The 113,990-nt window shown below is 72.1% G+C and carries 94 protein-coding genes, 17 tRNA genes, 1 other RNA gene, 1 pseudogene and 1 riboswitch (1 of these 114 running past the window's edge); of the genes and pseudogenes, 51 read left to right on the forward strand and 62 right to left on the reverse strand.

Annotated elements, in window-relative coordinates; all coding sequences use genetic code 11:
- Positions 1-33: 33 nt before the first annotated feature.
- A complete protein-coding gene (locus tag ABT360_RS09835; RefSeq protein ID WP_351813389.1) occupies positions 34-573 on the reverse strand; it encodes a MarR family winged helix-turn-helix transcriptional regulator in 540 nt (179 codons plus the stop codon).
- A gap of 130 nt (positions 574-703) precedes the next feature.
- On the opposite strand from ABT360_RS09835, the gene ABT360_RS09840 reads away from it, so the two are divergent.
- Positions 704-1,975, forward strand: a complete 1,272-nt coding sequence (locus tag ABT360_RS09840; protein ID WP_351813491.1) for an MFS transporter — start codon at positions 704-706, stop codon at positions 1,973-1,975.
- Here ABT360_RS09840 and ABT360_RS09845 read toward each other — a convergent pair.
- Together ABT360_RS09845 and ABT360_RS09850 are read right to left on the reverse strand one after the other, a co-directional pair.
- Positions 1,972-3,624, reverse strand: a complete 1,653-nt coding sequence (locus tag ABT360_RS09845) for an ATP-binding SpoIIE family protein phosphatase (protein ID WP_351813391.1) — start codon at positions 3,622-3,624, stop codon at positions 1,972-1,974. The genes ABT360_RS09840 and ABT360_RS09845 overlap by 4 nt on opposite strands.
- A gap of 152 nt (positions 3,625-3,776) precedes the next feature.
- On the reverse strand, positions 3,777-5,129 hold the full coding sequence (locus ABT360_RS09850; protein WP_444852209.1) for an NAD(P)/FAD-dependent oxidoreductase: 1,353 nt from the start codon (positions 5,127-5,129) through the stop codon (positions 3,777-3,779).
- A 402-nt stretch (positions 5,130-5,531) separates the two neighbouring features.
- Between ABT360_RS09850 and ABT360_RS09855 the strand changes: the two genes are divergently transcribed.
- Complete coding sequence (locus ABT360_RS09855; RefSeq protein ID WP_351813395.1) at positions 5,532-6,368, forward strand: TetR/AcrR family transcriptional regulator; 837 nt, start codon at positions 5,532-5,534, stop codon at positions 6,366-6,368.
- Positions 6,369-6,525: 157 nt separating this feature from the next.
- A complete protein-coding gene (locus tag ABT360_RS09860; protein WP_351813493.1) occupies positions 6,526-8,541 on the forward strand; it encodes a sigma-70 family RNA polymerase sigma factor in 2,016 nt (671 codons plus the stop codon).
- A gap of 40 nt (positions 8,542-8,581) precedes the next feature.
- On the opposite strand, the gene ABT360_RS09865 is transcribed toward ABT360_RS09860, so the two are convergent.
- Complete coding sequence (locus ABT360_RS09865) at positions 8,582-10,690, reverse strand: asparagine synthase-related protein (protein ID WP_351813396.1); 2,109 nt, start codon at positions 10,688-10,690, stop codon at positions 8,582-8,584.
- A gap of 361 nt (positions 10,691-11,051) precedes the next feature.
- Between ABT360_RS09865 and ABT360_RS09870 the strand changes: the two genes are divergently transcribed.
- From ABT360_RS09870 to ABT360_RS09890, 5 genes are all read left to right on the forward strand, one after another.
- Positions 11,052-11,285: a hypothetical protein gene (locus ABT360_RS09870; RefSeq protein ID WP_351813398.1), complete on the forward strand. Its 234-nt coding sequence runs from the start codon at positions 11,052-11,054 to the stop codon at positions 11,283-11,285.
- Between the two features lie 90 nt (positions 11,286-11,375).
- Entirely contained in the window at positions 11,376-12,812 is a 1,437-nt protein-coding gene (locus ABT360_RS09875) for an MFS transporter (protein ID WP_351813400.1), read from the forward strand.
- A 99-nt stretch (positions 12,813-12,911) separates the two neighbouring features.
- A complete protein-coding gene (lhgO, locus tag ABT360_RS09880) occupies positions 12,912-14,108 on the forward strand; it encodes an L-2-hydroxyglutarate oxidase (protein ID WP_351813495.1) in 1,197 nt (398 codons plus the stop codon).
- 38 nt (positions 14,109-14,146) lie between these two features.
- Entirely contained in the window at positions 14,147-14,911 is a 765-nt protein-coding gene (gene trmB, locus ABT360_RS09885; RefSeq protein WP_351813402.1) for a tRNA (guanosine(46)-N7)-methyltransferase TrmB, read from the forward strand.
- Between the two features lie 281 nt (positions 14,912-15,192).
- The gene (locus ABT360_RS09890) at positions 15,193-16,518 is read left to right on the forward strand and encodes a PrsW family intramembrane metalloprotease (protein ID WP_351813404.1); all 1,326 of its coding nucleotides are present in this window, start codon (positions 15,193-15,195) and stop codon (positions 16,516-16,518) included.
- Between the two features lie 3 nt (positions 16,519-16,521).
- On the opposite strand, the gene ABT360_RS09895 is transcribed toward ABT360_RS09890, so the two are convergent.
- From ABT360_RS09895 to ABT360_RS09910, 4 genes are all read right to left on the reverse strand, one after another.
- A complete protein-coding gene (locus tag ABT360_RS09895; RefSeq protein WP_351813405.1) occupies positions 16,522-17,466 on the reverse strand; it encodes an aldo/keto reductase in 945 nt (314 codons plus the stop codon).
- Between the two features lie 121 nt (positions 17,467-17,587).
- The gene (locus ABT360_RS09900) at positions 17,588-18,697 is read right to left on the reverse strand and encodes a M23 family metallopeptidase (RefSeq protein ID WP_351813407.1); all 1,110 of its coding nucleotides are present in this window, start codon (positions 18,695-18,697) and stop codon (positions 17,588-17,590) included.
- A gap of 11 nt (positions 18,698-18,708) precedes the next feature.
- Positions 18,709-18,843: riboswitch (cyclic di-AMP (ydaO/yuaA leader) on the reverse strand.
- Between the two features lie 254 nt (positions 18,844-19,097).
- Positions 19,098-20,249 (reverse strand): PP2C family protein-serine/threonine phosphatase, encoded by a 1,152-nt coding sequence (locus tag ABT360_RS09905; protein ID WP_351813409.1) that lies wholly within the window; start codon positions 20,247-20,249, stop codon positions 19,098-19,100.
- A 170-nt stretch (positions 20,250-20,419) separates the two neighbouring features.
- Positions 20,420-20,493: transfer RNA gene (locus tag ABT360_RS09910), tRNA-Met, on the reverse strand.
- A gap of 155 nt (positions 20,494-20,648) precedes the next feature.
- On the opposite strand from ABT360_RS09910, the gene ABT360_RS09915 reads away from it, so the two are divergent.
- Entirely contained in the window at positions 20,649-21,488 is an 840-nt protein-coding gene (locus tag ABT360_RS09915; RefSeq protein WP_351813411.1) for an alpha/beta fold hydrolase, read from the forward strand.
- Positions 21,489-21,737: 249 nt separating this feature from the next.
- Here ABT360_RS09915 and ABT360_RS09920 read toward each other — a convergent pair.
- From ABT360_RS09920 to ABT360_RS09955, 8 genes are all read right to left on the reverse strand, one after another.
- Positions 21,738-21,810 (reverse strand) — tRNA-Lys (locus ABT360_RS09920).
- Positions 21,811-21,906: 96 nt separating this feature from the next.
- Positions 21,907-23,103 (reverse strand): hypothetical protein, encoded by a 1,197-nt coding sequence (locus tag ABT360_RS09925; protein ID WP_351813413.1) that lies wholly within the window; start codon positions 23,101-23,103, stop codon positions 21,907-21,909.
- On the reverse strand, positions 23,025-23,504 hold the full coding sequence (locus ABT360_RS09930) for a hypothetical protein (RefSeq protein WP_351813415.1): 480 nt from the start codon (positions 23,502-23,504) through the stop codon (positions 23,025-23,027). The genes ABT360_RS09925 and ABT360_RS09930 overlap by 79 nt, the downstream gene beginning before the upstream one ends.
- A 22-nt stretch (positions 23,505-23,526) precedes the next feature.
- Entirely contained in the window at positions 23,527-23,742 is a 216-nt protein-coding gene (locus tag ABT360_RS09935; RefSeq protein WP_351813417.1) for a hypothetical protein, read from the reverse strand.
- 152 nt (positions 23,743-23,894) lie between these two features.
- The gene (locus tag ABT360_RS09940) at positions 23,895-26,981 is read right to left on the reverse strand and encodes an FG-GAP-like repeat-containing protein (protein ID WP_351813418.1); all 3,087 of its coding nucleotides are present in this window, start codon (positions 26,979-26,981) and stop codon (positions 23,895-23,897) included.
- Between the two features lie 186 nt (positions 26,982-27,167).
- Entirely contained in the window at positions 27,168-29,447 is a 2,280-nt protein-coding gene (locus tag ABT360_RS09945; protein ID WP_351813419.1) for a DEAD/DEAH box helicase, read from the reverse strand.
- Positions 29,448-29,884: 437 nt separating this feature from the next.
- Positions 29,885-30,514, reverse strand: coding sequence for a hypothetical protein (locus ABT360_RS09950; protein WP_351813421.1), 630 nt, complete (start codon positions 30,512-30,514; stop codon positions 29,885-29,887).
- A gap of 95 nt (positions 30,515-30,609) precedes the next feature.
- On the reverse strand, positions 30,610-30,960 hold the full coding sequence (locus ABT360_RS09955) for a metallopeptidase family protein (protein WP_064072095.1): 351 nt from the start codon (positions 30,958-30,960) through the stop codon (positions 30,610-30,612).
- Positions 30,961-31,019: 59 nt separating this feature from the next.
- On the opposite strand from ABT360_RS09955, the gene ABT360_RS09960 reads away from it, so the two are divergent.
- From ABT360_RS09960 to ABT360_RS09975, 4 genes are all read left to right on the forward strand, one after another.
- Complete coding sequence (locus ABT360_RS09960) at positions 31,020-32,579, forward strand: metallophosphoesterase family protein (RefSeq protein WP_351813424.1); 1,560 nt, start codon at positions 31,020-31,022, stop codon at positions 32,577-32,579.
- Positions 32,580-32,660: 81 nt separating this feature from the next.
- Positions 32,661-32,733 (forward strand) — tRNA-Glu (locus ABT360_RS09965).
- A 39-nt stretch (positions 32,734-32,772) separates the two neighbouring features.
- A tRNA-Asp gene (locus ABT360_RS09970) sits at positions 32,773-32,847 on the forward strand.
- 22 nt (positions 32,848-32,869) lie between these two features.
- Positions 32,870-32,946: transfer RNA gene (locus tag ABT360_RS09975), tRNA-Phe, on the forward strand.
- A gap of 121 nt (positions 32,947-33,067) precedes the next feature.
- Here ABT360_RS09975 and ABT360_RS09980 read toward each other — a convergent pair.
- The 3 genes from ABT360_RS09980 to ABT360_RS09990 are packed head-to-tail and all read right to left on the reverse strand — an operon-like array spanning position 33,068 to position 35,038.
- Positions 33,068-33,892 carry a cytochrome c biogenesis CcdA family protein gene (locus tag ABT360_RS09980; RefSeq protein WP_351813426.1) on the reverse strand — a complete coding sequence of 275 codons (825 nt, stop codon included), beginning with the start codon at positions 33,890-33,892 and terminating at the stop codon, positions 33,068-33,070.
- Positions 33,889-34,596 carry a DsbA family protein gene (locus ABT360_RS09985; RefSeq protein WP_351813427.1) on the reverse strand — a complete coding sequence of 236 codons (708 nt, stop codon included), beginning with the start codon at positions 34,594-34,596 and terminating at the stop codon, positions 33,889-33,891. Before ABT360_RS09985 ends, ABT360_RS09980 begins: the two co-directional genes overlap by 4 nt.
- A 55-nt stretch (positions 34,597-34,651) precedes the next feature.
- Positions 34,652-35,038, reverse strand: coding sequence for a hypothetical protein (locus ABT360_RS09990; RefSeq protein ID WP_351813429.1), 387 nt, complete (start codon positions 35,036-35,038; stop codon positions 34,652-34,654).
- Positions 35,039-35,143: 105 nt separating this feature from the next.
- On the opposite strand from ABT360_RS09990, the gene hrpA (ABT360_RS09995) reads away from it, so the two are divergent.
- From hrpA (ABT360_RS09995) to ABT360_RS10005, 3 genes are all read left to right on the forward strand, one after another.
- Positions 35,144-39,082: an ATP-dependent RNA helicase HrpA gene (hrpA, locus tag ABT360_RS09995; protein ID WP_351813431.1), complete on the forward strand. Its 3,939-nt coding sequence runs from the start codon at positions 35,144-35,146 to the stop codon at positions 39,080-39,082.
- Between the two features lie 135 nt (positions 39,083-39,217).
- Positions 39,218-39,291 (forward strand) — tRNA-Asp (locus ABT360_RS10000).
- Positions 39,292-39,422: 131 nt separating this feature from the next.
- On the forward strand, positions 39,423-39,638 hold the full coding sequence (locus tag ABT360_RS10005) for a DUF6274 family protein (protein WP_351813433.1): 216 nt from the start codon (positions 39,423-39,425) through the stop codon (positions 39,636-39,638).
- Positions 39,639-39,946: 308 nt separating this feature from the next.
- On the opposite strand, the gene bldC (ABT360_RS10010) is transcribed toward ABT360_RS10005, so the two are convergent.
- Positions 39,947-40,153, reverse strand: coding sequence for a developmental transcriptional regulator BldC (gene bldC / locus ABT360_RS10010; protein ID WP_003949541.1), 207 nt, complete (start codon positions 40,151-40,153; stop codon positions 39,947-39,949).
- A 549-nt stretch (positions 40,154-40,702) separates the two neighbouring features.
- Positions 40,703-41,548, reverse strand: coding sequence for a hypothetical protein (locus tag ABT360_RS10015; RefSeq protein WP_351813435.1), 846 nt, complete (start codon positions 41,546-41,548; stop codon positions 40,703-40,705).
- A 154-nt stretch (positions 41,549-41,702) separates the two neighbouring features.
- Here ABT360_RS10015 and ABT360_RS10020 point away from each other — a divergent pair, with 154 nt between their 5' ends.
- Together ABT360_RS10020 and ABT360_RS10025 are read left to right on the forward strand one after the other, a co-directional pair.
- Complete coding sequence (locus tag ABT360_RS10020; RefSeq protein WP_351813437.1) at positions 41,703-42,785, forward strand: Leu/Phe/Val dehydrogenase; 1,083 nt, start codon at positions 41,703-41,705, stop codon at positions 42,783-42,785.
- Between the two features lie 313 nt (positions 42,786-43,098).
- A complete protein-coding gene (locus tag ABT360_RS10025) occupies positions 43,099-43,359 on the forward strand; it encodes a DUF3073 domain-containing protein (RefSeq protein WP_126886811.1) in 261 nt (86 codons plus the stop codon).
- A gap of 58 nt (positions 43,360-43,417) precedes the next feature.
- Here ABT360_RS10025 and purM (ABT360_RS10030) read toward each other — a convergent pair whose 3' ends face one another.
- The 4 genes from purM (ABT360_RS10030) to ABT360_RS10045 all read right to left on the reverse strand — a co-directional run bounded on the left by purM (ABT360_RS10030) (position 43,418) and on the right by ABT360_RS10045 (position 48,180).
- The gene (gene purM, locus ABT360_RS10030) at positions 43,418-44,491 is read right to left on the reverse strand and encodes a phosphoribosylformylglycinamidine cyclo-ligase (protein WP_351813439.1); all 1,074 of its coding nucleotides are present in this window, start codon (positions 44,489-44,491) and stop codon (positions 43,418-43,420) included.
- A 45-nt stretch (positions 44,492-44,536) separates the two neighbouring features.
- The gene (gene purF / locus ABT360_RS10035; RefSeq protein ID WP_351813440.1) at positions 44,537-46,063 is read right to left on the reverse strand and encodes an amidophosphoribosyltransferase; all 1,527 of its coding nucleotides are present in this window, start codon (positions 46,061-46,063) and stop codon (positions 44,537-44,539) included.
- 325 nt (positions 46,064-46,388) lie between these two features.
- Positions 46,389-47,270 carry an META domain-containing protein gene (locus ABT360_RS10040; RefSeq protein WP_351813441.1) on the reverse strand — a complete coding sequence of 294 codons (882 nt, stop codon included), beginning with the start codon at positions 47,268-47,270 and terminating at the stop codon, positions 46,389-46,391.
- 103 nt (positions 47,271-47,373) lie between these two features.
- Entirely contained in the window at positions 47,374-48,180 is an 807-nt protein-coding gene (locus tag ABT360_RS10045; protein ID WP_351813442.1) for a maleylpyruvate isomerase family mycothiol-dependent enzyme, read from the reverse strand.
- Positions 48,181-48,266: 86 nt separating this feature from the next.
- Between ABT360_RS10045 and ABT360_RS10050 the strand changes: the two genes are divergently transcribed.
- Entirely contained in the window at positions 48,267-48,671 is a 405-nt protein-coding gene (locus ABT360_RS10050) for a nuclear transport factor 2 family protein (protein ID WP_351813443.1), read from the forward strand.
- Here ABT360_RS10050 and ABT360_RS10055 read toward each other — a convergent pair.
- From ABT360_RS10055 to purS (ABT360_RS10075), 5 genes are all read right to left on the reverse strand, one after another.
- Entirely contained in the window at positions 48,659-49,486 is an 828-nt protein-coding gene (locus ABT360_RS10055) for a M23 family metallopeptidase (protein ID WP_351813445.1), read from the reverse strand. The two genes, ABT360_RS10050 and ABT360_RS10055, sit on opposite strands and share 13 nt — an antisense overlap.
- Before the next feature lie 20 nt (positions 49,487-49,506).
- Positions 49,507-50,007: an ArsR/SmtB family transcription factor gene (locus ABT360_RS10060; RefSeq protein ID WP_351813447.1), complete on the reverse strand. Its 501-nt coding sequence runs from the start codon at positions 50,005-50,007 to the stop codon at positions 49,507-49,509.
- 114 nt (positions 50,008-50,121) lie between these two features.
- The gene (gene purL, locus ABT360_RS10065; protein WP_351813450.1) at positions 50,122-52,371 is read right to left on the reverse strand and encodes a phosphoribosylformylglycinamidine synthase subunit PurL; all 2,250 of its coding nucleotides are present in this window, start codon (positions 52,369-52,371) and stop codon (positions 50,122-50,124) included.
- Entirely contained in the window at positions 52,371-53,051 is a 681-nt protein-coding gene (gene purQ, locus ABT360_RS10070; protein WP_351813451.1) for a phosphoribosylformylglycinamidine synthase subunit PurQ, read from the reverse strand. The genes purL (ABT360_RS10065) and purQ (ABT360_RS10070) overlap by 1 nt, the downstream gene beginning before the upstream one ends.
- Entirely contained in the window at positions 53,048-53,293 is a 246-nt protein-coding gene (gene purS, locus ABT360_RS10075) for a phosphoribosylformylglycinamidine synthase subunit PurS (protein WP_073756364.1), read from the reverse strand. Before purS (ABT360_RS10075) ends, purQ (ABT360_RS10070) begins: the two co-directional genes overlap by 4 nt.
- Before the next feature lie 340 nt (positions 53,294-53,633).
- Here purS (ABT360_RS10075) and ABT360_RS10080 point away from each other — a divergent pair, with 340 nt between their 5' ends.
- From ABT360_RS10080 to ABT360_RS10115, 8 genes are all read left to right on the forward strand, one after another.
- Positions 53,634-53,984 (forward strand): histone-like nucleoid-structuring protein Lsr2, encoded by a 351-nt coding sequence (locus tag ABT360_RS10080; RefSeq protein ID WP_351813454.1) that lies wholly within the window; start codon positions 53,634-53,636, stop codon positions 53,982-53,984.
- 102 nt (positions 53,985-54,086) lie between these two features.
- Positions 54,087-54,158: transfer RNA gene (locus ABT360_RS10085), tRNA-Gly, on the forward strand.
- Positions 54,159-54,237: 79 nt separating this feature from the next.
- Positions 54,238-54,310: transfer RNA gene (locus ABT360_RS10090), tRNA-Gly, on the forward strand.
- A gap of 172 nt (positions 54,311-54,482) precedes the next feature.
- Complete coding sequence (locus tag ABT360_RS10095) at positions 54,483-55,391, forward strand: ABC transporter ATP-binding protein (protein WP_351813456.1); 909 nt, start codon at positions 54,483-54,485, stop codon at positions 55,389-55,391.
- A gap of 1 nt (position 55,392) precedes the next feature.
- Entirely contained in the window at positions 55,393-56,166 is a 774-nt protein-coding gene (locus ABT360_RS10100; RefSeq protein ID WP_351813458.1) for an ABC transporter permease, read from the forward strand.
- Between the two features lie 22 nt (positions 56,167-56,188).
- Positions 56,189-57,460, forward strand: coding sequence for a sensor histidine kinase (locus ABT360_RS10105; protein ID WP_351813460.1), 1,272 nt, complete (start codon positions 56,189-56,191; stop codon positions 57,458-57,460).
- On the forward strand, positions 57,457-58,071 hold the full coding sequence (locus ABT360_RS10110) for a response regulator transcription factor (protein WP_351813462.1): 615 nt from the start codon (positions 57,457-57,459) through the stop codon (positions 58,069-58,071). Before ABT360_RS10105 ends, ABT360_RS10110 begins: the two co-directional genes overlap by 4 nt.
- A 21-nt stretch (positions 58,072-58,092) precedes the next feature.
- Positions 58,093-58,165 (forward strand) — tRNA-Gly (locus ABT360_RS10115).
- 43 nt (positions 58,166-58,208) lie between these two features.
- On the opposite strand, the gene ABT360_RS10120 is transcribed toward ABT360_RS10115, so the two are convergent.
- From ABT360_RS10120 to ffs, 6 genes are all read right to left on the reverse strand, one after another.
- The gene (locus ABT360_RS10120; RefSeq protein ID WP_351813464.1) at positions 58,209-59,108 is read right to left on the reverse strand and encodes a phosphoribosylaminoimidazolesuccinocarboxamide synthase; all 900 of its coding nucleotides are present in this window, start codon (positions 59,106-59,108) and stop codon (positions 58,209-58,211) included.
- Between the two features lie 529 nt (positions 59,109-59,637).
- Positions 59,638-61,098 carry a N,N-dimethylformamidase beta subunit family domain-containing protein gene (locus ABT360_RS10125; protein ID WP_351813466.1) on the reverse strand — a complete coding sequence of 487 codons (1,461 nt, stop codon included), beginning with the start codon at positions 61,096-61,098 and terminating at the stop codon, positions 59,638-59,640.
- A 155-nt stretch (positions 61,099-61,253) separates the two neighbouring features.
- The gene (locus ABT360_RS10130) at positions 61,254-63,197 is read right to left on the reverse strand and encodes a hypothetical protein (RefSeq protein WP_351813497.1); all 1,944 of its coding nucleotides are present in this window, start codon (positions 63,195-63,197) and stop codon (positions 61,254-61,256) included.
- Between the two features lie 278 nt (positions 63,198-63,475).
- Positions 63,476-64,726, reverse strand: a complete 1,251-nt coding sequence (gene purD, locus ABT360_RS10135; protein ID WP_351813468.1) for a phosphoribosylamine--glycine ligase — start codon at positions 64,724-64,726, stop codon at positions 63,476-63,478.
- Positions 64,727-64,787: 61 nt separating this feature from the next.
- Positions 64,788-67,043, reverse strand: a complete 2,256-nt coding sequence (locus ABT360_RS10140; RefSeq protein ID WP_351813470.1) for a DNA polymerase III subunit gamma and tau — start codon at positions 67,041-67,043, stop codon at positions 64,788-64,790.
- Between the two features lie 60 nt (positions 67,044-67,103).
- Positions 67,104-67,202: signal recognition particle sRNA small type (ffs, locus tag ABT360_RS10145), an RNA gene on the reverse strand.
- 128 nt (positions 67,203-67,330) lie between these two features.
- On the opposite strand from ffs, the gene ABT360_RS10150 reads away from it, so the two are divergent.
- Positions 67,331-67,418: transfer RNA gene (locus ABT360_RS10150), tRNA-Ser, on the forward strand.
- A 194-nt stretch (positions 67,419-67,612) separates the two neighbouring features.
- Here ABT360_RS10150 and ABT360_RS10155 read toward each other — a convergent pair.
- From ABT360_RS10155 to ABT360_RS10165, 3 genes are all read right to left on the reverse strand, one after another.
- A complete protein-coding gene (locus ABT360_RS10155; RefSeq protein WP_351813472.1) occupies positions 67,613-68,455 on the reverse strand; it encodes a hypothetical protein in 843 nt (280 codons plus the stop codon).
- Between the two features lie 523 nt (positions 68,456-68,978).
- Positions 68,979-69,767: an Fpg/Nei family DNA glycosylase gene (locus ABT360_RS10160; protein ID WP_351813474.1), complete on the reverse strand. Its 789-nt coding sequence runs from the start codon at positions 69,765-69,767 to the stop codon at positions 68,979-68,981.
- Positions 69,768-69,959: 192 nt separating this feature from the next.
- Positions 69,960-71,291, reverse strand: a complete 1,332-nt coding sequence (locus ABT360_RS10165) for an LAETG motif-containing sortase-dependent surface protein (protein WP_351813476.1) — start codon at positions 71,289-71,291, stop codon at positions 69,960-69,962.
- A 357-nt stretch (positions 71,292-71,648) separates the two neighbouring features.
- Between ABT360_RS10165 and ABT360_RS10170 the strand changes: the two genes are divergently transcribed.
- The gene (locus ABT360_RS10170) at positions 71,649-72,062 is read left to right on the forward strand and encodes a YciI family protein (protein ID WP_351813478.1); all 414 of its coding nucleotides are present in this window, start codon (positions 71,649-71,651) and stop codon (positions 72,060-72,062) included.
- A gap of 5 nt (positions 72,063-72,067) precedes the next feature.
- Positions 72,068-73,321 (forward strand): RNA polymerase sigma factor, encoded by a 1,254-nt coding sequence (locus ABT360_RS10175; protein ID WP_351813480.1) that lies wholly within the window; start codon positions 72,068-72,070, stop codon positions 73,319-73,321.
- A 48-nt stretch (positions 73,322-73,369) separates the two neighbouring features.
- Here the strand turns inward: ABT360_RS10175 and ABT360_RS10180 are convergent, their stop codons facing one another.
- Entirely contained in the window at positions 73,370-73,846 is a 477-nt protein-coding gene (locus ABT360_RS10180; protein WP_351813482.1) for a MarR family winged helix-turn-helix transcriptional regulator, read from the reverse strand.
- 49 nt (positions 73,847-73,895) lie between these two features.
- On the opposite strand from ABT360_RS10180, the gene pip reads away from it, so the two are divergent.
- From pip to ABT360_RS10195, 3 genes are all read left to right on the forward strand, one after another.
- Positions 73,896-74,858 carry a prolyl aminopeptidase gene (gene pip, locus ABT360_RS10185; RefSeq protein ID WP_351813484.1) on the forward strand — a complete coding sequence of 321 codons (963 nt, stop codon included), beginning with the start codon at positions 73,896-73,898 and terminating at the stop codon, positions 74,856-74,858.
- A 45-nt stretch (positions 74,859-74,903) separates the two neighbouring features.
- Positions 74,904-75,572 carry an HhH-GPD-type base excision DNA repair protein gene (locus ABT360_RS10190; RefSeq protein WP_351813486.1) on the forward strand — a complete coding sequence of 223 codons (669 nt, stop codon included), beginning with the start codon at positions 74,904-74,906 and terminating at the stop codon, positions 75,570-75,572.
- Positions 75,573-75,710: 138 nt separating this feature from the next.
- On the forward strand, positions 75,711-77,255 hold the full coding sequence (locus ABT360_RS10195) for a M28 family metallopeptidase (RefSeq protein WP_351813499.1): 1,545 nt from the start codon (positions 75,711-75,713) through the stop codon (positions 77,253-77,255).
- Positions 77,256-77,270: 15 nt separating this feature from the next.
- Here the strand turns inward: ABT360_RS10195 and ABT360_RS10200 are convergent.
- The 3 genes and pseudogenes from ABT360_RS10200 to ABT360_RS10210 all read right to left on the reverse strand — a co-directional run.
- Positions 77,271-77,762: pseudogene (locus ABT360_RS10200) on the reverse strand (DEAD/DEAH box helicase); the annotation flags it as partial.
- Positions 77,763-78,199: 437 nt separating this feature from the next.
- A complete protein-coding gene (locus ABT360_RS10205; protein WP_351813421.1) occupies positions 78,200-78,829 on the reverse strand; it encodes a hypothetical protein in 630 nt (209 codons plus the stop codon).
- 95 nt (positions 78,830-78,924) lie between these two features.
- On the reverse strand, positions 78,925-79,275 hold the full coding sequence (locus ABT360_RS10210) for a metallopeptidase family protein (protein WP_064072095.1): 351 nt from the start codon (positions 79,273-79,275) through the stop codon (positions 78,925-78,927).
- 59 nt (positions 79,276-79,334) lie between these two features.
- Between ABT360_RS10210 and ABT360_RS10215 the strand changes: the two genes are divergently transcribed.
- From ABT360_RS10215 to ABT360_RS10230, 4 genes are all read left to right on the forward strand, one after another.
- Entirely contained in the window at positions 79,335-80,894 is a 1,560-nt protein-coding gene (locus ABT360_RS10215; protein WP_351813424.1) for a metallophosphoesterase family protein, read from the forward strand.
- Between the two features lie 81 nt (positions 80,895-80,975).
- Positions 80,976-81,048 (forward strand) — tRNA-Glu (locus ABT360_RS10220).
- Between the two features lie 39 nt (positions 81,049-81,087).
- Positions 81,088-81,162: transfer RNA gene (locus ABT360_RS10225), tRNA-Asp, on the forward strand.
- A gap of 22 nt (positions 81,163-81,184) precedes the next feature.
- A tRNA-Phe gene (locus ABT360_RS10230) sits at positions 81,185-81,261 on the forward strand.
- A 121-nt stretch (positions 81,262-81,382) separates the two neighbouring features.
- Here ABT360_RS10230 and ABT360_RS10235 read toward each other — a convergent pair.
- The 3 genes from ABT360_RS10235 to ABT360_RS10245 are packed head-to-tail and all read right to left on the reverse strand — an operon-like array spanning position 81,383 to position 83,353.
- Positions 81,383-82,207, reverse strand: a complete 825-nt coding sequence (locus ABT360_RS10235) for a cytochrome c biogenesis CcdA family protein (protein WP_351813426.1) — start codon at positions 82,205-82,207, stop codon at positions 81,383-81,385.
- Positions 82,204-82,911 carry a DsbA family protein gene (locus ABT360_RS10240; RefSeq protein ID WP_351813427.1) on the reverse strand — a complete coding sequence of 236 codons (708 nt, stop codon included), beginning with the start codon at positions 82,909-82,911 and terminating at the stop codon, positions 82,204-82,206. The genes ABT360_RS10235 and ABT360_RS10240 overlap by 4 nt, the downstream gene beginning before the upstream one ends.
- A 55-nt stretch (positions 82,912-82,966) precedes the next feature.
- The gene (locus ABT360_RS10245; RefSeq protein ID WP_351813429.1) at positions 82,967-83,353 is read right to left on the reverse strand and encodes a hypothetical protein; all 387 of its coding nucleotides are present in this window, start codon (positions 83,351-83,353) and stop codon (positions 82,967-82,969) included.
- A 105-nt stretch (positions 83,354-83,458) separates the two neighbouring features.
- Here ABT360_RS10245 and hrpA (ABT360_RS10250) point away from each other — a divergent pair, with 105 nt between their 5' ends.
- From hrpA (ABT360_RS10250) to ABT360_RS10260, 3 genes are all read left to right on the forward strand, one after another.
- Complete coding sequence (gene hrpA, locus ABT360_RS10250; RefSeq protein WP_351813488.1) at positions 83,459-87,397, forward strand: ATP-dependent RNA helicase HrpA; 3,939 nt, start codon at positions 83,459-83,461, stop codon at positions 87,395-87,397.
- Between the two features lie 135 nt (positions 87,398-87,532).
- Positions 87,533-87,606: transfer RNA gene (locus ABT360_RS10255), tRNA-Asp, on the forward strand.
- Positions 87,607-87,737: 131 nt separating this feature from the next.
- Positions 87,738-87,953, forward strand: a complete 216-nt coding sequence (locus tag ABT360_RS10260; RefSeq protein ID WP_351813433.1) for a DUF6274 family protein — start codon at positions 87,738-87,740, stop codon at positions 87,951-87,953.
- Positions 87,954-88,261: 308 nt separating this feature from the next.
- Here the strand turns inward: ABT360_RS10260 and bldC (ABT360_RS10265) are convergent, their stop codons facing one another.
- Entirely contained in the window at positions 88,262-88,468 is a 207-nt protein-coding gene (gene bldC, locus ABT360_RS10265) for a developmental transcriptional regulator BldC (RefSeq protein WP_003949541.1), read from the reverse strand.
- Between the two features lie 549 nt (positions 88,469-89,017).
- Entirely contained in the window at positions 89,018-89,863 is an 846-nt protein-coding gene (locus ABT360_RS10270; RefSeq protein WP_351813435.1) for a hypothetical protein, read from the reverse strand.
- Between the two features lie 154 nt (positions 89,864-90,017).
- Between ABT360_RS10270 and ABT360_RS10275 the strand changes: the two genes are divergently transcribed.
- Positions 90,018-91,100, forward strand: a complete 1,083-nt coding sequence (locus ABT360_RS10275) for a Leu/Phe/Val dehydrogenase (protein WP_351813437.1) — start codon at positions 90,018-90,020, stop codon at positions 91,098-91,100.
- A gap of 313 nt (positions 91,101-91,413) precedes the next feature.
- On the forward strand, positions 91,414-91,674 hold the full coding sequence (locus tag ABT360_RS10280; protein ID WP_126886811.1) for a DUF3073 domain-containing protein: 261 nt from the start codon (positions 91,414-91,416) through the stop codon (positions 91,672-91,674).
- A gap of 58 nt (positions 91,675-91,732) precedes the next feature.
- On the opposite strand, the gene purM (ABT360_RS10285) is transcribed toward ABT360_RS10280, so the two are convergent.
- The 4 genes from purM (ABT360_RS10285) to ABT360_RS10300 form a co-directional block, all read right to left on the reverse strand.
- Positions 91,733-92,806 carry a phosphoribosylformylglycinamidine cyclo-ligase gene (gene purM, locus ABT360_RS10285; RefSeq protein ID WP_351813439.1) on the reverse strand — a complete coding sequence of 358 codons (1,074 nt, stop codon included), beginning with the start codon at positions 92,804-92,806 and terminating at the stop codon, positions 91,733-91,735.
- A 45-nt stretch (positions 92,807-92,851) separates the two neighbouring features.
- A complete protein-coding gene (purF, locus tag ABT360_RS10290) occupies positions 92,852-94,378 on the reverse strand; it encodes an amidophosphoribosyltransferase (protein WP_351813440.1) in 1,527 nt (508 codons plus the stop codon).
- 325 nt (positions 94,379-94,703) lie between these two features.
- The gene (locus tag ABT360_RS10295) at positions 94,704-95,585 is read right to left on the reverse strand and encodes an META domain-containing protein (RefSeq protein ID WP_351813441.1); all 882 of its coding nucleotides are present in this window, start codon (positions 95,583-95,585) and stop codon (positions 94,704-94,706) included.
- 103 nt (positions 95,586-95,688) lie between these two features.
- Positions 95,689-96,495, reverse strand: a complete 807-nt coding sequence (locus ABT360_RS10300) for a maleylpyruvate isomerase family mycothiol-dependent enzyme (RefSeq protein ID WP_351813442.1) — start codon at positions 96,493-96,495, stop codon at positions 95,689-95,691.
- Between the two features lie 86 nt (positions 96,496-96,581).
- Here ABT360_RS10300 and ABT360_RS10305 point away from each other — a divergent pair, with 86 nt between their 5' ends.
- On the forward strand, positions 96,582-96,986 hold the full coding sequence (locus ABT360_RS10305; protein ID WP_351813443.1) for a nuclear transport factor 2 family protein: 405 nt from the start codon (positions 96,582-96,584) through the stop codon (positions 96,984-96,986).
- Here the strand turns inward: ABT360_RS10305 and ABT360_RS10310 are convergent.
- From ABT360_RS10310 to purS (ABT360_RS10330), 5 genes are all read right to left on the reverse strand, one after another.
- The gene (locus tag ABT360_RS10310) at positions 96,974-97,801 is read right to left on the reverse strand and encodes a M23 family metallopeptidase (RefSeq protein ID WP_351813445.1); all 828 of its coding nucleotides are present in this window, start codon (positions 97,799-97,801) and stop codon (positions 96,974-96,976) included. The genes ABT360_RS10305 and ABT360_RS10310 overlap by 13 nt on opposite strands.
- Before the next feature lie 20 nt (positions 97,802-97,821).
- The gene (locus tag ABT360_RS10315; protein ID WP_351813447.1) at positions 97,822-98,322 is read right to left on the reverse strand and encodes an ArsR/SmtB family transcription factor; all 501 of its coding nucleotides are present in this window, start codon (positions 98,320-98,322) and stop codon (positions 97,822-97,824) included.
- 114 nt (positions 98,323-98,436) lie between these two features.
- On the reverse strand, positions 98,437-100,686 hold the full coding sequence (purL, locus tag ABT360_RS10320; RefSeq protein ID WP_351813450.1) for a phosphoribosylformylglycinamidine synthase subunit PurL: 2,250 nt from the start codon (positions 100,684-100,686) through the stop codon (positions 98,437-98,439).
- Complete coding sequence (gene purQ / locus ABT360_RS10325; RefSeq protein WP_351813451.1) at positions 100,686-101,366, reverse strand: phosphoribosylformylglycinamidine synthase subunit PurQ; 681 nt, start codon at positions 101,364-101,366, stop codon at positions 100,686-100,688. Before purQ (ABT360_RS10325) ends, purL (ABT360_RS10320) begins: the two co-directional genes overlap by 1 nt.
- The gene (purS, locus tag ABT360_RS10330; RefSeq protein WP_073756364.1) at positions 101,363-101,608 is read right to left on the reverse strand and encodes a phosphoribosylformylglycinamidine synthase subunit PurS; all 246 of its coding nucleotides are present in this window, start codon (positions 101,606-101,608) and stop codon (positions 101,363-101,365) included. Before purS (ABT360_RS10330) ends, purQ (ABT360_RS10325) begins: the two co-directional genes overlap by 4 nt.
- Before the next feature lie 340 nt (positions 101,609-101,948).
- Here purS (ABT360_RS10330) and ABT360_RS10335 point away from each other — a divergent pair, with 340 nt between their 5' ends.
- The 8 genes from ABT360_RS10335 to ABT360_RS10370 all read left to right on the forward strand — a co-directional run bounded on the left by ABT360_RS10335 (position 101,949) and on the right by ABT360_RS10370 (position 106,480).
- A complete protein-coding gene (locus tag ABT360_RS10335) occupies positions 101,949-102,299 on the forward strand; it encodes a histone-like nucleoid-structuring protein Lsr2 (protein WP_351813454.1) in 351 nt (116 codons plus the stop codon).
- 102 nt (positions 102,300-102,401) lie between these two features.
- Positions 102,402-102,473, forward strand: a tRNA-Gly gene (locus ABT360_RS10340).
- A 79-nt stretch (positions 102,474-102,552) separates the two neighbouring features.
- Positions 102,553-102,625, forward strand: a tRNA-Gly gene (locus ABT360_RS10345).
- 172 nt (positions 102,626-102,797) lie between these two features.
- Complete coding sequence (locus ABT360_RS10350; RefSeq protein ID WP_351813456.1) at positions 102,798-103,706, forward strand: ABC transporter ATP-binding protein; 909 nt, start codon at positions 102,798-102,800, stop codon at positions 103,704-103,706.
- A gap of 1 nt (position 103,707) precedes the next feature.
- Positions 103,708-104,481 carry an ABC transporter permease gene (locus ABT360_RS10355; protein ID WP_351813458.1) on the forward strand — a complete coding sequence of 258 codons (774 nt, stop codon included), beginning with the start codon at positions 103,708-103,710 and terminating at the stop codon, positions 104,479-104,481.
- Positions 104,482-104,503: 22 nt separating this feature from the next.
- The gene (locus ABT360_RS10360) at positions 104,504-105,775 is read left to right on the forward strand and encodes a sensor histidine kinase (protein ID WP_351813460.1); all 1,272 of its coding nucleotides are present in this window, start codon (positions 104,504-104,506) and stop codon (positions 105,773-105,775) included.
- Entirely contained in the window at positions 105,772-106,386 is a 615-nt protein-coding gene (locus tag ABT360_RS10365) for a response regulator transcription factor (RefSeq protein ID WP_351813462.1), read from the forward strand. The genes ABT360_RS10360 and ABT360_RS10365 overlap by 4 nt, the downstream gene beginning before the upstream one ends.
- Positions 106,387-106,407: 21 nt before the next feature.
- A tRNA-Gly gene (locus ABT360_RS10370) sits at positions 106,408-106,480 on the forward strand.
- Between the two features lie 43 nt (positions 106,481-106,523).
- On the opposite strand, the gene ABT360_RS10375 is transcribed toward ABT360_RS10370, so the two are convergent.
- The 5 genes from ABT360_RS10375 to ABT360_RS10395 all read right to left on the reverse strand — a co-directional run.
- On the reverse strand, positions 106,524-107,423 hold the full coding sequence (locus ABT360_RS10375; protein ID WP_351813464.1) for a phosphoribosylaminoimidazolesuccinocarboxamide synthase: 900 nt from the start codon (positions 107,421-107,423) through the stop codon (positions 106,524-106,526).
- A 529-nt stretch (positions 107,424-107,952) separates the two neighbouring features.
- Positions 107,953-109,413: a N,N-dimethylformamidase beta subunit family domain-containing protein gene (locus ABT360_RS10380; RefSeq protein ID WP_351813466.1), complete on the reverse strand. Its 1,461-nt coding sequence runs from the start codon at positions 109,411-109,413 to the stop codon at positions 107,953-107,955.
- Positions 109,414-109,568: 155 nt separating this feature from the next.
- A complete protein-coding gene (locus ABT360_RS10385; RefSeq protein ID WP_351813497.1) occupies positions 109,569-111,512 on the reverse strand; it encodes a hypothetical protein in 1,944 nt (647 codons plus the stop codon).
- A gap of 278 nt (positions 111,513-111,790) precedes the next feature.
- Entirely contained in the window at positions 111,791-113,041 is a 1,251-nt protein-coding gene (purD, locus tag ABT360_RS10390; protein WP_351813468.1) for a phosphoribosylamine--glycine ligase, read from the reverse strand.
- Between the two features lie 61 nt (positions 113,042-113,102).
- Positions 113,103-113,990, reverse strand: the 3' end of a protein-coding gene (locus ABT360_RS10395) for a DNA polymerase III subunit gamma and tau (RefSeq protein WP_351813470.1). 1,368 nt of this gene lie beyond the right edge of the window; the window shows 888 of its 2,256 coding nt (coding positions 1,369-2,256); its start codon lies beyond the right edge, outside the window — the gene reads right to left on this strand; it ends in the stop codon at positions 113,103-113,105.

Genomic DNA, 113,990 nt, shown 5'->3' on the forward strand with positions numbered 1-113,990 from the left:
AGGTGGGGTGTGTCAACCCCGGTGCCTGGGCCGCTAGTCCAGGTCCTTGAGCCGGCCGCCGGCGTCGGGCTGGGCGTGTTCCACGCGGCGCAGCAGGCGGATCAGCATCTCGCCCAGGGCTCCCCGCTCCTCCGGTGAGAGGTCCTGGAGCAGGTCCTCCTCGAAGGCGGTGGCCATGCGCATCGCCTCCAGCCACTTGGCGCGGCCTTCGTCGGTCAGTTCCACGATGACGCGCACCCGGTTGGTCTCGTCCCGGTCGCGGGTGACCAGGCCTTCGGAGGCCATGCGGTCGATGCGGTGGGTCATGGCGGCGGGGGTGAGGCCGAGACGCTTGGCGAGTTCGCCGGGGCCCAGGCGGTAGGGCGCACCGGAGAGGACGAGGTGCTTGAGGACCTCCCACTCGGCGTTGCTGATGCCGAGCTCGGCGACCTGGCGGCCGTACGCGACGTTCATCCGGCGGTTCAGCCGGCCCAGGGCGGAGACCACCTTCTCGACCTGGGGGTCGAGGTCACGGAATTCGCGCTGATAGGCGGCGATCTGCTCGTCGAGGCTCGGTTCCTGGGTGTCGGGCATGCGGGGAGTATCCCACGGCACTCGTTGGCGTTGAAGTCCTTCGGTGTGTACAGTTAACTATCGAACTTTAGTGTTGAAGTCTTCAGGACTGAGTCCTACAGAGTCGAAGTAGGTGAGTGTGACCAAGGCGATGGGCGCTGCGATGCGCCGGATCCAGGCAGGGAACGTGCTGAGCGCGTTCGGGCTCGGGTTCACCGTTCCGTATCTCTATGTGTATGTCGCTCAGGTGCGGGACCTGGGCGCCGGTACGGCGGGGGCCGTGCTGGCGGTCTTCGCCATGGCCGCTCTGATCGTGCTCCCCTTCACCGGGCGGGCGATCGATCGCCGGGGTCCTCTGCCCGTGCTGGTGGGGGCCGCGCTGCTGGCGGCCGTCGGGGCGATCGGCATGGGGGTGGCTGCCGGCGTCCCCGCCGTCGTCGGGGCGGCGGCGCTGCTCGGTGCCGGTACCGCGGTGATGCAGCCTGCCCTCGCCACGATGATCGTCTGGTGCTCGTCCCTGGCCACGCGGACCCGCGCGTTCGCCACGCAGTTCTTCTTGCAGAACCTCGGGCTCGGCATCGGCGGTCTGATCGGCGGGCAGCTGGTCGACGAGAGCCGGCCGGGCAGCTTCCTGCTGCTCTTCTCGATCGAGGCCGCGATGTTCCTGGTGCTGGCCGGGATCGCCGCCACCGTGACGATGCCGCGTACGCCGTCGATCACGGACCCCCGGCCGACCGGTAAGGGCGGCGGGCTGCGGGTGCTGCTCGGGCACCGGGCGATGGTGCAGCTGTGCGTCCTGGGGTTCGTACTGTTCTTCGCCTGCTACGGCCAGTTCGAGTCGGGTCTCGCGGCGTACGGCACCGAGGCCGCCGGGATCAAGCCGTCGGTGCTCGGGATGGCCCTGGCCGCGAATACGGCGGTCATCGTGGTCGCCCAGTTCCTGGTGCTGCGGTTCGTGGAGCGGCGCCGGCGGACGCGGGTGATCGCGTGGGTCGGGCTGATCTGGGCCGTGGCGTGGCTGTTCGCGGGGTACGCGGGGCTCGGGCACGGCAGCCAGGCGATGGCGACGGCGGCGTTCATCACGACGTACGGCCTGTTCGGGCTGGGCGAGGCGATGCTGTCGCCGACCGTGGCGCCGCTGGTGGCCGATCTGGCGCCGGAGTCGATGGTCGGGCAGTACAACTCGGCGTTCGCCCTGGTCAAGCAGCTGGCGCTGGCGGTCGGCCCGGCCGTGGGCGGACCCATGGGGGCCGCGCTGCACGGGCCGTACATCGTGACCTTCGTCCTCTTCTCGCTCGGGATCACCCTGCTGGCGCTGCGGCTGGGCAGGAAGCTCACGCCGGCGCAGGACCACCCGTACCAGGTGGCGAAGTCCCGGGTGGTCGCCCAGCACAGGCCGGACGACCGGCGGGTGGCCGTCTAGCCCGGCAGTGCGAACTCGCACCAGACGGCTTTGCCGCCTCCGGGTGTGCGGCGGCTGCCCCAGGACGAGGCGATCGTGGCGATGATCGAGATGCCACGGCCCGCCTCGTCCTCCGTTTCGGCCCGTCGGCGGCGCGGGAGGTGGTCGTCGCCGTCCGTCACCTCGATGATCAGGCGCCGGTCGGTGCGGCGGAGTCTGAGCCGCATGGGCGGGGTGCCGTGCTGGAGGGAGTTCGCCACCAGTTCGCTGGTGGCGAGGACGCCCAGGTCGCGCAGCTCCACCGGGAAGCGCCAGCTGGAGAGGACCCCGGAGGCGAAGGCACGCGCGCGTGGCGCCGCTTCGACGCCGCCGAGCAGGTCGAGGGCCGCGTTGTGGAACAGCTCGGCGTCCGGTCCCGTACGGGAGGGGTGCTGGAGGACGAGGACGGCGACGTCGTCGTCGTGTTCGGCGGTGACGCCGAGCGCCCGCAGCAGGCGGTCGCAGACGACCTGGGGACTGCCGGTGGCGCCGGCCAGGGCGCGCTCCAGTGCGGCGACGCCCTCGTCGATGTCCTCCCGGCGCCGCTCGACCAGGCCGTCGGTGTAGAGGACGGCGGTGGAGCCGGGCGGGAGGGCGATGGTTCCGGAGGTGTGGAGCCAGCCGCCGGTTCCGAGCGGGGGACCGGTGGGCTCCTCGGCGCGGCGCACGGTGCCGTCCTCGTCCCGGACGAGGATCGGCAGGTGGCCGGCGGAGGCGTAGACGAGGCGGCCCTCGTTGGGGTCGTGGACGGCGTAGACGCAGGTGGCGATCTGGCTGGCGTCGATCTCGGCGGCGAGGCCGTCGAGGAGCTGGAGCACCTCGTGGGGTGGCAGGTCGAGCCGGGCATAGGCCCGTACGGCGGTGCGGAGTTGGCCCATGACGGCCGCCGCGCGGACGCCGCGCCCCATGACGTCACCGATGACGAGGGCGGTGCGGCCGGCGCCGAGGGTGATCACGTCGTACCAGTCGCCGCCGACCGCCGCGTCCGTACCGCCCGGCTGGTAGGTGGCGGCGACCCGGAGGTCGTCGGGCTGCTCCAACTCCTGCGGCAGCAGTGAGCGTTGCAGGGTGACGGCGGTTTCGCGGTGGCGGCGCTCACTGGCCCGGAGGCGCTCGGCGGCCTCCGCGTGGTCGGTGACGTCGGCGGCGTGGACGAGGACCCCGGAACCGGCCGGCCCGCGCGTGTCGACGGGCAGGCAGGTGACGGTGTACGACCCTCCCGCGTGCGTGCGGCGGGATTTGACCGTGCGGGGCTTTCCGCTGCGCAGCACCTGGTCCATGAGCGGCAGCAGCCCCAGCTCGGTGAGCTCCGGGCAGGCGGTGGCGACGGCCGCGCCGGGCGGGCGGGGGCCGAAGGCGGTGGCATAGGCGTCGTTGACGTACGCGACGCGGTGGTCGGGGCCGTAGGTCAGAGCGACGAGGCCGGGGAGGCGGCCGAGGATCTCTCGTACGGCGAAGTCCTCCGGGGCGGGGACGTCGTCGGGCACGGGCTCCAGCTGCTGGTCGGACTCACCTCGCGCCGCGGGTACGGAGTCGCCCCGCTGCGCCGGCGAGACCCCAGGGTCGGTGCCGCGCGCGGCGGCGCGGCGCTGCGTACCGGGGAGCCGGGCGCTCCAACGCGTGAAGTTCACGGATCTGTATGCCTCATGGTGTCGTTGCCGTGCTGAGTCACTCTGTGCAGGTGTGAGCCCACCTATGGTCACACGTCCAGTGTGACCGACCGCACTGACAAGAGGTGTCCGCCGGAACGCGCCTCGTCAGTGGGACCCACCGGTGGGTCCCGTCAGTCGGACTTCGCTCCGCCGTCCGCGGTTCCGCCTTTCGATGCCTCGTCCTCGGGTTCGGGCGGTCGTGGTCCCGCGGCGAGTGCGAACTCGGCGCGTGGATGCTCCAGGGAGCCCAGGGAGACGATCTCCCGTTTGAAGAGGCCCGCGAGTGTCCATTCGGCCAGGACGCGCGCCTTGCGGTTGGCGGTGGGGACGCGGCTGAGGTGGTAGGCCCGGTGCATGAACCAGGCAGGGTAGCCCTTGAGCTTGCGGCCGTATACGTGGGCGACGCCTTTGTGCAGGCCGAGGGAGGCGACGGATCCCACGTACTTGTGGGCGTAGTCCTTGAGGGGGCGGCCCCGGAGGGAGGCGACGAGGTTCTCGGCCAGGACCTTGGTCTGCCGCACGGCGTGCTGGGCGTTGGGGGCGCATTCCCGGCCCGGGGCGTCCGCGGTGACGTCCGGGACGGCGGCGGCGTCCCCGGCGGACCAGGCGTGTTCGACGCCCTCGACGCTGAGGCGGGCGGTGCACTTGAGGCGCCCGCGTTCGTTGAGGGGGAGGTCGGTGTGGGCCAGGACGGGCGCGGGTTTCACACCGGCGGTCCACACGACGGTACGGGTGGGGAAGCGGCTGCCGTCGCTGAGGACGGCGACCCGGTCCTCGCACGACTCCAGGCGCGTTTCGAGGCGTACGTCGATGTTGCGGGCGCGCAGCTCGCGGACGGCGTACTTGCCCATCTCCTCGCCCACCTCGGGGAGGATGCGGTCGGTCGCCTCGACGAGGACCCATTTCAGGTCTTGTGGCTTGATGTTGTGGTAGTACCGCGCGGTGTAGCGGGCCATGTCCTCCAGCTCGCCGAGCGCCTCGACCCCGGCGTACCCTCCGCCGACGAAGACGAAGGTGAGGGCGGCGTCCCGGATGGCGGGGTCGCGGGTGGAGGAGGCGATGTCCATCTGCTCGATGACGTGGTTGCGCAGCCCGATGGCCTCCTCGACGGTCTTGAAGCCGATGCCGTAGTCGGCCAGGCCGGGGACCGGGAGGGTGCGGGAGATGGAGCCGGGCGCGATGACCAGCTCGTCGTAGGAGAGCTGTACCGGTCCGGCGCCCTCCTCCTCGGTGGCCAGGGTGGCGATGGTCGCCGTGCGCTTGGCGTGGTCGACGGACTTGGCCTCGCCGATGACGATCCGGCACTTGTCGAGGACCCGGCGCAGCGGGACGACGACGTGGCGGGGCGAGATGTTGCCGGCCGCCGCCTCGGGCAGGAAGGGCTGGTACGTCATGTACGGGTCGGGTGTGACCACAGTGATCTCGGCCCTGCCGCTTCTCAGCTCGGCCTTGAGGTGCCGTTGGAGGTGCAGGGCGGTGTACATCCCGACGTAGCCACCGCCGACAACGAGAATGCGCACAGGTTCGGTCACCCTCCCATGACGCAACGCGCTTCGGTGTTTGTCCACAGGCCCGGCAAATTGTGTGACCGGAGGCCGGGTGGGGTCCGGGGTGGCGCGGGAGGCGCGTGTGGGGGAAGGTTCGCAGGTCAGGGGACGGAAGTGGGGTGGCGTGAGGGGGCAGAATCGGGAGCGTTCCGGTCCTTGCTCCGATCGGGGGGCGCACCGGTCGGAACTGCCCCTTCTGAATTGACCCCGACTCAACTATGTTCGTATGTCGTCGGGGTGTCGGGTCGCTGCGCATGACCTGAGCGTGTGGTCCGGGTCCCGGTTGTCAGATGGGGGAGGGTCTCCGGGGGGAGACACATCATTACCGGGGGAACATTTATGCATATTCAGGATTCGCGCTGGTCGACCGCCGTCGCCTCGGCGTCCACTTCGTCCTCTTCGTCTGCGGACGGGTTCGGCGGGGTGAACGGCCGGGTCGGAGCCGGCGGGGCGTCCAGTCGTACGGCGCCGCTGCGGGTGGACGCGCAGCGGAACCTCGAGCACGTGCTGCGCGCGGCTCGGGAGGTGTTCGGCGAGCTCGGGTACGGGGCGCCGATGGAGGATGTGGCGCGCAGGGCGCGGGTCGGGGTCGGCACGGTCTACCGCCGGTTCCCGAGCAAGGACGTGCTGGTGCGCCGAATAGCCGAGGAGGAGACCTCCCGGCTCACCGAGCAGGCGCGTACCGCTCTGGGGCAGGAGGAGGAGCCGTGGTCGGCGCTCTCCCGGTTCCTCCGGACGTCCGTGGCCTCGGGGGCGGGGCGTCTGCTGCCGCCGCACGTGCTGCGCGTGGGCGTGGACGAGCCGGGCGCGGTCCCGGCCGGGGCGGTGGCCGCCGGACAGGTCGACGAGGCGCGGGTGCCGCAGCAGCGCGGGACTTCGGCGGTCTCGGCCCTGCCCGTGACTTCGGGTCAGCCCGAGCTCCGGGTGGTCCCGCCGCGCGCGGTGCCGGCGGCCGAGCTGGACGACGCGGGTGCGTCGGAGCTGCTGGAGGTCGTCGGACAGCTGGTCGACCGGGCCCGGGAGGCGGGTGAGCTGCGCGGGGACGTGACGGTGGCGGACGTGCTGCTGGTCATCGCCACGGCGGCGCCCTCGCTGCCGGACGCGGCCCAGCAGAGCGCCGCCTCGGCCCGGCTCCTGGACATCCTGCTGGAGGGGCTCCGGTCCCGCCCGGCGTAAGTGTCCTCGCGGTCACCCGAACGGGGCATGGGCGGTTCCGGCGTTCGGGTCGTCTCCCCGGACGAGTGGTTGACGGTCGCTCGCCCCCGGCGGGGCTCATTCCCTGTGGCACTCTTGCCCGGTGTCCGGGTCTGAGCAGGGGTACGGGGCTTCCGCGATGAGCGGGGACGGTCGCGACGAGCCGTTCGGCGGCGGGACCACGGAGGCCGGCGGGCCCATCCCGTCCGCCTCCCCGTCATCGGCCGCCGCCACTCCGAAGGTGCCGAGCCAGGGTGGGCCCGGCGGTTCCCCGGCTCGGCCCGGTGGTAACGCCGGCTCCGGCGTGCCCGCCCAGCGCGAGGGGGGCGCCGAGTCGGTACTGCCGCCGCCCGTCGAGCTGCCGCCGTCGGACGCCGAACTGGTCCAGCGGATGCGGGACGGGGACGACACGGCGTACGAGGAGCTGTTCCGCCGGCACTCGGCCGCGGTGCGGCGCTACGCCCGGACCTGTTGCCGGGACGCCCACACCGCGGACGACCTGACGGCGGAGGTGTTCGCGCGGACCCTCCAGGCGGTGCGCGGCGGCGCCGGGCCGCACCAGGCCGTGCGCGCGTATCTGCTGACGACCGTGCGGCGCGTGGCCGCCGCGTGGACGAAGACGTCCCGGCGCGAGCAGCTGGTCGAGGACTTCGCGGTGTTCGCCGCGCAGGCGGTGCGCGCCTCGGCGGTGTCGGACGCTGGCACTCTGGAGCTGGGTGCCGATGTGCGGGCGATGCACGAGGCGGAGCAGTCGCTCGCCATGCGGGCGTTCCGCTCGTTGCCGGAGCGGTGGCAGGCGGTGCTGTGGCACACCACCGTCGAGGAGGAGTCGCCGAGCGAGGTGGCACCGCTGTTCGGTCTGACCGCCAACGCCACGGCGGTGCTCGCCAGCCGGGCCCGCGAGGGGCTGAAGCAGGCGTACCTCCAGGCGCATGTGAGCCGGTCGCTCACGGCCGGGGGCGACTGCGCGCGCTATGCGGACCGGTTGGGTGCCTACGCGCGGGGTGGCTTGCGGATGCGGGCCGAGCGGGGCTTGCGCAAGCACTTGGAGGAGTGCGCCAGGTGCCGGCTGGCGGTGGGTGAGCTGGAGCAGGTCAACGCCGGGATCCCGGCGCTGCTTCCGGTCGCCGTCATCGGCTGGTTCGCGGCCGGGTTCTCGTTCAAGGCCGCCGGACTCGCGGCCGGTGGCGCCGCGGGCGCGGCCGGTGCCGGCGCGGGTGCCGCCGCGGCGAGCGGTTCCGGGGGCGCGGCGGCCGGGGGCGCGTCCGGAGGGGCGGCGTCCGGTGCCGGTGGGGCCGCCGGTGGGGCCGCCGCCGAAGGGCTCGGCGCCCCGGCGAAGGCCGGTATCGCGGTGACGGTGGCCGTCACGGCCGTCGCGGGCGTGGTCTGGGCCCTGTCCGGCAGTCCGAGGCCCGCGGCCGAGGCGCAGGCGCGGCCGCCCGCCGCTGAACCCGTCGTACCGCAGCAGCCCGCCGCCGCCCCGAGCCCGACCACACCGCCACCCCCCGAACCGGAGCCGGAGCCGGCCTCCCCGAGCCCGTCCCCGACCCCGACCCCGACCCGGACCCCGACGGAGCCGGCACCGTCCATCACGCCGACGCCCGCACCGCCCGCTCCCGCGCAGCCGGAGCCCTCGCCCACACCGCCCCCTCCGCCACCACCCGTCCCCTCGGCACCGGTGCCCGAGGCGACGCCCCCTCCTCCGCCGCCCCCGCCCGCCGTGTACCAGGTCAACCAGCTCGACTACGGCCTCTACGGCGACCACACCGCTCCGGAGGTCCGGCTCGGGGCGTCCAGCTGGATGTGGCAGCGCTGGGGGATGTCGATCGGGGGCGAGCGGTACGGGCACGGCGTGACCGTGCACGCCCGGTCTTCGCTGACCATCGACCTCAACCGCCGCTGCTCGGCCTACGAGGCGTTCGCCGGCGTGGACGACATGGCGCTGGGCCTGGGCGCGGTGCGCTTCTCCGTGTACGGGGACGGCACCCGGCTGTGGCGGTCACCCGTGCTGCGCGGCGGTGACGCGGCGGTACCGCTGCGCGTCGGGATCGCCGGCCGGAAGACCATCCGCCTGGTCGTCGAACCGGACCCGGCCACGCCGCTGAGCGCCGTGGCACCCGCCGACTGGGCGGTCTCGCGGATCAGCTGCGGCTGACGCGCCGCGCGAGGGTGACGACGGCGGCGTCAGAGCGGCGTCACGACCGGAGCGTCGGGAGGGCAGGCACACCGGCGGCCACGGCGCGCTGCCGCGGTGCCGCGGTGCCGGTCCAGCACGTGCCCCGGCGGGCCAGGAGGCGGCGCAGCCACAGCTCCGTGGAGACCAGGTCGGCCAGCCCGTCCAGGGGGACCGGCTCGCCCTCGCCGGCGGCGCGCAGGGCCTTGCGTACGACCCGGGCTTCGATGAGGCCCGCGTCGGCGAGGAGCGGGGCGTCGAAGAGGGCCATCAGCTGTGGCAGCGCGGCGCGGAGACCCGCGCGGTTGGCGGCGGCCGTCGGGGCGTGGGAGGTGGCGCCCCAGCCGGGCGGGAGGTCGTGGATGCCCGCGCCCGCGAGGACGGTGCGCAGGATCGCGGCGCGGGCTCCGGGCTGGACGCGCAGCGATTCGGGCAGGTCGCGGCAGGCCCGTACGACCTGGTTGTCGAGAAACGGCGAGTGCAGCCGCTGGCTGCGGATCTCGGCGGCCTGCTCCAGGATGCGGTGGTCGGCGGCGTACCGGGCCAGGGCCGCGCGGGCGCGGGACTCGCCCGGCCGCTGGACCGAAGTGGGCCTGGTGGCCGCCTGGTTGAGGCGAACCGATACTTCAGCGAGGGCCTCGCCGGTCAGCCAGCGCGCGGCGGGGCCGGGGCGGGCCCAGGCGAGGGCGGCGAGGGAGGCGGAGAGCGGGCCGTTCACGGCAGGAGCCGAGCGGTTGGCCTCCAGGAGCCGGTCGGCGGCTGATTCCAGACCGGCGCGGTAGGGCGTACGGGCCAGTTTGCGGGCGGCCCGATAGACGGTGAGCGGGACGAGCAGCGAACCGGCCGACGGCCCGGTGGCCTTGGCGAGGGCGGTGACCGGCCGCAGCAGGTGGCGGCGTCTGCGGTCCATCAGCAGATCGGCCAGGCGCGCGGGGTGGGCGTCGAGCACCTGCCGTGCGCCGTGCCCGGTGAAGTGGTCGGCGCTGCCCGCCGCGAGACGCCGCCGGTGCCGTTCGGCCGTCACCAGGGAGGGCCCCGGCTCATCGGTGAGGGGGCCCTCCAGCTCGGCGTACGGGAGGGCCTCCTCGGAAGCGGCCACGACGACGTGGTGCAGGCGCGGGTTCTCGGCGATGGCGCGGGCGCGGGCCCGTTCCGCCTCGGCGTCCCGCCCGCCGGTGGCCAGGTCGTTGAAGGTGACGGCCAGCAGCCGTTCGCCCGCGCCGGTGCCGTGGCCCAGGATCGTGCCCGGTACGCCGGGCAGTCCCGCCGCGAGCAGGGCGAGCGTCCCGGACGCGCTGCCGCCGGACAGGTCGGCGCCGATGCCGGGGGCGGGCGCCCCCCGCGCGGCGCGCCGTTCGGCGGGGCCCATGCCCGGGACGGGCCCGGGGTCGGGCGGCAGCGTCTCGGGGGCGTGCCGGGGGGCGGTGAGCCGTGCCCGTACGGCTTCGACGAGCGCGTCCCGGACGCCGTCCACCGCCCGGGCAGGGTCGATCTGGGGCGCCGCGACGGCGAGCGAGGCGACCGGTTCGTACCCGGTGATCTCGCGGGAGCCCTCGCGCAGCACGAGCGCGTGGCCGGGCGGTACGCGCTTGACGCCGACGTACGGGGTCGAGTCGCGCAGCGCCTCCGGGGTCTCGGGGCAGGCGAGCAGGGCGGCGAGGTGGCCGATGTCGAGCTGGGCCTCGATGAGGTCGGCCAGCGGCAGGGCGGCGGTGGCGTACGCGGTGCCGTGCGCCCACGGGGTGTGGAAGACGGGCCGTGCGCCGGCCAGGTCGCCGGTGACGATGATGCGGCGGCCGACCTGGACGACGGCGGTGTAGCTGCCGGGCCAGGCGGTGAGGTGGCGCATGGCGCCGCCACGGGCCGCGAACAGCCCCAGCCTCAGCTGGTCGTCACTGGCGGCACAACAGCCCAGTACCGCGAGGCGGGTGAACGGATCGACGGTGACGACGCGGATCTCGTCGGGACGCCAGTCGCCGACCGCCCACAGTGGATCGGGGTCGCCCCACAGGAGTTGGGCACCGACGGGGTGCACGGTGCGGTTCTCGTCGTCGTTCCCGACGGCTCCCGCGGAGGCGAAGCCCGTACCGAAACTCGCGGCGATACTGCTCCACCCCACCAGCCACCGCATCGCCGCCTCCACAGCCTGTGGACAACTCAGCCCTCTTGATGAAGACATGCTGCCACGACTACGGCGCACAGGAGGGGCTACCGGCCGCGCCCCCGTGAAATGGGAACACGCCCCTGGCATTGGCCACTTGGCGACGGTTCGGGAGAAGGTTCGGGAGAAGGTTCGACCAGCCGAACGATGGGCATCATTCAGCCAATCTCGACACACGCCCGAACCGTACATTTGTCTACACAACTACCCACAAGCTCAGTCCGGGAGGCGCTGTCCGCCCCCCGGACCGGTCCGCCACCCGCGGGGATTGAGGCGGCGGTGTCCCCCAGCCCGCCGCTTCCAGTACGGCGGGCCGACCCACGCAGCACCCATGGAAGCGCTCCCCCCACCGGCCCGGCCAGAGCGCACGGACAGGCGCACGGCCACACACCCGGAGCACGGCGAGGGCACCTCGTACCGGCGCGGGGCGCGCGCCGCCCGCGCACCGGGCGCCGGACGCCGCCGCGACCCCGCCGCGCAGCGCCCGCGCACCGACGAGGCACGGTCCGGCCGCACGACCACCCGTACGCACAACAATCTCGCCATACGGAACACCGCCCCTTAACGGTGGGGATGCGGCGAACTACGCTGGGTTTACGAATGCCGCGCGCCTATGCCTGGCGTCGCGGCGGCCGTCTGGGTCGAGGGGTGGCGCATGTCCAGGGAGCAACGCGGGCCGAACGAGAAGCTCGGCACCGTTCTCGCCCTCGCGGGAATCAGCAACGCCGGCCTGGCCCGGCGGGTCAACGACCTCGGAGCGCAGCGCGGTCTGACCCTTCGGTACGACAAGACGTCGGTCGCCAGGTGGGTGTCGAAGGGCATGGTGCCGCAGGGCGCCGCGCCGCACCTGATCGCGGCCGCGATCGGGCAGAAACTGGGCCGCCCGGTCCCGCTGCACGAGATCGGCCTCGCCGACGCCGACCCCGCGCCCGAGGTGGGGCTGGCCTTCCCCCGGGACGTGGGCGAGGCGGTGAAGTCGGCCACCGAGCTCTACCGGCTGGATCTGGCCGGGCGACGGGCCGGCGGAGGCGGGATCTGGCAGTCGCTGGCCGGATCGTTCGCGGTCAGCGCGTACGCGACGCCCGCCTCCCGGTGGCTGATAACCCCCGCCGACTCGTCGGTGGAGCGCTCGGTGCCCACGGCACCGGACGGCGCCACGGAAGAGGGCGGCGCGGTACGGGTGGGGCACAGCGACGTGGCGAAGCTGCGGGAGGCGGCGGAGGACGCCCGGCGCTGGGACTCCAAGTACGGGGGCGGCGACTGGCGTTCGTCGATGGTGCCCGAGTGTCTGCGGGTGGACGCGGCACCGCTGCTGCTGGGCTCGTACTCGGACGAGGTCGGCCGGGCGCTGTTCGGGGCGACCGCGGAGCTGACCCGGCTGGCGGGCTGGATGGCCTTCGACACGGGCCAGCAGGAGGCGGCCCAGCGCTACTACATCCAGGCGCTGCGGCTCGCGCGGGCGGCCGCCGACGTCCCGCTGGGCGGGTACGTGCTGGCGTCGATGTCGCTCCAGGCGACCTACCGGGGCTTCGCCGACGAGGGCGTCGACCTGGCGCAGGCGGCGCTGGAGCGCAACCGGGGCCTGGCCACCGCGCGGACCATGTCCTTCTTCCGGCTGGTGGAGGCGCGGGCGCACGCCAAGGCGGGTGACGCGGCGGCGGCGGGAGCGGCGCTGCGGGCCGCGGAGGGGTGGCTGGAGCGGTCGCGGGAGGGCGACACGGATCCGACCTGGCTGGGTTTCTACTCGTACGACCGGTTCTGCGCGGACGCGGCGGAGTGCTACCGGGACCTCAAGGCGCCGCGCCAGGTGCGCCGCTTCACGGAGCAGGCCCTGTCGCGGCCGACGGAGGAGTACGTCCGCTCGCACGGTTTACGGCTGGTCGTGAGCGCCGTGGCGGAACTGGAGTCGGGCAACCTCGACGCGGCCTGTGCGGCCGGCACGCGCGCGGTGGAGGTGGCCGGGCGGATCTCGTCGGCGCGTACGACCGAGTACGTGCGGGACCTGCTGCACCGGCTGGAGCCGTACGGGGACGAGCCCCGGGTGGCGGAGCTGCGGGAACGGGCGCGTCCGCTGCTGATGGCTCCGGCGTGAGCCGTGTCCCACCGTTTCCCACCTGTGTTTAAGGCCATTGTCAGTGGGCCAGTGCACTATCTGGGGTGGGAGGTGGCACAGGTGTCCGCGTACGGCGGTATGGGTTTCAACCGTTTCGACTGCGACGTGCTCGTGATCGGCGGGGGGATCGTCGGGCTGTCCACGGCGTACGCGATCACGCGCGCCGCCCCGGGGACGCGGGTGGTGGTGCTGGAGAAGGAGCAGGGCCCGGCGCGGCACCAGACGGGGCGCAACAGCGGGGTGATCCACAGCGGGATCTACTACCGGCCGGGCTCACTGAAGGCGCGGTTCGCGGTGCGGGGCGCCGCGGAGATGGTGAAGTTCTGCGCGGAGTACGGCCTGCCGTACCAGGTCACCGGCAAGCTGATCGTCGCGACCGAGCGGGCCGAGCTGCCCCGGCTGCACGCCTTGGTCCAGCGCGGCCGGGAGAACGGCATTCCGGTGCGGGAGCTCGGCCCGGCCCAGATCACCGAGTACGAACCGCGGGTGCGGGGCCTGGCCGCGATCCACGTCGGCACGACCGGGGTGTGCGACTACGGGGCGGTGGCGGCGCAGCTGGCGGAGTCGTCGGGAGCGGAGATCCGGTACGGCGCGGAGGTCGTCGCCGTGGACCGGCGCCCCTGGGGCGTCGCCGTGCGGACGGCCGGCGGGGCGATCGTGCGGGCGCGGGTCCTGGTGAACTGCGCCGGGCTGCACTGCGACCGGGTGGCGCGGCTCGCGGGTGACGACCCGGGCATGCGGATCGTGCCGTTCCGGGGCGAGTACTACGAGCTGGACCGGCCGGAGCTGGTGCGGGGCCTGGTGTATCCGGTGCCCGACCCCGCGTTCCCGTTCCTGGGCGTGCACCTGACGCGCGGTATCGACGGGGGCGTCCACGTCGGGCCGAACGCGGTGCCCGCGCTGGGCCGCGAGGGATACGGCTGGTCCGTCGTCCGGCCGCGTGAGCTGGCCGGGACGCTGGCGTGGCCCGGCTCGTGGCGGATCGCGCGCCGCCACTGGCGGTACGGGGCGGGCGAGCTGCACCGGTCGGTGTCGAAGCGCGCCTTCACGGAGGCGGTGCGGCGGCTGCTCCCGGCGGTCGGCCCCGAAGACCTCCGGCGCGCCCCGGCGGGCGTCCGTGCCCAGGCCGTCCTGCGGGACGGCACGCTCGTCGACGACTTCCTGATCCGCGAGGCCCGGCGGACGGTCCACGTGCTGAACGCGCCGTCTCCGGCGGCGACCGCCTCCCTGCCGATCGGCCGCGAGGTCGCCCGGCGGGCCCTGGCGCACCTGTGACCTGGCCCACCCAGGGGGCGCCGTAGACTTGGGGCATTGTGTCTGAGTCCCGTGAAACCGCCTTGCACCGTCGGCCCAAGGGTGAGCCCCGATTCCCCGAGGGGCCCGCGCCCGACCCCGCCGGGTCGCACTTCGAGCGGCGGATCCGCAGCTTCCAGCCCCGGCGCAGCCGTGTCACGCCCGGACAGGGTGATGCGCTGCGGCGGCTGTGGGGTGTGTGGGGCCTGGACATCGACGGGCAGCGCACGCTGGACCTGGACGAGATGTTCGGCGGGCTGCCGGTCGTGCTGGAGATCGGGTTCGGGATGGGCGAGGCGACCGCGCAGATGGCCGCGGACGACCCGTCGACCGGCATCCTTGCCGTCGACGTGCACACGCCCGGCCAGGGCAACCTGCTCTCCCTCGCCGAGAAGGCCGGCCTGGCCAACGTCCGCGTGGCCAATGGTGACGCGATCATCCTGCTGCGCGAGATGCTCGCCCCCGACGGCCTCGACGGCGTGCGCGTGTACTTCCCCGACCCCTGGCCCAAGAAGCGGCACCACAAGCGCCGGCTGATCCAGCCCGAGTTCCTGAGCCTGGTGGCCACCCGGATGAAGCCCGGTGCCGTGCTGCACTGCGCCACCGACTGGGAACCGTACGCCGAGCAGATGCTGGACGTGCTGACCGCCCACCCGGACTTCCGCAACACCCAGCCCGACGGCGGCTACGCCCCACGCCCCGCCTTCCGCCCGCTCACCCGGTTCGAGGGACAGGGCCTGGACAAGGGCCACATCGTCCACGACCTGCTGTTCACGCGCGTGTGACGGTGCCGTGGCGGCGGGTCCCCCGTGCCGTGCTCGCGGGTGACCGCACACCTGATGCGAGGGTGACGCATGCCCCGACCGAGCAGGTGACCGCACACCCGACAAGCGCGTGACATGCCCGACGACGGCGTGACGCACACCCGACGCGCGGATGACCGCACGCCTGACGGGCAGGCGGGCCTGCCCGCGTCCGGCACGTGACCGCGCGTACCCGTGCCCGACCCGCGTACCTGTAGCAATGGCGTCGCGGACTGTCAGTCGCGGTCGTTAGGGTCGATCACGTGTCCCATTCGTCTGCGCAGCACCAGTCGCCGTATCCGGCCGTCCCGGCGTACGAACCACAGCCGTCGTTCGACGCCGTGCCGGAGCGCGCCCGCTGGCGCTACAAACCCCGCCGTGCCTTCTGGCGCAGCAAGGTGGTGCGGGCCTCCGCGGTCGTCCTGGTGCTCGCCCTGTGCGGGCTGGTGATCCTCGCTCTGGTGCGGGAGCAGACCGGCACGGAGGGCTTCCTGGTCGGGCTCGGTCTCGCGCTGCTGCCCGTCCCGCTGCTCATGGCCGCGTTCCGCTGGCTGGACCGGGTCGAGCCGGGCCCGTGGAAGAACCTGCTGTTCTCGTTCGCGTGGGGCGCGTGCGCCGCCGCTCTGGTCGCGATCGTCGCCAACACCTTCGCGACCCGCTGGATAGCGACCGCCACCGCCGATCCGGCGTCCGCGGACACGCTCGGCGCGACGGTCGTCGCGCCCATCGTGGAGGAGAGCGCGAAGGCCGCCGCCGTGCTGCTCGTCTTCGTCTTCCGCAGACGGGACTTCACCGGGATCGTCGACGGCGTGGTCATCGCCGGGTTCACCGCGACCGGCTTCGCGTTCACCGAGAACATCCTGTATCTCGGCAACGCCTTCGGGGAGGACCAGCAGATCGGGACGTCGGGGTTCGGATCGGTCACGGTCGCGACCTTCTTCGTACGGATCGTGATGTCGCCGTTCGCGCATCCGCTGTTCACCGTGCTCACCGGCATCGGGTTCGGCATCGCCGCGAGCACCGCTCGCCGCAAGAAGATACGCCGGGTCGCGCTGCCGGTGCTGGGGCTGGCCCTGGCGATGGGCACGCACGCGCTGTGGAACGGCTCGGCGTCACTCGGGCCGTGGGCGTTCTACGCGGTGTACGGGGCGTTCATGGTGCCCTCGTTCGGGCTGCTGACGTGGCTGGCGGTCTGGTCGCGGCAGCGCGAGCTGCGCACGATATCCGGTGAACTCCCGGCGTACGCCGCGGCGGGCTGGCTCACACCCGCCGAGCCTCTCGCGCTCTCCTCGATGCGGGCGCGCGGTCTGGCCCGGGGGTACGCGGCGCGCTGCTTCGGCCCGGCGGCGGCCCGCGCGGTCGGCGAGTACGAGGCGTTCGCGACGTCGCTGGCGTTCCTGCGCCACCGGGCCCGCCGGGGCGCGGCGGGCCCGGACTTCGTGGCGCGCGAGCAGGAGCTGCTGCACCACCTGTGGCAGCGCAAGGAGATAGCCGGGCCGGCGCTGACGTACGCCGCGCAGGCCACCGGCCGGGTGTGGACACCGCCCCCGTATCTCAACTACGGCGGCTACAACCCGTACCGGTACTGACACTTACGCGGACGCGTCCGTCAGCGTCGCCAGCTCGTCGGCCGTCAGCTCCAGCCCGGCGACCGCGAGCAGGGCGGGCAGCTGCTCGACCGTGCGGGCCGAGGCGAGCGGCGCGGCGACGGTCGGGCGGGCGGCGAGCCACGCCAGGGCCACGGTCGCCGTCTCGGCGCCGCGCGCCGCCGCGATGGTGTCCAGCGCGGCGAGGACCTTGCGGCCCCGCTCGCTTTGGAGGTGCTGGGAAGCGCTCCCGGCCCGCGCGCTGTCGACGTGCGCGCCCGGCCGGTACTTGCCGGTGAGGAAGCCGGAGGCCAGCGCGGAGTACGGCACGGCGCCGAGGCCGGCGCGCTCGGCGGTGTCCAGGAGGGTGCCCTCGTAGGTGTCGCGGGAGACCAGGTTGTAGTGCGGCTGGAGCGCGGCGTACGACTCCAGGCCCTCGGTCTCGGCGAAGTCCAGGGAGGCCCGGAGGCGCTCGGCGGAGATGTTGGAGGCGGCGACCGCGCGTACCTTGCCGTCCTTCACCAGCTGGTCGAGGGCGGTGACGATCTCCTCGACCGGCACGGTGGGGTCGTCGAAGTGCGTGTAGTACAGGTCGATGTAGTCGGTACCGAGCCTCCGCAGCGACTCCTCGGCCGCGGCCTTGATGGTGGCCGGGCTGAGGCCCTTGTACCGCGGGTGTGCACCGACCTTGGTGGCGACCACGACGTCGGACCGGTTGCCGCGCGCGGCCATCCACCTGCCGATGATGGTCTCGGACTCACCGCCCTCGTTTCCCGCCGCCCACGACGAGTAGCTGTCGGCCGTGTCGACGAAGTTGCCGCCGGCGGCCGCGTACGCGTCGAGGACGGCGAAGGAGTGCGCCTCGTCGGCGGTCCAGCCGAAGACGTTGCCGCCGAGGGCGAGGGGGAAGACGTGCAGGTCGGACGTGCCCAGTTTGCGGAGTGAGGTCATGGCCCGGCTCAACGCGTCAACAGACCTGCATATTCCGCGCACATGACGAAGAAACCGGCAGCCCTGGCGTCGGGGGGTGTGCCGCCAGAGCTGCCGGGGTCCGAAGTTCCCGGGCGAGCGCTCAGACGGTGAGGCCCTTGCCGCGCAGCCACGCCAGCGGGTCGATCCCGTCGCCGCCCGCGGTGTGCACCTCCAGGTGCAGGTGCGGCCCGGTCACATTGCCGGTGGCGCCGACCCGGCCGATGGTCTCGCCGGTGCCGACCTTCTGCCCGGCACCGACCGTCATCGACGACAGGTGGCAGTACCAGACCTCCGTGCCGTCCTCCAACTCCAGGACGATGCGGTACCCGTACGAGCCCGACCATCCGGCCGACTTGACGGTGCCGCCGTGGACGGCCTTGGCGGGCGTGCCCGTGGGAGCGGCCAGGTCGAGGCCCGTGTGGTAGCCGGAGGACCACATGTTGCCGGCCTGGCCATAGGTGGAGGTGATGGTGTACGAGGAGGTCGGCAGGGACCAGCTCCCGGCGAGTTCGGCCAGCCGGGCCTCCTCCGCGGCCTTCGCCTTGGCGGCGGCCTCGGCCTCGGCCTTCGCCTTCTCCTCGGCGGCCTGCTCGGCGGCCTGCTTCTCGGCGGCGGTCGCTTGCGCCTTGGCCTCGGCGGCGGCCTGCTCGGCGGCGGCCGTCTCGGCGGCCGCCTTCGCCTCGGCGTCGGCGGAGGCCTGCTGCTGCTCGGCCTGCTGGAGGATGCGGGCGCGCAGCGCCTCGCCCGCGTCCGCGCCGCTGTTCTGCTGTCCGGTGGCGTCGGCGGTGCCGGTGAGGGACGCGGTGGTGAGCGGCCCGCTGTCCGGCGTGTCCGTCTCGCCGGAGTCACCGGAGTCCGAGTCGTCGGACATCAGGGAGCCGATGCCGGGCAGGGACTGGGCGTCCGGCAGGTTGTCCGTGACGACGTCCGGCAGGGATATGGAGACCGCCGGCTTGTCCTGCGCGGTGGCCATGCCGCCCGCGCCGACCGCCGCGATGACGCCCACGCCGAGGACGGTGGAGCTACGGGCGAGTCCGCCGCGCTGCTTGGCCACGCGGTGCCGGCCGCGGACGGGGCGGACGGTTTCCTCGGTGGGATTCCATTCTTCCCACTGCTGCCCGTTTACGGGTGCGGCGTCCGGGACACCCGAAGAGTTGAACGAGGCGATCGAGCCGTACGGAGCTTCGGGGGCAGGCCTGTTGGACGCCACGGAGGCGCACTCCTTTCCTTCCTTCTCGCCTACCGGGTTAGCTGACGGGTTCGGAGCAGGAAGGTCTCCTACGGGCCCACTTCGGCCCGATTCACCCCAAGGTGGTGGTTCCCCGGTTCCCTTGCGGAATTCGGCGCACGCGCGCGGTGCCGTCTGGCGACGGCTGGGACGACCGCGCTGCGTTATCGAACGTTAATAGACGGGGGCTCCGGATTCCAAGCCGTTCCTACTGATCATTAACCACACGGGCCCGGGACGTACCGGTTGACAACCGGGCAGAACCGGGCGAGTTGACCGCAGACCAGAAACATTCACCGGCCACCGTGATTCTGACGGCATGTCAAATGCTCTGCGCAATGACACTCGTCGACTACGCACCGTACCGGCGGCCGGGACGCCGCTACGGTACGACCGGAACCGTCCGGCGCCGCTCCGGCTGCCCCTGGGCCGGCCGGCTGACCGCCAGCAGCGCCAGGTCGTCGGTCGCCCCGCCGCCCGTATGCCGCCGTACGTCGCTCACCAGCGCGTCCAGCACCGCGTCGGGCCCCGGGAAGAGCCGCCCCGCGAGCCGCGCGACCGGGTCGTAGAAGACCCCCGCCGCGTCCCGCGCCTCCGAGAGCCCGTCCGTGTAGAGGAGCAGCGTCGCTCCCGCCGGGTACGGCACCTCGTACGCCCGGTCCGGCCATGTCCCCAGGTCCGCCATGCCCAGCGGCAGCGCGGGCTCGGCCTGCTCCAGCAGCTCGACCCGCCCGTCCGCGTACAGCATCAGCGGCTCGGGGTGCCCCCGGTCCACCACGCGCACCACGGCCTCCCCGCGCGGGATCTCCGCCAGCACCGCGGTGGTGAACCCCTCGAAGACGTCCAGGCCGTCCCGCCGCGTCCCCTCCCGGGCCAGCGCCCGCTCCAGCCGCTGCGCCACGCCCTCCAGGGAGCTCTCCTGCTCGGCCGCCTCGCGGAACGCCCCGATGACCACCGCCACCGCCTCGACCGCGCCCATGCCCTTCCCGCGTACGTCCCCCACCACCAGCCGCACCCCGTACGGGGTGTCCTGCACGGCGAAGAGGTCGCCCCCGATGAACGCGTCCGCCTGCGCCGCCTCGTACCGCGCCGCCACCTGCAGCCCGCCGATCCGCTCGGCGGGCGTCGGCAGCACCGCCCGCTGCGCGGTCTCGGCGATCACCCGCGCCGAGGCGAGCCGCTCACCACTGCGCCGCACGACCCGGTTGATCAGCAGCGCGAGCACGGCGACCACCGCCACGGTGAGGATCTCGGTGATGGTCTGCGCCTCGCCCAGCGTGCCGTTGCCCAGGTGCAGGCCCAGCATGGCCAGCACGGCGAAGAGACCGGACAGCAGTGTCGTCCGCGCGGCGAACAGCGGCGCCGCGACGAGCGGGGCGGCGGCGAACAGCGGTACGGCGGTGAAGCGCGGCGGGGTGAGCATGTCGTACGCCACACCCCCCGCGATCAGCAGCGCGGGCAGGGCGCGGACGAACCTCCGGGCCCGCGGAGCACCCTCCCGCCCGTCACCGCCGTCCCGCACCCGTTGCCCCACCACTGGTCTCCTGCCCGGTCCGCCCACGGCTGCGGACGGTACCGCGCCCCACCCAGGCTGGCCGGAGCCGCGCCGCGCGGCGACTCGCCATCCGCCGACCGGGCGACCCCCGGCCCCGGTCCGGGCACGACGAAGGCCCGGTGCGCAATGCACCGGGCCTTCGTCTTCAGTAGCGGGGACAGGATTTGAACCTGCGACCTCTGGGTTATGAGCCCAGCGAGCTACCGAGCTGCTCCACCCCGCGTCGGTGAACACCACCCTACGCCATCCGGCGCACGATCCCTAACCAATATCCCTGGCAGCCACCCCGAGGGGACAAAACGGCCACAGGGGTGCTCCCTCCCGGGGCCGGGCGGCACCCATTGCCGCGGCCCGCCATGCGGTGACATGGTCACGACCATGCCCACCTTCTCAGCCCATGACGGCACCCGCCTCGCCTATCAGGTGTCCGGGGACGGCCCACCTCTGATCTGCCTGCCCGGCGGGCCGATGCAGGACTCGGTCTACCTCGGTGACCTCGGCGGCCTCTCCGCGCACCGGCGGCTGATCATGCTGGACCTCCGGGGCACGGGTCGGTCGGCGATACCGGACGACACCGGCTCCTACCGCTGCGACCGGCTCGTCGATGACGTCGAAGCCCTGCGACGGCACCTCGGCCTCGACCGGACGGACCTGCTCGCGCACTCGGCCGGCGCCAACCTGGCGGTGCTGTACGCGACCCGGTACCCGGAACACATCGGCAGGCTCGCGCTGATCACGCCGAGCGTCATGGCCGTCGGTGTCACCATCACCGGGGACGACCGACTGGAGACGGCCGGACTCCGCCGGGACGAGCCGTGGTTCCCGGCGGCGTACGCGGCCCTGGAGTCGATCGTCGCCGGGAAGGCGACCACCGACTCGTGGCAGGCCGTCGCACCCTTCTACTACGGCCGCTGGGACGAGGAGACACAGGCCCATCACGCCGCCGAGGACGCCCAGAGGAACGGTGAGGCCGCGTCGGTCTTCGCCACCGAAGGCGCCTTCGACCCCGAGGCCACCCGCGGCGCACTCGCACGTCTGGAGGCGCCGGTGCTGGTGCTCGCCGGCGCGTTGGACCTGGCCGCCCCTCCCCGGGCGATGGCCTCGTTCGCCGGGCTGTTCCCCCGCGCGGAGCTGATCGTCCAGCCCGGAGCGGGCCACTTCCCGTGGCTCGACGACGCCGGCCGATTCACGGCGACGGCAGCGAAGTTCCTGTCCTGAGCGTGTCACCGACCCCGTCCGCGGTGCCTGCTCCGAGCCCTGGGAGGCCCTGGCTGCCCGGGCCGACAGTGACCGCCCGAGGGCAACGGCGGTGGTTGACTCACCCGGCGCGGATCACCGGGACCCGTGCCCGTACGCGAGCCCGCGACGATGGCCGTCGGGCTCCGGGGCCGGCCGGCGGAGCTCGTCGGAGCCCCGGGAATGACGTCAGCCCCAGGTCGGAACACCTGTGACCTGGGGCTGAATCGGTAGGCCGTGTGGGACTCGAACCCACAACCAACGGATTAAAAGTCCGCTGCTCTGCCAATTGAGCTAACGGCCCTCGACGAGTCACCCCTGAGCATAGCCGCACGGCGCCCGGCATCCGATCGGGTATCGGGTGAACGGCCGCCGTCGCGCCGCGGAGGCGGGGGGATCGTCAGAACGGCGTGCGGTAGTGCTGCCGACCGGTGGCGACCGTCACCGTCGCTCCGAACGAGCCCTTGCCGTCACCCTTGTTGCGGAGCAGCTTGCCGTTGGCGTCCCGGGAGAGGAGGTCGGGCAGGCCGTCGCCGGTGATGTCGCCGATGCCCAGGATGTCGGTGCGACCTGCGCCCCAGTCACGGAAGACCAGCGCCCGGGGCTTCAGCGTGCCCGCGCCGGTGCCGCCGTGGCGCCACAGCTCGCCCGACGGGTCGCGGGCCAGCAGATCGCCGTGGCCGTCGCGGTCGGTGTCCCCCGCGCCGATCAGGCGGTAGCCCTTCCAGCCGGTGCCGATGACGACGCCCGGGTCGAACCCCGCGCGGTCGTTGGACCGGTGGAGGTGGAGGTTGCCGGTCGTGGCGTGGCGGGCCGGCAGGTCCGGGCGGCCGTCGCCGGTCAGGTCGCCCGGGGCGGCGAAGGCGTCCATGCTGTTCCAGCCCGTACCGACCTGTACGTGCTCGGAGCCCTGGCCGGGCGGGACCCAGTAGCCGCCGGCGCCGATGCGGTGGCCGGACAGCTTCCCGGCCGTCGTCATGGCGTAGTACTCGCCGAGCCCGTCCGCGTCGGCGTCGCGGAACGCGGAACGCCCGCCCGCCAGCCGCAGCGAGCCGGAGCCGAGGGAACGCGCCCCGGTGCCGTCGCCGGGGTCGGCGGTCAGGCTCCAGGTGTACGGCCCGCTGACCGTCGGGCGCCCGTCCGCCGTACGCCCCTCCCAGCCGATCCGCAGGGCCGCGCCGTCCCGCTCCGGGCTCGCGTCCGTACCCGACAGCACGCGCACGACGCGCCCGTACGCGTCCCTGAGGGTGAACGTCCACGAGGCGGCCGGGCGGCTGAGACGCCAGTGGCCCCGCCAGCGGGCGCCTTCCGTCCCCAGCCGCAGCGCCGCGTCCGTGCGGGTGTCCAGCAGCGCGAGCGGGGAACGCGGCACGGTCACCCGCTTGAGGCGGACCCGCCGCTGCTCGTCGGTGTACGCGAGGTGGCCTCCGTACTTGTCGACCGTCCACTCCCCCACGTGTTCCCGGTCCACGACCACCTGCTCGGTGGTGGGCCGGCCGGCGCCCCGGTGGAAGTCGATCAGACGCAGTTCGGTCTCGTCGGCGGACCGGTGGACGAGGAAACCGTCCCCGAGCTGGGCGCGTCGCAGCACCGGCACCGGGAGGCTCCGGCGTGCGGTGTGGTCCCACACGCCCGCCTTCCGCTCGGCCGTACAGCGCCAGTCCAGCCAGCGCCCCCGGCCTGCAGCTCGTCCGGCCGGCAGCCGGAACCGAGCGCGATTTCCGCCGAGTTGGCCTTGGTCCTGAGGTCGTACGAATTGACCGTGCCGCGCCGCGTCCCCGGCTTCCACAGCTTGTCGCCCCACACGGCGGACGCCGTGATCGAACGGGTGTGAACCAGGCCCTGGGCGTCACCGAGCGGGTCGCGGTCCGACGCGTCGAAGGACGCGATCAGCTGTTCACCCCGCCGGGTGTTGTTGACGACGATGTACGGCCCCGCCGCGCCGACCACCAGGTCGGGCGCCTCCCACCAGGCGAGCACGGCGCTGCTCTTCGGCACCTGCCCGCCGGACGCCTCCTGGTCACCGAGAGGTGCTGTAGCCGATCCGGCCGTCACCGAGGGCCCACAGCCGGGACGCGAAGCCGTCGCACTGCTCCTCGGCATGCGGTCCGCACGGATAGCGCACCCAGAAGTGCGGGTCGGCGAACCGGCGGGGCCCGGGCTCCACGGAGCCGTGGGCCGGCAGGTCGTACTCGTACAGGCCCCGCCCTTCCTCCGGGTCCGCCCAGCCCGTCACGCTGAGCCTGCCCCGGCCGCGACCGCCACCGCGGTCATGATGACGAGTGATGCGCGTCGTGCCGTACGGGTGATCACGCTCAGCCCCCTGCCGGCCGCCTCGGCCTCTTGGAAGCTATGACCACCCGCACGGCCCACCGGTTGTACGAAGGCTCAGAAGAGGCCCTTGTAGCCCTGCCAGCCGGTGCCGAGCTTGACCGTGGAACCGAACGACCCGGTGCCGTTGCCGTTGTTGCGCAGCAGGTCACCGGCGGCGTTGCGGGAGATCAGGTCCGCCTTGCCGTCCTTGTTCAGGTCGCCGACGCCGACGAACGCGTTGCGGCCGGTGCCCCAGCTGTTGCCGAACACCAGGACGCGCGGCTTGACCGTGCCCGTCGCCGTACCGTCGAACCGCCACAGCGAGTTCGCTCCGTCCACGGCCAGCAGGTCACCGACGCCGTCACCGTTCAGGTCACCGGCCCCGAAGACCGCCCGGTACGCCTTCCAGTTGGTGGCGATCCGGCCCCGCGCCTTCAGCTTGCCCGCGCCGTCGTCCGCGTACAGGTAGAGGTCGCCCGTCGTCGCCTGACGCGCCACCAGGTCCGGGCGCCCGTCACCGGTCAGGTCGCCCGGCGAGGTCAGGACGTTGAACTGCGCCCACGCCGTGCCCAGCGAGGTGTACGGAGCCGTCGGCGTCAGCGCCTTGCCGCAGCCGGGCCGGTACGCCCGCAGCTCGCCGTTCGTCATCCGGACCAGCACGTCGTTGCAGCCGTCACCGCTCAGGTCCCCGAGGGGGACCGCGACCGTGGACGTGGACCAGCCGCTGCCGCTGACCGCCCCGGACAGCGTGCCCGTGCCCGAGCCGTAGCGGAAGGCGAGCGCCCCGGAAGAGCTCAGCGACACCAGGTCGCCGACGCCGTCATTGTTGTGGTCCCGCCGGACCGCCGCGGCCCCCGACAGCCTCACCGTGCCGGACAGCGCCAGTGCGGCTCCCTGCCCGTCGGCCGGAAGGGCCGTCATCGACCAGGTGTACGCGCCGTTGGCGACCAGTTTGCCGGTCGCGTCCCTGCCGTCCCAGGCGGCGCTGATCAGGCCGCGGGCCTCGCCGCCCGTCAGGGTGCGTACGACGGCACCGGATGCACTGTCCTTGATCGCGACCTGCCAGGAGGCCGCGGGCTTGGAGAGCCACCACCGGGCCTTCCACGGCGCCCTGCCGCCCTGCACGGCCTGCGCGGCCGGGACGTCCGCGTCGATGCGGGCGAGGCGGGAGGAGGGTACGCCGGCGTCGACGACACGGATGTCCCCGTCGACGGTGGAGGTGAGGGCGATCCGCCCGGCCGCGGTGTCGACCGCGTACTTGTACTCGTGCTCGCCGTCGGCGGCGACCCGGTGGGTGCCCACCTCCACGGGCTGGGCACCCCGGATGTCGGTGACCTTGACCTCGTTGTCGTCGCGCCACACGACATAGCCGTCACCGAGCTCGGAGACCGGGCTCGTGTTCGCGTGGTTGACGCCCGATTCGAGGTCGAAGACACCGCGCTTCACCGTCGACCCCGCGCACTCCCAGCTGAGCCAGTGGGCGGTCACCTTGATGAATTCGGCCCTGCAGCCGCTGCCCAGGTTGACGGTCCGCTTGAGCGCACCGGTCCTGACGTCGTAACCGTTCACGGTCCCGGCCACGCTCCCGGCCGCCCAGATGGTGTCCCCGTACAGGTCGGAGTCCCACGCGGTGACGGAAGTCGGCAGGACGGCCAGCTGCTTACCGGTGTCGAGGTCGACGGTGATCAGCCCCGTCCGGGAGCCATCGGCGCGCTCTCCCACGGCGGAGAGGTGGCGCCCCGATACGTCCCACACCTCGAGCGAGACGTAGCCGGCGCTCACCCGGGTGCCCGTGGTGGCGCCGGGCTGCACCAGCAGGGGGAGCCGGTCGGCGCTGCTGGGGACCGGCTGGACCAGCAGGCGGCCGTCGTCCGTGGCCCTGATCTCCGGGCAGCCCTCCTGGTCCGTGCAGCCGGTGAGGTCCATGCCGAGGTTGCCGAGGTCGGCCGTGGTGCCGGCCGTCAGCGCACCGGTCACCGACACGGTGCGGGTGCGGAAGGCGTTGCTCTGGTCCGGCATCCGCTCCAGGGAGTGCAGGCGGCCGCCCGCGAAGGCGAAGGACCGGGGCAGGGACGTCGTGGGCGTGATGTCGGTCAGCTTGCGGACCGTGGGCGCGGAGTCCGTGACGCCGACGAGCTGGACGCCCAGCGCGTCGGCGCTGTCCCCACCGACCACGAGGAGTCGCGTGCCGTCGGGCGTGGGCATCGCGTGGGCGCGCCCGTACGCGAGGACGGTCGTCTCCGCCCCGCCGGACAGCGGAACGCTGACGACGCGGTACGGAGCGGACCCGCCGAGCCCCGACTGGCGGGCCACGAACGCCCGGTCGCCGATGACACCGAGCAGCTTGTCGCCCTCCTGGTACGGAAGGTCCGCGGTCCGGGCCTGCGTCAGCGTGCCCTCGGCCGTCACGCCGCTCTTGGCGTAGAACGCGACCTTGCCGTCCTTGGTCCACTCCACGACGTGGTCCGGGGTGAGCACGGCGCCCGCGGTCTCGGCGGCCGTGGTGCGGGCGAGCTGCCTCACCTGCCCGCCGCTGATCCATACCGTGCGGCGCACGCCGTCCTTGCGGTAGAACGTCACCCCTCCGTCGGCGCCCGCGGACAGCATCTTGTACGGGCGGTCGGAGCCCTCGGGCCAGCCGGTGACCTGCGTGCTCTCGACCACGCCGCCCGACAGCCGGTGCGTGTGCCACTCGGGCTCGGCGGTGCTGCTCGCCTGGCTGTACGTCACCACAGTGGAGCCGTACGTCCCGACGTACCGGTGCTTCGCGGGCACGGTGATGTACTGGTTGGTCCCCGCGACGGGGTTGTACAGCCGGACGCGACCCTCGATGGTGGCGCCGGCTCCCCACGCGGCGATGACGTCCGAGCCGGCGCCGTACGTGGCGTACTCCTCCGGCCCCTCGGCGTCGTTGTACACGGGCTGGGTCGCGCCGGAGTAGGTGCTCCAGAAGTGGCCGCGACCCTCCTCGTACCGCAGGTAGCCCGTCGGGCCGGCGGAGAGCGGGATCACGCTGCGCGGCTGAGCGGCCTTGGTGGCGCCGAAGACGACGCCGGGCGCGTCGTCGGCGACCGCGGCCGGGGCGAGCGGCCCGACCCCGGAGGCGAGCGTCACCGCCGCGACGGCGGCGACGGAATGGCGAATGAGAGCGCGTCGAGGCACCCAGGTCCTCCCCAGGAGAAGTGCAGAAAGCGCGGGGAGTCGTGAAAGGCACGGTGCGCCGGCTTGAAATCCCCCCGGACGCGACCCCCGCAGCAAGTGAGCGGGATCGTAACAGGGCAGGGCCCGTACCTCTGTACGAGGTACGGGCCCTGCTCAGTGCGTTACGCGTCAGCCGCTGCGGCGGTCTCAGCCGTTGCGCTTCCAGCGCGGCTTGTCGTCGCGGCGCCCGAAGGAGGAGCCGGAGTTCGAGCCACCGCGGTGGTCGTCACGGCGGCCGTAGGGGCGCTCGTGGCCGCCGGAGCGGAAGCCGCCGCCCGAGGGGCGGTCGTCGCGGCGGTCACGGTTGAACGGACGGTCGCTGCCACGGTGGCCGCCGGTGGGGCGGTCGTCACGGCGGTCGTCGCGGCGGAAGCCGCCGGACGGACGGTCGTTGTCGCGGCGGAAACCACCCGAGGACGGACGGTCGTTGTCACGACGGAAACCACCCGAGGACGGACGGTCGTTGCCCCGGTCGTCGCGGCGGAAGCCGCCGGACGGACGGTCGTTGTCGCGGCGGAAACCACCGGAGGACGGACGGTCGTTGTCACGACGGAAGCCACCCGAGGACGGACGGTCGTTGCCCCGGTCGTCGCGGCGGAAGCCGCCGGACGGACGGTCGTTGTCGCGGCGGAAACCACCGGAGGACGGACGGTCGTTGTCACGGCGAAAGCCACCCGAGGACGGACGGTCGTTGTCACGACGGAAACCACCCGAGGACGGACGGTCGTTGCCCCGGTCGTCGCGGCGGAAGCCGCCACGGTCGTCGCGGCGCTCGAACGAACGGCCACCACGGTCGTCACGGTCGCGACGCTCGTAGTTGCCCCGGTCGTCGCGGCGGTCACGGCGCTCGTACGAGGACGAACGCTCGTCCCGGGATTCGCCCGCCGGCTGCGCCGGTACGGACGCGATCGCGGCCTGGACCTCGGCCTCCGCGGCCTCCGTCACCTCGGCGACGGCGGCCTCCGGGTCCTCGCCCCGCTCACGGGCGGCACGGGCGACCAGGCGGTCGGCCTCCTCGCGCAGCTCGACGGCACGGCGCTGGAGCCGCTCCAGCTCCTTGGTGAGGTCCGCGACCTCGCGCTCGGCCTGCTTGGCGGCGTTGTTCGCGGAGTCGGCCTGCACCTCGGTCAGCGACCGGGCGCCGGTGATCTCGGCGACCTCCGGGTCGAACGCCCCGGCCCCGCCCACGATGTGGCGCGAGGCGTCGACGCCCGCGTCCTCCATGAGGCGGAAGATCTGGCGGCGCTGGTGCGGCAGGGCCAGGGACACGACCACGCCGGACTTGCCGGCGCGGGCGGTACGGCCCGAGCGGTGCAGGTAGTCCTTGTGGTCACCGGCCGGGTCCACGTTCAGGACCAGGTCGATGCCGTCGACGTGGATACCGCGCGCGGCGACGTCGGTGGCGACGAGGGCGTTGACGTAGCCCTTCTTGAAGTCCTCGAGGACGCGCGTACGGGCGCCCTGCGTCATACCGCCGTGCAGCGCGTCGGCCTTGACGCCGGTGTCCTGCAGCTGCTCGGCGATACGGTCCGCGCCCAGCTGGGTGCGGACGAAGATGATGGTGCGGCCCTTGCGGGCGGCGATCGCGGCGGTGACCGGCGCCTTGTCCTTGGGCTTCACGACCAGGACGTGGTGGGTCATCGTGGTCACGTTGCCCTGGGCGCTGTCGACCTCGTGGACGACCGGGTCGGTCAGGTAGCGCTTGACCAGCGTGGCGATCTCGTTCTCCATCGTCGCGGAGAAGAGCAGGCGCTGGCCGCCGGCCGGCACCTGGTCGAGCAGCTCGGTGACCTCGGGCATGAAGCCCAGGTCGGCCATCTGGTCGGCCTCGTCGAGGACCGCGATCTTCACGGCCTCCAGCGAGCAGGCACCGCGGTTGATGATGTCGCGCAGCCGGCCCGGGGTGGCGACGAGGACGTCGACGCCGCGCTCGAGGGCGTAGATCTGGTTGCCCATCGACGTACCGCCGCAGACGACCTTCATCTTGAGGCCGAGGACGTCGCCGTACGGCTGGAGGGCGTCCGCGACCTGCATCGCGAGCTCACGGGTCGGGGTGAGGATGACGCCGCGGGGCTTCTTCTTGTCGGTGTGGCCGCCGGCCAGGGTGGCGAGCAGCGGCAGACCGAAGGAGAGGGTCTTGCCGGAGCCGGTGCGGCCGCGGCCGAGGATGTCCTTGCCGGCCAGGGCGTCCGGGATGGTCGCCGCCTGGATCGGGAAGGGGGCGGTCACGCCGTTCTGCGCGAGCTTGCGGACGATGCCCTCGGGCAGACCCAGATCGCCGAAGGTGACCTGGGTCTCGTCGGCGGTCTGCGGCTCGTCGGCGGTCAGCTGCTCGGGGGACTCGAGGGCCTCGTCCTCGAGAGCGATGCTCTCGTCGAGGTCGGCGTTCTCGGGCATGACGGCGTGGTCAGGACTGAAAATGGACATGCGAAATGCGAAACCTTCCGGAGTCTCGGCACGCGCCCGTCAACTCCGTGTTTCGCAATTCGACCGCCTCGATGCGGTCAGCCACGGCAAGGGAGAGTACGCGCCACACGCGGCGCTCTCGGTAGTGGCGCCGGGCAAAGGGAACATGGGATCAAACGATCTACCACCATACGCACTCTCCCCCACTCAGCGCAAACCGGCTCACGCCACCCCGTCTGTGACGTCCACCTCAGGAGCACGTCCGCCGACCGTGCGACGCCGTGCCAAGGGCGTCCGGCCGACCTCCCCACCGGCGGCACGCCGACCGTGCCACGGGCCGTTCACCCGCCCCACGCACGGACCTCCCAGCGACCTCCGCGCGACCCCCGCCACCCGCCCACGGACAGCAGCCGCACCACCGACACCCCCACGGCCGTCCCCCCGCGTAACGGCGGGCGTCACGCGGGGGCCACCTGGGGCGACGCCGAGGGTTCCGCACCGGGGCCCGTGTGGTGTCCCTCCGGGGCGTGCAGCGACTGCGTACGGGTGTCGGCGGCCGGTGACGCGGACGGGGGGTCCGACGGGGCCGGGCTCGGCTCTGTCGGGGGCGTCGGCGCGGGCGTCGACGGCGGGGGCGGGGTGGGCTCCGGCGGCGTCGGCTGCTGGCTCGGCGAGGCCCCGCCGCCTCCGGCCGTGCCACCGGCATCGCCACCGCTCGGCGAGGGGGCGGGCGGCCGCGCGGGCCGGGCGCCGGGCTTCCCGTCCGCCGACGGCTTGCCCGAGGGCGCCGCGGACGGCTTCGCCGGCCCGGGCGCGTCGCTCGGCTCCGGCGACGTCCCGTCCTCCTCGCCCGGCGCGCCCGCCTCGCCCTCCGCGCCGTGCCCGGTACGTACGTCATGGCGGCCGCCGGGCGCGTCGGCACCGCCGTCCGGCTCGGCCGCCGCGGCCCCCGACGGGCCGGCGGACCGGGCGGGGCCCGGCTTCGCGCCCGCGTCGGAGACGCTCATGCAGCCGCTGACGGAGCCTGCGGAGGCCGCTACCGCCAGTGCGGTGACGGCCCATCGGACGGGGGCGGGCAAATGGCGCACGAGGGCACCTCCATGGGTGCGGGACGGGGTTTCCCTGCCCAACTCCCCAAGCCCCACAAGGACACGCCCGCCCCGGCGCCCGTGTCCCGCCCCCGTCAGCCGTACCCGAGCTCGTGCAGCCGCTCGTCGTCGATCCCGAAGTGGTGGGCGATCTCGTGGACGACCGTCACCTCCGTCTCGGCGACCACGTCCTCCCGCGAGTCGCACATCCGCAGCGTCGGCCCCCGGTAGATGGTGATCCGGTCGGGCAGCACGCCCGCGTACCACTCGCCCCGGTCGGTCAGCGGAGTCCCCTCGTACAGACCCAGTAGATCCGGATCGTCCGGCGACGGCTCGTCCTCCACGAACACCGCGACGTTGTCCATCAGCCGCGTCAGCTCCGGCGGGATCCTGTCCAGCGCCTCGGCGACCAGTTCCTCGAACTCCTCGCGTGTCATCTCCAGCACGCGGCCATTGTCACGGATGGCCGGGCATAGTGACCCGTCCGCATGGGCATACGGCGCCCATGGCCGCCCGAGCTGCCCTCCGCACCACCTACGCCCGCCTCCTGCACCACTACCGCTCCCGCCGCACCGCTCCCACGTCCGCGCTGGTCCACGCCCCTCACCCGTATGCCCGAGCCTTCGGTCTTCTCGCCGTGGTCCTGATGGGCGCATGGCTCGGCCTGCTGATCGTCGGCAGCGTCCGTACGCCCGTGGGGCCGATGGACACGAGCATGACCCTGCGGCCCTCCCTGCACGGCGGGACGAAGATCAACGTCTCGCCGCTGGGCGCGCTGGAACTCGACTCCCACACCGCGCCCATCCGCCTCGACGTGGACGTCGACCAGCTCGACCCGGTCCGCGCCCAGGCCCTGGTGCAGCACCCCGAGAGGATCACCGGCCTCCAGGACGAGATCACCCAGGACGTCGCCGACGGCACCCGCGAGCTGGCGCTGCGCTCCTGCGTCGCCGTCGTCTCCGGCGCCACCGCCCTCGGCCTCGCCGTCTACCGCCGCCCGCGCCGCGCCCTCGCGGCCGGCGGCCTCGCGCTCGCGCTGCTGGGAGCCGCCGGCGTGTCCGCGTACGCCACCTGGAACCCCAAGTCGGTGCTGGAGCCGAAGTTCTCCGGGCTGCTGTCGTCGGCCCCGTCCGTGGTCGGCAACGCCCGCTCGATCGTGAGCGAGTTCGACGTCTACCAGAAGGAACTCGCGCGTCTCGTCACCAATGTGACGAAGCTGTACGACGCTGCCTCCACGCTCCCGACGTACCAGCCCGACCCGGGCACCATGCGCGTGCTGCACGTCTCCGACATCCACCTGAACCCGGCCGCCTGGGAGATCATCCGCTCGCTCGTCGAGCAGTACCGGATCGACGTGATCATCGACTCGGGCGACACCATGGACCACGGCACCGCCGCCGAGAACGGCTTCCTCGACCCGATCACCGATCTCGGCGCGCCCTACGTCTGGGTGCGCGGCAACCATGACTCGCAGGTCACCCAGCGGTACCTGGAGGGCCTGAGGAACGTGCACGTCCTGGACGAGGGCCGCGCCGTCACCGTCGCCGGCCTCCGGGTGGCCGGCACCGGCGACCCGCAGTTCACCCCGGACCGCTCGGTGGTGCCGGCCGGCGACGACGCCGAGCGCGCGGCGGGCGCCCGGCTGGCGGCGTCCCTGCGCGAGCAGGCGCGGGCCGGCCGTCCCGTGGACATCGCGGTGGCCCACAACCCGGTGGCCGCCCAGGAGACCGACGGCCAGGTCCCGCTGGTCCTGGCGGGTCACGTCCACCGCCGGGTGAACAAGCTCCTGCCGAACGGCACCCGCCTGAAGATCGAGGGGTCCACGGGCGGCGGCGGCCTGCGCGCCCTGGAGCAGGACGAGCCGGAGAAGGTCCACGCCTCGGTCCTCTACCTGGACCGGGACACCCGCCGTCTCCAGGCCTGGGACGAGATCACCCTGGGCGGCCTGGGCCTCACGACGGCCGAGGTCAGCCGCCACGTCCCGGAGGAGAACCCTCCGGCCGCCCCGTCCACCGCACCCTCGGGCACCCCCTCCTCGCCCCGCTCCCCCACCCGATCCCCATAACCGTTTTGGCGAACGGTCCTCGCATCCCATATGCTTCTCACGTCCCCGACGCGCTGACGAAGCGCCCAGGCGGGCCAATTAGCCCTCATCGTCTAGTGGCCCAGGACGCCGCCCTTTCAAGGCGGTAGCACGGGTTCGAATCCCGTTGGGGGCACGCATCACCGTGTGCGAGACTGGTTCTCGCACATTGCTTGGTCCTGTGGAGCAGTTTGGAGTGCTCGCCACCCTGTCAAGGTGGAGGCCGCGGGTTCAAATCCCGTCAGGACCGCTGTGGCTCGAAAGAGTCACGTGGCTGGGTAGCTCAGTTGGTACGAGCGTCCGCCTGAAAAGCGGAAGGTCGCCGGTTCGACCCCGGCCCCAGCCACCACCACGAAGGCCCCGTCCCCCGGACGGGGCCTTCGTCGTTCCCCTTCCCGGAAAGGCGGGCTTCCCTCGCCGGAAGGGCGGGGGCCCGAGCCCCCGCCGGTTCGGGCGGGTACGGCGGCGGGTCAGGTCCGCTCGCGGCCGCGCCAGCCGCGGACGCCGAGCGTGATGGCGACCACCGCGACGACCGCGAGGAGCAGGGCCCAGTCGGGGACCGCACGGCCGAGGGCCGAGGCCCATTCCTCCACTGCGTAGGAGTCGTCGACCGACAGCAGGCCCGGCAGGGCGGTCGTGCCGTCGAAGGCCAGGAACAGCGCGCCCAGGACGATGAAGAACAGGCCCGACAGCAGCGACGTGCTGTGCAGTTCGAAGCGGCCCACCCGCAGCGGGCGGCCCCGGAGCCAGCCGCGTCGTCCCAGGTCGTAGCGCTCCCACAGCAGGGCCAGCAGGAACAGCGGCACGGCCATGCCGAGTGCGTACACCGCCAGCAGCAGGCCCCCGTAGATCGGGCTTCCGCTGAGCGCCGCCACCGTCAGGACACTGCCGAGAATGGGGCCCGCGCAGAAGCCGGCCAGGCCGTACACCAGGCCCAGCGCGTACACGGAGAGCGCCGAGACGGGGCGGATCCGGCCGCTCACCTCGGCGATCCGCCGCGAGGCGAAGCCCAGGCCGAGGATCTGCGCCACGCCGAGCGCGATGATCAGCCAGCCGCCCACGGCGACGAGCGTGTCCCGGTGCCCGTAGAAGAGCCGCCCCGCGAAGGACCCCGCCGCGCCCAGCGGGACGAGCGTGGTGGCGAGACCGGCGTAGAAGATCCCGGTACGGGCGAGGAGGCGGGCCGGGGTGTCGATCGAGTACGCGAAGAACGCGGGGAGCAGCAGCGCGCTGCACGGACTGAGCAGGGCGAGCAGCCCGCCCAGGAACGCGGCCAGGTAGCCGATGTCCGTCACTTCGCGGCCTCCCGCTTCGCCGCCTCGATTGCGGTCGTGAACGTCTCCATGGGCTGTGCGCCCGCGATGGGCCGGCCGTTCACCAGGAACGACGGCGTGGACGTGGCGCCGAGCGCGTACGCCTGCTCCTGGTCCTTGGCCACGGCCTGCCGTGCCGCCTCGCTGTCGAGGTCGCGGCCGAAGCGGTCGAGGTCGGCGACGCCGGCCTCCCGGGCCAGCGCGAGCACCCGGTCCTCGCCGAAGCCCTGCTCCTTGGCGCCCTCGGCGTACGCGGCCTTGTGGAACTGCCAGAACCGCCCCTGCCGGCCGGCCGCCCACGCGGCGCGGGCCGCGCGCTCGGACTCCTCGCCGAAGATCGGGAAGTTGCGCCATTCGATGCGCAGGGTGCCCTCGCCGACGTACTTCTCGATCAGCTCCGGCTCGGTCTCGCGGGCGAACTTCCCGCAGTAGCCGCACTTGAAGTCGGCGTACTCGATCAGGACGACGGGGGCGTCGGCGCGCCCGACCGCGAGCGGGTCCTTGGCGTCGCGCCGGGCGTACTCCTCCAGCTCGGGGTAGACGCCGGCCCCCGGCTCCGCGGACGACTCGGCGACGACGGACGGCGAGGGCTCGGCCGGCTTGGTGGCGGTGTACGAGACGGCGCCGAGCAGCGCGGCGGCGGCGAGGACTCCCGCGCCGATGAGGTACGGCTTGGACGTGGGCATGGTGGAACTCCTGTACGCATGGGGAAGTGACCGGCGGGAAGGTGCGGGGCGCCGGCTATACGCGCAGGATCGACAGGTCCAGTGGTGAGGGCGGCGCGAGCGGCGGCGGGCCCCGCTCGGGCCGTACGTCCAGGATCGTCTCGTCCACGCCCCACGGCCCGGTCACCGCGCGGGCGACGTGCAGGGCGGGCAGCAGTTCGCACAGGGTGCCCGAGCGGGGCGGCACTGCGGGCGCCAGGCCTCCCCCGTCGTCGGAGGAGCCGCATCCGGGGCCCTGGCCGGGGGCCTGGCCGGGACCCGGTCCGGCGGCCTCCGCCGCGGAAACGGCGACGACCGCTGCGCCCTCCTCCGCAGCGGCGCCCGGGCCGCACACCAGCAGCGTGCCCACCAGCACGAGCACGGCGGCCGCGACGCGGCACCACCGGCTGCCGGCACAGGGCATGGGCACCGCCTTCCAAGGTCGTCCGGGGGGTCATCGACTCGCCGGAAATGGTACGGGGAAATCGGTTCGCCACTCCGTTGCCGCGAGTGAGATCCTGGACCAGGTATGTCTACTTCCCTCGCCGACCTCCAGACCCTGCTGGCCGAGGTCTCGCTGCGCGACGCGCACCGGCTCGGCCGCCGTCTCGAAGGCGCCCGCCGCATCCGCAAGCCCGAAGCCCGGCAGGCCGTGCTGGACGAGATCGCCGCCGAGGCCGGCAAGGCGGCAGCCCGCACCGCCGAGCGCGCGGCCCGGGTGCCGGAGATCACGTACCCGCAAGCGCTGCCGGTCAGCCAGAAGAAGGACGACATCCTGGAGGCGATACGCGACCACCAGGTCGTGATCGTCGCCGGTGAGACGGGGTCCGGCAAGACGACCCAGATCCCCAAGATCTGCCTGGAGCTGGGGCGCGGTGTCCGGGGCATGATCGGCCACACGCAGCCGAGGCGGATCGCCGCCCGCACGGTGGCCGAGCGCGTGGCGGACGAGCTGAAGACGCCTCTCGGGGAAGCGGTGGGCTGGAAGGTCCGCTTCACCGACCAGGTGAATCCGGACGCGACCTTCGTCAAGCTCATGACGGACGGCATCCTGCTCGCCGAGATCCAGACGGACCGCGAGCTGCGCGCGTACGACACGATCATCATCGACGAGGCCCACGAGCGCAGCCTCAACATCGACTTCCTGCTCGGCTACCTGGCCCAGCTCCTGCCCAAGCGCCCCGACCTCAAGGTCGTGATCACCTCCGCGACCATCGACCCCGAGCGCTTCTCCCGCCACTTCGGCGACGCGCCGATCGTCGAGGTCTCGGGCCGTACGTACCCGGTCGAGGTCCGCTACCGCCCGCTCCTCGAAGAGGACTCCGACGACTCCGACCGCGACCAGATCACCGCCATCTGCGACGCGGTCGACGAGCTCCAGGGCGAGGGCCCGGGCGACATCCTGGTCTTCCTCTCCGGTGAGCGCGAGATCCGTGACACGGCGGACGCGCTGATCAAGAAGAAGCTCCGCAACACCGAGGTCCTCCCCCTCTACGCCCGCCTCTCGCACGCCGAGCAGCACCGCGTCTTCCAGGCCCACTCCGGCCGCCGGATCGTCCTCGCGACGAACGTCGCCGAGACGTCCCTGACGGTCCCCGGCATCAAGTACGTCATCGACCCCGGCACCGCCCGCATCTCCCGCTACAGCCACCGCACCAAGGTGCAGCGCCTGCCGATCGAGCGGATCAGCCAGGCCAGCGCCAACCAGCGCAAGGGCCGCTGCGGCCGTACGTCGGACGGCATCTGCATCCGGCTGTACGACGAGGACGACTTCCTCGCCCGCCCCGAGTTCACCGACGCGGAGATCCTCCGTACGAACCTGGCGTCGGTCATCCTGCAGATGACGGCCGCCGGGCTGGGCGACATCGAGAAGTTCCCCTTCATCGACCCGCCGGACCACCGCAACATCCGCGACGGCGTCCAGCTCCTCCAGGAGCTCGGCGCGATCGACCCGGCACAGAAGGACCCCAAGAAGCGGCTCACGCAGCAGGGTCGCAAGCTGGCCCAGCTGCCGGTGGACCCGCGGCTGGCCCGGATGGTCCTGGAGGCCGACAAGAACGGCTGCGTGCGCGAGGTCATGGTCATCGCGGCCGCGCTGTCCATCCAGGACCCGCGTGAGCGGCCGGCCGAGAAGCAGGCGCAGGCGGACCAGCAGCACGCCCGCTTCAGGGACGAGACGTCCGACTTCCTCGCCTTCCTCAACCTCTGGCGCTACATCCGCGAGCAGCAGAAGGCGCTGTCGTCGTCCGCGTTCCGCCGCATGTGCAAGTCGGAGTACCTCAACTACCTGCGCATTCGTGAATGGCAGGACATCTATACGCAGTTGCGTACGGTCGCCAAGCAGATGGGGATCCACCTCAACGAAGAGGACGCGCCCGAGGACCGCGTCCATGTCTCGCTGCTCGCGGGCCTCCTGTCCCACATCGGGATGAAGGACATCAAGGACGGCGCCAAGAACGAGTACCTGGGCGCCCGCAGCGCCAAGTTCGCCGTCTTCCCCGGCTCGGCCCTGTTCAAGAAGCCGCCGCGCTTCATCATGTCCGCCGAGCTGGTGGAGACCTCCCGCCTGTGGGCGCGGGTCAACGCGAAGATCGAGCCCGAGTGGATCGAGCCGCTGGCCGGGCACCTGCTGAAGCGCACGTACTCCGAGCCGCACTGGGAGAAGGACCAGGCGGCGGTCATGGCGTACGAGAAGGTCACGCTGTACGGGGTGCCGATCGTCGCCCAGCGGAAGGTCAACTACGGGCGCATCGACCCGGAGGTGAGCCGGGAGCTGTTCATCCGGCACGCGCTGGTGGAGGGCGACTGGCGGACGCACCACAAGTTCTTCGCGGACAACCGCAAGCTGCTCACCGAGGTCGAGGAGCTGGAGCACCGGGCCCGCCGCCGCGACATCCTGGTGGACGACGAGACGCTGTTCGACTTCTACGACCAGCGGGTGCCCGAACACGTCGTCTCCGGCGCGCACTTCGACTCGTGGTGGAAGCACAAGCGGCACGAGGAGCCGGACCTGCTCGACTTCGAGCGCGAGATGCTCATCAACGAGAAGGCGGGCGCGGTCACCAAGGCCGACTACCCGGACTCGTGGCGGCAGGGCGCGCTGAAGTTCCGGGTGACGTACCAGTTCGAGCCGGGCGCGGACGCGGACGGCGTCACCGTCCACATCCCGCTCCAGGTGCTGAACCAGGTGACGGACGAGGGTTTCGACTGGCAGATCCCGGGTCTGCGCGAAGAGGTCGTCACCGAGCTGATCCGCTCCCTGCCGAAACCGGTGCGCCGCCACTACGTCCCGGCGCCGAACTACGCGAAGAAGTTCCTGGAGAGGGCGACGCCCCTCCAGGAGCCGCTGACGGTGACGCTCGCCCGCGAGCTGAAGCGGATGGTCGGCGTCCCGGTGGACGCCGACGACTTCGACCTCTCCAGGGTCCCCGACCACCTGAAGATCACGTTCCGGATCGTCGACGAGCGGCGCCGCAAGCTGGCCGAGGACAAGGATCTGGAGGCCCTGAAGCTCCAGCTGAAGCCGAAGGCCCGTCAGGCGCTGTCCAAGGCCGCCCAGGCCGCCACGGCGGGCCCCTCGGGCTCCGGCCAGTCCCTGGAGCGCACGGGCCTGACGGACTGGACGATCGGCACGCTCACCAAGGTCTTCGAGACCCGCCGCGCGGGCCAGCCCGTCAAGGCGTACCCGGCCCTCGTCGATGCCGGCGACACCGTCTCCGTACGGCTCTTCGACACGGAGGCCGAGCAGGCGCGGGCGATGTGGCGCGGCACCCGCAGGCTGATCATGCTGAACATCCCGGTGAACCCGGCCAAGTTCGCCTCCGACAAGCTGACGAACCAGCAGAAGCTCGCGCTGTCCCGCAATCCGCACGGCTCGGTCCAGGCGCTGTTCGACGACTGCGCCACCGCCGCCGCCGACCGGCTGATCGCCGACCACGGCGGCCCGGCGTGGGACGAGGAGTCGTTCCGGAAGCTGTACGACAAGGTCCGCGCCGACCTCGTCGAGCTGACGATCCGCACGGTGGACCAGGTGCAGCAGATCCTGGCCGCCTGGCAGGCGTGTGAGCGGCGTGTGAAGGCCACGCAGAGCCTCGTTCTCGTGAACAACGTGCAGGACGTGCGCGAGCAGCTGGCGGCCCTCATGCCGGCGGGCTTCGTGACGAAGACGGGTCTGCGGCGCCTGCCGGACCTGATGCGCTATCTCGTGGCGGTGGACCGCCGGCTCCAGCAGATGCCCACGTCCGTCCAGCGCGACACCACGCGGATGGAGAAGGTCCACGAGATGCAGGACGAGTACGCCTGGCTGCTGGAGCAGATGCCCAAGGGCCGCCCGGTGCCGCAGGAGGTCCTGGACATCCGCTGGATGATCGAGGAGCTGCGGGTCAGCTATTTCGCCCACGCCCTGGGCACGGCGTATCCGGTCTCCGACAAGCGGATCGTGAAGGCGATCGACGCGGCCGCACCGTGACGACCGCGGTGCCGGCCACGGCGACGGCCGCCGTCACGACCGCCGTGATGAGCCCGTCGCCATGAGTGAGTTCGACCGGACCCTCTGACCTGCTGTACAGTTTGATTCGCAGCCGCGCAGTCGGCCGCGAATCAAGGTCCTGTGGAGCAGTTGGTTAGCTCGCCACCCTGTCAAGGTGGAGGTCGCGGGTTCAAGTCCCGTCAGGATCGCCGGTAGAAGTAACAGAAGGGCCCGAATCCCCCGCGGATTCGGGCCCTTCTGTCGTGCGCCTTGACGCGGTCATCTGCCACCGGTACCCAAGCAACAGGGAATCGGGGGCCCTTCACCGGAGGTGACGCGCATGGCGGCGGCATCCACAGCCCGGCACGAGACACGCGCACTGCTCCGCGCCCATCTGGCGGCCGCGTCCGGCTACCGCCACCTCACGCGCCACTGTCCCGTCTGTCATCGCCTCCTGAGGCTGGCCATGGAGTACCCGGACCCGGCCGAGGAGGAGCGGGAGAGCGCCCGGCGCGGGACCGAGGGCGAGCCGGAAGACCCGGCGGACGAGGCCTGACCAGTGTGACGCGAGTCACGAAACCAGTTTTGGAAACCACTCAACTTACACCCTCCCTACAACCGCCCGATTTAATATGTGCAATTGCACCCCTCTGGCGGGTCTGGGGAAGGCCTCCGGCGAACCCGGGGCGAGCCGTGTGACGACCGCACGCCGACCGGTCCCAGGCGCACAAAAAGATCGCGCTGGACCCGGCGGAGTCCAGCGCGATCGATGACGAAGGCCCGTTGGGGCGGGCTCACGTCGATGGGGCTAAGGGCGGGCGCACCGGGTTGGGGGACCCGGAAATGCCCTGTTCAACGGGGTGTTCAGGCCTCGCTGCGCTGCTGCGGGATACCCGCCAGCAGTGCGCGGACCTCTGCCTCGCGGTACCGGCGGTGTCCACCAAGCGTGCGGATGGACGTGAGCTTGCCCGCCTTTGCCCAGCGGGTCACCGTCTTCGGGTCCACGCGGAACATCGTGGCAACCTCAGCGGGGGTCAGCAGCGGCTCGGCATCAGGGGTGCGAGCGGTCATGAGCGGCCTCCTCGGGAGAACCGAACCTTCTCGGTTCTTTCCTCTAAATTCTGCACCTTGACCCGCGTTGCCCGAAATGGCGGACGCGAGCCGAGTCGGTTATAGGACGAACGGCTTGTCCTCGGCACTACAACTACACCATCTGTCCAGCCACGTTCGGCCAAACCGATGGAATTGCCCTCTCAGGTGTTCATCAGCGGCGGAAGCCGATGGACCATGCCATAGCGGACAGTCACGTCACAGTGACGATCAGTCACAGAGCGATCAGGAGCCAACAGACCCCCCATAGCGTGCAATGCTGAGCCTTCCGCCCATACTTGGACGGAAGGAGCCCTCCCCGGACTCCTTGTCCTATTTTGGCATGAGGTTGGGCGATGGGCGCAAGAGCCCAGTAAGTGCTATCCGTCACGCTTGACACAAAGGCCCGGATCGGGACCAAGGACCCCTCGCACGCGAAGGTCCCCGGAGCGAGATCATGCGGCAGATCGCCCGCCAGATCCATAGCCGGCCTCCCGTGAGGGGCGGGGACCTCACTCCATGAGCACGACCTCAGTTGGCGTGCTGCCGGTTCCTCACCGATCGCCACCGCTCGTCGAGCCGCTCGTACGCCTCTCCCGCCGCCGCCCCGTCACCGGAACGCAGTGCCGCGAGGCCCGCCGCCACGTCCGCCGCCGAGCGGTCCTCGGCCAGGAACTCCTCCGGCAGGGCGTGCACCAGGCCGCCGTAGTCCAGCTCGACCAGCGACCGCGGGTGGAACTCCTCCAGCCACCGCCCCACGTCCACCAGGCCCTCGGTCAGCGGTCCCTCGTCCAGCGCGTCGCGCAGCGTCTTCAGCGCCCGCGCCACCCGCCGCCGGGCCTGCACCATCGGCGTCCGGTAGCGCAGGCCCGGCGCCTTCCCGGGGCCGCCGGACGCGACGTAATCCCGCTCCTCGTCCGAGAACAGCGCGAACCACCGCACCGGCACCTGCCAGAGCGCCGTACGGATCCACGGCCGCGCGTCCGGGTTCCGCTCCCGCCACCGTTCGTAGTCCGCCTCCGCCTGGCCCCGCACCACCGGCGGCAGCGCGGCGTCCAGGACCGCCGGCGGCAGCGTGCCGGGCAGCTCCTCCAGGGCCAGCCACCCGCGCAGCCGCGTCCGCCACGGGCACACGCACACCACGCCGTCCACCTCCACCACGAAGGCGTCGGCGCTCTCGTGCACGGGCACCGCGACCGGCGGCGTGGCCAGCAGGTCGGCCAGCGAGCGGCGCAGCTCGTCCTGGGCGGTCGGGGAGGTGCCCCGGCGCGCGTAGCGGGCCCAGTGGCCGCGTTCCGGCTCCGGGAAGGCCGCCAACGGCTCGTACACGCGCAGGTACGACGCGTACGGGACGGGGACCGAGGAGACGGCTGGCATGTCACGAATCCTTCCACGCCCGTACTCCGCGAGGGGGTGATCCGCCGCACTGGCTCTCATCTACGCGCAGGTAGGACTTACTCTCTTGCCGTCAAGGTCCTCCCCCACCCGCAGGAGGGCCTCCTCCGCCGCTTCGTACTTGGGAGTCACCACCGTGACCGATGTGACCGACGGCGTCCTGCACACCCTGTTCCGATCGGAGCAGGGCGGCCACGAACAAGTCGTGCTGTGTCAGGACCGCGCCTCCGGCCTGAAGGCCGTCATCGCCATCCACTCGACCGCCCTGGGCCCCGCCCTCGGCGGTACCCGCTTCTACCCGTACGCCTCCGAGGAAGACGCCGTCGCCGACGCGCTGAACCTGTCCCGGGGCATGTCGTACAAGAACGCCATGGCCGGTCTGGAGCACGGCGGCGGCAAGGCCGTGATCATCGGTGACCCTGAGCTGATCAAGACCGAGCAGCTGCTGCTGGCGTACGGCCGGTTCGTGGCCTCGCTCGGCGGCCGGTACGTCACGGCCTGCGACGTCGGCACCTATGTGGCTGACATGGACATCATCGCCCGGGAGAACCGCTGGACCACCGGCCGCTCCCCCGAGAACGGCGGTGCCGGCGACTCCTCGGTCCTCACCGCGTACGGCGTCTTCCAGGGCATGCGCGCCTCCGCCCAGCACGCCTGGGGCGACCCGACGCTGCGCGGCCGCAAGGTCGGCGTCGCGGGCGTCGGCAAGGTCGGCCACTACCTGGTGGAGCACCTGCTGGAGGACGGCGCCGAGGTCGTCATCACGGACGTACGGGAAGAGTCGGTGCGCCGGATCACCGACAAGTTCCCGCAGGTCACCGTGGTCGCCGACACCGACGCGCTGATCCGCACCGAGGGCCTGGACGTCTACGCCCCCTGTGCGCTCGGCGGGGCGCTGAACGACGACACCGTGCCCGTACTGACGGCGAAGGTGGTGTGCGGCGCGGCCAACAACCAGCTCGCGCACCCGGGCGTCGAGAAGGACATCGCGGACCGCGGGATCCTCTACGCACCCGACTACGTCGTCAACGCCGGTGGCGTGATCCAGGTGGCCGACGAGCTCCACGGGTTCGACTTCGACCGGTGCAAGGCGAAGGCCTCGAAGATCTTCGACACCACGCTGGCAATATTCGCACGTGCGAAGGAAGACGGGATTCCGCCGGCCGCGGCGGCCGACCGGATCGCCGAGCAGCGCATGGCGGAGGCACGTCGCGGGTAACCCGCGGGAGCCGTGGTTGACAGCGTCGACCCGCCGACCGCCGTGACCGTGTCCGCCCACAGCGAGACATGGCTCACGCCGGTCGGCGGGTCGACTGCCGAGAAGAGGTTAAAATCGCAGCTGACCAGCGAGGACGGGGCTCCTCGTCGGTCTTGCTCCGGGGCGCGTCATGCGGGCGGCGTACCGTATGGCCGCGGAAGCAGGTACCGTTGAAGCCCTACGGGCCGGTCTCTCCGCGGAGAGTCCGTTCCGACTCATGAACGCGTGTCAAGACTCTGGGGCCGTCGAGCCCCGTCACCGAGGGGGTCGAGCCATGGGGCGCGGCCGGGCCAAGGCCAAGCAGACGAAGGTCGCCCGCCAGCTGAAGTACAACAGCGGCGGGACTGACCTGTCGCGTCTGGCCAGCGAGCTGGGCGCTTCTACTCCGCAACCGCTCTCGCAGCCGCCTAATGGCGAGCCTTTCGAGGACGACGACGAGGAAGACGACCCGTACGCCCGCTACGCGGAGCTGTACAACGACGACGATGACGAGGACGAGGAGTCCGGTCCGTCGTCCCAGCGTCGCGGTGCTTGACGCCTGAACTCACTTGAGCCCGGTCCGGGGCCCCGCCCCGGACCGGGTTCTGTGCTGCTCAGACGGCGTACTCACCGGTCAGGGTCGCGCCCGTGGTGTGTTCGCCGCGCTCGGTGATCTCACCGGCGACCCAGGCGTCGACGCCCCGGTCCGCGAGTGTGGTCAGCGCCACATCGACGGACTCGGCGGGGACGACGGCCATCATGCCGACGCCCATGTTCAGCGTCTTCTCCAGCTCCAGGCGCTCCACCTGACCGGCCGTGCCGACCAGGTCGAACACCGCGCCCGGGGCCCAGGTGGACCGGTCGACCGTGGCGTGCAGCCCGTCCGGGATCACCCGGGCGAGGTTCGCGGCGAGGCCACCGCCGGTGATGTGGCTGAACGCGTGCACATCGGTGGTCCGGGTGAGTGCCAGGCAGTCCAGCGAGTAGATCCTGGTGGGCTCCAGCAGCTCCTCGCCGAGCGTCCGGCCGAACTCCTCGACCTGCTGGTCCAGGCGCATGCCCGCGCGGTCGAACAGCACATGGCGTACGAGCGAGTACCCATTGGAGTGAAGGCCGGAGGAGGCCATGGCGATCACCGCGTCACCCGTACGGATGCGATCGGCGCCCAGCAGCCGGTCGGCCTCGACCACGCCCGTACCGGCGCCCGCGACGTCGAAGTCGTCCGGGCCCAGCAGTCCGGGGTGCTCGGCGGTCTCGCCGCCGACGAGGGCGCAGCCGGCCAGGACGCAGCCTTCGGCGATGCCCTTGACGATGGCGGCGACCCGCTCGGGGTGGACCTTGCCGACGCAGATGTAGTCGGTCATGAACAGCGGCTCGGCGCCGCAGACGACGATGTCGTCCATGACCATCGCGACCAGGTCGTGGCCGATGGTGTCGTAGACGCCCATCTGACGGGCGATGTCGACCTTCGTACCGACACCGTCGGTGGCGGAGGCCAGCAGCGGGCGCTCGTAGCGCTTGAGGGCGGAGGCGTCGAAGAGGCCGGCGAATCCGCCGAGGCCGCCGAGTACCTCGGGGCGCTGGGTCTTCTTCACCCACTCCTTCATCAGCTCGACGGCGCGGTCGCCCGCTTCGATGTCGACGCCCGCGGCTGCGTAGCTGGCACCGGTGGTCTCAGTCTCAGACATGACTGTGAGAACTTTCGTGTCGTACTGCAGGGATTGCGGGTGGTCCTACGGGCGACGGAGGGCGTCGGCCGCGGCCGTGGCGGCCGGTCCGGCGGCCAGCTCGGTCTCCAGGAGCTGCTTGCCGAGCAGCTCGGGGTCCGGCAGTTCCATCGGGTACTCACCGTCGAAGCAGGCGCGGCACAGCTTCTGCTTGTCGATGGTGGTGGCCTCGATCATGCCGTCGAGGGAGATGTACGAGAGGGAGTCGGCGCCGAGCGACTTGCCGATCTCCTCGACCGTCATGCCGTTGGCGATCAGCTCGGCGCGGGTGGCGAAGTCGATGCCGAAGAAGCACGGCCACTTCACGGGCGGGGAGGAGATCCGGATGTGGACCTCGGCGGCCCCGGCCTCGCGGAGCATCCGGACCAGCGCGCGCTGGGTGTTGCCGCGGACGATCGAGTCGTCGACGACCACCAGGCGCTTGCCCTTGATGACTTCCTTCAGCGGGTTCAGCTTCAGGCGGATGCCCAGCTGGCGGATGGTCTGGGACGGCTGGATGAAGGTCCGGCCGACGTACGCGTTCTTCACCAGGCCCGCGCCGAAGGGGATGCCGCTGGCCTCCGCGTACCCGATCGCGGCGGGCGTGCCGGACTCGGGCGTCGCTATGACGAGGTCGGCCTCGGCGGGGGCTTCCTTGGCCAGCTTGCGGCCCATCTCCACCCGGGAGAGGTACACGTTCCGGCCGGCGATGTCGGTGTCCGGGCGCGCCAGGTACACGTACTCGAAGACACAGCCCTTGGGCTTCGCTTCCGCGAATCGCGAGGTGCGGATGCCGTTCTCGTCGATCGCGATCAGCTCGCCCGGCTCGACCTCGCGGACGTAGGCGGCACCGCAGATGTCGAGGGCGGCGGACTCGGAGGCGACGACCCAGCCGCGCTCCAGGCGGCCGAGGACCAGCGGGCGGATGCCCTGCGGGTCACGGGCGGCGTAGAGGGTGTGCTCGTCCATGAAGACGAGGGAGAAGGCACCCAGGACCTCGGGGAGCACCTTGGCGGCGGCTTCCTCGATGGTCAGGGGCTTGCCGTCGTCGTCGACCTGGCCCGCGAGGAGCGCGGTGACGAGGTCGGTGTCGTTGGTGGCCGCCACCTGCGTGGCGCGGCCGTCCTTCTTGGGGAGGTCGGCGACCATCTCGGCGAGCTGGGCCGTGTTGACCAGGTTGCCGTTGTGGCCGAGCGCGATGGAGCCGTGGGCGGTGGCCCGGAACGTCGGCTGCGCGTTCTCCCACACGGAGGCGCCGGTGGTCGAGTAGCGGGCGTGACCGACCGCGATGTGACCCTGGAGGGAACCGAGGGAAGTCTCGTCGAAGACCTGGGAGACCAGGCCCATGTCCTTGAAGACGAGGATCTGGGAGCCGTTGCTGACCGCGATTCCCGCGGATTCCTGGCCCCGATGCTGGAGGGCGTAGAGCCCGAAGTACGTGAGCTTTGCGACCTCTTCACCCGGAGCCCAGACACCGAAGACGCCACAAGCGTCCTGGGGGCCCTTTTCGCCGGGAAGCAGATCGTGATTGAGTCGACCGTCACCACGTGGCACGCCACCGAGTGTAGGCGAGATCGACCACTGGTCCGAATTGGGGACGGCCGGGGTGCGAACCCTAGGAGCCGTTCATTCCGGTTGCTTCTCCGCCGCGCGGTCCCGCGGCCCGCTGCTGGTCAGGCCCCGGTCGGACACCGAACGGGCGCCGGGCGGGCGCCGATCAAGCGCTGACCAGGGCCTGAGTGGAGTCGGCCCCGGGTCGGCCAGGGGCCGCGGTGGACCGTCGGAGGATCCGGCGGGGGGTCCGGCGGCGGGTCCGGCGGAGTTCTCGGTCCGCCGCGGGGCTCGGGCGGTGTGACGGACCTCGCAGCGGGGCCGGATGCTACTGCGCGGGAGGAGCGGTTGTCGTCCGGTTTTCCGCACTCGGCCGCGCAGTCGGCTGCGCACTCGCCGCGAAGCCCGTCTTGTCGGGCGCGGTGACCGTCAGGCTGCGGTGGTCGATCCGGTAGGTGACCTTGCCCGTCATGGCCTTGAGCAGGGCGCGCTCCAGCTCCATCTGCGGCCCGGCGCACAGCTTGCGCGTGGTGGTGACACGACCGAACGTCATCGTCGAGCCGTCGGTGGTGACCGGGGCGTTGAACTGGTTGCAGCCCAGGGTGCCGCGTACGGAGTCGTCCTTGCCGAACACGAAGGACGCCTTGCCCTCGGTGCCGGCCGGCAAGGAGGTGGCGGCCTCGCCGGAGACCAGCGAGTTCACCGTCCACCTGGTCCCGACGAGCGGCGCCGGGGGCTGCTCGCTGAGCCGGATCGTGTCGCCGTCGGCGCTGGTCAGCGTCAGCCGGCCGTCCGTCAGCCTGGCCTTGAGCGTGCCGGTGAGGGCGGACCTGAGGGCGTCCTCGAACCCCTGGAGGGGCTCCGGGCAGCCGATCTCGGTCATACCCGTGTCGCTGAGGGTGACCGTGTCGCCCTGGACGGTGGCCCTGGCGTTGAAGTGGTTGCAGCCGAAGTTGCCCTTGGCCCGGCCCTTGGCGTCGATCGCGACATGGGCGCCGGCCGGGGCGGCGGTCTTCCTGCCGTCGACGGTGACGCTCTCGACGGTCCAGTGCACGCCGGTGACCGGCACGTCGGGGCGTACGGAGGTGCTGCCGTCGCCCGCGCCCGACCCGTTTCCGGATTGGGTGCCGCAGGCGGTGAGGGCGAGGGCGAGGAGCGGGACGAACGCGGCGGCGGCCCCGGTGAGGTGCGGCGGCTGCTTCTTCGGCATGGTCGGCATGGTGATGGGACGGACCGGGTGGGGCCCCGGTTCCGTTCGGGGGCCGTTCGGGGGCCGTTCGGGGGGCGCCCGGCGTCTCAGCGGCCCGGCCCTCTCAGCCGAGGACCGGGAGGTGGGCCGACAGGTCCGCCCGTTCGCCGCTCGCCCGGACCTGCGCCGTGGACAGGCCCTCGGACCAGGTCGTGCGTCCCGTGGCGAGCCGGACCCACGTCAGCGGGTCGGTCTCGACGACATTGGGCGGCGTACCGCGCGTGTGCCGGGGCCCCTCGACGCACTGCACCACCGCGTACGGCGGCACCCGCACCTCCACCGAGCCTCCCGGCGCCTTGACGGCGAGCGCGTCGGCGAGCAGCCGCGTGCAGGCGGCCAGCGCCTGGCGGTCGTACGGGACGGTGAGCCCGGTCGCGTCGTTCAGGTCGTCGGTGTGGACGATCAGCTCGACGGTACGGGTCACCAGGAAGTCCGCGAGGCGTACGCCGCCGAAGCGGGTGGTGATCAGCCGCTCGTCCGGTGCCGCGACCAGCGCGTCGGCGAGCTGCCGCCCGGTCTCCTCGTACAGCGCGGCGAGCGCGCCCGGGGTGTCCGCCGCCGCCTCGGCGATCTCCCGGGTGTCGTGGTCGACGTCCCCGGCGAACTTCCGGGTGGCGAGCGGCCATTCCAGCAGGGTGAGGTCGCGGGTGGCGGGCGGGGGCTCGGCCACGCCCCGGACGACCGAACGCACCGCCATGGTGATGTGCGCGGCCAGTTCGCGGACCGTCCACTCCCCCAGCCGCGTCGGCCGACGGAGCTGCTCGGGCGTGAGCGTGAGGACCCCTTGCCGTACGTGGTCGAACTGCGCGAGCACGGCGGCCCTGGTCTTGGCGGGGTCGTAGGCACGCGGACGCTTCTTGGCGGGAGGCATGGACCCGAGGCTAGTCGGCTCCCGTGTGGCAGGGAGGAGGGGCGGGGCAGAGACTGTAAGTGGGTTACGAGGGGGGTGGAGGGATCATGGCTGAACACCCTGACGCAGCGCTGGTGCGCAAGGCATACGAGGCGTTCGTCAACGGGGACATGGATACGGTCGCCTCTCTGATGACGGGCGACTGCACATTCCATGCGCCCGGCGAGAGCCAGATGTCCGGGCACATCAAGGGCCGTGACAACGTGATGGCCCACTTCGGCAAGCTCATGGAGCTGACCAACGGCACCTTCCGGGTGGAGCTGCGGGACGTCTTCGCCGATGGCCGAGGACACGTCATGGCGGTCCACAAGTGGCACGGCGACCGTGGTGACCGGGGCATCGAGATGAAGGGCGGGCTTTTCGTCACCCTCATCGGCGGCAAGTTCTCCGACGTCGACGAGTGCGTCGAGGACATCGGCGAAGCCGACGCTTTCTGGGGTCAGGCCGAGTAGACCACGGGCTCCGCCGCGAAGATATCCCCGCTCTTCGGCACGCCGATCCCGCGCCAGGTGAACGGCACGCCGCCGGCGGTACGGGGGTCGGGGCCGTCCATCAGCTGGAAGTGCAGGTGCGGCTCGGTGGAATTGCCCGAGTTGCCGCAGCGGGCGAGCGGCTGCCCGGCGGCGACCCGGTCACCCGGGCGTACCTGGAGCGAGCCGCGCCGGAGGTGGGCGTACATCGCGTACGTACCGTTACCGAGGTCCAGCACGATGTGGTTGCCGATGATGCGCCGTGGCCCGCCCAGCGACCGGAACACGCCCTCCACCAGCAGGAAGTACGGCAGCGCGGGCAGCGAGTTGCGGCTGAGGTGGTCGCGCTGGCCGTCCTCGGCGTGCACCACCGTGGCGTCGGCGACCGCGAGCAGCGGGGCGCCGAAGGCGGGGAAGTCGCCGTTGCGCCGGACGACGGGCCACAGCGGGGCGAACCGCGGCCTCGGGTGCTTGTCCGACTCGGCCACGACGTCGATGGCGTACGTCTGGGCCAGCGCGTGGGTGCCGTGGCTCGGCACCTTGTCGGCCGGGCTGTTGAGGGCGGACCAGGTGCCGACGACCGGCGGGTCCACCGCGACGGGGTCCGGCCTCGTGGCCGGGTCACGGCTCTCGTCCGTGCGCCGCAGCGCGACGCCGATGGCGACGGCGGCCAGCACCGGGAGCCAGCCCAGCCAGTAGTTGTAGGGCAGGTCGACGAAGATGCGGGCGATCGCCTGGGCGGCGAACAGCACCCACAGGAGGTTGGCGGCCGTCGCGGCGAGCTTGCGTATGGACATGGTGTTCCCCCGTGATTGGGTCAGGGCCGGGCCGTGGCCAGGGCCACGAGCAGCGGCACCACACGGCCCGGTGGGACCTCGTGGCGGCCGCGTCCGGCGGTGTGGAGCCAGCCCGCGCCGGTCAGTTGGCGCAGGTGGTGGTAGATCTGGCCGGTCGTGCCGATCTCTTCCAGCGCGGCCAGCTCGGCGGCGGTGCGCCGGCCGCCGAGGATCTCGCGCAGGAGCCGGAGGCGGACCGGGTGGCCGAGCGCCGCGAAGGACTCGGCGGCCTCGGTCCAGTCGCCGTCCAGTTGCTCATCCGTGAGGGCGCCGTACTGCCACTCGTACTGCTCCCCCGTCGGCAGCTGTACGGCGCCGGTGAACAGCACCCCGCCGTCGGTGGCGCCCACCTGGGCGAGCTGCGCCTTGAGGCCCTCCAGGGCCCAGAAGTCGCCTTCGCCGACGGCTGTTGCGGCACGGTCGCCGCTCTCCAGCGCCGCCATGCGCCGCTCCAGTTCCGCGACGCGCTCCTCCAGCTCCATGATCCAGAGAATACGTAATTACGTAATCACGTGCAAGCGGACGCGGGCAGCGGAGGACGAGAAAGCCCCCGCCCGGACCACAGGGTCCTGGCGGGGGCTCTCTTGCTGGATACGTCAGGCCAGCAGACCCGGGATGGTCGCCTCGTGCGCCTCGCGCAGCTCGCTCAGCGCGACGCTGAACTCGCCCTGGACGTCGATCTCGTCGCCGTCCACGACACCGATGCGGGTCGCGGGCAGACCGCGCGCGCCGCACATGTCGGTGAAGCGGAGCTCCTCGCTGCGCGGTACGGACACGACCGCGCGGCCGGCCGACTCGCTGAACAGGAACGTGAACGCGTCCAGCCCGTCGGGGACGATCAGGCGCGCACCCTTCCCGCCGCGCAGGCAGGACTCGACGACCGCCTGGACGAGGCCGCCGTCCGACAGGTCGTGGGCGGCGTCGATCATCCCGTCCCGGGAGGCGGCGATCAGGATCTCGCCGAGCAGCTTCTCGCGGTCCAGATCCACCTTGGGCGGCAGGCCACCGAGGTGGTTGTGCACGACCTCGGACCAGGCCGAGCCGCCGAACTCCTCGCGCGTGTCGCCCAGCAGGTAGAGGAGCTGGCCCTCCTCCGCGAAGGCGATCGGCGTACGGCGGTTCACGTCGTCGATCACACCGAGCACGGCGACGACCGGCGTCGGGTGGATCGCCACCTCGCCCGTCTGGTTGTAGAGCGAGACGTTGCCGCCGGTCACCGGCGTACCGAGCTGCAGGCAGCCGTCCGCGAGGCCGCGCGTGGCCTCGGCGAACTGCCACATGACCGCCGGGTCCTCGGGCGAGCCGAAGTTCAGGCAGTCGGAGATCGCCAGCGGCTTGGCTCCCGAGGCGGCGACATTGCGGTACGACTCCGCCAGCGCGAGCTGCGCGCCCGTGTACGGGTCGAGCTTCGCGTACCGGCCGTTGCCGTCCGTCGCGATCGCCACGCCGAGGTTGGTCTCGTCGTCGATCCGGATCATGCCCGAGTCCTCGGGCTGGGCGAGGACCGTGTTGCCCTGCACGAACCGGTCGTACTGGTCGGTGATCCACGCCTTGGAGGCCTGGTTGGGGTGCGCGACCAGCTTGAGGACCTGCTCGCGCAGTTCCCCGCCGGAAGACGGCCGGGGCAGCTTGTTGGCGTCGTCGGCCTGGAGCGCGTCCTGCCACTCCGGGCGGGCGTAGGGGCGGTGGTAGGTCGGGCCCTCGTGGGCGACGGTGCCCGGGGGCACGTCCACGATCTGTTCGCCGTGCCAGAAGATCTCCAGGCGGTCGCCGTCGGTCACCTCACCGATGACGGTGGCGATGACGTCCCACTTCTCGCAGATCTCCATGAAGCGGTCGACGTGCTGCGGCTCGACGATCGCGCACATGCGCTCCTGCGACTCGCTCATGAGGATCTCCTCCGGCGAGAGCGAGGCGTCACGCAGCGGCACGGTGTCCAGCTCGACCCGCATACCGCCGGTACCGGCGGAGGCGAGCTCACTGGTCGCACAGGACAGGCCCGCGCCACCGAGGTCCTGGATGCCCGCGACCAGCTTCTCCTTGAAGATCTCAAGGGTGCACTCGATGAGGAGCTTCTCCTGGAACGGGTCGCCGACCTGGACGGCGGGCCGCTTGGTGGGCTTCGTGTCGTCGAAGGTCTCGGACGCGAGGACCGAGACGCCGCCGATGCCGTCGCCGCCGGTGCGGGCGCCGTAGAGGATGACCTTGTTGCCCGGGCCGGACGCCTTGGCGAGGTGGATGTCCTCGTGCTTCATCACCCCGATGCAACCGGCGTTGACCAGCGGGTTGCCCTGGTAGCAGGAGTCGAAGACGACCTCACCGCCGATGTTCGGCAGGCCCAGGCAGTTGCCGTAGCCGCCGATGCCCGCGACGACACCCGGAAGGACGCGCTTGGTGTCGGGGTGGTCGGCCGCGCCGAACCGCAGCGGGTCGACCACGGCGACCGGGCGGGCGCCCATGGCGAGGATGTCGCGGACGATGCCGCCGACGCCGGTGGCCGCGCCCTGGTAGGGCTCGATGTACGAGGGGTGGTTGTGCGACTCGACCTTGAAGGTCACGGCGTACCCCTGGCCGACGTCGACGACGCCCGCGTTCTCGCCGATGCCGACGAGCATCGCGTCGTTCTCGGGGGCCTTCTCACCGAACTGCTTCAGGTGGACCTTGCTGCTCTTGTACGAGCAGTGCTCCGACCACATGACCGAGTACATGGCCAGCTCGGCACCGGTCGGGCGCCGGCCGAGGATCTCCCGGATGCGCTCGTACTCGTCCTGCTTCAGGCCGAGCTCGGCCCACGGCTGCTCGACGTCGGGGGTCTCGGTGGCGTGCTTGACGGTGTCGAGGCTCATCAGACGTTGACCAGCTTCTTGAGGATCGAGGTGAAGAAACCGAGCCCGTCGGTACGGCCCGTACCGACCAGCGGCTCCACGGCGTGCTCCGGGTGCGGCATCAGGCCGACGACATTGCCCGCGGCGTTGGTGATGCCGGCGATGTCCCGCAGCGAGCCGTTGGGGTTGAAGTCCCGGTACCGGAAGACGACGCGGCCCTCGGCCTCCAGCTCGTCGAGGGTGCGCTCGTCGGCGACGTACCGTCCGTCGATGTTCTTGAGCGGGATGTGGATTTCCTGGCCCTGCGCGTAATCGGCGGTCCAGGCGGTGTCCGCGTTCTCCACCCGCAGCTTCTGGTCGCGGCAGATGAAGTGCAGGTGGTTGTTGCGCAGCATCGCGCCGGGCAGCAGGTGCGACTCCGTCAGCACCTGGAAGCCGTTGCAGATGCCGAGGACCGGCATGCCCGCCCTGGCCTGCTCGATGACCGTCCCCATCACCGGCGAGAACCGGGAGATGGCACCGGCGCGCAGGTAGTCGCCGTAGGAGAACCCGCCGGGCAGGACGACCGCGTCGACCTGCTTCAGGTCCTTGTCGCGGTGCCAGAGCGGAACGGGCTCCGCGCCCGCGAGCCGGACCGCGCGCAGCGCGTCCCGGTCGTCGAGCGTGCCGGGGAAGGTGACGACCCCGATACGAGCTGTCACGACTCCACCTTCACGACGAAGTCCTCGATGACGGTGTTGGCGAGGAACGTCTCGGCCATCTCGTGGATGCGGGCGAGCGCGGCGTCATCGACCGGCCCCTCCACATCGAGCTCGAAACGCTTCCCCTGACGGACGTCGGCGATCCCCTCGAAACCGAGGCGGGGCAGTGCGCGCTGCACCGCCTGTCCCTGCGGGTCGAGGATCTCCGGCTTGAGCATGACGTCGACTACGACGCGTGCCACTGGCACTCCCGGTGGTGTGTTGCGTGGGCGGTTCCCTCAGCGTACCTGTCTCCAAATTCTACGCGAGTAGACATCTGGAGGTCCCTACAAATGAGCGCGAGAACAACCCCGGAACCGGCAGGAAAAATCCCGGGAAAAAATGAGCCCGGCCATTGCCGCAGGACACGCTGATGCAATTGGCTGGGCTTCACAATGTCACGCGTTCCGCTGTACAAAGGAATACAGAGGAAAGCAACATTGCCTCTCAACAGCCGTAAATCCGGTATCGCCGCACGTCAGGCATGACATACGTCACGCCGGGCAGGCAAGGGCGGCACACCGCGGGAAAGGACCGATATCCGTGGCGCAGCGCGTAGTGGTCACGCTCTTCGACGACATCGACGGAGGGGAAGCGGCGGAAACGGTCACCTTCGGCCTCGACGGTAAGACGTACGAGATCGACCTCAATCCCGCCAATGCAAAGAAACTGCGCAAGACCCTCGCCCCGTACATGGCGGCCGGCCGCAGGCAGTCCGGCAGCGGCGGCGCCGGAGGTCCGGCCGCAGGCAAGCCCCGCGCCGCGTACAAGCGCACCGCGCTCGAACCCGACCCGGCGGCGGTCCGCGCCTGGGCGCAGTCCAACAAGATGGACGTCCCGGCCCGCGGCCGGATCCCCAAGCGGGTCTACGAGGCGTTCCGCGAGGCGAGCTGAGCGAGCCCCCGGAGCACCGAGTTGCGCACCACCCCAGGTGATCCGCTAGAGTCTGGATCACGCCGAGGGGCGAGGCCGAAAGGCCCGAACCTCACGGAGCGTGCGGGTGTAGTTCAGTAGTAGAACACCCCCCTTCCAGGGGGGAGGCGCAGTGTGCGATTCCTGTCACCCGCTCTGCATCACGTACCAACCACTCCGGTGGATCGGGTACAGTGGTGCTCGCACCGCCCGGTGAGAGCCGGTCGGGAGCAATGCGGACGTGGCTCAGTTGGTAGAGCATCACCTTGCCAAGGTGAGGGTCGCGAGTTCGAATCTCGTCGTCCGCTCAGAGTGCGAAGGCCCCGGTCATCATGACCGGGGCCTTCGGCGTTTCCTCTTCCTCCGGCTCTCCCCTCTGGCTCTTCCTCCGGCTCTGCCTCCCGCTCGCTGACATTTGTCATCGCAGACCGATGACAGCGCGGCCTGCCCTCACGGGGCGGGCGGCGGAAGCCTTGAGGCATGACCAATGTGATTGACGCGGAGGACGTCCGGCGCAGTTACGCCGGCGGGTTCGAGGCCGTGACCGGGATCACCTTCTCCGTGGCGCAGGGGGAGATCTTCGCCCTGCTGGGCACGAACGGCGCCGGAAAGACCTCCACCGTGGAGCTGCTGGAGGGCCTCGCCCGCCCGAGCGGCGGCACCGTACGGGTCCTCGGCCATGACCCGTACACCGAACGTGCCGCCGTCCGGCCCCGGATCGGGGTGATGCTCCAGGAGGGCGGCTTCCCCTCCGACCTGACGGTCACCGAGACCGTACGGATGTGGTCCGGATGCACCACCGGTGCGCGACCGGCCGGGGAGGCGCTGGAGATGGTCGGGCTCGGCGGCCGGGCCCGGGTACGGGTCAAGCAGCTGTCCGGCGGCGAGAAGCGGCGGCTCGACCTGGCGCTGGCCCTGCTCGGACGGCCCGAGGTGCTGTTCCTGGACGAGCCGTCGACCGGACTGGACGCCGAAGGACGGCGCGACACCTGGGAGTTGGTGCGGCAGCTGCGGGACGTCGGCACGACCGTACTGCTCACCACGCACTACCTGGAGGAGGCAGAGGCGCTCGCCGACCGGCTGGCGATCATGCACCAGGGACGGATCGTGACGGCCGGGACGCCCGCCGAGGTGACGGCCACGCGGCCCGCCCGGATCCGCTTCGTCCTCCCCGAAGGCATTCCGGCCGGACGGCTGCCGCTGTCCCTGCGGGCCGCCGCGACGGGACGGAGGGTCGAGATCCGGACGCACGAGCTCCAGGACGCGCTCGGCGAACTGCTGCTGTGGGCCCGTGAGGCCGGCGTACGGCTCGAAGGGCTCGACGCCCGGTCCGCCTCCCTCGAAGAGGCCTTCCTCGACATCGCGCAGAACGAAACGGTGGGTGTGTGACATGGCGGCGACCACGATGACGACGCGTATGGGCGCGCTGGGACGGGCCGAGCTCACCCTCCTCGTACGGAACCGGTATGCGCTGTTCACGGCGCTGCTGATGCCCGTGCTGATGGTGGGGGTGCTGCGGTCGTCGCTCGACCGGGTCGACCTCGACCGGGCCGGGATGAGCGCCATCGAGGCGGCGCTGAGCGGTGGCGTGGTGATGATGCTGATCCTCGTCGTCTACCTCAATCTCGTCTCGGCCTACGTCGCCCGGCGCGAGGAACTGGTGCTCAAGCGGCTGCGTACGGGGGAGGCGTCCGACCGGGAGATCCTCGCCGGGACCGCGCTGCCGGCGATCGTGCTCGCGGTGGCGCAGAGCGCGCTGATCGTGGTGGCGGGGGTGGCGTTCCTCGACGTGAGCGGGCCGCAGCGGCCGGAACTCCTCGTCGGCGGCGTGCTGTTGGGCGTGGTGATGCTGATCGCGCTCGCCGGGGCGACCGCGGCGGTCACACGTACCGTGGAGAGCGCGCAGATCACCACCATGCCGCTGTTCCTGATCTCGGCGATCGGCTCCGGGCTGTTCGTCCCGCTGGAGATACTTCCGGAGAAGGTCGCCTCGCTGTGCGAACTGCTGCCGCTGACGGGCGTGATGACGCTCGTACGGGCCGGCTGGCTGGGCGGCGGGGGCGACGCGAAGGAACTGGTGGGTGCGGCACTGACGGCGCTGGCCTGGACGGTGATCTCGGGGTTTGCTGTGCAGCGGTGGTTCCGCTGGGAGCCACGGCGCTGAACCGGATTCGGGGGGTACGGGAATGAAGCTGACGGGCTGGTGGAGCCGGCGGAGCAACCCGGAGAAGGTCGAGCTCTACACCCGTTGGTCGTACCACCTGTTCGTCCTGATCGAGGTGGTTTCGATCGGCCTCGGCGTACTGGCCCGGACACCACCGTCGCTGGGCGGGTGGCTCTTCGTGCTGGTGGCCGCCCACTCCGTACTGGGCGGCGTGCTGGCGTCCCGGGCCCTGGACTGGACCGTCGGGCGGCGGGCCCGTCCACACCGGCTCATGGCGGCGCACGGAGTGGCCTCGTGCGTGCTCGCCGCGGCGGCGCTGGCGCTGTACCGGTTCGGCGGGGCCAGGCACGGGGAGGCCGTGGCCGCCATGGTGGTGGGGACCTTGGGCTTCGGTATTGCCGCACTGGTCCTGTGCCTGTCGAAGACACGGCACATGCTCGGTCTGGTCCTGGCCGCCGGGGCCGGCACCGCCGGGGTCGGGCTCGGGCTCGGGCTGCGGCCGGGGGTGGCGGGCGGCTTCGCGGTCGGTGTCCTGATCGCGGGTGTGTTCCTCGCCGCGACCAGCGGGTTCTCGGCCTGGCTGCTGCGGGCGGTGTGGGAGCTGGACGCGGCACGTGAGCTCCAGGCGCGGCTCGCGGTCGCGGAGGAGCGGCTGCGGTTCGGGCGGGACCTGCACGATGTGATGGGCCGCAACCTGTCGGTGATCGCGCTGAAGAGCGAGCTGGCGGTACAGCTGGCGCGGCGGGGCAAGGCGGATGCGGCGGTGGACCAGATGACCGAGGTGCAGCGGATGGCACAGGAGTCCCAGCGCGAGGTGCGGGACGTGGTGCGGGCCTACCGGGAGGCCGACCTGAACACGGAACTGGAGGGTGCGCGGAGCGTGTTGGCGGCGGCAGGGATCACCTGCACCGTGGTGGCGGAGGACGCGGAGCTGCCCGCACGGGTCCAGTCGGCGCTCGCGTGGGTGGTACGGGAGGGCACGACGAACGTGCTGCGGCACGGGGACGCGCGGCGGTGCTCGGTGTCGGTGTCCGTGTCGGTGGGTGCGGAGAGGGGGTGCGCGGTGCTGGTGGTCGAGAACGACGGCGTGGACGGTGGTGCGAGCACCGGGTCCGGGACCGGGACCGGGTCGGGGTCGGGGCTGGCCGGGCTGCGGGAGCGGCTGGCCGCGCTGGACGGGACGCTGGAGGCCGGGCCGGTGAGCGGCGGGCGGTTCCGGCTGACGGCGCGGGTGCCGGTCGGGGCGGCGCGGGCGGCCGCTGCCGGGGCGGCCGCGTCGGGTGTTGCGCGGTGACCGCCCCCGTACGCGTGCTGCTGGCGGACGACGAGCACCTGATACGGGGCGCGCTGGCCGCCCTGCTGGGGCTGGAGGACGATCTCGTGGTCGTCGCCGAGGCGGCCTCCGGGCCCGAGGCGCTCGCCATGGCGCGGGCGCACCGGCCGGACGTCGCGGTGCTGGACCTCCAGATGCCGGGCGCCGACGGTGTGAAGGTCGCCACATCGCTGCGGGTCGAGCTGCCCGGGTGCCGGACCATGATCGTGACCGGCCATGGGCGTCCCGGGCACCTGAAGCGGGCCCTCGCGGCGGGGGTGCGGGGCTTCGTGCCGAAGACGGTCAGCGCCCAGCGGCTCGCCGAGATCATCCGTACCGTCCATTCCGGAAACCGTTACGTCGACCCGGAGTTGGCCGCCGACGCGATCTCCGCCGGAGATTCGCCGCTGACCGCCCGGGAGGCGGAGGTGCTGGAGCTGGCGGTGGACGGGGCGCCGATCGCGGAGATCGCGGAGCGGGCGTCCCTGTCCCCCGGGACCGTGCGGAACTACCTGTCGTCGGCCGCCTCGAAGCTGGGCGCCGAGAACCGTCATACGGCGGCGCGTCTCGCTCGCGAGCGGGGTTGGGTATAGTGGTTTCGCGCTACGGCGCATGCGGACGTAGCTCAGTTGGTAGAGCGCAACCTTGCCAAGGTTGAGGTCGCGAGTTCGAGCCTCGTCGTCCGCTCAGATGAAAGCCCCCGGCCGGTCGGCCGGGGGCTTTCGCGTTTCTACGACCAGCTCGTGCCGGTCAGCCGCTCGTACGCCTCCAGGTACTTCGCGCGGGTCGCCTCCACCACCTGCTGCGGGAGGGGCGGCGGGGGCTGCTCGCTCCTGCGGTCCCAGCCGGAGGCCGGCGAGGTCAGCCAGTCGCGTACGTACTGCTTGTCGTACGACGGCTGCGCGTGGCCCGGCTCCCAGGAGTCGGCCGGCCAGAAGCGGGAGGAGTCCGGGGTCAGCACCTCGTCGGCGAGGACCAGGCCGTCGCCGTCGTGGCCGAACTCGAACTTGGTGTCCGCGAGGATGATCCCCCGGTCCCGGGCGATGTCACGGGCCCGGGAGTAGATCGCGAGGGTCGACTGGCGCAGCTGCGCGGCGGTCTCCGCGCCGACCTGGCGGGCGACCTCCTCGTACGACACGTTCTCGTCGTGGTCGCCGACGGCCGCCTTGGTGGCAGGCGTGAAGATCGGCGCGGGGAGCTCGGAGCCGTCGGTGAGGCCTTCGGGGAGAGCGAGGCCGCAGACCGTACGGGACTCGTCGTACTCGGCGAGGCCGGAGCCGGTGAGGTAGCCGCGGGCCACGCACTCGACCGGGACCATGCGCAGCGACCGGCAGATCAGCGTACGGCCCGCCCAGTCGGCGGGGGCGCCGGCGGGCAGCTCGGCGGAGATGACGTGGTTGGGGATGAGATCGGCGAGCCGGTCGAACCACCAGAGCGAGAGCTGCGTGAGGACGCGGCCCTTGTCGGGGATCTCGGTGGGCAGCACCCAGTCGTAGGCGGAGATGCGGTCACTGGCGACCATGACGAGGTCGCCCGCTTCGTTCTGGTACAGGTCGCGCACCTTGCCGGTGTGCAGGTGCACCAGGCCCGGGACCTCCGCTGGCTCGGGCTTTTCGACGAATCCGGACACGGTTCCTCCCCGTGGTTTGGTCCAAGGCAGCCCGATTGTCTCTCATCCGCGGATTCCGCGCGTTCCCGGGTAGGCGCCGCAGGGCCTCGGTCGGCTCGATCCGGCCGGCGCACCAGGGCGGACACAGCCCGGCGGCGAGCCGGTGGGCAGACCCGATGGACCGAGGGAAGTAGTGCTGTGCGGTCACTCAAGGGCGCAGTGGCGCTGGTGGGAGCTTCGGCCGCCGGCGGTTGTCGACACCGATGGTGCCGGTGCCGTCGCCGTCGGCCTGGGCGGTGACCGCCGAGGGGAGCACCAGAGCCGTCGCGGCCCTGCCAACCGCGGCCACGCGGCCGACCGCGTTTCCGAAAGGCACGACTTTGCCTTGCTGAGGGCGACCACGGCGCCACCCTGGCGCCGCGAGGAGTAGAGGGGCGCCTGGCCGTCCCGACACGTCGCTGATCGAGCGAGAACGCGGTGAACCTACCGGCAGCAGGGGATTCCAGCAAGATCAGCCAAGCGGCCGGAAACCGCTCCCTGTTGGCGCAGGTCAGTCGCGTTTGCAGATGCGGTCCAGGAGGTTGGCCGTGGCGCGCTGGATGCGGAGGTCGACATGGCCCGGCCGGTCCAGGGCGGGTGACCACGCGAAGGTGCCGGAGGCGAAGACGAGGGCGCCGGAAGGGGCCCGGTAGAGGGACGTCTCCTGATGGCGGGTGACACCCTCGCTGTCCCGGTAGGGGGAGTGGGCGAGCAGGATGCGGCGCCGATGCTCCGGGAGGGCGGTCCGCGGGAAATACCGGTCGGCCTCGCCGGCGACCAGGCCGGGCAGCTCGTCGCCCTCGCCGGCGCCGGTGGCGTCCCAGAGCCAGTGGTCGGCGTTGCGGACGACCATGGGGTGCGGTTCGGGGACCCGTCCCGCGTACTGGATGCCGAGCAGCTGCTGCTCGGGGCGGTCGACCTCGCGCCAGAGGGCCGGCTTGCCGGGGCCGCGGCGTTTTCGGCAGGTGAGGAGGCGGTCGGGGACGCCGGACGGCGAGGGCGACAGCTCGACCTGCCAGTACATGGTGTTCGCGGACAGGAACACCAGAGAGGTGCCCTGGTCGCGGGCCTGCTCCACGGTGCGGCGCATGGGCACCGACCAGTACTCGTCGTGGCCGGGGAAGACCAGGCCCCGGTACTGGGTCGGGTCGATACGGCCGGCGTGGAGGTCACGGGCGTCGGCGTACGCGAGGTCGTAGCCGTACCGCTCGGCCCAGCGGATGAAGTCGTAGGCGTGGCCGACGTGCAGGGGCAGGCCCGCGCCCGCGAAGGGACGGTCGAAGGAGACGGTGGTGGCGGCGTCCTCCTCGCCGAGCAGGCGGCCGTCCTCGTCCCAGGCGTGGTAGAGGCTGGCGCCGGTGCGGCCGTCCTCCGGGTAGAGGTTGTAGGCCTGCCAGGTGATGTCCGGCAGGAGCAGGAGCAGGTCCGCGGGGTGGCTGTCGCGGACGGTGAAAGGGATGTGGGAGCGGTAGCCGTCGGCGGTGGTGAGAACCGCCACGTACGCGCCGATCGACCAGTAGGACGGGACCTGGAGCCGCCAGGAGAGCCACCAGTGGTGGCAGGAGACGGTCCGGTCCGCGGTCAGCGGGGGCGGCTGGACGATACCGGCCAGGCGCGGGCTGGTAGTGATCTTGGCGGCGCCGTCACCCGCGTAATGACCGATCCGGTAGATGTCCACCGAGAACTGCTGGGGCGGGTCCACGGTGATGTGGAAGTCGATCGCCTCACCCGGGGCGACCGCACCGGCCGAGGAGAAGCCCTTGATCTGACGGCGTACGTCGTCGGCGGAGCGAGGCCCGCCGTGGCCACCGCGTGCGAGCGCGGGGTCCGCGTACCAGGGGACGACCTGGCCGGTGTCGCCGAAGTACTGCTCGCTGCCGCGGAGCCAGGGCAGCGGCCCCTGGCCGAACGGGTCCGTGACGGCATGGGCGAGGGCCCCCGATTCCCACCGCCGAGTCTGTTCCGCCCCCATGCTGCGCCCCTCCCTCGACTCCCCCGCGACTGTCAGTGCCGGTCTCCAGCACATCACATACCGCACGCACTCCGTCACCGTTCGTCGTTAATTGGCGAGAACGGAACGTCGCATTCCGTTCCTGGCGCGCCGGTCGCGTATCGGCCACACGGCGTTCAGACGAGACGAACGGGCTTCTCGGGGCGTACGCCGACGGTCGCCAGCCAGGCGCGGAGGGGCTCGGGATCGGCGTCCTCTATGAGGCTGAGGACCCGGGCGCCGAGGTCCGGGTGGCGCTTTCCGCCCACGAGCAGGGTCGGCCCGTCGAGCCAGTCCAGCCCTGGCGCGGCGCCGGCGGTGTCGACGGCGGCGCAGCACACCATGGCGGTCACGTGGTCGGCCAGCAGCTCCCGCCCACTGCGCGGCGGCTGCAACGGGAACAGCGGCAGCGCGTCGCCACCCGGACCCCAGGCGGCGTGGTCCAGGTCTCCGGGGACGGACATGGGGGGCGGGGTGGAAGCCACCGGGGCCGCGGCGGAGGCCACCGGGGGCGCGGGAGCGGAGGTTCCGGAGGCGGGCGCGGGGGTTCCGGAGGCGGGCGCGGGGGTGGGGGCGGGGGCTGCGCTGGGGGCGGGGGTCGCGCCGGGGGCGGGGGTGGCGCTCGGGGCGGGGGTCGCGCTCGGGGCGGGGGTGGCGCTCGGGGCGGGGGTCGCTGCGGTGTCGGGCGCCGCACCGGGGGCGGGGGCCGCGCCGGGAGCGGGGGCTGCGCTGGGGGCGGGGGCCGAGGCGCCTGTGTCGGCGGACGGGCCGGCCTCGGGGGCCGCGCCGGGCGCGGGGCCCCTGTGCGTGGCCTCGCGGGAGACTTCGGCGGTGATGGCGGCGGCGAGCGTCTCGCCGGTCCGGGCGGTGGCCAGGTGGTCCATCACGCGGGCCAGCGTCGCATCGTCCTCCCGGCCGACGCCGAGACGGTCGAGCACCCGGTGGAGGCGAGCCGCCTCCGTACGCCATTTGCGGTCGACGACCTCGTCCGGGTACTGCTGCCAGTCCACCGGCGCCCAGTCGGGACCCACCTCGGCGGGCCCGCCGTGGAAGAGGCGGGCGGCGAGCAGCGAAGTGGCCTCGTCGACGAGCCCCGGTTCCTCGAGCAGGTCGCACGCGGGGCGCTCGCCCAGCCGGGAGGCGAAGCCCTCCGCCAGCCGGTCGCGCCGCGACAGCTCCGTCAGCGCCGAGACGACGCCGGCGTCCAGCCGGGAGGGCCAGCGACCCATACGCCAGGCGGGCAGGGCCACCCGGGTCAGCAGCCGGTCCCAGCCCGCGTACGCCAGCCCGACCTGCTCCTGGGCGACGATCCGCAGGCCGTAGTCCACAGCCTGTGCACGCTCCGACGCGGCCGCCGCCACGCCCCGCTCCATCTCGGCGGCGTGCACCCGGCAGCCGCGCAGCAGCACCCGCACCGCCGCGCCGACGAACCGTGCCCCCAGGCGCCGTACCGGATCGAGGCCCGGCTGGTCCGCCACCGCGACCGCCGCGTCCAGGCCCCGGACGAAACGTCGGGCCGCCGCTATGTCGGGCTGCGCGGACGGTCCCGTCCCGGCGACGACGGGGGCCAGCACCGCCCGCAGTTCGGCGACCCGCATCCACCACAGGAACGGCGACCCTATGACCAGGACGGGCGGGGTGTCGGAGCGGTGGACGCCCGGTATGGGCGGCCTGCCGTGCGCCGGATGCGTACGGTCCTCCAGCCAGCTGTCGCAGTCCGGGGTCAGCGCTATGCCGGACGGCACCGGCACATCCAGCCGCCCCGCCAGGTCCTGCACGAGCCGGTACAGGTCGGGGGCCGACTCCCGGGAGATCTCCACCGTCGGGGTCAGCGCCGGCCGGGCCCGCGCGATCACGGCACCCACCGCCACGGCGGCCAGCAGCACCACCACCGCGAGCACCGACACCACTCGGCGCGCCGCGTCCCAGCCCGCACCGGAGAGATGGCCCGTGGCGCCACCGGCCAGCAGGACGACGGCGAAGGCCGCGGGCAGCAACGCCACGGCCAGCGCCCTGCTGCGGACCCGCAGCACGGCCAGGGCTCGGGCGTGCGCGGCCCGCGCACCCCGCTCCTCACCCATCCCGAAACGAGTACCGGAATCGGACACGGCCGTACGTCACCCCCTTCTGCCCTGCGGCGGACTGCCTCGCGGCGGTGTTGGTCACTCCCCCACTGTGGCACCCACCACTGACATCGCAATGCCGGTGGGCCAAGTGCCGGAACGCTTGCGCGGCACCCTAGTTGGGGCACCGGCGGGCGTCATCCGGATGGGCCAGCCGTCACTCGATGGAATGGCTTTGGGCAAAGGTGAAGACGGTTCAGCGAACCACGCGGTTCACTCCCGCGATCGCCCCGGGTTCACTCCCCGGCGGCCTTGCGCGCGATGTCCGTACGGTGCTGGGAGCCGTCGAGCCGGATGCGTCCGACCGCCGCGTACGCCCGCTCCCGCGCCTCGGCGAGGTCCTTGCCGGTCGCGGTGACCGACAGGACGCGGCCACCGGCGCTCACGATCGCGTCGCCTTCCCGCCTGGTCCCCGCGTGCAGCACGTACGCGTGGGGCGCGTCCTTCGCCGCGACCTCGTCCAGGCCCTCGATCGGGTCACCGGTGCGGGGCGTGCCGGGGTAGTTGTGCGAGGCGACGACCACGGTGACGGCGGCGTCTTCGCGCCAGGTCAGCGGCGGCTCGCTGTCGAGGGTGCCGTTGGCGGCGTGCAGCAGGACCCGCGCCAGCGGGGTCCTGAGCCGGGCGAGGACCACCTGGGTCTCGGGGTCGCCGAAGCGGGCGTTGAACTCGATGACCCGTACACCGCGCGAGGTGATCGCGAGGCCCGCGTACAGCAGTCCCTGGAAGGGCGTGCCGCGGCGGCGCAGCTCGTCGACGGTGGGCTGGAGGACGCTCGCCATGACCTCGTCGACCAGCTTGGGGTCGGCCCAGGGCAGTGGCGAGTACGCGCCCATGCCGCCGGTGTTCGGGCCCTCGTCGCCGTCGAGGGCACGCTTGAAGTCCTGGGCGGGGGTGAGCGGCAGCACGGTGGTGCCGTCGGTGATCGCGAAGAGGGAGACCTCGGGGCCGTCCAGGTACTCCTCGATGACCACGCGGTCGCAGGAGCGGGCGTGGGCGCGGGCCTCCTCGATGTCGCCGGTGACGACGACGCCCTTGCCGGCCGCGAGGCCGTCGTCCTTGACGACGTAGGGGGCGCCGAAGGCGTCGAGCGCCTCGTCGATCTCCTCGTGGGTCGTGCAGACGTACGAACGGGCCGTGGGGACGCCGGCGGCGGCCATCACGTCCTTCGCGAACGCCTTGGAGCCCTCGAGCCGGGCGGCCTCCCTGGAGGGGCCGAAGCAGGGGATGCCGACCGCCCGTACGGCGTCGGCGACACCCGCGACGAGCGGTGCCTCCGGGCCGACGACGACCAGACCGGCCTCCAGGTCGGCGGCCAGGCGGGCCACGGCCGCGCCGTCGAGGGCATCGACCGGGTGGAGCTCGGCGACCTCCGCGATTCCGGCGTTGCCGGGCGCGCAGTGCAGAGCGGTGACGTCGGGATCGAGGGAGAGAGAGCGGCACAGGGCGTGTTCGCGGGCGCCGCCGCCGATGACGAGGACCTTCACGCCAGTCAGGGTAGCCCGCTGAGCGGGGCGATCTTTGTGCGGGCCACCGAGGACGCCCCCGCTACTCGTTCGTATATTCCTCCACCACCGTCGCCCCGAGCTCGCGCACGATCAGCTCGTGGCCGGAGAGCGCCGAGTCGACGAGGTCGGGGTCGTCGTCCTCCGGCATGTCGTCCTCGGGCCTGACCGGCTGCCGCGCGGCCGGGGGGCGCGGGGACTCGGGCGTGGGGGCACCGGACCCCGGTGCCGGCGTCGGCCGGGGCGCCTGCGCCTGCGGTGCCTGCGTCCCCTGCGGACCCTGCTGTACGGGTCTGGGGGCGGCCTGCGGCGCGGGCGAGGGCGTCTGGGGCGGGCGCCCGCCGCCGTAGCCACCGCCACCACCGCCGTAGCCACCGCCGCCCGCGCCGCCGGAGGCCGGCGGGGGCGCGGAGCCGCCCGAGGGGTCGACGATCGCCTCGATCTTCCACTGGACGTTGAACTGCTCGGCCAGCGCCTGCCGCAGCACGTCCTCGCTGCCGCTGCTCGCGAAGTTGTCCCGGGCTCCGGCGTTGAGAAAGCCCAGCTGGAGGGTGGTGCCGTCGAAGCCCGCCACCTGGGCGTTCTGGCTGAGCAGGATCCAGGTGAAGCGGCGGCGGTTCTTGACCGCCTCCAGGATGTCCGGCCACATGTTCCGCACCTGGGCGGCGCCCTGCGCCATACCGGGGCCACCGGTGGGCGCGGGTGCGGGCGCGGCACCCGGGGGCGCGGGCGCGGGTGCGGGTGACGAGGGCTCCGGCTGTGCCGGGGCGGCGGGCCGGGCGGACGCGGAGGGCCAGGCGCCGGGACGGCTGCCGGACTCCTGGGACCCGGGCGCGGCGGCGGAGGGCCACGCCCCGGGCCGGGACGCGGCGGGCGGCGCGGCGGCCGGAGGCGAGGCGGGGGCCGGAGGCGCGGGCTCGGGAGCCGGTTCAGGGGCCGCGGGAGCGGGGGCGGGCACCTGCGCGGGCGCGGGCGCCGGGGCGGTGGCGGGGGCGTCACCCGGCCCCCGTACCGCCGCCCGAGCGGCGGCGGGCCCACCGCCCGGCCCGGCCGGCGGCATCTGGGCGTGGGCCTCGGGCCCGGGTACGTACCCCATGGCGGGTCCCGGTCCCGTCGCCTGGAAGGCGGCGCCCTGGACCACCGAGCCCCGCTCCAGCCGGTCGAGCCGAGCCAGCAGCGACCGCTCGTCGGTGAACGCGGCGGGGAGCAGCACGCGCGCGCAAATCAGCTCCAGCTGGAGCCGCGGCGAGGTGGCGCCGCGCATCTCGGTCAGCCCGGTGTTGACGATGTCCGCGGCCCGGCTGAGCTCGGCGGCCCCCAGCACGGACGCCTGGGCCTGCATCCGCTCGACCACGTCGGCGGGCGCGTCGATGAGGCCCTTCTCGGCGGCGTCCGGCACCGCGGCCAGGATCACCAGGTCGCGCAGCCGCTCCAGCAGGTCGGCCACGAACCGCCGCGGGTCGTTGCCGCCCTCGATCACCCGGTCGACGACCTCGAACGCGGCCGCCCCGTCCCCGGCGGCGAACGCGTCCACCACCGAATCGAGCAGCGAACCGTCCGTGTAGCCGAGGAGCGCGGTGGCCATGGCATAGGTCACACCGTCCTCGGCCGCACCGGCCAGCAGCTGGTCCATGACGGACATCGAGTCACGCACCGACCCGGCGCCGGCCCGCACGACGAGCGGCAGCACGCCGTCCTCGACCGGGATCTGCTCCTTGCCGCACACCTCGGCCAGGTACTCCCGCAGCGTCCCGGGCGGCACGAGCCGGAACGGGTAGTGGTGCGTACGCGACCGGATGGTCCCGATGACCTTCTCGGGCTCGGTCGTCGCGAAGATGAACTTCAGGTGCTCCGGCGGCTCCTCGACCACCTTCAGCAGGGCGTTGAAGCCCGCCGAGGTGACCATGTGGGCCTCGTCGATGATGTAGATCTTGTACCGGCTGCCCGCCGGGCCGAAGAAGGCCTTTTCCCGCAGGTCACGGGCGTCGTCCACGCCACCGTGCGATGCCGCGTCGATCTCGATGACGTCGATCGACCCCGGCCCGTTCCTGGCCAGGTCGCGGCAGGACTGGCACTCACCGCAGGGCGTGGGGGTGGGACCCTGCTCACAGTTCAGACAGCGGGCCAGGATCCGTGCGCTGGTCGTCTTCCCGCACCCCCGCGGCCCACTGAACAGGTACGCGTGATTGACCCGGTTGTTCCGCAGGGCCTGCTGCAACGGGTCGGTGACATGCTCCTGCCCGATGACCTCGGCGAAGGACTCGGGACGATAACGGCGGTACAGCGCAAGGGACGACACCCTTACGACGATATCGGGCCCCACCGACAATCGACCCGGCCCACCGAACCCCACCCCACCAACGCAAGCGCCCCCCACGCACCCGCCAGAGCCGACCTACCCTTGCTGCCTTCCGGCCCTGGGGGAGTTCAGTCAGATAGCGCCACGTGAGGGGCTGCGCCCAGCCTACCCGATGCCACGGGCCCCGTGGGCCCCCCGGGACCTCCCGGCACCGACGGACGCCCTCGCACGGTCCCCGCGGGGAACGGGTTCGCGAGCACTCCTCAACGTCTTGTATTGTTTGCGGCGGAGGATTCGCCTAGAGGCCTAGGGCGCACGCTTGGAAAGCGTGTTGGGGGCAACCCCTCACGAGTTCGAATCTCGTATCCTCCGCCAGTGCCTCACCGGGCACGATGTCGAAGGGCCCCACCGTTCGCGGTGGGGCCCTTCGACGTTGTCCGGACTCGGTCTCCGTCTCACTTGCCCTTCGACGGCTCCCGGAGAATGTCGCCGACCTGGGCGACCTGGGCGACCTGGACGACCTCCCGAAGCATCGGGGCTCCCCGCCGACCCCCCGGGAGTGCGGCCGGTCAGTCCGACGAGGCTGATGCGGCCGGCGTTGCCGGGAGGGGGCTGATGCCCGGTTCGAAGTAGGCGCGGAGGTATATGCGGGTGCGCTGCGGTGCGTACTCGTGGGCGTACAGGCGCACGCAGCGTTCGTCGGACGTGTCGTAGCCCTCTTCGATGCCGTACGGCATGTCCGGGGCCCCGGAGGTCTGCGGGCTCGCGGTGGCCTCGGCGGCGCCGGGGCAGACGTAGCCGTAGCGGACGCCCTCCTTGAAGGTCTCCGGTTCCGGGAGTCCCAGATGCGCGAAGTCGTGGGGAGGTACGTCGGTCCGCGCCGACGTGGGCTCCAGCCACTTGCCCTTCGGCGGGTGCTTCGCCAGATAGGCCTCCGCCTCGGACCTCGTCACCGTGAAGGTCAGGATCCCGGTGTCGAAGCGGGAAGTGACCTCGTAGGCGGCCTGGGGGGACTGGGCGGTGGCCGGGATGTCGAGGCGCATCTGCTCGCTCATCCATGCCGGGGTGATCCCCTCGGCCCAGCCGCCGCCCGCCACCTGCTCCTTCGTGCGGTCGGAGGCGCCCTTGCCGCCCTCGTCGACGAGGAGCAGTGCTGCGGCGGCGACCGTGCCCGACAGGACCAGCACGCCGGCGGCCACCGCCGCCACGATCCACCGACGCCGGTGGCGCCGGCCGGGGCCGCCGTCGGAGGGGGCCTCGGGGGGCCGGTACGCGTGGACGTCGTTCACCTGACAGGGGTCCTTCCGGGCGGCCTGAGGGTCGTGCGGTCCTGTTGTTGCTTCCGGTTGTTGCTTCCGGCCGGGGTTGGCGGAGCCGAGATCGTCGTGCTGGACGCTGTTGCCGCCCGCCATGTCCGACTCCTGGGCGAGGCTCACCCGGTGCCGCTCGGCCGTCTGCCCGTGGCGTTGATGCCTTGCCGGCGCGCTCCGTCCGCCTTCTTGGTCAAACGGTCGCGTACGGCCGTGGTGAGCTCGGCCAGTTCACCGGCCATCGCTTCCAGTCGGCCGCCGCCGTGTGGCCCACGGCTCCCAGGTCGTCCTGGGCACGACGAGGTCCGCGGCGGCCGCGCCTCCCGGATCCGCCTGGTTCAGCTGCAACCCGGTGCGGCCCTGTGCCGCCGTCTCCTTGGCTCTCTCCCGCTCTTCCCAAGCCATATGTCCCGCCCCCGTCTTCCGCGGCGCGCCTCATTCCGGTCACCACCCGCCGCGTACGAAAAGTTATCAGTTCCCTTTCAGGGCAAGGGTGTTACCTCGGGCGGCCGGGCCGCGCACGGCGTCGCAGGTGTAGCCCGTACCGAAGAGGGCCATGGCCAGGAACGTGCGGCGCGGCGGAGGGTGTCGACGGTGCGCGCCTCCCGGCCGGGTCGTCCGGCGTTCAGGACCCGTCCGGCTGGCAGTGCGGGCACCACACCGTGGAGCGGCCTGCCATGCGGGAGCGGCGCAGCGGGCCGCCGCAGCGGGGGCAGGCCGGGTCGGGGTCGTCGCGGTGCCCGGTGAGCCAGGAGTCGCGCGGCGGGACGCGGCCCGCGGTGACCGCGGAGCGCAGGGTGCGCCGCATGTGCGTGTACAGGCGACGGCGTTGGGCCTCGGTGAGGTCGCTCGCCCGGCAGGTGGGGCGCAGCCCGGCGCGCCACAGGATCTCGTCGGCGAGCAGATTGCCGAGTCCGGCCAGGACGGACTGATCGGTGAGGACGGTCTTGACGCGGCCGTGGTGCGAGGAGAGCGCGGCCTCGAACTCCGCACGCCCCACCGTCATGGCGTCGGGTCCCTGGCGGTCCAGCAGCCTTCCGACGCCGGGGTCGTCGGCCAGCCAGAGCCCCTGGAGCTTGCGCTGGTCGCGGTAGCGGAGCTGACGGTCGCCCCCGACGGTGAACAGGACGCGGTCGTGGGCCTCGGCCGGCTCGTCCGGGTGGCCGCAGACCAGTCGGCCGGTCATGCCGAAGTGCAGCACGAGGGTGGGACCGCCGTCGGTGCGGGCGAGCAGCCATTTCCCGTGCCGCTCCGCCCCGGTGAATCGCCGGCCCTCCAGCACGTCGCGCAGCCGCCGCGCGCTCACCCCGTGCAGTACGCCCGCGTCACGCACCTCGACGCGGTGGATGACCCTGCCCTTCGCACAGGATTCGAGCACCTTGCGGAATCCCTCGACGTCCGGCAGCTCGGGCATGGCGTACGTCCTCCTCCAGCGCGTGACGGCCGGGCGGGGCCGGACCGTCGGACGGTGATGACGACCTTCCCGCGCGCGTGGCCCTGCTCCCAGCACCCGATGGCATCGGGGTGTCGGCCAGAAGAAGGGGCGTGTGGGCTGACCGGACCCGCGTGGCCGGACCGGTGGTCCGGCCCCTCGGCCGTGTGTACGTCAGCTCCCGGCACCCGCCTTCCTGCGGCGTACGGCGAACATCGCGCCGGCGCCCAGGGCCACCGTCGCGGCGCAGGCCAGGGCGAGCTGCGGCACGGCGGAGGAGGATCCGGTGTCGGCGAGGCTGCCGGCGGTGCCGGCGGTGGCGGTGTCGACCGGCCGGGGGGAGGTCGAACCCTGCGCCTGGGGGGCCGGGGTGGCCGACGGGGCGGCGGTCGCGCCCGGGGCGGGGGCGGGGGCCGCGGCGACGACGTCGAAGGCGTACTCGTAGTACTCCGGCGTCCCGCCGCACGACTTGTCGTCGTTGAGGTAGTCGGCGGCGAGGGAGGCCACACCCTCTCCGGCCGGCGCGAAGGCGCCGATCTTCAGGCGCAGTTCGACGTCGGCGTGGGCGCCGGCCTTCAGCTTCTCGACGGCGCCCGCGTAGTGGTCGGCGTCCGCGTCCTGCCAGGCCGGGGAGTCGGCCGTGGACCACAGGACGTCCAGCAGGTCGTCGGCGGCCTCGACCTTCACGTACGGCCAGACCTCGTCCAGGGTCCGGTCGGTGCCGTTGGTGACGCGGACCGTGAAGTCGACCGTCGTACCCGCGGTGACCTTCGCCGGCAGGCCGGTGGCGGTGACCGTGAGCCGGTCCTCCGGGACGCAGGCGCCCTCCTGGGCCTCCTCCTGCGCCTCGGCCAGTGCCTTGTCGGCGGCCTCCTTGGCGGCGAGGGCCTTCGCCTTGTCCTCCCCCGCCCGGTGCACGCGCCGGAACGCGGCAGCCCGGGCGTCGTCCCTCGCCTTGCCGGCCTCCCGCGCCTTGGCGTCGGCGGCGTCCTTGGCCTTGGCGGCCGACTCGGCGGCGACCAGGGCATCGGCGACGTCCTGCTCCGCCTGGGCCTTATCCGCCTCCGTGGCGGTCACCGGCAGCCCGGCGAGCACCTCCCGGGCCCCGGCGAGCTTGCCGTCGGCGTCCTCCTTGGCGGTTGCGGCGGCCTCGGCGCTCCTGGTCGCCTCGGCGGCGGCCACGGCGAGCGGGGCCTTGTCCGACAGCTCGTCGGTCAGCGCCTGGAGGGCGGCGGCTTCCGCGGCGACGGCGGCGTCGTACGCCTTCCGCGCCGCCTCGGCCGCCTTTTCCAGCTCGGTGAGGGAGGGCTTGGCGGGCTCGGCCGGATGGGCGGGCTCGGCCGGATGGGCGGCCGTGTGGTGCGCGAACGACCGGCCGAGGGGCGGTTCCTGGGGCCGCGGCGCCGCCGGGGCGGTCTCGGCGAACGCGGACGGGACGCAGATCAGCGCGGCGGGCGCGGTCACGGCGGCGACGACAGCCGTCGCGAGCTTACGGCGGATCTTCACAGGGGCCCTTTGGTCGGAAGGTGGTTCGGCAGGTCGGAGAACCGGCGATGATCGTATGACCGGTCAGGGGCCGGCGAAGGGGAATATCCCGCAATCGGGTGTGCTCCGGGACCGGCCGGGCGACAAACACGGCCAACGGGGTCAGTCGCCCCGCGCGCACGGGGCGCTTCTGTGAGGCTCTTCCTCGGAAGCCGCCGCCGATGCCGACGCCGATGCGATGTCGATGCCTATGCCAACGTCGATGCGATGTCGATGCCGACGTCGATGCGATGTCGATGTCGATGTCGAGAGCGCGTCGTCGGCTCCGACGTCCCCTGTGAACGGCATCCCCGAAACAGCCTCGAGAGGAGCGGCACCATGAAGTACCTGGTGATGGTGCAGGGCACGCAGGCCGACTACGACGCGATGAACGGCAAGGCCTCCCCGCACAGCCCCGCCTGGAGCGAGAAGGACCTCCAGACGATGTTCGCCTTCATGCAGGAGATCAACGACGACCTCGCGGAGTCCGGTGAGTTCGTCGACGGCCAGGGGCTCGCCGAGCCGCGCCAGACCCGGCTCGTCAGCCTCGGCGAGGACGGCCGGCCGGTGATCACGGACGGCCCGTACGGAGAGACCAAGGAACTGCTGGCCGGGTACTGGGTGCTCGACTGCGCGAGCCTCGACCGGGTCACCGAGATCGCGGCACGCGTCGCCCGCTGCCCGCAGCCCGAGGGCGCTCCCGAGTACCCGGTCGTCATCCGTCCCATCATGGAGAACGGTCCCGGCTGCTGAGCACCGTGAACAGGGACGTCGAGGACCTGCTGCGGCACCACGCGCCGCAGGTCCTCGGCGCGCTCGTACGCCGGTACGGGCACTTCGACCCCGCCGAGGACGCCGTACAGGAAGCCCTGCTCGCCGCCGCACGGCAGTGGCCCCGCGACGGGGTCCCGGACAACCCGCGGGGGTGGCTCATCCGGGTGGCCTCCCGCCGGCTCATGGACCAGCTGCGGGCCGACGAGGCACGGCGCAGGCGCGAGGAGGCGGAGGCCGCGCTCGCGCCCCGGGACGCGTTCACCGCGCCGCCGCCCGGGGAGGGGCGGGCACCGTCCGAGGACGACACGCTCACGCTGCTGTTCCTGTGCTGCCACCCGGAGCTGACCCCGGCGGCGCAGGTCGCACTGACGCTCCGCGCGGTGGGCGGCCTGACGACGGCCGAGATCGCCCGGGCGCACCTCGTCCCCGAGGCGACGATGGCGCAGAGGATCAGCCGCGCCAAGCAGAAGCTCAAGGGCGTGCCCTTCCGCCCACCCGGCCCGGCGGACCGCGACCAGCGCCTGGCGGCGGTCCTCCAGGTGCTGTACCTGATCTTCAACGAGGGCCATACGGCGACCTCCGGTCGCGAACTGCACCGCGCCGGCCTCGCCCGCGAGGCCATCCGCCTCACCCGCGCGGTGCGCCGCCTGCTGCCCCGGGAGGGCGCCGTGACCGGGCTGCTGGCGCTCATGGTGCTCACCGAAGCCCGCAGCGCGGCGCGCACCGGGCCGCACGGCGAGTTGATCCCGCTCGACGAGCAGGACCGCGCCCGCTGGGACCGGGACGCCATCCGGGAGGGCACCGCCCTGGTGGAGGAGGCCCTGGCGGAGGGGCCGGCCGGGGCGTACCAGCTCCAGGCGGCGATCGCCGCCCTGCACGACGAGGCGGCGCGGGCGGAGGACACCGACTGGCCCCAGATCCTGGCGTTGTACGACGTGCTGCTGCGCCGCGCCCCGGAACCCGACCCCATGGCCGAGCTGAGCCGCGCGGTGGCCCTCGCCATGGTGGCCGGGCCCGAGGCGGGGCTCGCCGAACTCACCTCCCTGGAGGGGCGGCTGGCCGGCCATCACCGGCTGGACGCCGTCCGCGCGCACCTGCTGGAACGGGCGGGCGACATCGAGGGCGCCCTGACCGCCTACCAGGCGGCGGCCGGGCGCACCCTCAGCGTCCCGGAGGCCCGCTACCTGCGGATGCGGGCGGCCCGCCTGCGGGGCCAGGACGCAGAGCCGTCACCGTGACGAACGGCCTTCGACCGCCCGGGGCGACGCCCGGGCGTGCGCCCGAGATCACGGCTGTGCACCACGCGGGAGCGGAGGCAGGGCATCGGTGACGCGGTCGCGCATGGGGCGGCGCGACAGGGCGGCGAGGGTTTCGTCGACGAGCCGGCCCAGGGGGTACGGCAGCTCCGCCTCCAGCGCCGCCACCGCTGTCGCCGTGGCAGCCCATTCGGCCTCCAGGACGGGCAGCAGCGCCTCCGCCTTCGGCGTCAGTCGGGCCACCCGGCGGCGGGCGTCGGCCGGGTCGGGGGCGAGGACGACCAGCTCCTCCTCGACCAGCTGGGCGACGGTCTGGCTGGCCGCCGAGTGGGTGACTCCGGTCGCCTCGGCGATGTCACGGATGGCGCGCGGGCCGGCGGCCAGCAGCCGGACGACGGGCGTGTAGCGGGGGCGGAACCCGGCGAGGCCGAGATCGGCGTAGACGGCGGCGACGTCGCCGTCGAGCAGGTCGAGGAGGTGGCGGAGGCGGGTTCCGAGAAGTTCCATCGACGGTAATGTAACAGCGCTGTCATAACTGACCGGGGAGGGTGCCGGGGTGTATCCGCGGAGCGAGCCGTACGAGCAGGGCCTGCTCGACGTCGGCGACGGCAACCTCGTCCACCGGCAGGTCCACGGAAACCCGGCCGGCAAGCCCGCACTCGTCGTGCACGGCGGCCCCGGCTCCGGGTGCAACCCGGCGGCCGTGCGGCTCTTCGACCCCGCCCGCTACCGGGTCGTTCTGTTCGACCAGCGCGGCTGCGGCCGCAGCACCCCGCACGCGAGCGACCCGGCGACCGACATGAGCGTCAACACCACCGGCCACCTGATCGCCGACATGGAGCGGCTGCGCGAGCACCTCGGCGTCGACCGCTGGCTGCTGTTCGGCGGCTCCTGGGGCTCGACGCTGATCCTGGCGTACGCCCAGAGCCACCCCGAGCGCGTCGAACAGATCGTGATCTCCGCGGTCACGACCACCCGCCGCTCGGAGATCGCCTGGTTGTACGAGGGGGTGGGGAGGTTCTTCCCCGAGGCGTGGGCGCGGTTCCGGGCGGGGGCGGGACCGGGCGCCGGGGAGACGGCGGCCGGCCTGGTCGCGGCGTACGCCCGGCTCGCGGAGCACCCGGACCCGGCCGTACGGGAGAGGGCCACGGCCGACTGGTGCGCGTGGGAGGACACGGTGGTGTCCCTGGAGGGTGGTGGGACGCCCTACGGGGGCCGCCCCGACGCCGCCCGCCTCGCGCTCGTACGCATCTGTACGCACTACTTCTCGCACGGTGCCTGGCTGGAGGAGGGCGCGCTGCTGCGCGACGCCCACCGGCTGGCGGGCGTTCCGGGGGTGCTGGTGCACGGGCGGCTCGACCTGGGCGGGCCGCCGGCCACCGCGTGGGAGCTGGGCCGGGCCTGGCCGGAGGCGGAGCTGATCGTGGTGGACGAGGCGGGCCACCTGGGCACGGAGGCCACCCGCCGGCACGTGGTGGCGGCGCTCGACCGGTTCGGCCGGGAGGCCCACCAGGCTTGAGACCCCCGCCGTGCGACCCGCCGTCACCGGCGCGATCATCGAACCATGACGACCCCGATCCACCTCGCCCAGCAACCCGAGGCCGACGAGCTGCTGGGACGCAGCCCGCTCGCCGCGCTCGTCGGCATGCTCCTGGACCAGCAGGTCCCCATGGAGTGGGCGTTCTCCGGCCCGTACACCATCGCCCGGCGCATGGGCTCCGACGATCTGGACGCGCACGAGATCGCGGCGTACGACCCGGAGGCCTTCGTCGCCCTGCTGTCCGACAAGCCCGCGGTGCACCGCTATCCCGGCTCGATGGCCAAGCGGGTCCAGCAGCTGTGCCAGTACCTGGTGGACGAGTACGGCGGTGACGCGAGCGCCGTCTGGTCGGACGCCGGTACCGGCAAGGAGCTGCTGGACCGGCTCCTCGCCCTGCCCGGGTTCGGCAGGCAGAAGGCCCAGATCTTCCTGGCGCTGCTGGGCAAGCAGTACGGCGTACGGCCCGAGGGCTGGCGGGAGGCGGCGGGCGCGTACGGCGAGGAGGGCTCGTACCGCTCGGCCGCCGACATCACCGGGCCAAAGTCGCTCGCCAAGGTCCGCGCGTACAAGCAGGAGGCCAAACGCGCCGCCAAAACGGCCACCGCCACGAAGGCGGCGAAGACGGCGACGAGCGCCGGCGGTTCCAAGACCGCCAAAACGGCGGAAGACACTGGAACTTCGGCGGCGGAGTGACACGTTCCGTTGCCAAACGTACGGAATATCACGTGAGTTGCGGCACATCTGTTCACAGGAGCGTGGGAGATCGCTAGCTTCCCTTCAACCTCGTACACACCGGGAAGGACCTCTGTGACCTCATCCCCTCGCAGAGCCGTGGCCACCCTGGCCGCAGCCGCACTCGCGACCCCGCTCCTGCTGGCTTCCGCATCCCCCGCTTCCGCCGGTCGGCACGACCCCGGCAAGGAGGCGGCCAAGGACGCCGCGCACCTCTCCAAGAAGCTGGTCCGGGAGGCGTCCGCCAAGGACGCCTACAAGCACCTGGAGAAGTTCCAGCAGATAGCCGACTCGGCCGGCGGCCACCGGGCGGCCGGCTCGCTCGGACACGACGCCTCGGCCGCGTACGTGTACCAGCAGCTCGAGAAGGCCGGCTACCAGGTCTCGTACCAGAAGTTCGAATTCATCTACACCCAGACCCAGGCGGAGAAGCTCTCGGTCGTCTCGCCGACGCCGCGTGACATCACCATCGGGGCGATGACGTACACCAAGTCGACGCCCGTCGGCGGGGTCAAGGCCGGCCTCGCCGCCGTCCCGGCGCCCGCGGACGACGCGACGCCCGGCTGCGAGGCCGCCGACTACGCGTCCGGCACCTTCACCGGCAAGATCGCCCTGGTCAAGCGCGGCGGCTGCACCTTCGCCGACAAGCAGGCCCAGGCCGCCGCGGCGGGCGCCACCGGCGCGATCATCTACAACAACGTGCCCGGCTCGCTCGGCGGCACCCTGGGCGACCCGGCGGCCGGCAAGATACCGACCGGTGGCATATCCCAGGCCGACGGCGAGAAGCTCGTCGCCGACCTGGCCAAGGGCCCCGTCGAGGTCAACTTCGAGATCCGCCAGCTCCAGGAGAAGCGGACCACCAACAACGTCATCGCGGAGACCGCCCGCGGCAACGCGGCCAACACCGTGATGCTCGGCTCGCACCTCGACTCGGTGACCGCCGGCCCCGGCATCAACGACAACGGCTCCGGCTCGGCCGGTCTGCTCGAAGTCGCCCTGGACCTCGCCAAGTCCAAGCAGAAGCCCACGAACAAGGTGCGCTTCGCCTGGTGGTCGGCGGAGGAGAACGGCCTGCTCGGCTCCGAGCACTACGTCGACAACCTCAGCGAGCTCGACCGCAAGGAGATCAAGCTCTACCTGAACTTCGACATGATCGCCTCGCCGAACTACGGCCTGTTCGTGTACGACGGTGACAACTCGGACGGCGTCGGCGCGCCCGCCGGCCCCACCGGCTCGGCCCAGATCGAGCGCGACATCAACGAGTTCATGGACAAGCAGGGCCGCCCGCACGAGGGCACGGACTTCACCGGCCGCTCCGACTACGGCCCGTTCATCGCGGTCGGCATCCCGTCCGGCGGCACGTTCACCGGCGCCGAGGGCCTGAAGACGGCCAAGCAGGTCGAGAAGTTCGGCGGCACGGCGGGGGTCGCGTACGACGCCTGCTACCACGCCAAGTGCGACGACATCAAGAACATCAACATGACGGCGTTCGACGCCAACATCGACGTCATCGCCAACGCCGTGGGCGTCTACGCCCACGACCTCAGCTCGCTGCGCAAGCCGGTCGTCACCGTCCCCACGGACGGCGACGCGGGCAGCGGCGGCGGCCTGCACGACGGCCACGACCACGACGTGACCGAGTAACAGCCGGGGGCGCGCCGCGGGGATCTGGTTGCCCATCGACGTACCGCCGCAGACGACCTTCATCTTGAGGCCGAGGACGTCGCCGTACGGCTGGAGGGCGTCCGCGACCTGCATCGCGAGCTCACGGGTCGGGGTGAGGATGACGCCGCGGGGCTTCTTCTTGTCGGTGTGGCCGCCGGCCAGGGTGGCGAGCAGCGGCAGACCGAAGGAGAGGGTCTTGCCGGAGCCGGTGCGGCCGCGGCCGAGGATGTCCTTGCCGGCCAGGGCGTCCGGGATGGTCGCCGCCTGGATCGGGAAGGGGGCGGTCACGCCGTTCTGCGCGAGCTTGCGGACGATGCCCTCGGGCAGACCCAGATCGCCGAAGGTGACCTGGGTCTCGTCGGCGGTCTGCGGCTCGTCGGCGGTCAGCTGCTCGGGGGACTCGAGGGCCTCGTCCTCGAGAGCGATGCTCTCGTCGAGGTCGGCGTTCTCGGGCATGACGGCGTGGTCAGGACTGAAAATGGACATGCGAAATGCGAAACCTTCCGGAGTCTCGGCACGCGCCCGTCAACTCCGTGTTTCGCAATTCGACCGCCTCGATGCGGTCAGCCACGGCAAGGGAGAGTACGCGCCACACGCGGCGCTCTCGGTAGTGGCGCCGGGCAAAGGGAACATGGGATCAAACGATCTACCACCATACGCACTCTCCCCCACTCAGCGCAAACCGGCTCACGCCACCCCGTCTGTGACGTCCACCTCAGGAGCACGTCCGCCGACCGTGCGACGCCGTGCCAAGGGCGTCCGGCCGACCTCCCCACCGGCGGCACGCCGACCGTGCCACGGGCCGTTCACCCGCCCCACGCACGGACCTCCCAGCGACCTCCGCGCGACCCCCGCCACCCGCCCACGGACAGCAGCCGCACCACCGACACCCCCACGGCCGTCCCCCCGCGTAACGGCGGGCGTCACGCGGGGGCCACCTGGGGCGACGCCGAGGGTTCCGCACCGGGGCCCGTGTGGTGTCCCTCCGGGGCGTGCAGCGACTGCGTACGGGTGTCGGCGGCCGGTGACGCGGACGGGGGGTCCGACGGGGCCGGGCTCGGCTCTGTCGGGGGCGTCGGCGCGGGCGTCGACGGCGGGGGCGGGGTGGGCTCCGGCGGCGTCGGCTGCTGGCTCGGCGAGGCCCCGCCGCCTCCGGCCGTGCCACCGGCATCGCCACCGCTCGGCGAGGGGGCGGGCGGCCGCGCGGGCCGGGCGCCGGGCTTCCCGTCCGCCGACGGCTTGCCCGAGGGCGCCGCGGACGGCTTCGCCGGCCCGGGCGCGTCGCTCGGCTCCGGCGACGTCCCGTCCTCCTCGCCCGGCGCGCCCGCCTCGCCCTCCGCGCCGTGCCCGGTACGTACGTCATGGCGGCCGCCGGGCGCGTCGGCACCGCCGTCCGGCTCGGCCGCCGCGGCCCCCGACGGGCCGGCGGACCGGGCGGGGCCCGGCTTCGCGCCCGCGTCGGAGACGCTCATGCAGCCGCTGACGGAGCCTGCGGAGGCCGCTACCGCCAGTGCGGTGACGGCCCATCGGACGGGGGCGGGCAAATGGCGCACGAGGGCACCTCCATGGGTGCGGGACGGGGTTTCCCTGCCCAACTCCCCAAGCCCCACAAGGACACGCCCGCCCCGGCGCCCGTGTCCCGCCCCCGTCAGCCGTACCCGAGCTCGTGCAGCCGCTCGTCGTCGATCCCGAAGTGGTGGGCGATCTCGTGGACGACCGTCACCTCCGTCTCGGCGACCACGTCCTCCCGCGAGTCGCACATCCGCAGCGTCGGCCCCCGGTAGATGGTGATCCGGTCGGGCAGCACGCCCGCGTACCACTCGCCCCGGTCGGTCAGCGGAGTCCCCTCGTACAGACCCAGTAGATCCGGATCGTCCGGCGACGGCTCGTCCTCCACGAACACCGCGACGTTGTCCATCAGCCGCGTCAGCTCCGGCGGGATCCTGTCCAGCGCCTCGGCGACCAGTTCCTCGAACTCCTCGCGTGTCATCTCCAGCACGCGGCCATTGTCACGGATGGCCGGGCATAGTGACCCGTCCGCATGGGCATACGGCGCCCATGGCCGCCCGAGCTGCCCTCCGCACCACCTACGCCCGCCTCCTGCACCACTACCGCTCCCGCCGCACCGCTCCCACGTCCGCGCTGGTCCACGCCCCTCACCCGTATGCCCGAGCCTTCGGTCTTCTCGCCGTGGTCCTGATGGGCGCATGGCTCGGCCTGCTGATCGTCGGCAGCGTCCGTACGCCCGTGGGGCCGATGGACACGAGCATGACCCTGCGGCCCTCCCTGCACGGCGGGACGAAGATCAACGTCTCGCCGCTGGGCGCGCTGGAACTCGACTCCCACACCGCGCCCATCCGCCTCGACGTGGACGTCGACCAGCTCGACCCGGTCCGCGCCCAGGCCCTGGTGCAGCACCCCGAGAGGATCACCGGCCTCCAGGACGAGATCACCCAGGACGTCGCCGACGGCACCCGCGAGCTGGCGCTGCGCTCCTGCGTCGCCGTCGTCTCCGGCGCCACCGCCCTCGGCCTCGCCGTCTACCGCCGCCCGCGCCGCGCCCTCGCGGCCGGCGGCCTCGCGCTCGCGCTGCTGGGAGCCGCCGGCGTGTCCGCGTACGCCACCTGGAACCCCAAGTCGGTGCTGGAGCCGAAGTTCTCCGGGCTGCTGTCGTCGGCCCCGTCCGTGGTCGGCAACGCCCGCTCGATCGTGAGCGAGTTCGACGTCTACCAGAAGGAACTCGCGCGTCTCGTCACCAATGTGACGAAGCTGTACGACGCTGCCTCCACGCTCCCGACGTACCAGCCCGACCCGGGCACCATGCGCGTGCTGCACGTCTCCGACATCCACCTGAACCCGGCCGCCTGGGAGATCATCCGCTCGCTCGTCGAGCAGTACCGGATCGACGTGATCATCGACTCGGGCGACACCATGGACCACGGCACCGCCGCCGAGAACGGCTTCCTCGACCCGATCACCGATCTCGGCGCGCCCTACGTCTGGGTGCGCGGCAACCATGACTCGCAGGTCACCCAGCGGTACCTGGAGGGCCTGAGGAACGTGCACGTCCTGGACGAGGGCCGCGCCGTCACCGTCGCCGGCCTCCGGGTGGCCGGCACCGGCGACCCGCAGTTCACCCCGGACCGCTCGGTGGTGCCGGCCGGCGACGACGCCGAGCGCGCGGCGGGCGCCCGGCTGGCGGCGTCCCTGCGCGAGCAGGCGCGGGCCGGCCGTCCCGTGGACATCGCGGTGGCCCACAACCCGGTGGCCGCCCAGGAGACCGACGGCCAGGTCCCGCTGGTCCTGGCGGGTCACGTCCACCGCCGGGTGAACAAGCTCCTGCCGAACGGCACCCGCCTGAAGATCGAGGGGTCCACGGGCGGCGGCGGCCTGCGCGCCCTGGAGCAGGACGAGCCGGAGAAGGTCCACGCCTCGGTCCTCTACCTGGACCGGGACACCCGCCGTCTCCAGGCCTGGGACGAGATCACCCTGGGCGGCCTGGGCCTCACGACGGCCGAGGTCAGCCGCCACGTCCCGGAGGAGAACCCTCCGGCCGCCCCGTCCACCGCACCCTCGGGCACCCCCTCCTCGCCCCGCTCCCCCACCCGATCCCCATAACCGTTTTGGCGAACGGTCCTCGCATCCCATATGCTTCTCACGTCCCCGACGCGCTGACGAAGCGCCCAGGCGGGCCAATTAGCCCTCATCGTCTAGTGGCCCAGGACGCCGCCCTTTCAAGGCGGTAGCACGGGTTCGAATCCCGTTGGGGGCACGCATCACCGTGTGCGAGACTGGTTCTCGCACATTGCTTGGTCCTGTGGAGCAGTTTGGAGTGCTCGCCACCCTGTCAAGGTGGAGGCCGCGGGTTCAAATCCCGTCAGGACCGCTGTGGCTCGAAAGAGTCACGTGGCTGGGTAGCTCAGTTGGTACGAGCGTCCGCCTGAAAAGCGGAAGGTCGCCGGTTCGACCCCGGCCCCAGCCACCACCACGAAGGCCCCGTCCCCCGGACGGGGCCTTCGTCGTTCCCCTTCCCGGAAAGGCGGGCTTCCCTCGCCGGAAGGGCGGGGGCCCGAGCCCCCGCCGGTTCGGGCGGGTACGGCGGCGGGTCAGGTCCGCTCGCGGCCGCGCCAGCCGCGGACGCCGAGCGTGATGGCGACCACCGCGACGACCGCGAGGAGCAGGGCCCAGTCGGGGACCGCACGGCCGAGGGCCGAGGCCCATTCCTCCACTGCGTAGGAGTCGTCGACCGACAGCAGGCCCGGCAGGGCGGTCGTGCCGTCGAAGGCCAGGAACAGCGCGCCCAGGACGATGAAGAACAGGCCCGACAGCAGCGACGTGCTGTGCAGTTCGAAGCGGCCCACCCGCAGCGGGCGGCCCCGGAGCCAGCCGCGTCGTCCCAGGTCGTAGCGCTCCCACAGCAGGGCCAGCAGGAACAGCGGCACGGCCATGCCGAGTGCGTACACCGCCAGCAGCAGGCCCCCGTAGATCGGGCTTCCGCTGAGCGCCGCCACCGTCAGGACACTGCCGAGAATGGGGCCCGCGCAGAAGCCGGCCAGGCCGTACACCAGGCCCAGCGCGTACACGGAGAGCGCCGAGACGGGGCGGATCCGGCCGCTCACCTCGGCGATCCGCCGCGAGGCGAAGCCCAGGCCGAGGATCTGCGCCACGCCGAGCGCGATGATCAGCCAGCCGCCCACGGCGACGAGCGTGTCCCGGTGCCCGTAGAAGAGCCGCCCCGCGAAGGACCCCGCCGCGCCCAGCGGGACGAGCGTGGTGGCGAGACCGGCGTAGAAGATCCCGGTACGGGCGAGGAGGCGGGCCGGGGTGTCGATCGAGTACGCGAAGAACGCGGGGAGCAGCAGCGCGCTGCACGGACTGAGCAGGGCGAGCAGCCCGCCCAGGAACGCGGCCAGGTAGCCGATGTCCGTCACTTCGCGGCCTCCCGCTTCGCCGCCTCGATTGCGGTCGTGAACGTCTCCATGGGCTGTGCGCCCGCGATGGGCCGGCCGTTCACCAGGAACGACGGCGTGGACGTGGCGCCGAGCGCGTACGCCTGCTCCTGGTCCTTGGCCACGGCCTGCCGTGCCGCCTCGCTGTCGAGGTCGCGGCCGAAGCGGTCGAGGTCGGCGACGCCGGCCTCCCGGGCCAGCGCGAGCACCCGGTCCTCGCCGAAGCCCTGCTCCTTGGCGCCCTCGGCGTACGCGGCCTTGTGGAACTGCCAGAACCGCCCCTGCCGGCCGGCCGCCCACGCGGCGCGGGCCGCGCGCTCGGACTCCTCGCCGAAGATCGGGAAGTTGCGCCATTCGATGCGCAGGGTGCCCTCGCCGACGTACTTCTCGATCAGCTCCGGCTCGGTCTCGCGGGCGAACTTCCCGCAGTAGCCGCACTTGAAGTCGGCGTACTCGATCAGGACGACGGGGGCGTCGGCGCGCCCGACCGCGAGCGGGTCCTTGGCGTCGCGCCGGGCGTACTCCTCCAGCTCGGGGTAGACGCCGGCCCCCGGCTCCGCGGACGACTCGGCGACGACGGACGGCGAGGGCTCGGCCGGCTTGGTGGCGGTGTACGAGACGGCGCCGAGCAGCGCGGCGGCGGCGAGGACTCCCGCGCCGATGAGGTACGGCTTGGACGTGGGCATGGTGGAACTCCTGTACGCATGGGGAAGTGACCGGCGGGAAGGTGCGGGGCGCCGGCTATACGCGCAGGATCGACAGGTCCAGTGGTGAGGGCGGCGCGAGCGGCGGCGGGCCCCGCTCGGGCCGTACGTCCAGGATCGTCTCGTCCACGCCCCACGGCCCGGTCACCGCGCGGGCGACGTGCAGGGCGGGCAGCAGTTCGCACAGGGTGCCCGAGCGGGGCGGCACTGCGGGCGCCAGGCCTCCCCCGTCGTCGGAGGAGCCGCATCCGGGGCCCTGGCCGGGGGCCTGGCCGGGACCCGGTCCGGCGGCCTCCGCCGCGGAAACGGCGACGACCGCTGCGCCCTCCTCCGCAGCGGCGCCCGGGCCGCACACCAGCAGCGTGCCCACCAGCACGAGCACGGCGGCCGCGACGCGGCACCACCGGCTGCCGGCACAGGGCATGGGCACCGCCTTCCAAGGTCGTCCGGGGGGTCATCGACTCGCCGGAAATGGTACGGGGAAATCGGTTCGCCACTCCGTTGCCGCGAGTGAGATCCTGGACCAGGTATGTCTACTTCCCTCGCCGACCTCCAGACCCTGCTGGCCGAGGTCTCGCTGCGCGACGCGCACCGGCTCGGCCGCCGTCTCGAAGGCGCCCGCCGCATCCGCAAGCCCGAAGCCCGGCAGGCCGTGCTGGACGAGATCGCCGCCGAGGCCGGCAAGGCGGCAGCCCGCACCGCCGAGCGCGCGGCCCGGGTGCCGGAGATCACGTACCCGCAAGCGCTGCCGGTCAGCCAGAAGAAGGACGACATCCTGGAGGCGATACGCGACCACCAGGTCGTGATCGTCGCCGGTGAGACGGGGTCCGGCAAGACGACCCAGATCCCCAAGATCTGCCTGGAGCTGGGGCGCGGTGTCCGGGGCATGATCGGCCACACGCAGCCGAGGCGGATCGCCGCCCGCACGGTGGCCGAGCGCGTGGCGGACGAGCTGAAGACGCCTCTCGGGGAAGCGGTGGGCTGGAAGGTCCGCTTCACCGACCAGGTGAATCCGGACGCGACCTTCGTCAAGCTCATGACGGACGGCATCCTGCTCGCCGAGATCCAGACGGACCGCGAGCTGCGCGCGTACGACACGATCATCATCGACGAGGCCCACGAGCGCAGCCTCAACATCGACTTCCTGCTCGGCTACCTGGCCCAGCTCCTGCCCAAGCGCCCCGACCTCAAGGTCGTGATCACCTCCGCGACCATCGACCCCGAGCGCTTCTCCCGCCACTTCGGCGACGCGCCGATCGTCGAGGTCTCGGGCCGTACGTACCCGGTCGAGGTCCGCTACCGCCCGCTCCTCGAAGAGGACTCCGACGACTCCGACCGCGACCAGATCACCGCCATCTGCGACGCGGTCGACGAGCTCCAGGGCGAGGGCCCGGGCGACATCCTGGTCTTCCTCTCCGGTGAGCGCGAGATCCGTGACACGGCGGACGCGCTGATCAAGAAGAAGCTCCGCAACACCGAGGTCCTCCCCCTCTACGCCCGCCTCTCGCACGCCGAGCAGCACCGCGTCTTCCAGGCCCACTCCGGCCGCCGGATCGTCCTCGCGACGAACGTCGCCGAGACGTCCCTGACGGTCCCCGGCATCAAGTACGTCATCGACCCCGGCACCGCCCGCATCTCCCGCTACAGCCACCGCACCAAGGTGCAGCGCCTGCCGATCGAGCGGATCAGCCAGGCCAGCGCCAACCAGCGCAAGGGCCGCTGCGGCCGTACGTCGGACGGCATCTGCATCCGGCTGTACGACGAGGACGACTTCCTCGCCCGCCCCGAGTTCACCGACGCGGAGATCCTCCGTACGAACCTGGCGTCGGTCATCCTGCAGATGACGGCCGCCGGGCTGGGCGACATCGAGAAGTTCCCCTTCATCGACCCGCCGGACCACCGCAACATCCGCGACGGCGTCCAGCTCCTCCAGGAGCTCGGCGCGATCGACCCGGCACAGAAGGACCCCAAGAAGCGGCTCACGCAGCAGGGTCGCAAGCTGGCCCAGCTGCCGGTGGACCCGCGGCTGGCCCGGATGGTCCTGGAGGCCGACAAGAACGGCTGCGTGCGCGAGGTCATGGTCATCGCGGCCGCGCTGTCCATCCAGGACCCGCGTGAGCGGCCGGCCGAGAAGCAGGCGCAGGCGGACCAGCAGCACGCCCGCTTCAGGGACGAGACGTCCGACTTCCTCGCCTTCCTCAACCTCTGGCGCTACATCCGCGAGCAGCAGAAGGCGCTGTCGTCGTCCGCGTTCCGCCGCATGTGCAAGTCGGAGTACCTCAACTACCTGCGCATTCGTGAATGGCAGGACATCTATACGCAGTTGCGTACGGTCGCCAAGCAGATGGGGATCCACCTCAACGAAGAGGACGCGCCCGAGGACCGCGTCCATGTCTCGCTGCTCGCGGGCCTCCTGTCCCACATCGGGATGAAGGACATCAAGGACGGCGCCAAGAACGAGTACCTGGGCGCCCGCAGCGCCAAGTTCGCCGTCTTCCCCGGCTCGGCCCTGTTCAAGAAGCCGCCGCGCTTCATCATGTCCGCCGAGCTGGTGGAGACCTCCCGCCTGTGGGCGCGGGTCAACGCGAAGATCGAGCCCGAGTGGATCGAGCCGCTGGCCGGGCACCTGCTGAAGCGCACGTACTCCGAGCCGCACTGGGAGAAGGACCAGGCGGCGGTCATGGCGTACGAGAAGGTCACGCTGTACGGGGTGCCGATCGTCGCCCAGCGGAAGGTCAACTACGGGCGCATCGACCCGGAGGTGAGCCGGGAGCTGTTCATCCGGCACGCGCTGGTGGAGGGCGACTGGCGGACGCACCACAAGTTCTTCGCGGACAACCGCAAGCTGCTCACCGAGGTCGAGGAGCTGGAGCACCGGGCCCGCCGCCGCGACATCCTGGTGGACGACGAGACGCTGTTCGACTTCTACGACCAGCGGGTGCCCGAACACGTCGTCTCCGGCGCGCACTTCGACTCGTGGTGGAAGCACAAGCGGCACGAGGAGCCGGACCTGCTCGACTTCGAGCGCGAGATGCTCATCAACGAGAAGGCGGGCGCGGTCACCAAGGCCGACTACCCGGACTCGTGGCGGCAGGGCGCGCTGAAGTTCCGGGTGACGTACCAGTTCGAGCCGGGCGCGGACGCGGACGGCGTCACCGTCCACATCCCGCTCCAGGTGCTGAACCAGGTGACGGACGAGGGTTTCGACTGGCAGATCCCGGGTCTGCGCGAAGAGGTCGTCACCGAGCTGATCCGCTCCCTGCCGAAACCGGTGCGCCGCCACTACGTCCCGGCGCCGAACTACGCGAAGAAGTTCCTGGAGAGGGCGACGCCCCTCCAGGAGCCGCTGACGGTGACGCTCGCCCGCGAGCTGAAGCGGATGGTCGGCGTCCCGGTGGACGCCGACGACTTCGACCTCTCCAGGGTCCCCGACCACCTGAAGATCACGTTCCGGATCGTCGACGAGCGGCGCCGCAAGCTGGCCGAGGACAAGGATCTGGAGGCCCTGAAGCTCCAGCTGAAGCCGAAGGCCCGTCAGGCGCTGTCCAAGGCCGCCCAGGCCGCCACGGCGGGCCCCTCGGGCTCCGGCCAGTCCCTGGAGCGCACGGGCCTGACGGACTGGACGATCGGCACGCTCACCAAGGTCTTCGAGACCCGCCGCGCGGGCCAGCCCGTCAAGGCGTACCCGGCCCTCGTCGATGCCGGCGACACCGTCTCCGTACGGCTCTTCGACACGGAGGCCGAGCAGGCGCGGGCGATGTGGCGCGGCACCCGCAGGCTGATCATGCTGAACATCCCGGTGAACCCGGCCAAGTTCGCCTCCGACAAGCTGACGAACCAGCAGAAGCTCGCGCTGTCCCGCAATCCGCACGGCTCGGTCCAGGCGCTGTTCGACGACTGCGCCACCGCCGCCGCCGACCGGCTGATCGCCGACCACGGCGGCCCGGCGTGGGACGAGGAGTCGTTCCGGAAGCTGTACGACAAGGTCCGCGCCGTCCTCGTCGTGCTGACGATCCGCACGGTGGACCAGGTGCAGCAGATCCTGGCCGCCTGGCAGGCGTGTGAGGGGAGTGTGAAGGCCACGCAGAGCCTCGTTCTCGTGAACAACGTGCAGGACGTGCGCGAGCAGCTGGCGGCCCTCATGCCGGCGGGCTTCGTGACGAAGACGGGTCTGCGGCGCCTGCCGGACCTGATGCGCTATCTCGTGGCGGTGGACCGCCGGCTCCAGCAGATGCCCACGTCCGTCCAGCGCGACACCACGCGGATGGAGAAGGTCCACGAGATGCAGGACGAGTACGCCTGGCTGCTGGAGCAGATGCCCAAGGGCCGCCCGGTGCCGCAGGAGGTCCTGGACATCCGCTGGATGATCGAGGAGCTGCGGGTCAGCTATTTCGCCCACGCCCTGGGCACGGCGTATCCGGTCTCCGACAAGCGGATCGTGAAGGCGATCGACGCGGCCGCACCGTGACGACCGCGGTGCCGGCCACGGCGACGGCCGCCGTCACGACCGCCGTGATGAGCCCGTCGCCATGAGTGAGTTCGACCGGACCCTCTGACCTGCTGTACAGTTTGATTCGCAGCCGCGCAGTCGGCCGCGAATCAAGGTCCTGTGGAGCAGTTGGTTAGCTCGCCACCCTGTCAAGGTGGAGGTCGCGGGTTCAAGTCCCGTCAGGATCGCCGGTAGAAGTAACAGAAGGGCCCGAATCCCCCGCGGATTCGGGCCCTTCTGTCGTGCGCCTTGACGCGGTCATCTGCCACCGGTACCCAAGCAACAGGGAATCGGGGGCCCTTCACCGGAGGTGACGCGCATGGCGGCGGCATCCACAGCCCGGCACGAGACACGCGCACTGCTCCGCGCCCATCTGGCGGCCGCGTCCGGCTACCGCCACCTCACGCGCCACTGTCCCGTCTGTCATCGCCTCCTGAGGCTGGCCATGGAGTACCCGGACCCGGCCGAGGAGGAGCGGGAGAGCGCCCGGCGCGGGACCGAGGGCGAGCCGGAAGACCCGGCGGACGAGGCCTGACCAGTGTGACGCGAGTCACGAAACCAGTTTTGGAAACCACTCAACTTACACCCTCCCTACAACCGCCCGATTTAATATGTGCAATTGCACCCCTCTGGCGGGTCTGGGGAAGGCCTCCGGCGAACCCGGGGCGAGCCGTGTGACGACCGCACGCCGACCGGTCCCAGGCGCACAAAAAGATCGCGCTGGACCCGGCGGAGTCCAGCGCGATCGATGACGAAGGCCCGTTGGGGCGGGCTCACGTCGATGGGGCTAAGGGCGGGCGCACCGGGTTGGGGGACCCGGAAATGCCCTGTTCAACGGGGTGTTCAGGCCTCGCTGCGCTGCTGCGGGATACCCGCCAGCAGTGCGCGGACCTCTGCCTCGCGGTACCGGCGGTGTCCACCAAGCGTGCGGATGGACGTGAGCTTGCCCGCCTTTGCCCAGCGGGTCACCGTCTTCGGGTCCACGCGGAACATCGTGGCAACCTCAGCGGGGGTCAGCAGCGGCTCGGCATCAGGGGTGCGAGCGGTCATGAGCGGCCTCCTCGGGAGAACCGAACCTTCTCGGTTCTTTCCTCTAAATTCTGCACCTTGACCCGCGTTGCCCGAAATGGCGGACGCGAGCCGAGTCGGTTATAGGACGAACGGCTTGTCCTCGGCACTACAACTACACCATCTGTCCAGCCACGTTCGGCCAAACCGATGGAATTGCCCTCTCAGGTGTTCATCAGCGGCGGAAGCCGATGGACCATGCCATAGCGGACAGTCACGTCACAGTGACGATCAGTCACAGAGCGATCAGGAGCCAACAGACCCCCCATAGCGTGCAATGCTGAGCCTTCCGCCCATACTTGGACGGAAGGAGCCCTCCCCGGACTCCTTGTCCTATTTTGGCATGAGGTTGGGCGATGGGCGCAAGAGCCCAGTAAGTGCTATCCGTCACGCTTGACACAAAGGCCCGGATCGGGACCAAGGACCCCTCGCACGCGAAGGTCCCCGGAGCGAGATCATGCGGCAGATCGCCCGCCAGATCCATAGCCGGCCTCCCGTGAGGGGCGGGGACCTCACTCCATGAGCACGACCTCAGTTGGCGTGCTGCCGGTTCCTCACCGATCGCCACCGCTCGTCGAGCCGCTCGTACGCCTCTCCCGCCGCCGCCCCGTCACCGGAACGCAGTGCCGCGAGGCCCGCCGCCACGTCCGCCGCCGAGCGGTCCTCGGCCAGGAACTCCTCCGGCAGGGCGTGCACCAGGCCGCCGTAGTCCAGCTCGACCAGCGACCGCGGGTGGAACTCCTCCAGCCACCGCCCCACGTCCACCAGGCCCTCGGTCAGCGGTCCCTCGTCCAGCGCGTCGCGCAGCGTCTTCAGCGCCCGCGCCACCCGCCGCCGGGCCTGCACCATCGGCGTCCGGTAGCGCAGGCCCGGCGCCTTCCCGGGGCCGCCGGACGCGACGTAATCCCGCTCCTCGTCCGAGAACAGCGCGAACCACCGCACCGGCACCTGCCAGAGCGCCGTACGGATCCACGGCCGCGCGTCCGGGTTCCGCTCCCGCCACCGTTCGTAGTCCGCCTCCGCCTGGCCCCGCACCACCGGCGGCAGCGCGGCGTCCAGGACCGCCGGCGGCAGCGTGCCGGGCAGCTCCTCCAGGGCCAGCCACCCGCGCAGCCGCGTCCGCCACGGGCACACGCACACCACGCCGTCCACCTCCACCACGAAGGCGTCGGCGCTCTCGTGCACGGGCACCGCGACCGGCGGCGTGGCCAGCAGGTCGGCCAGCGAGCGGCGCAGCTCGTCCTGGGCGGTCGGGGAGGTGCCCCGGCGCGCGTAGCGGGCCCAGTGGCCGCGTTCCGGCTCCGGGAAGGCCGCCAACGGCTCGTACACGCGCAGGTACGACGCGTACGGGACGGGGACCGAGGAGACGGCTGGCATGTCACGAATCCTTCCACGCCCGTACTCCGCGAGGGGGTGATCCGCCGCACTGGCTCTCATCTACGCGCAGGTAGGACTTACTCTCTTGCCGTCAAGGTCCTCCCCCACCCGCAGGAGGGCCTCCTCCGCCGCTTCGTACTTGGGAGTCACCACCGTGACCGATGTGACCGACGGCGTCCTGCACACCCTGTTCCGATCGGAGCAGGGCGGCCACGAACAAGTCGTGCTGTGTCAGGACCGCGCCTCCGGCCTGAAGGCCGTCATCGCCATCCACTCGACCGCCCTGGGCCCCGCCCTCGGCGGTACCCGCTTCTACCCGTACGCCTCCGAGGAAGACGCCGTCGCCGACGCGCTGAACCTGTCCCGGGGCATGTCGTACAAGAACGCCATGGCCGGTCTGGAGCACGGCGGCGGCAAGGCCGTGATCATCGGTGACCCTGAGCTGATCAAGACCGAGCAGCTGCTGCTGGCGTACGGCCGGTTCGTGGCCTCGCTCGGCGGCCGGTACGTCACGGCCTGCGACGTCGGCACCTATGTGGCTGACATGGACATCATCGCCCGGGAGAACCGCTGGACCACCGGCCGCTCCCCCGAGAACGGCGGTGCCGGCGACTCCTCGGTCCTCACCGCGTACGGCGTCTTCCAGGGCATGCGCGCCTCCGCCCAGCACGCCTGGGGCGACCCGACGCTGCGCGGCCGCAAGGTCGGCGTCGCGGGCGTCGGCAAGGTCGGCCACTACCTGGTGGAGCACCTGCTGGAGGACGGCGCCGAGGTCGTCATCACGGACGTACGGGAAGAGTCGGTGCGCCGGATCACCGACAAGTTCCCGCAGGTCACCGTGGTCGCCGACACCGACGCGCTGATCCGCACCGAGGGCCTGGACGTCTACGCCCCCTGTGCGCTCGGCGGGGCGCTGAACGACGACACCGTGCCCGTACTGACGGCGAAGGTGGTGTGCGGCGCGGCCAACAACCAGCTCGCGCACCCGGGCGTCGAGAAGGACATCGCGGACCGCGGGATCCTCTACGCACCCGACTACGTCGTCAACGCCGGTGGCGTGATCCAGGTGGCCGACGAGCTCCACGGGTTCGACTTCGACCGGTGCAAGGCGAAGGCCTCGAAGATCTTCGACACCACGCTGGCAATATTCGCACGTGCGAAGGAAGACGGGATTCCGCCGGCCGCGGCGGCCGACCGGATCGCCGAGCAGCGCATGGCGGAGGCACGTCGCGGGTAACCCGCGGGAGCCGTGGTTGACAGCGTCGACCCGCCGACCGCCGTGACCGTGTCCGCCCACAGCGAGACATGGCTCACGCCGGTCGGCGGGTCGACTGCCGAGAAGAGGTTAAAATCGCAGCTGACCAGCGAGGACGGGGCTCCTCGTCGGTCTTGCTCCGGGGCGCGTCATGCGGGCGGCGTACCGTATGGCCGCGGAAGCAGGTACCGTTGAAGCCCTACGGGCCGGTCTCTCCGCGGAGAGTCCGTTCCGACTCATGAACGCGTGTCAAGACTCTGGGGCCGTCGAGCCCCGTCACCGAGGGGGTCGAGCCATGGGGCGCGGCCGGGCCAAGGCCAAGCAGACGAAGGTCGCCCGCCAGCTGAAGTACAACAGCGGCGGGACTGACCTGTCGCGTCTGGCCAGCGAGCTGGGCGCTTCTACTCCGCAACCGCTCTCGCAGCCGCCTAATGGCGAGCCTTTCGAGGACGACGACGAGGAAGACGACCCGTACGCCCGCTACGCGGAGCTGTACAACGACGACGATGACGAGGACGAGGAGTCCGGTCCGTCGTCCCAGCGTCGCGGTGCTTGACGCCTGAACTCACTTGAGCCCGGTCCGGGGCCCCGCCCCGGACCGGGTTCTGTGCTGCTCAGACGGCGTACTCACCGGTCAGGGTCGCGCCCGTGGTGTGTTCGCCGCGCTCGGTGATCTCACCGGCGACCCAGGCGTCGACGCCCCGGTCCGCGAGTGTGGTCAGCGCCACATCGACGGACTCGGCGGGGACGACGGCCATCATGCCGACGCCCATGTTCAGCGTCTTCTCCAGCTCCAGGCGCTCCACCTGACCGGCCGTGCCGACCAGGTCGAACACCGCGCCCGGGGCCCAGGTGGACCGGTCGACCGTGGCGTGCAGCCCGTCCGGGATCACCCGGGCGAGGTTCGCGGCGAGGCCACCGCCGGTGATGTGGCTGAACGCGTGCACATCGGTGGTCCGGGTGAGTGCCAGGCAGTCCAGCGAGTAGATCCTGGTGGGCTCCAGCAGCTCCTCGCCGAGCGTCCGGCCGAACTCCTCGACCTGCTGGTCCAGGCGCATGCCCGCGCGGTCGAACAGCACATGGCGTACGAGCGAGTACCCATTGGAGTGAAGGCCGGAGGAGGCCATGGCGATCACCGCGTCACCCGTACGGATGCGATCGGCGCCCAGCAGCCGGTCGGCCTCGACCACGCCCGTACCGGCGCCCGCGACGTCGAAGTCGTCCGGGCCCAGCAGTCCGGGGTGCTCGGCGGTCTCGCCGCCGACGAGGGCGCAGCCGGCCAGGACGCAGCCTTCGGCGATGCCCTTGACGATGGCGGCGACCCGCTCGGGGTGGACCTTGCCGACGCAGATGTAGTCGGTCATGAACAGCGGCTCGGCGCCGCAGACGACGATGTCGTCCATGACCATCGCGACCAGGTCGTGGCCGATGGTGTCGTAGACGCCCATCTGACGGGCGATGTCGACCTTCGTACCGACACCGTCGGTGGCGGAGGCCAGCAGCGGGCGCTCGTAGCGCTTGAGGGCGGAGGCGTCGAAGAGGCCGGCGAATCCGCCGAGGCCGCCGAGTACCTCGGGGCGCTGGGTCTTCTTCACCCACTCCTTCATCAGCTCGACGGCGCGGTCGCCCGCTTCGATGTCGACGCCCGCGGCTGCGTAGCTGGCACCGGTGGTCTCAGTCTCAGACATGACTGTGAGAACTTTCGTGTCGTACTGCAGGGATTGCGGGTGGTCCTACGGGCGACGGAGGGCGTCGGCCGCGGCCGTGGCGGCCGGTCCGGCGGCCAGCTCGGTCTCCAGGAGCTGCTTGCCGAGCAGCTCGGGGTCCGGCAGTTCCATCGGGTACTCACCGTCGAAGCAGGCGCGGCACAGCTTCTGCTTGTCGATGGTGGTGGCCTCGATCATGCCGTCGAGGGAGATGTACGAGAGGGAGTCGGCGCCGAGCGACTTGCCGATCTCCTCGACCGTCATGCCGTTGGCGATCAGCTCGGCGCGGGTGGCGAAGTCGATGCCGAAGAAGCACGGCCACTTCACGGGCGGGGAGGAGATCCGGATGTGGACCTCGGCGGCCCCGGCCTCGCGGAGCATCCGGACCAGCGCGCGCTGGGTGTTGCCGCGGACGATCGAGTCGTCGACGACCACCAGGCGCTTGCCCTTGATGACTTCCTTCAGCGGGTTCAGCTTCAGGCGGATGCCCAGCTGGCGGATGGTCTGGGACGGCTGGATGAAGGTCCGGCCGACGTACGCGTTCTTCACCAGGCCCGCGCCGAAGGGGATGCCGCTGGCCTCCGCGTACCCGATCGCGGCGGGCGTGCCGGACTCGGGCGTCGCTATGACGAGGTCGGCCTCGGCGGGGGCTTCCTTGGCCAGCTTGCGGCCCATCTCCACCCGGGAGAGGTACACGTTCCGGCCGGCGATGTCGGTGTCCGGGCGCGCCAGGTACACGTACTCGAAGACACAGCCCTTGGGCTTCGCTTCCGCGAATCGCGAGGTGCGGATGCCGTTCTCGTCGATCGCGATCAGCTCGCCCGGCTCGACCTCGCGGACGTAGGCGGCACCGCAGATGTCGAGGGCGGCGGACTCGGAGGCGACGACCCAGCCGCGCTCCAGGCGGCCGAGGACCAGCGGGCGGATGCCCTGCGGGTCACGGGCGGCGTAGAGGGTGTGCTCGTCCATGAAGACGAGGGAGAAGGCACCCAGGACCTCGGGGAGCACCTTGGCGGCGGCTTCCTCGATGGTCAGGGGCTTGCCGTCGTCGTCGACCTGGCCCGCGAGGAGCGCGGTGACGAGGTCGGTGTCGTTGGTGGCCGCCACCTGCGTGGCGCGGCCGTCCTTCTTGGGGAGGTCGGCGACCATCTCGGCGAGCTGGGCCGTGTTGACCAGGTTGCCGTTGTGGCCGAGCGCGATGGAGCCGTGGGCGGTGGCCCGGAACGTCGGCTGCGCGTTCTCCCACACGGAGGCGCCGGTGGTCGAGTAGCGGGCGTGACCGACCGCGATGTGACCCTGGAGGGAACCGAGGGAAGTCTCGTCGAAGACCTGGGAGACCAGGCCCATGTCCTTGAAGACGAGGATCTGGGAGCCGTTGCTGACCGCGATTCCCGCGGATTCCTGGCCCCGATGCTGGAGGGCGTAGAGCCCGAAGTACGTGAGCTTTGCGACCTCTTCACCCGGAGCCCAGACACCGAAGACGCCACAAGCGTCCTGGGGGCCCTTTTCGCCGGGAAGCAGATCGTGATTGAGTCGACCGTCACCACGTGGCACGCCACCGAGTGTAGGCGAGATCGACCACTGGTCCGAATTGGGGACGGCCGGGGTGCGAACCCTAGGAGCCGTTCATTCCGGTTGCTTCTCCGCCGCGCGGTCCCGCGGCCCGCTGCTGGTCAGGCCCCGGTCGGACACCGAACGGGCGCCGGGCGGGCGCCGATCAAGCGCTGACCAGGGCCTGAGTGGAGTCGGCCCCGGGTCGGCCAGGGGCCGCGGTGGACCGTCGGAGGATCCGGCGGGGGGTCCGGCGGCGGGTCCGGCGGAGTTCTCGGTCCGCCGCGGGGCTCGGGCGGTGTGACGGACCTCGCAGCGGGGCCGGATGCTACTGCGCGGGAGGAGCGGTTGTCGTCCGGTTTTCCGCACTCGGCCGCGCAGTCGGCTGCGCACTCGCCGCGAAGCCCGTCTTGTCGGGCGCGGTGACCGTCAGGCTGCGGTGGTCGATCCGGTAGGTGACCTTGCCCGTCATGGCCTTGAGCAGGGCGCGCTCCAGCTCCATCTGCGGCCCGGCGCACAGCTTGCGCGTGGTGGTGACACGACCGAACGTCATCGTCGAGCCGTCGGTGGTGACCGGGGCGTTGAACTGGTTGCAGCCCAGGGTGCCGCGTACGGAGTCGTCCTTGCCGAACACGAAGGACGCCTTGCCCTCGGTGCCGGCCGGCAAGGAGGTGGCGGCCTCGCCGGAGACCAGCGAGTTCACCGTCCACCTGGTCCCGACGAGCGGCGCCGGGGGCTGCTCGCTGAGCCGGATCGTGTCGCCGTCGGCGCTGGTCAGCGTCAGCCGGCCGTCCGTCAGCCTGGCCTTGAGCGTGCCGGTGAGGGCGGACCTGAGGGCGTCCTCGAACCCCTGGAGGGGCTCCGGGCAGCCGATCTCGGTCATACCCGTGTCGCTGAGGGTGACCGTGTCGCCCTGGACGGTGGCCCTGGCGTTGAAGTGGTTGCAGCCGAAGTTGCCCTTGGCCCGGCCCTTGGCGTCGATCGCGACATGGGCGCCGGCCGGGGCGGCGGTCTTCCTGCCGTCGACGGTGACGCTCTCGACGGTCCAGTGCACGCCGGTGACCGGCACGTCGGGGCGTACGGAGGTGCTGCCGTCGCCCGCGCCCGACCCGTTTCCGGATTGGGTGCCGCAGGCGGTGAGGGCGAGGGCGAGGAGCGGGACGAACGCGGCGGCGGCCCCGGTGAGGTGCGGCGGCTGCTTCTTCGGCATGGTCGGCATGGTGATGGGACGGACCGGGTGGGGCCCCGGTTCCGTTCGGGGGCCGTTCGGGGGCCGTTCGGGGGGCGCCCGGCGTCTCAGCGGCCCGGCCCTCTCAGCCGAGGACCGGGAGGTGGGCCGACAGGTCCGCCCGTTCGCCGCTCGCCCGGACCTGCGCCGTGGACAGGCCCTCGGACCAGGTCGTGCGTCCCGTGGCGAGCCGGACCCACGTCAGCGGGTCGGTCTCGACGACATTGGGCGGCGTACCGCGCGTGTGCCGGGGCCCCTCGACGCACTGCACCACCGCGTACGGCGGCACCCGCACCTCCACCGAGCCTCCCGGCGCCTTGACGGCGAGCGCGTCGGCGAGCAGCCGCGTGCAGGCGGCCAGCGCCTGGCGGTCGTACGGGACGGTGAGCCCGGTCGCGTCGTTCAGGTCGTCGGTGTGGACGATCAGCTCGACGGTACGGGTCACCAGGAAGTCCGCGAGGCGTACGCCGCCGAAGCGGGTGGTGATCAGCCGCTCGTCCGGTGCCGCGACCAGCGCGTCGGCGAGCTGCCGCCCGGTCTCCTCGTACAGCGCGGCGAGCGCGCCCGGGGTGTCCGCCGCCGCCTCGGCGATCTCCCGGGTGTCGTGGTCGACGTCCCCGGCGAACTTCCGGGTGGCGAGCGGCCATTCCAGCAGGGTGAGGTCGCGGGTGGCGGGCGGGGGCTCGGCCACGCCCCGGACGACCGAACGCACCGCCATGGTGATGTGCGCGGCCAGTTCGCGGACCGTCCACTCCCCCAGCCGCGTCGGCCGACGGAGCTGCTCGGGCGTGAGCGTGAGGACCCCTTGCCGTACGTGGTCGAACTGCGCGAGCACGGCGGCCCTGGTCTTGGCGGGGTCGTAGGCACGCGGACGCTTCTTGGCGGGAGGCATGGACCCGAGGCTAGTCGGCTCCCGTGTGGCAGGGAGGAGGGGCGGGGCAGAGACTGTAAGTGGGTTACGAGGGGGGTGGAGGGATCATGGCTGAACACCCTGACGCAGCGCTGGTGCGCAAGGCATACGAGGCGTTCGTCAACGGGGACATGGATACGGTCGCCTCTCTGATGACGGGCGACTGCACATTCCATGCGCCCGGCGAGAGCCAGATGTCCGGGCACATCAAGGGCCGTGACAACGTGATGGCCCACTTCGGCAAGCTCATGGAGCTGACCAACGGCACCTTCCGGGTGGAGCTGCGGGACGTCTTCGCCGATGGCCGAGGACACGTCATGGCGGTCCACAAGTGGCACGGCGACCGTGGTGACCGGGGCATCGAGATGAAGGGCGGGCTTTTCGTCACCCTCATCGGCGGCAAGTTCTCCGACGTCGACGAGTGCGTCGAGGACATCGGCGAAGCCGACGCTTTCTGGGGTCAGGCCGAGTAGACCACGGGCTCCGCCGCGAAGATATCCCCGCTCTTCGGCACGCCGATCCCGCGCCAGGTGAACGGCACGCCGCCGGCGGTACGGGGGTCGGGGCCGTCCATCAGCTGGAAGTGCAGGTGCGGCTCGGTGGAATTGCCCGAGTTGCCGCAGCGGGCGAGCGGCTGCCCGGCGGCGACCCGGTCACCCGGGCGTACCTGGAGCGAGCCGCGCCGGAGGTGGGCGTACATCGCGTACGTACCGTTACCGAGGTCCAGCACGATGTGGTTGCCGATGATGCGCCGTGGCCCGCCCAGCGACCGGAACACGCCCTCCACCAGCAGGAAGTACGGCAGCGCGGGCAGCGAGTTGCGGCTGAGGTGGTCGCGCTGGCCGTCCTCGGCGTGCACCACCGTGGCGTCGGCGACCGCGAGCAGCGGGGCGCCGAAGGCGGGGAAGTCGCCGTTGCGCCGGACGACGGGCCACAGCGGGGCGAACCGCGGCCTCGGGTGCTTGTCCGACTCGGCCACGACGTCGATGGCGTACGTCTGGGCCAGCGCGTGGGTGCCGTGGCTCGGCACCTTGTCGGCCGGGCTGTTGAGGGCGGACCAGGTGCCGACGACCGGCGGGTCCACCGCGACGGGGTCCGGCCTCGTGGCCGGGTCACGGCTCTCGTCCGTGCGCCGCAGCGCGACGCCGATGGCGACGGCGGCCAGCACCGGGAGCCAGCCCAGCCAGTAGTTGTAGGGCAGGTCGACGAAGATGCGGGCGATCGCCTGGGCGGCGAACAGCACCCACAGGAGGTTGGCGGCCGTCGCGGCGAGCTTGCGTATGGACATGGTGTTCCCCCGTGATTGGGTCAGGGCCGGGCCGTGGCCAGGGCCACGAGCAGCGGCACCACACGGCCCGGTGGGACCTCGTGGCGGCCGCGTCCGGCGGTGTGGAGCCAGCCCGCGCCGGTCAGTTGGCGCAGGTGGTGGTAGATCTGGCCGGTCGTGCCGATCTCTTCCAGCGCGGCCAGCTCGGCGGCGGTGCGCCGGCCGCCGAGGATCTCGCGCAGGAGCCGGAGGCGGACCGGGTGGCCGAGCGCCGCGAAGGACTCGGCGGCCTCGGTCCAGTCGCCGTCCAGTTGCTCATCCGTGAGGGCGCCGTACTGCCACTCGTACTGCTCCCCCGTCGGCAGCTGTACGGCGCCGGTGAACAGCACCCCGCCGTCGGTGGCGCCCACCTGGGCGAGCTGCGCCTTGAGGCCCTCCAGGGCCCAGAAGTCGCCTTCGCCGACGGCTGTTGCGGCACGGTCGCCGCTCTCCAGCGCCGCCATGCGCCGCTCCAGTTCCGCGACGCGCTCCTCCAGCTCCATGATCCAGAGAATACGTAATTACGTAATCACGTGCAAGCGGACGCGGGCAGCGGAGGACGAGAAAGCCCCCGCCCGGACCACAGGGTCCTGGCGGGGGCTCTCTTGCTGGATACGTCAGGCCAGCAGACCCGGGATGGTCGCCTCGTGCGCCTCGCGCAGCTCGCTCAGCGCGACGCTGAACTCGCCCTGGACGTCGATCTCGTCGCCGTCCACGACACCGATGCGGGTCGCGGGCAGACCGCGCGCGCCGCACATGTCGGTGAAGCGGAGCTCCTCGCTGCGCGGTACGGACACGACCGCGCGGCCGGCCGACTCGCTGAACAGGAACGTGAACGCGTCCAGCCCGTCGGGGACGATCAGGCGCGCACCCTTCCCGCCGCGCAGGCAGGACTCGACGACCGCCTGGACGAGGCCGCCGTCCGACAGGTCGTGGGCGGCGTCGATCATCCCGTCCCGGGAGGCGGCGATCAGGATCTCGCCGAGCAGCTTCTCGCGGTCCAGATCCACCTTGGGCGGCAGGCCACCGAGGTGGTTGTGCACGACCTCGGACCAGGCCGAGCCGCCGAACTCCTCGCGCGTGTCGCCCAGCAGGTAGAGGAGCTGGCCCTCCTCCGCGAAGGCGATCGGCGTACGGCGGTTCACGTCGTCGATCACACCGAGCACGGCGACGACCGGCGTCGGGTGGATCGCCACCTCGCCCGTCTGGTTGTAGAGCGAGACGTTGCCGCCGGTCACCGGCGTACCGAGCTGCAGGCAGCCGTCCGCGAGGCCGCGCGTGGCCTCGGCGAACTGCCACATGACCGCCGGGTCCTCGGGCGAGCCGAAGTTCAGGCAGTCGGAGATCGCCAGCGGCTTGGCTCCCGAGGCGGCGACATTGCGGTACGACTCCGCCAGCGCGAGCTGCGCGCCCGTGTACGGGTCGAGCTTCGCGTACCGGCCGTTGCCGTCCGTCGCGATCGCCACGCCGAGGTTGGTCTCGTCGTCGATCCGGATCATGCCCGAGTCCTCGGGCTGGGCGAGGACCGTGTTGCCCTGCACGAACCGGTCGTACTGGTCGGTGATCCACGCCTTGGAGGCCTGGTTGGGGTGCGCGACCAGCTTGAGGACCTGCTCGCGCAGTTCCCCGCCGGAAGACGGCCGGGGCAGCTTGTTGGCGTCGTCGGCCTGGAGCGCGTCCTGCCACTCCGGGCGGGCGTAGGGGCGGTGGTAGGTCGGGCCCTCGTGGGCGACGGTGCCCGGGGGCACGTCCACGATCTGTTCGCCGTGCCAGAAGATCTCCAGGCGGTCGCCGTCGGTCACCTCACCGATGACGGTGGCGATGACGTCCCACTTCTCGCAGATCTCCATGAAGCGGTCGACGTGCTGCGGCTCGACGATCGCGCACATGCGCTCCTGCGACTCGCTCATGAGGATCTCCTCCGGCGAGAGCGAGGCGTCACGCAGCGGCACGGTGTCCAGCTCGACCCGCATACCGCCGGTACCGGCGGAGGCGAGCTCACTGGTCGCACAGGACAGGCCCGCGCCACCGAGGTCCTGGATGCCCGCGACCAGCTTCTCCTTGAAGATCTCAAGGGTGCACTCGATGAGGAGCTTCTCCTGGAACGGGTCGCCGACCTGGACGGCGGGCCGCTTGGTGGGCTTCGTGTCGTCGAAGGTCTCGGACGCGAGGACCGAGACGCCGCCGATGCCGTCGCCGCCGGTGCGGGCGCCGTAGAGGATGACCTTGTTGCCCGGGCCGGACGCCTTGGCGAGGTGGATGTCCTCGTGCTTCATCACCCCGATGCAACCGGCGTTGACCAGCGGGTTGCCCTGGTAGCAGGAGTCGAAGACGACCTCACCGCCGATGTTCGGCAGGCCCAGGCAGTTGCCGTAGCCGCCGATGCCCGCGACGACACCCGGAAGGACGCGCTTGGTGTCGGGGTGGTCGGCCGCGCCGAACCGCAGCGGGTCGACCACGGCGACCGGGCGGGCGCCCATGGCGAGGATGTCGCGGACGATGCCGCCGACGCCGGTGGCCGCGCCCTGGTAGGGCTCGATGTACGAGGGGTGGTTGTGCGACTCGACCTTGAAGGTCACGGCGTACCCCTGGCCGACGTCGACGACGCCCGCGTTCTCGCCGATGCCGACGAGCATCGCGTCGTTCTCGGGGGCCTTCTCACCGAACTGCTTCAGGTGGACCTTGCTGCTCTTGTACGAGCAGTGCTCCGACCACATGACCGAGTACATGGCCAGCTCGGCACCGGTCGGGCGCCGGCCGAGGATCTCCCGGATGCGCTCGTACTCGTCCTGCTTCAGGCCGAGCTCGGCCCACGGCTGCTCGACGTCGGGGGTCTCGGTGGCGTGCTTGACGGTGTCGAGGCTCATCAGACGTTGACCAGCTTCTTGAGGATCGAGGTGAAGAAACCGAGCCCGTCGGTACGGCCCGTACCGACCAGCGGCTCCACGGCGTGCTCCGGGTGCGGCATCAGGCCGACGACATTGCCCGCGGCGTTGGTGATGCCGGCGATGTCCCGCAGCGAGCCGTTGGGGTTGAAGTCCCGGTACCGGAAGACGACGCGGCCCTCGGCCTCCAGCTCGTCGAGGGTGCGCTCGTCGGCGACGTACCGTCCGTCGATGTTCTTGAGCGGGATGTGGATTTCCTGGCCCTGCGCGTAATCGGCGGTCCAGGCGGTGTCCGCGTTCTCCACCCGCAGCTTCTGGTCGCGGCAGATGAAGTGCAGGTGGTTGTTGCGCAGCATCGCGCCGGGCAGCAGGTGCGACTCCGTCAGCACCTGGAAGCCGTTGCAGATGCCGAGGACCGGCATGCCCGCCCTGGCCTGCTCGATGACCGTCCCCATCACCGGCGAGAACCGGGAGATGGCACCGGCGCGCAGGTAGTCGCCGTAGGAGAACCCGCCGGGCAGGACGACCGCGTCGACCTGCTTCAGGTCCTTGTCGCGGTGCCAGAGCGGAACGGGCTCCGCGCCCGCGAGCCGGACCGCGCGCAGCGCGTCCCGGTCGTCGAGCGTGCCGGGGAAGGTGACGACCCCGATACGAGCTGTCACGACTCCACCTTCACGACGAAGTCCTCGATGACGGTGTTGGCGAGGAACGTCTCGGCCATCTCGTGGATGCGGGCGAGCGCGGCGTCATCGACCGGCCCCTCCACATCGAGCTCGAAACGCTTCCCCTGACGGACGTCGGCGATCCCCTCGAAACCGAGGCGGGGCAGTGCGCGCTGCACCGCCTGTCCCTGCGGGTCGAGGATCTCCGGCTTGAGCATGACGTCGACTACGACGCGTGCCACTGGCACTCCCGGTGGTGTGTTGCGTGGGCGGTTCCCTCAGCGTACCTGTCTCCAAATTCTACGCGAGTAGACATCTGGAGGTCCCTACAAATGAGCGCGAGAACAACCCCGGAACCGGCAGGAAAAATCCCGGGAAAAAATGAGCCCGGCCATTGCCGCAGGACACGCTGATGCAATTGGCTGGGCTTCACAATGTCACGCGTTCCGCTGTACAAAGGAATACAGAGGAAAGCAACATTGCCTCTCAACAGCCGTAAATCCGGTATCGCCGCACGTCAGGCATGACATACGTCACGCCGGGCAGGCAAGGGCGGCACACCGCGGGAAAGGACCGATATCCGTGGCGCAGCGCGTAGTGGTCACGCTCTTCGACGACATCGACGGAGGGGAAGCGGCGGAAACGGTCACCTTCGGCCTCGACGGTAAGACGTACGAGATCGACCTCAATCCCGCCAATGCAAAGAAACTGCGCAAGACCCTCGCCCCGTACATGGCGGCCGGCCGCAGGCAGTCCGGCAGCGGCGGCGCCGGAGGTCCGGCCGCAGGCAAGCCCCGCGCCGCGTACAAGCGCACCGCGCTCGAACCCGACCCGGCGGCGGTCCGCGCCTGGGCGCAGTCCAACAAGATGGACGTCCCGGCCCGCGGCCGGATCCCCAAGCGGGTCTACGAGGCGTTCCGCGAGGCGAGCTGAGCGAGCCCCCGGAGCACCGAGTTGCGCACCACCCCAGGTGATCCGCTAGAGTCTGGATCACGCCGAGGGGCGAGGCCGAAAGGCCCGAACCTCACGGAGCGTGCGGGTGTAGTTCAGTAGTAGAACACCCCCCTTCCAGGGGGGAGGCGCAGTGTGCGATTCCTGTCACCCGCTCTGCATCACGTACCAACCACTCCGGTGGATCGGGTACAGTGGTGCTCGCACCGCCCGGTGAGAGCCGGTCGGGAGCAATGCGGACGTGGCTCAGTTGGTAGAGCATCACCTTGCCAAGGTGAGGGTCGCGAGTTCGAATCTCGTCGTCCGCTCAGAGTGCGAAGGCCCCGGTCATCATGACCGGGGCCTTCGGCGTTTCCTCTTCCTCCGGCTCTCCCCTCTGGCTCTTCCTCCGGCTCTGCCTCCCGCTCGCTGACATTTGTCATCGCAGACCGATGACAGCGCGGCCTGCCCTCACGGGGCGGGCGGCGGAAGCCTTGAGGCATGACCAATGTGATTGACGCGGAGGACGTCCGGCGCAGTTACGCCGGCGGGTTCGAGGCCGTGACCGGGATCACCTTCTCCGTGGCGCAGGGGGAGATCTTCGCCCTGCTGGGCACGAACGGCGCCGGAAAGACCTCCACCGTGGAGCTGCTGGAGGGCCTCGCCCGCCCGAGCGGCGGCACCGTACGGGTCCTCGGCCATGACCCGTACACCGAACGTGCCGCCGTCCGGCCCCGGATCGGGGTGATGCTCCAGGAGGGCGGCTTCCCCTCCGACCTGACGGTCACCGAGACCGTACGGATGTGGTCCGGATGCACCACCGGTGCGCGACCGGCCGGGGAGGCGCTGGAGATGGTCGGGCTCGGCGGCCGGGCCCGGGTACGGGTCAAGCAGCTGTCCGGCGGCGAGAAGCGGCGGCTCGACCTGGCGCTGGCCCTGCTCGGACGGCCCGAGGTGCTGTTCCTGGACGAGCCGTCGACCGGACTGGACGCCGAAGGACGGCGCGACACCTGGGAGTTGGTGCGGCAGCTGCGGGACGTCGGCACGACCGTACTGCTCACCACGCACTACCTGGAGGAGGCAGAGGCGCTCGCCGACCGGCTGGCGATCATGCACCAGGGACGGATCGTGACGGCCGGGACGCCCGCCGAGGTGACGGCCACGCGGCCCGCCCGGATCCGCTTCGTCCTCCCCGAAGGCATTCCGGCCGGACGGCTGCCGCTGTCCCTGCGGGCCGCCGCGACGGGACGGAGGGTCGAGATCCGGACGCACGAGCTCCAGGACGCGCTCGGCGAACTGCTGCTGTGGGCCCGTGAGGCCGGCGTACGGCTCGAAGGGCTCGACGCCCGGTCCGCCTCCCTCGAAGAGGCCTTCCTCGACATCGCGCAGAACGAAACGGTGGGTGTGTGACATGGCGGCGACCACGATGACGACGCGTATGGGCGCGCTGGGACGGGCCGAGCTCACCCTCCTCGTACGGAACCGGTATGCGCTGTTCACGGCGCTGCTGATGCCCGTGCTGATGGTGGGGGTGCTGCGGTCGTCGCTCGACCGGGTCGACCTCGACCGGGCCGGGATGAGCGCCATCGAGGCGGCGCTGAGCGGTGGCGTGGTGATGATGCTGATCCTCGTCGTCTACCTCAATCTCGTCTCGGCCTACGTCGCCCGGCGCGAGGAACTGGTGCTCAAGCGGCTGCGTACGGGGGAGGCGTCCGACCGGGAGATCCTCGCCGGGACCGCGCTGCCGGCGATCGTGCTCGCGGTGGCGCAGAGCGCGCTGATCGTGGTGGCGGGGGTGGCGTTCCTCGACGTGAGCGGGCCGCAGCGGCCGGAACTCCTCGTCGGCGGCGTGCTGTTGGGCGTGGTGATGCTGATCGCGCTCGCCGGGGCGACCGCGGCGGTCACACGTACCGTGGAGAGCGCGCAGATCACCACCATGCCGCTGTTCCTGATCTCGGCGATCGGCTCCGGGCTGTTCGTCCCGCTGGAGATACTTCCGGAGAAGGTCGCCTCGCTGTGCGAACTGCTGCCGCTGACGGGCGTGATGACGCTCGTACGGGCCGGCTGGCTGGGCGGCGGGGGCGACGCGAAGGAACTGGTGGGTGCGGCACTGACGGCGCTGGCCTGGACGGTGATCTCGGGGTTTGCTGTGCAGCGGTGGTTCCGCTGGGAGCCACGGCGCTGAACCGGATTCGGGGGGTACGGGAATGAAGCTGACGGGCTGGTGGAGCCGGCGGAGCAACCCGGAGAAGGTCGAGCTCTACACCCGTTGGTCGTACCACCTGTTCGTCCTGATCGAGGTGGTTTCGATCGGCCTCGGCGTACTGGCCCGGACACCACCGTCGCTGGGCGGGTGGCTCTTCGTGCTGGTGGCCGCCCACTCCGTACTGGGCGGCGTGCTGGCGTCCCGGGCCCTGGACTGGACCGTCGGGCGGCGGGCCCGTCCACACCGGCTCATGGCGGCGCACGGAGTGGCCTCGTGCGTGCTCGCCGCGGCGGCGCTGGCGCTGTACCGGTTCGGCGGGGCCAGGCACGGGGAGGCCGTGGCCGCCATGGTGGTGGGGACCTTGGGCTTCGGTATTGCCGCACTGGTCCTGTGCCTGTCGAAGACACGGCACATGCTCGGTCTGGTCCTGGCCGCCGGGGCCGGCACCGCCGGGGTCGGGCTCGGGCTCGGGCTGCGGCCGGGGGTGGCGGGCGGCTTCGCGGTCGGTGTCCTGATCGCGGGTGTGTTCCTCGCCGCGACCAGCGGGTTCTCGGCCTGGCTGCTGCGGGCGGTGTGGGAGCTGGACGCGGCACGTGAGCTCCAGGCGCGGCTCGCGGTCGCGGAGGAGCGGCTGCGGTTCGGGCGGGACCTGCACGATGTGATGGGCCGCAACCTGTCGGTGATCGCGCTGAAGAGCGAGCTGGCGGTACAGCTGGCGCGGCGGGGCAAGGCGGATGCGGCGGTGGACCAGATGACCGAGGTGCAGCGGATGGCACAGGAGTCCCAGCGCGAGGTGCGGGACGTGGTGCGGGCCTACCGGGAGGCCGACCTGAACACGGAACTGGAGGGTGCGCGGAGCGTGTTGGCGGCGGCAGGGATCACCTGCACCGTGGTGGCGGAGGACGCGGAGCTGCCCGCACGGGTCCAGTCGGCGCTCGCGTGGGTGGTACGGGAGGGCACGACGAACGTGCTGCGGCACGGGGACGCGCGGCGGTGCTCGGTGTCGGTGTCCGTGTCGGTGGGTGCGGAGAGGGGGTGCGCGGTGCTGGTGGTCGAGAACGACGGCGTGGACGGTGGTGCGAGCACCGGGTCCGGGACCGGGACCGGGTCGGGGTCGGGGCTGGCCGGGCTGCGGGAGCGGCTGGCCGCGCTGGACGGGACGCTGGAGGCCGGGCCGGTGAGCGGCGGGCGGTTCCGGCTGACGGCGCGGGTGCCGGTCGGGGCGGCGCGGGCGGCCGCTGCCGGGGCGGCCGCGTCGGGTGTTGCGCGGTGACCGCCCCCGTACGCGTGCTGCTGGCGGACGACGAGCACCTGATACGGGGCGCGCTGGCCGCCCTGCTGGGGCTGGAGGACGATCTCGTGGTCGTCGCCGAGGCGGCCTCCGGGCCCGAGGCGCTCGCCATGGCGCGGGCGCACCGGCCGGACGTCGCGGTGCTGGACCTCCAGATGCCGGGCGCCGACGGTGTGAAGGTCGCCACATCGCTGCGGGTCGAGCTGCCCGGGTGCCGGACCATGATCGTGACCGGCCATGGGCGTCCCGGGCACCTGAAGCGGGCCCTCGCGGCGGGGGTGCGGGGCTTCGTGCCGAAGACGGTCAGCGCCCAGCGGCTCGCCGAGATCATCCGTACCGTCCATTCCGGAAACCGTTACGTCGACCCGGAGTTGGCCGCCGACGCGATCTCCGCCGGAGATTCGCCGCTGACCGCCCGGGAGGCGGAGGTGCTGGAGCTGGCGGTGGACGGGGCGCCGATCGCGGAGATCGCGGAGCGGGCGTCCCTGTCCCCCGGGACCGTGCGGAACTACCTGTCGTCGGCCGCCTCGAAGCTGGGCGCCGAGAACCGTCATACGGCGGCGCGTCTCGCTCGCGAGCGGGGTTGGGTATAGTGGTTTCGCGCTACGGCGCATGCGGACGTAGCTCAGTTGGTAGAGCGCAACCTTGCCAAGGTTGAGGTCGCGAGTTCGAGCCTCGTCGTCCGCTCAGATGAAAGCCCCCGGCCGGTCGGCCGGGGGCTTTCGCGTTTCTACGACCAGCTCGTGCCGGTCAGCCGCTCGTACGCCTCCAGGTACTTCGCGCGGGTCGCCTCCACCACCTGCTGCGGGAGGGGCGGCGGGGGCTGCTCGCTCCTGCGGTCCCAGCCGGAGGCCGGCGAGGTCAGCCAGTCGCGTACGTACTGCTTGTCGTACGACGGCTGCGCGTGGCCCGGCTCCCAGGAGTCGGCCGGCCAGAAGCGGGAGGAGTCCGGGGTCAGCACCTCGTCGGCGAGGACCAGGCCGTCGCCGTCGTGGCCGAACTCGAACTTGGTGTCCGCGAGGATGATCCCCCGGTCCCGGGCGATGTCACGGGCCCGGGAGTAGATCGCGAGGGTCGACTGGCGCAGCTGCGCGGCGGTCTCCGCGCCGACCTGGCGGGCGACCTCCTCGTACGACACGTTCTCGTCGTGGTCGCCGACGGCCGCCTTGGTGGCAGGCGTGAAGATCGGCGCGGGGAGCTCGGAGCCGTCGGTGAGGCCTTCGGGGAGAGCGAGGCCGCAGACCGTACGGGACTCGTCGTACTCGGCGAGGCCGGAGCCGGTGAGGTAGCCGCGGGCCACGCACTCGACCGGGACCATGCGCAGCGACCGGCAGATCAGCGTACGGCCCGCCCAGTCGGCGGGGGCGCCGGCGGGCAGCTCGGCGGAGATGACGTGGTTGGGGATGAGATCGGCGAGCCGGTCGAACCACCAGAGCGAGAGCTGCGTGAGGACGCGGCCCTTGTCGGGGATCTCGGTGGGCAGCACCCAGTCGTAGGCGGAGATGCGGTCACTGGCGACCATGACGAGGTCGCCCGCTTCGTTCTGGTACAGGTCGCGCACCTTGCCGGTGTGCAGGTGCACCAGGCCCGGGACCTCCGCTGGCTCGGGCTTTTCGACGAATCCGGACACGGTTCCTCCCCGTGGTTTGGTCCAAGGCAGCCCGATTGTCTCTCATCCGCGGATTCCGCGCGTTCCCGGGTAGGCGCCGCAGGGCCTCGGTCGGCTCGATCCGGCCGGCGCACCAGGGCGGACACAGCCCGGCGGCGAGCCGGTGGGCAGACCCGATGGACCGAGGGAAGTAGTGCTGTGCGGTCACTCAAGGGCGCAGTGGCGCTGGTGGGAGCTTCGGCCGCCGGCGGTTGTCGACACCGATGGTGCCGGTGCCGTCGCCGTCGGCCTGGGCGGTGACCGCCGAGGGGAGCACCAGAGCCGTCGCGGCCCTGCCAACCGCGGCCACGCGGCCGACCGCGTTTCCGAAAGGCACGACTTTGCCTTGCTGAGGGCGACCACGGCGCCACCCTGGCGCCGCGAGGAGTAGAGGGGCGCCTGGCCGTCCCGACACGTCGCTGATCGAGCGAGAACGCGGTGAACCTACCGGCAGCAGGGGATTCCAGCAAGATCAGCCAAGCGGCCGGAAACCGCTCCCTGTTGGCGCAGGTCAGTCGCGTTTGCAGATGCGGTCCAGGAGGTTGGCCGTGGCGCGCTGGATGCGGAGGTCGACATGGCCCGGCCGGTCCAGGGCGGGTGACCACGCGAAGGTGCCGGAGGCGAAGACGAGGGCGCCGGAAGGGGCCCGGTAGAGGGACGTCTCCTGATGGCGGGTGACACCCTCGCTGTCCCGGTAGGGGGAGTGGGCGAGCAGGATGCGGCGCCGATGCTCCGGGAGGGCGGTCCGCGGGAAATACCGGTCGGCCTCGCCGGCGACCAGGCCGGGCAGCTCGTCGCCCTCGCCGGCGCCGGTGGCGTCCCAGAGCCAGTGGTCGGCGTTGCGGACGACCATGGGGTGCGGTTCGGGGACCCGTCCCGCGTACTGGATGCCGAGCAGCTGCTGCTCGGGGCGGTCGACCTCGCGCCAGAGGGCCGGCTTGCCGGGGCCGCGGCGTTTTCGGCAGGTGAGGAGGCGGTCGGGGACGCCGGACGGCGAGGGCGACAGCTCGACCTGCCAGTACATGGTGTTCGCGGACAGGAACACCAGAGAGGTGCCCTGGTCGCGGGCCTGCTCCACGGTGCGGCGCATGGGCACCGACCAGTACTCGTCGTGGCCGGGGAAGACCAGGCCCCGGTACTGGGTCGGGTCGATACGGCCGGCGTGGAGGTCACGGGCGTCGGCGTACGCGAGGTCGTAGCCGTACCGCTCGGCCCAGCGGATGAAGTCGTAGGCGTGGCCGACGTGCAGGGGCAGGCCCGCGCCCGCGAAGGGACGGTCGAAGGAGACGGTGGTGGCGGCGTCCTCCTCGCCGAGCAGGCGGCCGTCCTCGTCCCAGGCGTGGTAGAGGCTGGCGCCGGTGCGGCCGTCCTCCGGGTAGAGGTTGTAGGCCTGCCAGGTGATGTCCGGCAGGAGCAGGAGCAGGTCCGCGGGGTGGCTGTCGCGGACGGTGAAAGGGATGTGGGAGCGGTAGCCGTCGGCGGTGGTGAGAACCGCCACGTACGCGCCGATCGACCAGTAGGACGGGACCTGGAGCCGCCAGGAGAGCCACCAGTGGTGGCAGGAGACGGTCCGGTCCGCGGTCAGCGGGGGCGGCTGGACGATACCGGCCAGGCGCGGGCTGGTAGTGATCTTGGCGGCGCCGTCACCCGCGTAATGACCGATCCGGTAGATGTCCACCGAGAACTGCTGGGGCGGGTCCACGGTGATGTGGAAGTCGATCGCCTCACCCGGGGCGACCGCACCGGCCGAGGAGAAGCCCTTGATCTGACGGCGTACGTCGTCGGCGGAGCGAGGCCCGCCGTGGCCACCGCGTGCGAGCGCGGGGTCCGCGTACCAGGGGACGACCTGGCCGGTGTCGCCGAAGTACTGCTCGCTGCCGCGGAGCCAGGGCAGCGGCCCCTGGCCGAACGGGTCCGTGACGGCATGGGCGAGGGCCCCCGATTCCCACCGCCGAGTCTGTTCCGCCCCCATGCTGCGCCCCTCCCTCGACTCCCCCGCGACTGTCAGTGCCGGTCTCCAGCACATCACATACCGCACGCACTCCGTCACCGTTCGTCGTTAATTGGCGAGAACGGAACGTCGCATTCCGTTCCTGGCGCGCCGGTCGCGTATCGGCCACACGGCGTTCAGACGAGACGAACGGGCTTCTCGGGGCGTACGCCGACGGTCGCCAGCCAGGCGCGGAGGGGCTCGGGATCGGCGTCCTCTATGAGGCTGAGGACCCGGGCGCCGAGGTCCGGGTGGCGCTTTCCGCCCACGAGCAGGGTCGGCCCGTCGAGCCAGTCCAGCCCTGGCGCGGCGCCGGCGGTGTCGACGGCGGCGCAGCACACCATGGCGGTCACGTGGTCGGCCAGCAGCTCCCGCCCACTGCGCGGCGGCTGCAACGGGAACAGCGGCAGCGCGTCGCCACCCGGACCCCAGGCGGCGTGGTCCAGGTCTCCGGGGACGGACATGGGGGGCGGGGTGGAAGCCACCGGGGCCGCGGCGGAGGCCACCGGGGGCGCGGGAGCGGAGGTTCCGGAGGCGGGCGCGGGGGTTCCGGAGGCGGGCGCGGGGGTGGGGGCGGGGGCTGCGCTGGGGGCGGGGGTCGCGCCGGGGGCGGGGGTGGCGCTCGGGGCGGGGGTCGCGCTCGGGGCGGGGGTGGCGCTCGGGGCGGGGGTCGCTGCGGTGTCGGGCGCCGCACCGGGGGCGGGGGCCGCGCCGGGAGCGGGGGCTGCGCTGGGGGCGGGGGCCGAGGCGCCTGTGTCGGCGGACGGGCCGGCCTCGGGGGCCGCGCCGGGCGCGGGGCCCCTGTGCGTGGCCTCGCGGGAGACTTCGGCGGTGATGGCGGCGGCGAGCGTCTCGCCGGTCCGGGCGGTGGCCAGGTGGTCCATCACGCGGGCCAGCGTCGCATCGTCCTCCCGGCCGACGCCGAGACGGTCGAGCACCCGGTGGAGGCGAGCCGCCTCCGTACGCCATTTGCGGTCGACGACCTCGTCCGGGTACTGCTGCCAGTCCACCGGCGCCCAGTCGGGACCCACCTCGGCGGGCCCGCCGTGGAAGAGGCGGGCGGCGAGCAGCGAAGTGGCCTCGTCGACGAGCCCCGGTTCCTCGAGCAGGTCGCACGCGGGGCGCTCGCCCAGCCGGGAGGCGAAGCCCTCCGCCAGCCGGTCGCGCCGCGACAGCTCCGTCAGCGCCGAGACGACGCCGGCGTCCAGCCGGGAGGGCCAGCGACCCATACGCCAGGCGGGCAGGGCCACCCGGGTCAGCAGCCGGTCCCAGCCCGCGTACGCCAGCCCGACCTGCTCCTGGGCGACGATCCGCAGGCCGTAGTCCACAGCCTGTGCACGCTCCGACGCGGCCGCCGCCACGCCCCGCTCCATCTCGGCGGCGTGCACCCGGCAGCCGCGCAGCAGCACCCGCACCGCCGCGCCGACGAACCGTGCCCCCAGGCGCCGTACCGGATCGAGGCCCGGCTGGTCCGCCACCGCGACCGCCGCGTCCAGGCCCCGGACGAAACGTCGGGCCGCCGCTATGTCGGGCTGCGCGGACGGTCCCGTCCCGGCGACGACGGGGGCCAGCACCGCCCGCAGTTCGGCGACCCGCATCCACCACAGGAACGGCGACCCTATGACCAGGACGGGCGGGGTGTCGGAGCGGTGGACGCCCGGTATGGGCGGCCTGCCGTGCGCCGGATGCGTACGGTCCTCCAGCCAGCTGTCGCAGTCCGGGGTCAGCGCTATGCCGGACGGCACCGGCACATCCAGCCGCCCCGCCAGGTCCTGCACGAGCCGGTACAGGTCGGGGGCCGACTCCCGGGAGATCTCCACCGTCGGGGTCAGCGCCGGCCGGGCCCGCGCGATCACGGCACCCACCGCCACGGCGGCCAGCAGCACCACCACCGCGAGCACCGACACCACTCGGCGCGCCGCGTCCCAGCCCGCACCGGAGAGATGGCCCGTGGCGCCACCGGCCAGCAGGACGACGGCGAAGGCCGCGGGCAGCAACGCCACGGCCAGCGCCCTGCTGCGGACCCGCAGCACGGCCAGGGCTCGGGCGTGCGCGGCCCGCGCACCCCGCTCCTCACCCATCCCGAAACGAGTACCGGAATCGGACACGGCCGTACGTCACCCCCTTCTGCCCTGCGGCGGACTGCCTCGCGGCGGTGTTGGTCACTCCCCCACTGTGGCACCCACCACTGACATCGCAATGCCGGTGGGCCAAGTGCCGGAACGCTTGCGCGGCACCCTAGTTGGGGCACCGGCGGGCGTCATCCGGATGGGCCAGCCGTCACTCGATGGAATGGCTTTGGGCAAAGGTGAAGACGGTTCAGCGAACCACGCGGTTCACTCCCGCGATCGCCCCGGGTTCACTCCCCGGCGGCCTTGCGCGCGATGTCCGTACGGTGCTGGGAGCCGTCGAGCCGGATGCGTCCGACCGCCGCGTACGCCCGCTCCCGCGCCTCGGCGAGGTCCTTGCCGGTCGCGGTGACCGACAGGACGCGGCCACCGGCGCTCACGATCGCGTCGCCTTCCCGCCTGGTCCCCGCGTGCAGCACGTACGCGTGGGGCGCGTCCTTCGCCGCGACCTCGTCCAGGCCCTCGATCGGGTCACCGGTGCGGGGCGTGCCGGGGTAGTTGTGCGAGGCGACGACCACGGTGACGGCGGCGTCTTCGCGCCAGGTCAGCGGCGGCTCGCTGTCGAGGGTGCCGTTGGCGGCGTGCAGCAGGACCCGCGCCAGCGGGGTCCTGAGCCGGGCGAGGACCACCTGGGTCTCGGGGTCGCCGAAGCGGGCGTTGAACTCGATGACCCGTACACCGCGCGAGGTGATCGCGAGGCCCGCGTACAGCAGTCCCTGGAAGGGCGTGCCGCGGCGGCGCAGCTCGTCGACGGTGGGCTGGAGGACGCTCGCCATGACCTCGTCGACCAGCTTGGGGTCGGCCCAGGGCAGTGGCGAGTACGCGCCCATGCCGCCGGTGTTCGGGCCCTCGTCGCCGTCGAGGGCACGCTTGAAGTCCTGGGCGGGGGTGAGCGGCAGCACGGTGGTGCCGTCGGTGATCGCGAAGAGGGAGACCTCGGGGCCGTCCAGGTACTCCTCGATGACCACGCGGTCGCAGGAGCGGGCGTGGGCGCGGGCCTCCTCGATGTCGCCGGTGACGACGACGCCCTTGCCGGCCGCGAGGCCGTCGTCCTTGACGACGTAGGGGGCGCCGAAGGCGTCGAGCGCCTCGTCGATCTCCTCGTGGGTCGTGCAGACGTACGAACGGGCCGTGGGGACGCCGGCGGCGGCCATCACGTCCTTCGCGAACGCCTTGGAGCCCTCGAGCCGGGCGGCCTCCCTGGAGGGGCCGAAGCAGGGGATGCCGACCGCCCGTACGGCGTCGGCGACACCCGCGACGAGCGGTGCCTCCGGGCCGACGACGACCAGACCGGCCTCCAGGTCGGCGGCCAGGCGGGCCACGGCCGCGCCGTCGAGGGCATCGACCGGGTGGAGCTCGGCGACCTCCGCGATTCCGGCGTTGCCGGGCGCGCAGTGCAGAGCGGTGACGTCGGGATCGAGGGAGAGAGAGCGGCACAGGGCGTGTTCGCGGGCGCCGCCGCCGATGACGAGGACCTTCACGCCAGTCAGGGTAGCCCGCTGAGCGGGGCGATCTTTGTGCGGGCCACCGAGGACGCCCCCGCTACTCGTTCGTATATTCCTCCACCACCGTCGCCCCGAGCTCGCGCACGATCAGCTCGTGGCCGGAGAGCGCCGAGTCGACGAGGTCGGGGTCGTCGTCCTCCGGCATGTCGTCCTCGGGCCTGACCGGCTGCCGCGCGGCCGGGGGGCGCGGGGACTCGGGCGTGGGGGCACCGGACCCCGGTGCCGGCGTCGGCCGGGGCGCCTGCGCCTGCGGTGCCTGCGTCCCCTGCGGACCCTGCTGTACGGGTCTGGGGGCGGCCTGCGGCGCGGGCGAGGGCGTCTGGGGCGGGCGCCCGCCGCCGTAGCCACCGCCACCACCGCCGTAGCCACCGCCGCCCGCGCCGCCGGAGGCCGGCGGGGGCGCGGAGCCGCCCGAGGGGTCGACGATCGCCTCGATCTTCCACTGGACGTTGAACTGCTCGGCCAGCGCCTGCCGCAGCACGTCCTCGCTGCCGCTGCTCGCGAAGTTGTCCCGGGCTCCGGCGTTGAGAAAGCCCAGCTGGAGGGTGGTGCCGTCGAAGCCCGCCACCTGGGCGTTCTGGCTGAGCAGGATCCAGGTGAAGCGGCGGCGGTTCTTGACCGCCTCCAGGATGTCCGGCCACATGTTCCGCACCTGGGCGGCGCCCTGCGCCATACCGGGGCCACCGGTGGGCGCGGGTGCGGGCGCGGCACCCGGGGGCGCGGGCGCGGGTGCGGGTGACGAGGGCTCCGGCTGTGCCGGGGCGGCGGGCCGGGCGGACGCGGAGGGCCAGGCGCCGGGACGGCTGCCGGACTCCTGGGACCCGGGCGCGGCGGCGGAGGGCCACGCCCCGGGCCGGGACGCGGCGGGCGGCGCGGCGGCCGGAGGCGAGGCGGGGGCCGGAGGCGCGGGCTCGGGAGCCGGTTC

Origin of the sequence: Streptomyces sp. NPDC000229, assembly GCF_040300825.1 — a bacterium.
Lineage (GTDB): Bacteria > Actinomycetota > Actinomycetes > Streptomycetales > Streptomycetaceae > Streptomyces.

What these genes read in the sequence shown, in the direction of transcription:
- ABT360_RS09835 (WP_351813389.1), bottom strand. Translation starts at nt 573, where the DNA reads ATGCCCGACACCCAGGAACCGAGCCTCGACGAGCAGATCGCCGCCTAT.
- ABT360_RS09840 (WP_351813491.1), top strand. Translation starts at nt 704, where the DNA reads ATGGGCGCTGCGATGCGCCGGATCCAGGCAGGGAACGTGCTGAGCGCG.
- ABT360_RS09850 (WP_444852209.1), bottom strand. Translation starts at nt 5,129, where the DNA reads ATGTACACCGCCCTGCACCTCCAACGGCACCTCAAGGCCGAGCTGAGA.
- ABT360_RS09855 (WP_351813395.1), top strand. Translation starts at nt 5,532, where the DNA reads ATGCATATTCAGGATTCGCGCTGGTCGACCGCCGTCGCCTCGGCGTCC.
- ABT360_RS09860 (WP_351813493.1), top strand. Translation starts at nt 6,526, where the DNA reads ATGAGCGGGGACGGTCGCGACGAGCCGTTCGGCGGCGGGACCACGGAG.
- ABT360_RS09865 (WP_351813396.1), bottom strand. Translation starts at nt 10,690, where the DNA reads ATGCGGTGGCTGGTGGGGTGGAGCAGTATCGCCGCGAGTTTCGGTACG.
- ABT360_RS09870 (WP_351813398.1), top strand. Translation starts at nt 11,052, where the DNA reads ATGGAAGCGCTCCCCCCACCGGCCCGGCCAGAGCGCACGGACAGGCGC.
- ABT360_RS09875 (WP_351813400.1), top strand. Translation starts at nt 11,376, where the DNA reads ATGTCCAGGGAGCAACGCGGGCCGAACGAGAAGCTCGGCACCGTTCTC.
- lhgO (WP_351813495.1), top strand. Translation starts at nt 12,912, where the DNA reads ATGGGTTTCAACCGTTTCGACTGCGACGTGCTCGTGATCGGCGGGGGG.
- ABT360_RS09895 (WP_351813405.1), bottom strand. Translation starts at nt 17,466, where the DNA reads ATGACCTCACTCCGCAAACTGGGCACGTCCGACCTGCACGTCTTCCCC.
- ABT360_RS09915 (WP_351813411.1), top strand. Translation starts at nt 20,649, where the DNA reads ATGCCCACCTTCTCAGCCCATGACGGCACCCGCCTCGCCTATCAGGTG.
- ABT360_RS09945 (WP_351813419.1), bottom strand. Translation starts at nt 29,447, where the DNA reads ATGTCCATTTTCAGTCCTGACCACGCCGTCATGCCCGAGAACGCCGAC.
- ABT360_RS09960 (WP_351813424.1), top strand. Translation starts at nt 31,020, where the DNA reads ATGGCCGCCCGAGCTGCCCTCCGCACCACCTACGCCCGCCTCCTGCAC.
- ABT360_RS09985 (WP_351813427.1), bottom strand. Translation starts at nt 34,596, where the DNA reads ATGCCCACGTCCAAGCCGTACCTCATCGGCGCGGGAGTCCTCGCCGCC.
- ABT360_RS09990 (WP_351813429.1), bottom strand. Translation starts at nt 35,038, where the DNA reads ATGCCCTGTGCCGGCAGCCGGTGGTGCCGCGTCGCGGCCGCCGTGCTC.
- hrpA (WP_351813431.1), top strand. Translation starts at nt 35,144, where the DNA reads ATGTCTACTTCCCTCGCCGACCTCCAGACCCTGCTGGCCGAGGTCTCG.
- ABT360_RS10005 (WP_351813433.1), top strand. Translation starts at nt 39,423, where the DNA reads ATGGCGGCGGCATCCACAGCCCGGCACGAGACACGCGCACTGCTCCGC.
- bldC (WP_003949541.1), bottom strand. Translation starts at nt 40,153, where the DNA reads ATGACCGCTCGCACCCCTGATGCCGAGCCGCTGCTGACCCCCGCTGAG.
- ABT360_RS10015 (WP_351813435.1), bottom strand. Translation starts at nt 41,548, where the DNA reads ATGCCAGCCGTCTCCTCGGTCCCCGTCCCGTACGCGTCGTACCTGCGC.
- ABT360_RS10025 (WP_126886811.1), top strand. Translation starts at nt 43,099, where the DNA reads ATGGGGCGCGGCCGGGCCAAGGCCAAGCAGACGAAGGTCGCCCGCCAG.
- purM (WP_351813439.1), bottom strand. Translation starts at nt 44,491, where the DNA reads ATGTCTGAGACTGAGACCACCGGTGCCAGCTACGCAGCCGCGGGCGTC.
- ABT360_RS10040 (WP_351813441.1), bottom strand. Translation starts at nt 47,270, where the DNA reads ATGCCGAAGAAGCAGCCGCCGCACCTCACCGGGGCCGCCGCCGCGTTC.
- ABT360_RS10045 (WP_351813442.1), bottom strand. Translation starts at nt 48,180, where the DNA reads ATGCCTCCCGCCAAGAAGCGTCCGCGTGCCTACGACCCCGCCAAGACC.
- ABT360_RS10050 (WP_351813443.1), top strand. Translation starts at nt 48,267, where the DNA reads ATGGCTGAACACCCTGACGCAGCGCTGGTGCGCAAGGCATACGAGGCG.
- ABT360_RS10055 (WP_351813445.1), bottom strand. Translation starts at nt 49,486, where the DNA reads ATGTCCATACGCAAGCTCGCCGCGACGGCCGCCAACCTCCTGTGGGTG.
- ABT360_RS10060 (WP_351813447.1), bottom strand. Translation starts at nt 50,007, where the DNA reads ATGGAGCTGGAGGAGCGCGTCGCGGAACTGGAGCGGCGCATGGCGGCG.
- purL (WP_351813450.1), bottom strand. Translation starts at nt 52,371, where the DNA reads ATGAGCCTCGACACCGTCAAGCACGCCACCGAGACCCCCGACGTCGAG.
- ABT360_RS10095 (WP_351813456.1), top strand. Translation starts at nt 54,483, where the DNA reads ATGACCAATGTGATTGACGCGGAGGACGTCCGGCGCAGTTACGCCGGC.
- ABT360_RS10100 (WP_351813458.1), top strand. Translation starts at nt 55,393, where the DNA reads ATGGCGGCGACCACGATGACGACGCGTATGGGCGCGCTGGGACGGGCC.
- ABT360_RS10105 (WP_351813460.1), top strand. Translation starts at nt 56,189, where the DNA reads ATGAAGCTGACGGGCTGGTGGAGCCGGCGGAGCAACCCGGAGAAGGTC.
- ABT360_RS10125 (WP_351813466.1), bottom strand. Translation starts at nt 61,098, where the DNA reads ATGGGGGCGGAACAGACTCGGCGGTGGGAATCGGGGGCCCTCGCCCAT.
- ABT360_RS10130 (WP_351813497.1), bottom strand. Translation starts at nt 63,197, where the DNA reads ATGGGTGAGGAGCGGGGTGCGCGGGCCGCGCACGCCCGAGCCCTGGCC.
- ABT360_RS10155 (WP_351813472.1), bottom strand. Translation starts at nt 68,455, where the DNA reads ATGGCGGGCGGCAACAGCGTCCAGCACGACGATCTCGGCTCCGCCAAC.
- ABT360_RS10160 (WP_351813474.1), bottom strand. Translation starts at nt 69,767, where the DNA reads ATGCCCGAGCTGCCGGACGTCGAGGGATTCCGCAAGGTGCTCGAATCC.
- ABT360_RS10170 (WP_351813478.1), top strand. Translation starts at nt 71,649, where the DNA reads ATGAAGTACCTGGTGATGGTGCAGGGCACGCAGGCCGACTACGACGCG.
- ABT360_RS10180 (WP_351813482.1), bottom strand. Translation starts at nt 73,846, where the DNA reads ATGGAACTTCTCGGAACCCGCCTCCGCCACCTCCTCGACCTGCTCGAC.
- ABT360_RS10190 (WP_351813486.1), top strand. Translation starts at nt 74,904, where the DNA reads ATGACGACCCCGATCCACCTCGCCCAGCAACCCGAGGCCGACGAGCTG.
- ABT360_RS10215 (WP_351813424.1), top strand. Translation starts at nt 79,335, where the DNA reads ATGGCCGCCCGAGCTGCCCTCCGCACCACCTACGCCCGCCTCCTGCAC.
- ABT360_RS10240 (WP_351813427.1), bottom strand. Translation starts at nt 82,911, where the DNA reads ATGCCCACGTCCAAGCCGTACCTCATCGGCGCGGGAGTCCTCGCCGCC.
- ABT360_RS10245 (WP_351813429.1), bottom strand. Translation starts at nt 83,353, where the DNA reads ATGCCCTGTGCCGGCAGCCGGTGGTGCCGCGTCGCGGCCGCCGTGCTC.
- hrpA (WP_351813488.1), top strand. Translation starts at nt 83,459, where the DNA reads ATGTCTACTTCCCTCGCCGACCTCCAGACCCTGCTGGCCGAGGTCTCG.
- ABT360_RS10260 (WP_351813433.1), top strand. Translation starts at nt 87,738, where the DNA reads ATGGCGGCGGCATCCACAGCCCGGCACGAGACACGCGCACTGCTCCGC.
- bldC (WP_003949541.1), bottom strand. Translation starts at nt 88,468, where the DNA reads ATGACCGCTCGCACCCCTGATGCCGAGCCGCTGCTGACCCCCGCTGAG.
- ABT360_RS10270 (WP_351813435.1), bottom strand. Translation starts at nt 89,863, where the DNA reads ATGCCAGCCGTCTCCTCGGTCCCCGTCCCGTACGCGTCGTACCTGCGC.
- ABT360_RS10280 (WP_126886811.1), top strand. Translation starts at nt 91,414, where the DNA reads ATGGGGCGCGGCCGGGCCAAGGCCAAGCAGACGAAGGTCGCCCGCCAG.
- purM (WP_351813439.1), bottom strand. Translation starts at nt 92,806, where the DNA reads ATGTCTGAGACTGAGACCACCGGTGCCAGCTACGCAGCCGCGGGCGTC.
- ABT360_RS10295 (WP_351813441.1), bottom strand. Translation starts at nt 95,585, where the DNA reads ATGCCGAAGAAGCAGCCGCCGCACCTCACCGGGGCCGCCGCCGCGTTC.
- ABT360_RS10300 (WP_351813442.1), bottom strand. Translation starts at nt 96,495, where the DNA reads ATGCCTCCCGCCAAGAAGCGTCCGCGTGCCTACGACCCCGCCAAGACC.
- ABT360_RS10305 (WP_351813443.1), top strand. Translation starts at nt 96,582, where the DNA reads ATGGCTGAACACCCTGACGCAGCGCTGGTGCGCAAGGCATACGAGGCG.
- ABT360_RS10310 (WP_351813445.1), bottom strand. Translation starts at nt 97,801, where the DNA reads ATGTCCATACGCAAGCTCGCCGCGACGGCCGCCAACCTCCTGTGGGTG.
- ABT360_RS10315 (WP_351813447.1), bottom strand. Translation starts at nt 98,322, where the DNA reads ATGGAGCTGGAGGAGCGCGTCGCGGAACTGGAGCGGCGCATGGCGGCG.
- purL (WP_351813450.1), bottom strand. Translation starts at nt 100,686, where the DNA reads ATGAGCCTCGACACCGTCAAGCACGCCACCGAGACCCCCGACGTCGAG.
- ABT360_RS10350 (WP_351813456.1), top strand. Translation starts at nt 102,798, where the DNA reads ATGACCAATGTGATTGACGCGGAGGACGTCCGGCGCAGTTACGCCGGC.
- ABT360_RS10355 (WP_351813458.1), top strand. Translation starts at nt 103,708, where the DNA reads ATGGCGGCGACCACGATGACGACGCGTATGGGCGCGCTGGGACGGGCC.
- ABT360_RS10360 (WP_351813460.1), top strand. Translation starts at nt 104,504, where the DNA reads ATGAAGCTGACGGGCTGGTGGAGCCGGCGGAGCAACCCGGAGAAGGTC.
- ABT360_RS10380 (WP_351813466.1), bottom strand. Translation starts at nt 109,413, where the DNA reads ATGGGGGCGGAACAGACTCGGCGGTGGGAATCGGGGGCCCTCGCCCAT.
- ABT360_RS10385 (WP_351813497.1), bottom strand. Translation starts at nt 111,512, where the DNA reads ATGGGTGAGGAGCGGGGTGCGCGGGCCGCGCACGCCCGAGCCCTGGCC.